At 62.7% G+C, this 112886-nt stretch carries 105 protein-coding genes, 2 tRNA genes and 4 pseudogenes (1 of these 111 running past the window's edge); 55 read left to right on the forward strand and 56 right to left on the reverse strand.

Going from position 1 to position 112886, the window contains the following annotated elements; translation table 11 throughout:
• Together ACX3P1_RS11210 and ACX3P1_RS11215 are read left to right on the forward strand one after the other, a co-directional pair.
• The coding region (locus tag ACX3P1_RS11210) for an IS3 family transposase (protein ID WP_459079655.1) at positions 1 to 731 on the forward strand (731 nt) is incomplete at its 5' end.
• Positions 732 to 913: 182 nt separating this feature from the next.
• Positions 914 to 1771: a hypothetical protein gene (locus ACX3P1_RS11215; protein ID WP_459079656.1), complete on the forward strand. Its 858-nt coding sequence runs from the start codon at positions 914 to 916 to the stop codon at positions 1769 to 1771.
• 23 nt (positions 1772 to 1794) lie between these two features.
• Here ACX3P1_RS11215 and ACX3P1_RS11220 read toward each other — a convergent pair whose 3' ends face one another.
• Positions 1795 to 2442 carry an HD domain-containing protein gene (locus tag ACX3P1_RS11220; protein WP_459079657.1) on the reverse strand — a complete coding sequence of 216 codons (648 nt, stop codon included), beginning with the start codon at positions 2440 to 2442 and terminating at the stop codon, positions 1795 to 1797.
• The gene (ygfZ, locus tag ACX3P1_RS11225) at positions 2442 to 3299 is read right to left on the reverse strand and encodes a CAF17-like 4Fe-4S cluster assembly/insertion protein YgfZ (protein ID WP_459079834.1); all 858 of its coding nucleotides are present in this window, start codon (positions 3297 to 3299) and stop codon (positions 2442 to 2444) included. Before ygfZ ends, ACX3P1_RS11220 begins: the two co-directional genes overlap by 1 nt.
• An 82-nt stretch (positions 3300 to 3381) precedes the next feature.
• On the opposite strand from ygfZ, the gene ACX3P1_RS11230 reads away from it, so the two are divergent.
• On the forward strand, positions 3382 to 4716 hold the full coding sequence (locus ACX3P1_RS11230; RefSeq protein WP_459079835.1) for a dihydroorotase: 1335 nt from the start codon (positions 3382 to 3384) through the stop codon (positions 4714 to 4716).
• Positions 4717 to 4723: 7 nt separating this feature from the next.
• On the opposite strand, the gene ACX3P1_RS11235 is transcribed toward ACX3P1_RS11230, so the two are convergent.
• The 5 genes from ACX3P1_RS11235 to ACX3P1_RS11255 form a co-directional block, all read right to left on the reverse strand.
• Positions 4724 to 5341, reverse strand: coding sequence for a class I SAM-dependent methyltransferase (locus ACX3P1_RS11235; protein ID WP_459079658.1), 618 nt, complete (start codon positions 5339 to 5341; stop codon positions 4724 to 4726).
• A gap of 117 nt (positions 5342 to 5458) precedes the next feature.
• Positions 5459 to 6262 (reverse strand): hypothetical protein, encoded by an 804-nt coding sequence (locus ACX3P1_RS11240; RefSeq protein ID WP_459079659.1) that lies wholly within the window; start codon positions 6260 to 6262, stop codon positions 5459 to 5461.
• Between the two features lie 200 nt (positions 6263 to 6462).
• Complete coding sequence (locus ACX3P1_RS11245) at positions 6463 to 6720, reverse strand: hypothetical protein (RefSeq protein WP_459079660.1); 258 nt, start codon at positions 6718 to 6720, stop codon at positions 6463 to 6465.
• A gap of 311 nt (positions 6721 to 7031) precedes the next feature.
• Positions 7032 to 7409: a TIGR02301 family protein gene (locus ACX3P1_RS11250; RefSeq protein WP_459079661.1), complete on the reverse strand. Its 378-nt coding sequence runs from the start codon at positions 7407 to 7409 to the stop codon at positions 7032 to 7034.
• 63 nt (positions 7410 to 7472) lie between these two features.
• A complete protein-coding gene (locus ACX3P1_RS11255; RefSeq protein WP_459079662.1) occupies positions 7473 to 7886 on the reverse strand; it encodes an NUDIX hydrolase in 414 nt (137 codons plus the stop codon).
• Between the two features lie 112 nt (positions 7887 to 7998).
• Between ACX3P1_RS11255 and ACX3P1_RS11260 the strand changes: the two genes are divergently transcribed.
• From ACX3P1_RS11260 to rarD, 8 genes are all read left to right on the forward strand, one after another.
• Positions 7999 to 8760, forward strand: coding sequence for an SOS response-associated peptidase (locus tag ACX3P1_RS11260; RefSeq protein ID WP_459079663.1), 762 nt, complete (start codon positions 7999 to 8001; stop codon positions 8758 to 8760).
• 30 nt (positions 8761 to 8790) lie between these two features.
• Positions 8791 to 9066: a hypothetical protein gene (locus ACX3P1_RS11265; RefSeq protein ID WP_459079664.1), complete on the forward strand. Its 276-nt coding sequence runs from the start codon at positions 8791 to 8793 to the stop codon at positions 9064 to 9066.
• A gap of 293 nt (positions 9067 to 9359) precedes the next feature.
• The gene (gene cysS / locus ACX3P1_RS11270; RefSeq protein ID WP_459079665.1) at positions 9360 to 10796 is read left to right on the forward strand and encodes a cysteine--tRNA ligase; all 1437 of its coding nucleotides are present in this window, start codon (positions 9360 to 9362) and stop codon (positions 10794 to 10796) included.
• The gene (locus ACX3P1_RS11275) at positions 10793 to 11176 is read left to right on the forward strand and encodes a VOC family protein (protein ID WP_459079666.1); all 384 of its coding nucleotides are present in this window, start codon (positions 10793 to 10795) and stop codon (positions 11174 to 11176) included. Before cysS ends, ACX3P1_RS11275 begins: the two co-directional genes overlap by 4 nt.
• A gap of 6 nt (positions 11177 to 11182) precedes the next feature.
• The gene (locus tag ACX3P1_RS11280) at positions 11183 to 11680 is read left to right on the forward strand and encodes a GFA family protein (protein WP_459079667.1); all 498 of its coding nucleotides are present in this window, start codon (positions 11183 to 11185) and stop codon (positions 11678 to 11680) included.
• Positions 11673 to 12629, forward strand: coding sequence for a prolyl aminopeptidase (gene pip / locus ACX3P1_RS11285; RefSeq protein WP_459079668.1), 957 nt, complete (start codon positions 11673 to 11675; stop codon positions 12627 to 12629). The genes ACX3P1_RS11280 and pip overlap by 8 nt, the downstream gene beginning before the upstream one ends.
• Positions 12629 to 14242 carry a citramalate synthase gene (cimA, locus tag ACX3P1_RS11290; RefSeq protein ID WP_459079669.1) on the forward strand — a complete coding sequence of 538 codons (1614 nt, stop codon included), beginning with the start codon at positions 12629 to 12631 and terminating at the stop codon, positions 14240 to 14242. The genes pip and cimA overlap by 1 nt, the downstream gene beginning before the upstream one ends.
• Positions 14243 to 14343: 101 nt before the next feature.
• Complete coding sequence (gene rarD, locus ACX3P1_RS11295; protein ID WP_459079670.1) at positions 14344 to 15255, forward strand: EamA family transporter RarD; 912 nt, start codon at positions 14344 to 14346, stop codon at positions 15253 to 15255.
• An 18-nt stretch (positions 15256 to 15273) separates the two neighbouring features.
• On the opposite strand, the gene ACX3P1_RS11300 is transcribed toward rarD, so the two are convergent.
• On the reverse strand, positions 15274 to 15885 hold the full coding sequence (locus ACX3P1_RS11300; protein ID WP_459079671.1) for an LOG family protein: 612 nt from the start codon (positions 15883 to 15885) through the stop codon (positions 15274 to 15276).
• A gap of 275 nt (positions 15886 to 16160) precedes the next feature.
• Here ACX3P1_RS11300 and ACX3P1_RS11305 point away from each other — a divergent pair, with 275 nt between their 5' ends.
• The 5 genes from ACX3P1_RS11305 to pssA all read left to right on the forward strand — a co-directional run bounded on the left by ACX3P1_RS11305 (position 16161) and on the right by pssA (position 21566).
• Positions 16161 to 17645, forward strand: a complete 1485-nt coding sequence (locus ACX3P1_RS11305) for a LysM peptidoglycan-binding domain-containing protein (RefSeq protein WP_459079672.1) — start codon at positions 16161 to 16163, stop codon at positions 17643 to 17645.
• Positions 17646 to 17706: 61 nt separating this feature from the next.
• A complete protein-coding gene (locus ACX3P1_RS11310; protein ID WP_459079673.1) occupies positions 17707 to 18033 on the forward strand; it encodes an ArsR/SmtB family transcription factor in 327 nt (108 codons plus the stop codon).
• Positions 18034 to 18047: 14 nt separating this feature from the next.
• On the forward strand, positions 18048 to 19931 hold the full coding sequence (locus ACX3P1_RS11315) for an ABCB family ABC transporter ATP-binding protein/permease (RefSeq protein WP_459079674.1): 1884 nt from the start codon (positions 18048 to 18050) through the stop codon (positions 19929 to 19931).
• A 57-nt stretch (positions 19932 to 19988) separates the two neighbouring features.
• Positions 19989 to 20735: a phosphatidylserine decarboxylase gene (locus tag ACX3P1_RS11320; protein WP_459079836.1), complete on the forward strand. Its 747-nt coding sequence runs from the start codon at positions 19989 to 19991 to the stop codon at positions 20733 to 20735.
• A 78-nt stretch (positions 20736 to 20813) separates the two neighbouring features.
• Positions 20814 to 21566: a CDP-diacylglycerol--serine O-phosphatidyltransferase gene (gene pssA / locus ACX3P1_RS11325; protein WP_459079837.1), complete on the forward strand. Its 753-nt coding sequence runs from the start codon at positions 20814 to 20816 to the stop codon at positions 21564 to 21566.
• 27 nt (positions 21567 to 21593) lie between these two features.
• On the opposite strand, the pseudogene ACX3P1_RS11330 reads toward pssA, so the two are convergent.
• The 5 genes and pseudogenes from ACX3P1_RS11330 to ACX3P1_RS11350 all read right to left on the reverse strand — a co-directional run.
• Positions 21594 to 22277 (reverse strand): annotated as a pseudogene (locus tag ACX3P1_RS11330) (AMP-binding protein); the annotation flags it as partial.
• A 248-nt stretch (positions 22278 to 22525) separates the two neighbouring features.
• Positions 22526 to 23434, reverse strand: a pseudogene (locus ACX3P1_RS11335) (DMT family transporter).
• 108 nt (positions 23435 to 23542) lie between these two features.
• Positions 23543 to 23785: a hypothetical protein gene (locus ACX3P1_RS11340; protein ID WP_459079675.1), complete on the reverse strand. Its 243-nt coding sequence runs from the start codon at positions 23783 to 23785 to the stop codon at positions 23543 to 23545.
• 162 nt (positions 23786 to 23947) lie between these two features.
• Positions 23948 to 24580, reverse strand: a complete 633-nt coding sequence (locus ACX3P1_RS11345) for a hypothetical protein (protein ID WP_459079676.1) — start codon at positions 24578 to 24580, stop codon at positions 23948 to 23950.
• Positions 24581 to 24673: 93 nt separating this feature from the next.
• On the reverse strand, positions 24674 to 25429 hold the full coding sequence (locus ACX3P1_RS11350; protein ID WP_459079838.1) for an SDR family NAD(P)-dependent oxidoreductase: 756 nt from the start codon (positions 25427 to 25429) through the stop codon (positions 24674 to 24676).
• Between the two features lie 177 nt (positions 25430 to 25606).
• Here ACX3P1_RS11350 and ACX3P1_RS11355 point away from each other — a divergent pair, with 177 nt between their 5' ends.
• A complete protein-coding gene (locus ACX3P1_RS11355) occupies positions 25607 to 26029 on the forward strand; it encodes a DoxX family protein (RefSeq protein ID WP_459079677.1) in 423 nt (140 codons plus the stop codon).
• Positions 26030 to 26140: 111 nt separating this feature from the next.
• On the opposite strand, the gene purF is transcribed toward ACX3P1_RS11355, so the two are convergent.
• The 23 genes from purF to ACX3P1_RS11470 all read right to left on the reverse strand — a co-directional run bounded on the left by purF (position 26141) and on the right by ACX3P1_RS11470 (position 52563).
• A complete protein-coding gene (purF, locus tag ACX3P1_RS11360; RefSeq protein WP_459079678.1) occupies positions 26141 to 27610 on the reverse strand; it encodes an amidophosphoribosyltransferase in 1470 nt (489 codons plus the stop codon).
• Between the two features lie 89 nt (positions 27611 to 27699).
• Entirely contained in the window at positions 27700 to 28335 is a 636-nt protein-coding gene (locus tag ACX3P1_RS11365; RefSeq protein WP_459079679.1) for a CvpA family protein, read from the reverse strand.
• Between the two features lie 41 nt (positions 28336 to 28376).
• Positions 28377 to 29792 (reverse strand): DNA repair protein RadA, encoded by a 1416-nt coding sequence (gene radA / locus ACX3P1_RS11370; protein ID WP_459079680.1) that lies wholly within the window; start codon positions 29790 to 29792, stop codon positions 28377 to 28379.
• Positions 29793 to 30127: 335 nt separating this feature from the next.
• The gene (locus tag ACX3P1_RS11375; protein WP_459079681.1) at positions 30128 to 31618 is read right to left on the reverse strand and encodes a replicative DNA helicase; all 1491 of its coding nucleotides are present in this window, start codon (positions 31616 to 31618) and stop codon (positions 30128 to 30130) included.
• A gap of 215 nt (positions 31619 to 31833) precedes the next feature.
• On the reverse strand, positions 31834 to 32805 hold the full coding sequence (locus ACX3P1_RS11380) for a small ribosomal subunit Rsm22 family protein (protein WP_459079682.1): 972 nt from the start codon (positions 32803 to 32805) through the stop codon (positions 31834 to 31836).
• Position 32806: 1 nt separating this feature from the next.
• Positions 32807 to 33130 carry a YnfA family protein gene (locus ACX3P1_RS11385; protein WP_459079683.1) on the reverse strand — a complete coding sequence of 108 codons (324 nt, stop codon included), beginning with the start codon at positions 33128 to 33130 and terminating at the stop codon, positions 32807 to 32809.
• A gap of 163 nt (positions 33131 to 33293) precedes the next feature.
• Positions 33294 to 34607 carry a class I SAM-dependent methyltransferase gene (locus ACX3P1_RS11390; RefSeq protein WP_459079684.1) on the reverse strand — a complete coding sequence of 438 codons (1314 nt, stop codon included), beginning with the start codon at positions 34605 to 34607 and terminating at the stop codon, positions 33294 to 33296.
• 168 nt (positions 34608 to 34775) lie between these two features.
• On the reverse strand, positions 34776 to 35354 hold the full coding sequence (gene rplI, locus ACX3P1_RS11395; RefSeq protein WP_459079685.1) for a 50S ribosomal protein L9: 579 nt from the start codon (positions 35352 to 35354) through the stop codon (positions 34776 to 34778).
• A 205-nt stretch (positions 35355 to 35559) separates the two neighbouring features.
• Entirely contained in the window at positions 35560 to 35808 is a 249-nt protein-coding gene (rpsR, locus tag ACX3P1_RS11400; protein WP_006203718.1) for a 30S ribosomal protein S18, read from the reverse strand.
• Positions 35808 to 36290: a 30S ribosomal protein S6 gene (gene rpsF / locus ACX3P1_RS11405; protein WP_459079686.1), complete on the reverse strand. Its 483-nt coding sequence runs from the start codon at positions 36288 to 36290 to the stop codon at positions 35808 to 35810. The genes rpsR and rpsF overlap by 1 nt, the downstream gene beginning before the upstream one ends.
• A 267-nt stretch (positions 36291 to 36557) precedes the next feature.
• A complete protein-coding gene (locus ACX3P1_RS11410) occupies positions 36558 to 37742 on the reverse strand; it encodes an MFS transporter (RefSeq protein ID WP_459079687.1) in 1185 nt (394 codons plus the stop codon).
• Positions 37743 to 37766: 24 nt separating this feature from the next.
• Positions 37767 to 38507 (reverse strand): NUDIX hydrolase, encoded by a 741-nt coding sequence (locus ACX3P1_RS11415; protein ID WP_459079688.1) that lies wholly within the window; start codon positions 38505 to 38507, stop codon positions 37767 to 37769.
• A 75-nt stretch (positions 38508 to 38582) separates the two neighbouring features.
• Entirely contained in the window at positions 38583 to 39035 is a 453-nt protein-coding gene (locus ACX3P1_RS11420; RefSeq protein WP_459079689.1) for a DUF983 domain-containing protein, read from the reverse strand.
• Between the two features lie 16 nt (positions 39036 to 39051).
• The gene (gene rnr, locus ACX3P1_RS11425; protein ID WP_459079690.1) at positions 39052 to 41373 is read right to left on the reverse strand and encodes a ribonuclease R; all 2322 of its coding nucleotides are present in this window, start codon (positions 41371 to 41373) and stop codon (positions 39052 to 39054) included.
• Between the two features lie 4 nt (positions 41374 to 41377).
• Positions 41378 to 43990: a type I DNA topoisomerase gene (gene topA, locus ACX3P1_RS11430; RefSeq protein ID WP_459079691.1), complete on the reverse strand. Its 2613-nt coding sequence runs from the start codon at positions 43988 to 43990 to the stop codon at positions 41378 to 41380.
• A 202-nt stretch (positions 43991 to 44192) separates the two neighbouring features.
• Positions 44193 to 46010 (reverse strand): ABC transporter ATP-binding protein, encoded by a 1818-nt coding sequence (locus ACX3P1_RS11435; protein WP_459079692.1) that lies wholly within the window; start codon positions 46008 to 46010, stop codon positions 44193 to 44195.
• On the reverse strand, positions 46007 to 46951 hold the full coding sequence (locus tag ACX3P1_RS11440; RefSeq protein ID WP_459079693.1) for an acetamidase/formamidase family protein: 945 nt from the start codon (positions 46949 to 46951) through the stop codon (positions 46007 to 46009). The genes ACX3P1_RS11435 and ACX3P1_RS11440 overlap by 4 nt, the downstream gene beginning before the upstream one ends.
• Positions 46941 to 48587, reverse strand: coding sequence for an ABC transporter substrate-binding protein (locus ACX3P1_RS11445; RefSeq protein WP_459079694.1), 1647 nt, complete (start codon positions 48585 to 48587; stop codon positions 46941 to 46943). The genes ACX3P1_RS11440 and ACX3P1_RS11445 overlap by 11 nt, the downstream gene beginning before the upstream one ends.
• Positions 48588 to 48609: 22 nt before the next feature.
• Positions 48610 to 49530, reverse strand: a complete 921-nt coding sequence (locus ACX3P1_RS11450) for an ABC transporter permease (protein ID WP_459079695.1) — start codon at positions 49528 to 49530, stop codon at positions 48610 to 48612.
• 13 nt (positions 49531 to 49543) lie between these two features.
• Positions 49544 to 50446 (reverse strand): ABC transporter permease, encoded by a 903-nt coding sequence (locus ACX3P1_RS11455; protein WP_459079696.1) that lies wholly within the window; start codon positions 50444 to 50446, stop codon positions 49544 to 49546.
• A complete protein-coding gene (locus ACX3P1_RS11460) occupies positions 50424 to 51029 on the reverse strand; it encodes an ANTAR domain-containing response regulator (RefSeq protein WP_459079697.1) in 606 nt (201 codons plus the stop codon). The genes ACX3P1_RS11455 and ACX3P1_RS11460 overlap by 23 nt, the downstream gene beginning before the upstream one ends.
• Positions 51026 to 52150 carry a transporter substrate-binding protein gene (locus ACX3P1_RS11465; RefSeq protein ID WP_459079698.1) on the reverse strand — a complete coding sequence of 375 codons (1125 nt, stop codon included), beginning with the start codon at positions 52148 to 52150 and terminating at the stop codon, positions 51026 to 51028. Before ACX3P1_RS11465 ends, ACX3P1_RS11460 begins: the two co-directional genes overlap by 4 nt.
• Before the next feature lie 161 nt (positions 52151 to 52311).
• A complete protein-coding gene (locus tag ACX3P1_RS11470) occupies positions 52312 to 52563 on the reverse strand; it encodes a DUF1858 domain-containing protein (protein WP_459079699.1) in 252 nt (83 codons plus the stop codon).
• Between the two features lie 291 nt (positions 52564 to 52854).
• On the opposite strand from ACX3P1_RS11470, the gene ACX3P1_RS11475 reads away from it, so the two are divergent.
• The 3 genes from ACX3P1_RS11475 to ACX3P1_RS11485 all read left to right on the forward strand — a co-directional run bounded on the left by ACX3P1_RS11475 (position 52855) and on the right by ACX3P1_RS11485 (position 55961).
• A complete protein-coding gene (locus tag ACX3P1_RS11475) occupies positions 52855 to 53295 on the forward strand; it encodes a pseudoazurin (protein WP_459079700.1) in 441 nt (146 codons plus the stop codon).
• Between the two features lie 306 nt (positions 53296 to 53601).
• Positions 53602 to 55152: a copper-containing nitrite reductase gene (nirK, locus tag ACX3P1_RS11480; protein ID WP_459079701.1), complete on the forward strand. Its 1551-nt coding sequence runs from the start codon at positions 53602 to 53604 to the stop codon at positions 55150 to 55152.
• 443 nt (positions 55153 to 55595) lie between these two features.
• Entirely contained in the window at positions 55596 to 55961 is a 366-nt protein-coding gene (locus ACX3P1_RS11485; RefSeq protein ID WP_459079702.1) for a hypothetical protein, read from the forward strand.
• 156 nt (positions 55962 to 56117) lie between these two features.
• Here the strand turns inward: ACX3P1_RS11485 and ACX3P1_RS11490 are convergent, their stop codons facing one another.
• Positions 56118 to 56495, reverse strand: coding sequence for a COG4315 family predicted lipoprotein (locus ACX3P1_RS11490; protein ID WP_459079703.1), 378 nt, complete (start codon positions 56493 to 56495; stop codon positions 56118 to 56120).
• A gap of 325 nt (positions 56496 to 56820) precedes the next feature.
• On the opposite strand from ACX3P1_RS11490, the gene ACX3P1_RS11495 reads away from it, so the two are divergent.
• The 6 genes and pseudogenes from ACX3P1_RS11495 to ACX3P1_RS11520 all read left to right on the forward strand — a co-directional run bounded on the left by ACX3P1_RS11495 (position 56821) and on the right by ACX3P1_RS11520 (position 62518).
• Positions 56821 to 57567 carry a cytochrome c biogenesis CcdA family protein gene (locus tag ACX3P1_RS11495; protein WP_459079704.1) on the forward strand — a complete coding sequence of 249 codons (747 nt, stop codon included), beginning with the start codon at positions 56821 to 56823 and terminating at the stop codon, positions 57565 to 57567.
• A 101-nt stretch (positions 57568 to 57668) separates the two neighbouring features.
• Positions 57669 to 59018, forward strand: a complete 1350-nt coding sequence (gene glmU, locus ACX3P1_RS11500) for a bifunctional UDP-N-acetylglucosamine diphosphorylase/glucosamine-1-phosphate N-acetyltransferase GlmU (protein ID WP_459079705.1) — start codon at positions 57669 to 57671, stop codon at positions 59016 to 59018.
• Between the two features lie 148 nt (positions 59019 to 59166).
• On the forward strand, positions 59167 to 60990 hold the full coding sequence (glmS, locus tag ACX3P1_RS11505; protein WP_459079706.1) for a glutamine--fructose-6-phosphate transaminase (isomerizing): 1824 nt from the start codon (positions 59167 to 59169) through the stop codon (positions 60988 to 60990).
• Positions 60991 to 61126: 136 nt separating this feature from the next.
• Positions 61127 to 61380 (forward strand): annotated as a pseudogene (locus ACX3P1_RS11510) (type II toxin-antitoxin system RelE/ParE family toxin).
• A gap of 19 nt (positions 61381 to 61399) precedes the next feature.
• Positions 61400 to 61702: a HigA family addiction module antitoxin gene (locus ACX3P1_RS11515; protein ID WP_459079707.1), complete on the forward strand. Its 303-nt coding sequence runs from the start codon at positions 61400 to 61402 to the stop codon at positions 61700 to 61702.
• Positions 61703 to 61765: 63 nt separating this feature from the next.
• Positions 61766 to 62518: a DUF502 domain-containing protein gene (locus ACX3P1_RS11520; RefSeq protein ID WP_459079708.1), complete on the forward strand. Its 753-nt coding sequence runs from the start codon at positions 61766 to 61768 to the stop codon at positions 62516 to 62518.
• On the opposite strand, the gene recG is transcribed toward ACX3P1_RS11520, so the two are convergent.
• Positions 62470 to 64578 (reverse strand): ATP-dependent DNA helicase RecG, encoded by a 2109-nt coding sequence (recG, locus tag ACX3P1_RS11525; protein WP_459079709.1) that lies wholly within the window; start codon positions 64576 to 64578, stop codon positions 62470 to 62472. The two genes, ACX3P1_RS11520 and recG, sit on opposite strands and share 49 nt — an antisense overlap.
• Before the next feature lie 298 nt (positions 64579 to 64876).
• Between recG and ACX3P1_RS11530 the strand changes: the two genes are divergently transcribed.
• The 3 genes from ACX3P1_RS11530 (at position 64877) to ACX3P1_RS11540 (ending at position 69488) form a co-directional block, all read left to right on the forward strand.
• On the forward strand, positions 64877 to 65164 hold the full coding sequence (locus tag ACX3P1_RS11530) for an FAD assembly factor SdhE (protein WP_459079710.1): 288 nt from the start codon (positions 64877 to 64879) through the stop codon (positions 65162 to 65164).
• A 27-nt stretch (positions 65165 to 65191) separates the two neighbouring features.
• A complete protein-coding gene (gene mfd, locus ACX3P1_RS11535; protein WP_459079711.1) occupies positions 65192 to 68680 on the forward strand; it encodes a transcription-repair coupling factor in 3489 nt (1162 codons plus the stop codon).
• Positions 68681 to 68774: 94 nt separating this feature from the next.
• Entirely contained in the window at positions 68775 to 69488 is a 714-nt protein-coding gene (locus ACX3P1_RS11540) for a hypothetical protein (RefSeq protein WP_459079712.1), read from the forward strand.
• Positions 69489 to 69549: 61 nt separating this feature from the next.
• Here ACX3P1_RS11540 and ACX3P1_RS11545 read toward each other — a convergent pair whose 3' ends face one another.
• Together ACX3P1_RS11545 and ACX3P1_RS11550 are read right to left on the reverse strand one after the other, a co-directional pair.
• Positions 69550 to 70227: a DsbA family oxidoreductase gene (locus ACX3P1_RS11545; RefSeq protein WP_459079713.1), complete on the reverse strand. Its 678-nt coding sequence runs from the start codon at positions 70225 to 70227 to the stop codon at positions 69550 to 69552.
• A gap of 257 nt (positions 70228 to 70484) precedes the next feature.
• On the reverse strand, positions 70485 to 72296 hold the full coding sequence (locus ACX3P1_RS11550; protein WP_459079839.1) for an extracellular solute-binding protein: 1812 nt from the start codon (positions 72294 to 72296) through the stop codon (positions 70485 to 70487).
• 246 nt (positions 72297 to 72542) lie between these two features.
• Here ACX3P1_RS11550 and ACX3P1_RS11555 point away from each other — a divergent pair, with 246 nt between their 5' ends.
• Positions 72543 to 73169 (forward strand): invasion associated locus B family protein, encoded by a 627-nt coding sequence (locus ACX3P1_RS11555; protein ID WP_459079714.1) that lies wholly within the window; start codon positions 72543 to 72545, stop codon positions 73167 to 73169.
• A 353-nt stretch (positions 73170 to 73522) separates the two neighbouring features.
• Here ACX3P1_RS11555 and rpsI read toward each other — a convergent pair whose 3' ends face one another.
• The 5 genes and pseudogenes from rpsI to ACX3P1_RS11580 form a co-directional block, all read right to left on the reverse strand.
• Positions 73523 to 74005: a 30S ribosomal protein S9 gene (rpsI, locus tag ACX3P1_RS11560; RefSeq protein WP_459079715.1), complete on the reverse strand. Its 483-nt coding sequence runs from the start codon at positions 74003 to 74005 to the stop codon at positions 73523 to 73525.
• Position 74006: 1 nt separating this feature from the next.
• The gene (rplM, locus tag ACX3P1_RS11565) at positions 74007 to 74471 is read right to left on the reverse strand and encodes a 50S ribosomal protein L13 (protein WP_459079716.1); all 465 of its coding nucleotides are present in this window, start codon (positions 74469 to 74471) and stop codon (positions 74007 to 74009) included.
• 248 nt (positions 74472 to 74719) lie between these two features.
• Positions 74720 to 75118: a type II toxin-antitoxin system HicB family antitoxin gene (locus ACX3P1_RS11570; protein WP_459079717.1), complete on the reverse strand. Its 399-nt coding sequence runs from the start codon at positions 75116 to 75118 to the stop codon at positions 74720 to 74722.
• A gap of 10 nt (positions 75119 to 75128) precedes the next feature.
• Positions 75129 to 75313 (reverse strand): annotated as a pseudogene (locus ACX3P1_RS11575) (type II toxin-antitoxin system HicA family toxin).
• A 52-nt stretch (positions 75314 to 75365) separates the two neighbouring features.
• On the reverse strand, positions 75366 to 75815 hold the full coding sequence (locus ACX3P1_RS11580) for a PaaI family thioesterase (RefSeq protein WP_459079718.1): 450 nt from the start codon (positions 75813 to 75815) through the stop codon (positions 75366 to 75368).
• A gap of 153 nt (positions 75816 to 75968) precedes the next feature.
• Between ACX3P1_RS11580 and ACX3P1_RS11585 the strand changes: the two genes are divergently transcribed.
• From ACX3P1_RS11585 to hupB, 10 genes are all read left to right on the forward strand, one after another.
• Positions 75969 to 76799: an enoyl-CoA hydratase gene (locus ACX3P1_RS11585; RefSeq protein WP_459079719.1), complete on the forward strand. Its 831-nt coding sequence runs from the start codon at positions 75969 to 75971 to the stop codon at positions 76797 to 76799.
• A gap of 4 nt (positions 76800 to 76803) precedes the next feature.
• Entirely contained in the window at positions 76804 to 77223 is a 420-nt protein-coding gene (locus ACX3P1_RS11590; RefSeq protein ID WP_459079720.1) for a VOC family protein, read from the forward strand.
• Positions 77220 to 77741, forward strand: coding sequence for a CoA-binding protein (locus ACX3P1_RS11595; RefSeq protein ID WP_459079721.1), 522 nt, complete (start codon positions 77220 to 77222; stop codon positions 77739 to 77741). Before ACX3P1_RS11590 ends, ACX3P1_RS11595 begins: the two co-directional genes overlap by 4 nt.
• Before the next feature lie 147 nt (positions 77742 to 77888).
• Entirely contained in the window at positions 77889 to 79172 is a 1284-nt protein-coding gene (locus tag ACX3P1_RS11600; protein ID WP_459079722.1) for an O-acetylhomoserine aminocarboxypropyltransferase, read from the forward strand.
• A 39-nt stretch (positions 79173 to 79211) separates the two neighbouring features.
• Complete coding sequence (locus ACX3P1_RS11605; RefSeq protein ID WP_459079723.1) at positions 79212 to 79559, forward strand: cupin domain-containing protein; 348 nt, start codon at positions 79212 to 79214, stop codon at positions 79557 to 79559.
• Between the two features lie 107 nt (positions 79560 to 79666).
• Complete coding sequence (locus ACX3P1_RS11610; RefSeq protein ID WP_459079724.1) at positions 79667 to 80773, forward strand: NAD(P)/FAD-dependent oxidoreductase; 1107 nt, start codon at positions 79667 to 79669, stop codon at positions 80771 to 80773.
• Positions 80774 to 80929: 156 nt separating this feature from the next.
• Positions 80930 to 81559: an ATP-dependent Clp protease proteolytic subunit gene (locus tag ACX3P1_RS11615; protein WP_459079725.1), complete on the forward strand. Its 630-nt coding sequence runs from the start codon at positions 80930 to 80932 to the stop codon at positions 81557 to 81559.
• A 312-nt stretch (positions 81560 to 81871) separates the two neighbouring features.
• On the forward strand, positions 81872 to 83149 hold the full coding sequence (gene clpX, locus ACX3P1_RS11620) for an ATP-dependent Clp protease ATP-binding subunit ClpX (protein ID WP_459079726.1): 1278 nt from the start codon (positions 81872 to 81874) through the stop codon (positions 83147 to 83149).
• A gap of 260 nt (positions 83150 to 83409) precedes the next feature.
• Positions 83410 to 85821, forward strand: a complete 2412-nt coding sequence (gene lon / locus ACX3P1_RS11625) for an endopeptidase La (RefSeq protein WP_459079727.1) — start codon at positions 83410 to 83412, stop codon at positions 85819 to 85821.
• Between the two features lie 195 nt (positions 85822 to 86016).
• A complete protein-coding gene (gene hupB / locus ACX3P1_RS11630) occupies positions 86017 to 86289 on the forward strand; it encodes a DNA-binding protein HupB (protein WP_459079728.1) in 273 nt (90 codons plus the stop codon).
• Between the two features lie 103 nt (positions 86290 to 86392).
• Here the strand turns inward: hupB and ACX3P1_RS11635 are convergent, their stop codons facing one another.
• Genes ACX3P1_RS11635 through ACX3P1_RS11645 form a run of 3 tightly spaced genes read right to left on the reverse strand, consistent with a single transcriptional unit; the run spans position 86393 to position 88236 of the window.
• The gene (locus ACX3P1_RS11635; protein ID WP_459079729.1) at positions 86393 to 86905 is read right to left on the reverse strand and encodes a DegT/DnrJ/EryC1/StrS family aminotransferase; all 513 of its coding nucleotides are present in this window, start codon (positions 86903 to 86905) and stop codon (positions 86393 to 86395) included.
• Entirely contained in the window at positions 86826 to 87854 is a 1029-nt protein-coding gene (locus ACX3P1_RS11640) for an aminotransferase class I/II-fold pyridoxal phosphate-dependent enzyme (protein ID WP_459079730.1), read from the reverse strand. The genes ACX3P1_RS11635 and ACX3P1_RS11640 overlap by 80 nt, the downstream gene beginning before the upstream one ends.
• Positions 87855 to 87864: 10 nt before the next feature.
• Positions 87865 to 88236, reverse strand: coding sequence for a DapH/DapD/GlmU-related protein (locus ACX3P1_RS11645; protein WP_459079731.1), 372 nt, complete (start codon positions 88234 to 88236; stop codon positions 87865 to 87867).
• A gap of 345 nt (positions 88237 to 88581) precedes the next feature.
• Here ACX3P1_RS11645 and ACX3P1_RS11650 point away from each other — a divergent pair, with 345 nt between their 5' ends.
• Both ACX3P1_RS11650 and ACX3P1_RS11655 read left to right on the forward strand, forming a co-directional pair.
• Positions 88582 to 89598, forward strand: coding sequence for a UDP-N-acetylglucosamine 4,6-dehydratase family protein (locus ACX3P1_RS11650; protein ID WP_459079840.1), 1017 nt, complete (start codon positions 88582 to 88584; stop codon positions 89596 to 89598).
• A gap of 72 nt (positions 89599 to 89670) precedes the next feature.
• The gene (locus ACX3P1_RS11655; RefSeq protein WP_459079732.1) at positions 89671 to 90291 is read left to right on the forward strand and encodes a hypothetical protein; all 621 of its coding nucleotides are present in this window, start codon (positions 89671 to 89673) and stop codon (positions 90289 to 90291) included.
• 52 nt (positions 90292 to 90343) lie between these two features.
• On the opposite strand, the gene ACX3P1_RS11660 is transcribed toward ACX3P1_RS11655, so the two are convergent.
• Positions 90344 to 90419, reverse strand: a tRNA-Val gene (locus tag ACX3P1_RS11660).
• A 408-nt stretch (positions 90420 to 90827) separates the two neighbouring features.
• On the opposite strand from ACX3P1_RS11660, the gene ACX3P1_RS11665 reads away from it, so the two are divergent.
• Positions 90828 to 90904: transfer RNA gene (locus tag ACX3P1_RS11665), tRNA-Asp, on the forward strand.
• Between the two features lie 148 nt (positions 90905 to 91052).
• Here the strand turns inward: ACX3P1_RS11665 and ACX3P1_RS11670 are convergent.
• Complete coding sequence (locus ACX3P1_RS11670) at positions 91053 to 92354, reverse strand: peptidoglycan DD-metalloendopeptidase family protein (protein ID WP_459079733.1); 1302 nt, start codon at positions 92352 to 92354, stop codon at positions 91053 to 91055.
• A 127-nt stretch (positions 92355 to 92481) separates the two neighbouring features.
• Positions 92482 to 92949 (reverse strand): thioredoxin-dependent thiol peroxidase, encoded by a 468-nt coding sequence (gene bcp, locus ACX3P1_RS11675; RefSeq protein ID WP_459079734.1) that lies wholly within the window; start codon positions 92947 to 92949, stop codon positions 92482 to 92484.
• Positions 92950 to 93189: 240 nt separating this feature from the next.
• Between bcp and ACX3P1_RS11680 the strand changes: the two genes are divergently transcribed.
• Positions 93190 to 96582 (forward strand): hypothetical protein, encoded by a 3393-nt coding sequence (locus ACX3P1_RS11680; RefSeq protein WP_459079735.1) that lies wholly within the window; start codon positions 93190 to 93192, stop codon positions 96580 to 96582.
• A gap of 161 nt (positions 96583 to 96743) precedes the next feature.
• On the opposite strand, the gene tyrS is transcribed toward ACX3P1_RS11680, so the two are convergent.
• On the reverse strand, positions 96744 to 97997 hold the full coding sequence (gene tyrS / locus ACX3P1_RS11685; protein ID WP_459079736.1) for a tyrosine--tRNA ligase: 1254 nt from the start codon (positions 97995 to 97997) through the stop codon (positions 96744 to 96746).
• 105 nt (positions 97998 to 98102) lie between these two features.
• Between tyrS and ACX3P1_RS11690 the strand changes: the two genes are divergently transcribed.
• On the forward strand, positions 98103 to 99251 hold the full coding sequence (locus ACX3P1_RS11690) for an anhydro-N-acetylmuramic acid kinase (protein WP_459079737.1): 1149 nt from the start codon (positions 98103 to 98105) through the stop codon (positions 99249 to 99251).
• On the opposite strand, the gene ACX3P1_RS11695 is transcribed toward ACX3P1_RS11690, so the two are convergent.
• Together ACX3P1_RS11695 and ACX3P1_RS11700 are read right to left on the reverse strand one after the other, a co-directional pair.
• Complete coding sequence (locus tag ACX3P1_RS11695) at positions 99248 to 99904, reverse strand: FMN-binding negative transcriptional regulator (protein WP_459079738.1); 657 nt, start codon at positions 99902 to 99904, stop codon at positions 99248 to 99250. The two genes, ACX3P1_RS11690 and ACX3P1_RS11695, sit on opposite strands and share 4 nt — an antisense overlap.
• Before the next feature lie 80 nt (positions 99905 to 99984).
• Positions 99985 to 100659, reverse strand: a complete 675-nt coding sequence (locus tag ACX3P1_RS11700) for an alpha/beta hydrolase (RefSeq protein ID WP_459079739.1) — start codon at positions 100657 to 100659, stop codon at positions 99985 to 99987.
• A gap of 247 nt (positions 100660 to 100906) precedes the next feature.
• Here ACX3P1_RS11700 and ACX3P1_RS11705 point away from each other — a divergent pair, with 247 nt between their 5' ends.
• The 8 genes from ACX3P1_RS11705 (at position 100907) to ACX3P1_RS11740 (ending at position 108756) form a co-directional block, all read left to right on the forward strand.
• Positions 100907 to 102067, forward strand: a complete 1161-nt coding sequence (locus ACX3P1_RS11705; protein ID WP_459079740.1) for a cysteine desulfurase family protein — start codon at positions 100907 to 100909, stop codon at positions 102065 to 102067.
• 202 nt (positions 102068 to 102269) lie between these two features.
• The gene (sufB, locus tag ACX3P1_RS11710) at positions 102270 to 103793 is read left to right on the forward strand and encodes a Fe-S cluster assembly protein SufB (RefSeq protein ID WP_459079741.1); all 1524 of its coding nucleotides are present in this window, start codon (positions 102270 to 102272) and stop codon (positions 103791 to 103793) included.
• Positions 103794 to 103838: 45 nt separating this feature from the next.
• A complete protein-coding gene (gene sufC / locus ACX3P1_RS11715; protein ID WP_459079742.1) occupies positions 103839 to 104594 on the forward strand; it encodes a Fe-S cluster assembly ATPase SufC in 756 nt (251 codons plus the stop codon).
• A gap of 10 nt (positions 104595 to 104604) precedes the next feature.
• Positions 104605 to 105873 (forward strand): Fe-S cluster assembly protein SufD, encoded by a 1269-nt coding sequence (gene sufD / locus ACX3P1_RS11720; protein ID WP_459079743.1) that lies wholly within the window; start codon positions 104605 to 104607, stop codon positions 105871 to 105873.
• Positions 105874 to 106063: 190 nt separating this feature from the next.
• Positions 106064 to 107305: a cysteine desulfurase gene (locus tag ACX3P1_RS11725; RefSeq protein WP_459079744.1), complete on the forward strand. Its 1242-nt coding sequence runs from the start codon at positions 106064 to 106066 to the stop codon at positions 107303 to 107305.
• A gap of 5 nt (positions 107306 to 107310) precedes the next feature.
• On the forward strand, positions 107311 to 107697 hold the full coding sequence (locus ACX3P1_RS11730; RefSeq protein WP_459079745.1) for an SUF system Fe-S cluster assembly protein: 387 nt from the start codon (positions 107311 to 107313) through the stop codon (positions 107695 to 107697).
• A gap of 88 nt (positions 107698 to 107785) precedes the next feature.
• Complete coding sequence (sufA, locus tag ACX3P1_RS11735; RefSeq protein WP_459079746.1) at positions 107786 to 108172, forward strand: Fe-S cluster assembly scaffold SufA; 387 nt, start codon at positions 107786 to 107788, stop codon at positions 108170 to 108172.
• A 260-nt stretch (positions 108173 to 108432) separates the two neighbouring features.
• Positions 108433 to 108756 (forward strand): TfoX/Sxy family protein, encoded by a 324-nt coding sequence (locus ACX3P1_RS11740; RefSeq protein ID WP_459079747.1) that lies wholly within the window; start codon positions 108433 to 108435, stop codon positions 108754 to 108756.
• 148 nt (positions 108757 to 108904) lie between these two features.
• Here the strand turns inward: ACX3P1_RS11740 and ACX3P1_RS11745 are convergent, their stop codons facing one another.
• Both ACX3P1_RS11745 and ACX3P1_RS11750 read right to left on the reverse strand, forming a co-directional pair.
• Entirely contained in the window at positions 108905 to 109822 is a 918-nt protein-coding gene (locus tag ACX3P1_RS11745) for a pseudouridine-5'-phosphate glycosidase (RefSeq protein WP_459079748.1), read from the reverse strand.
• Between the two features lie 24 nt (positions 109823 to 109846).
• The gene (locus ACX3P1_RS11750; protein WP_459079749.1) at positions 109847 to 110800 is read right to left on the reverse strand and encodes a carbohydrate kinase family protein; all 954 of its coding nucleotides are present in this window, start codon (positions 110798 to 110800) and stop codon (positions 109847 to 109849) included.
• A 273-nt stretch (positions 110801 to 111073) separates the two neighbouring features.
• On the opposite strand from ACX3P1_RS11750, the gene recA reads away from it, so the two are divergent.
• Positions 111074 to 112174: a recombinase RecA gene (gene recA / locus ACX3P1_RS11755; protein ID WP_459079750.1), complete on the forward strand. Its 1101-nt coding sequence runs from the start codon at positions 111074 to 111076 to the stop codon at positions 112172 to 112174.
• Between the two features lie 260 nt (positions 112175 to 112434).
• Positions 112435 to 112886, forward strand: partial view of an alanine--tRNA ligase gene (gene alaS / locus ACX3P1_RS11760; protein ID WP_459079751.1) — the start only. The gene runs 2215 nt beyond the window's last position; 452 of the gene's 2667 nt are visible here — the first part of the coding sequence; the start codon lies at positions 112435 to 112437; the stop codon falls past the right edge of the window.

The raw sequence follows: 112886 nt of genomic DNA on the forward strand, positions 1-112886 counted from the left end.
GTTACCGAAGCATTCGACCTGATGATCAATTTCTGAGAGACGCCATGAAGGCAGTAGCCGCGGAACGACGCCGGTTTGGCTATCGCCGCATCCACGTCATGCTGCAACGTCAGGGGATCGAGATGAACCTGAAGAAGCTCCGGCGGCTGTACCGCGAGGAGAAGCTTCAGGTGCGCAAGCGTGGGGGCCGTAAGCGCGCTTTGGGCACCAGACGACCCATAGGTGTGCCCAATGGCGCCAATGAACGCTGGAGCCTGGATTTTGTCAGCGACGCCTTCACCGATGGGCGCCGGTTCCGGGTTCTGGCCGTAGTCGACGACTACACGCGGGAATGCCTGACGCTGGTGGCAGACACGTCTTTGTCAGGCCTGCGTGTCGCCAGGGAGTTGGATGCTTTGATCGTGCGGCGAGGCAGGCCAAGCATGATTGTCAGCGATAACGGCAGCGAACTGACAAGTATGGCCATCCTGAAGTGGTGCCAGGACACCGGCATTGAATGGCATTATATCGCACCAGGCAAACCGATGCAGAACGGCTTCGTGGAAAGCTTCAATGGCAGCTTCAGGGACGAGTGTCTCAACGAAACTCTGTTCTCAAGCCTCACCGAGGCCCGAACTCAGATCACTGCATGGAAGGAGGATTACAACCGACAAAGACCGCACTCATCGCTGGGGGATACTACGCCCATCGAATTTGCCATGAAAATGGCGCTGGAAAAGCAGGCCGCATGACGCCACAAATCAATCTCCGGATTCTCCAATAGGCTGGAGGAAACACGGGTCTCAGGTCATAGCCGGAAGAAGCGGCACCTTTGTGAGTAATTGACACAAAAGGGATTCCTTGAAGATAGTCCTCGGAAAGGGACTATGCGATGTTCAGGGGCGGATCCAGAATTCTGCGCAGGCACGTAGAGTTGCAAATCGGCAGGCTGGTCGAAAATCCGTTGCTGTTGTTCACCTTGGCCTTCGCTGCATACGGCATAAGCAGAACCCTGCACGATATTACCGATAGCTTCGGATACGTCGTAATACCGTTTACGCTGTTGGCGTTCCTGTTGCTGCTGTTATTCCATTTTCGCCGGGAGATAGATGTATTTCCGCCGGAAACCATAAGCCGAGGAGCTGGGTACAGGATGTTCGTGCCGCACAATGTGGCAAACGAGGAAAATTATAACGATGTGAGCAAGGTGATTGCGAACTGCCAAAAGATATTTGGCGCGGCGGCAATCGACCCCCTGGAAGACATGAAGGCATGGAGAAGCGACCCGTATTCCATGGTGATCCTGAAATCAGGCGACAATATCCTCGGTTTTCTCGATTTTTACTTCTTCCGTCCTGGTGATTTTGACGCCTACCTGAAGGGCGATCGAACCTTCGACGAACTACACGCTCAGTCCGTCTCACCGGATCCGGCCGCACGATCAGCCAAAATTGTCTATGTCGCGACGGTCGTTCATTTCGAATTCTGCAGCGTTGCGCGCCGCGAGAATCAATATCGCTCGGAGATCTACATGATCGTTTCCGCCGCATTGCGGGCGCTGTTGAAGTATCAGGATTTCCCCGAAGACGGACTTGATTTCTATTCCTCGGCGTGGAGCGAGGAAGGGCGGCGAATGCTGGAGCGGTTCGGTTTCTCGGAAGACAAGGATTATCGAAAGAGAAACATTTTCGACAGGGCCATGTTCTCTTTAAAATCGGTAAGAAGAGAGCAGGTGGAACGGATAGTCGGGGAATTGTCCAACAGAAGAATCCCCGAAATCATGGATATCTGATTTACGTCGTCGAAGAGCCGGAATTATCCCAGGGAAGCAGCACTGGCGTCCGGTTGCCTTTCACGGCGTTCGCCTTCGAGGGCTGCGAACCGCGTGAGGAATTCATCCTGCGCGCAAACCACCGACTGGGCGGCGAGATCGAAACGGTCGGCTGAAAAGCCGCGCGGCCGCCCGAAGAACTCCGTCGCCTCGGCGACCGAAAAGCCGGCAAGCTGCGTTGCCTCGAAATAGGCGGCGATCTGGTCGGCGCGCTTGATGGCCTTCTTCAGCCCGTCGGGCAGTTCGGCCGGCAGCGAGAAGCGCAGATGGATGGCGCGTTGCAGCCGCCCCTCGCAATCCCTGTAGCTGCCGCCCATCACCGCTTTGAACGGTGAGATCATGTCGCCGATGACATATTCCGGCGCGTCGTGCAGCAGCGCCGCCAGCCGCGCATCGGGGGAGGCGTCGGGCATGACGGTGCAAAACAGCGCCTCGACCAGCAGCGAGTGCTGCGCGACGGAAAAGGCGTGGTCGCCGCGCGTCTGGCCGTTCCAGCGTGCGACACGTGCCAGCCCATGCGCGATGTCGCTGATTTCGATGTCGAGCGGCGAGGGGTCGAGCAGGTCGAGCCGGCGTCCCGACAGCATGCGCTGCCATGCGCGCGCCGGCGCGCCGACGCGGTCGGCAGCCATCAGGCCTCCTCCGCGCCGGCCTGTTGCGGGAAGGTGAAGGTCGCCCATTCGGGGATCGCCAGCGTCACCGGTATGGCGCCGGCCGTGATCTCCTGGCCGGCATCGAGCGCGTCTTTCACCCGGTCGATGCGCATAATGGCCAGGCCCTGCCTGTCTGCCACCGAGCCGAGCGTGCCGAGCGTCTTGCCCGCCGCGGTAATTTCGCTGCCGGGGGCGGGCAGGGGTGCGTCGGTCGAGACGATCAGCACTCGCCGTCTGGCCGTGCCCCGATGCTGCATGCGTGACACCACCTCCTGGCCGACATAACAGCCCTTCTTGAAACCGATGCCGCCGGTCTGGTCGAGCAGCACGTCATGCGGAAAGGCGTCGCCAAGCGCATAGTCGGCCCCGCTTTCGGCAATGCCATGCGCGATGCGGAAAGCGTGCCATGCGGCGGCATCGCCATCGCCGGATTCCACACCATGGAAACGGGTGACGATGCCTTCAGGGAAGCGCATATCCGTCACAGCAGTTGATTCAAAGCCTGAGGCAGATGAATCATTACCCCATGCAACGCCCACAACCGCTTGATCCTGCTTGGCAAGTTCGACCTTAGCGCGCAGGCGGTAAAGCATCAGCCGCCGCATGAAATCGTCGGCAATGTCGGCACGGCATTCCAGCCGGAACGCATTTTCACCATCGCGCGAGACGAGAAAATCGAACAATATCTTGCCTTGCGGCGTCAGTAGCGCGCCCGGTTTGGCTTGTCCCTGGGCAAGCTGGTCGAGGTCGACGGTCAGGATGTTTTGCAGGAAATGCTCGGCATCCGGGCCGGATACGGAGATAAGGGCGCGGTACGTGAGGCGGGCGATGGGCATAGCGGAAAATGAACCTGAACTTGCAAAATGGCTGGCCATTACGTAAGCCGCAGGCACTTCGACGGCAAGGGTGATGACAGACATGGCAGCAACCTACGACCTCATCCTGACAGGCGGCACGGTAGTCAACCACGATGGAAGGGGCGCGCGCGACATCGGCGTACGGAACGGCCGCATCGCCGCCATCGGCGATCTCGGCCAGGCTTCCGCCGGCGAGACGGTCGATTGCAGCGGCCTGCACATCCTGCCCGGCGTCATCGACAGCCAGGTGCATTTCCGCGAGCCGGGCCTGGAACACAAGGAAGACCTTGAGACCGGATCGCGCGCCGCCGTGCTCGGCGGCGTCACTGCCGTTTTCGAAATGCCCAACACCAAGCCGCTGACCACCAGCGAGGCAGCCCTTGCCGACAAGATTTCCCGCGCGACGAACCGCATGCATTGCGATTTCGCCTTCTGGGTCGGCGGCACCCGCGAAAATGCCGGCGAGGTCGGCGAACTGGAGCGCCTGCCGGGTGCGGCGGGCATCAAGGTATTCATGGGCTCTTCCACCGGCGATCTGCTGGTCGAGGACGACGAGGGCGTCGCCTCGATCCTGCGCAACACGCGCCGCCGCGCCGCCTTCCACTCGGAGGACGAGTTTCGGCTGCGCGAGCGCCTAGGCGAGCGTATCGAAGGCGATCCGTCCTCGCATCCGGTTTGGCGCGACGAGGTCACAGCCCTTCGCTGCACCGAGCGTCTGGTGCGCATTGCCCGGCGGACACGCGCGCGCATCCATGTGCTGCATATCTCGACCGCCGAGGAGATTGCCTTCCTGGAGCATCACAAGGATGTCGCTACCTGCGAGGCGACGCCGCACCATCTGACGCTGTCGGCCGACGATTATGCGCGGCTTGGCAATTTGATACAGATGAATCCGCCGGTGCGGGCGTCCCGCCATCGCGATGGCGTCTGGCATGGCGTCGCGCAAGGCGTCATCGATGTGCTCGGCTCCGACCACGCGCCGCACACGCTGGAGGAGAAGCAGAAGACCTACCCTGCCTCGCCGTCCGGCATGACCGGCGTGCAGACGCTGGTGCCGATCATGCTCGACCATGTGAATGCCGGCAGGTTGACGCTGGAGCGTTTCGTCGATCTCTCCAGCCACGGCCCGCAGCGCATCTACGGCATCGCGCGCAAGGGTCGCATCGCCGCCGGCTACGATGCCGATTTCACCATCGTCGATTTGAAGCGCACCGAAACCATCACCAATGCGCAGCAAGGGGCGAAAGCCGGCTGGACGCCCTATGACGGCAGGCAGGTGACCGGCTGGCCGGTCGGCACCGTCATCAGGGGCCGGCGGGTGATGTGGGAAGGCGAGATCGTCGCGCCGTCGCAGGGCAGGGCGGTGGAGTTTTCCGAGGCGCTGCCTTTGTCTTGATACGGGATCAGTTTCTGGGCGATACCGCCGCAACGAAGTGCAAGCTGCGGTCGAACAGATAGGTGAAGGGTATCGCGTAGAGGTTCAGGTCTTCGTTCCACTGATCTGCCTGTACCTCGAGCCGGTTGAAAATACCGCCCCATTCGGCCTTCGACAGATAGTTGTAGGGTAGCCGCACGTCGTGGCCGCGATTGCCGACCCAATCCATGGCGCGCAGCGTCGATTGTGCGGCAAGCCCTTCGCGCAGATGGTCCTTGATGATGACGCCGCGCCGCGCGACCCGCACGCACTCGCCAAGAACAGCGGCGGGGTCATCGGTGTGATGCAACACATCGACGATCGTCACCCAGTCGAAACTCTTGTCTTCGAAGGGGATGGTTACGCCGTCATAGGCTTGCGCCGGGATGGCCACATGGGGACGCAGCATCACGTCGATGCCTTGAAAGGAGAGGCCGGGCTTCCGGTCCATTACCGCCACCGCGATCGAGCCGTCGCCACAGCCGACGTCCAGCACGCTGCCATGGTCGTCGAGGCTGTTGGCGATGTGGTCGGCAAGAACACGGATGCGGCGCTGAAATACCACGGCGTTGTGCGCGGTATTGAGGATCTGCTTTTGCACGTTCATGAGCGTCTGGTCTCGGCGTTTACCGATCCATTGTGACGCGCCAACACAAAATATTGGTTAAGAGCCGGCAAGGCCGGATGTCACCCGCCATGCGTGCCGATTGCCCATGGCTGTCGGTCAATCGCCCGCGACGAAGAACGCCCACTTGCCCTGCGGCGTGATGCCGACGCGGTAGAAGATGTAGGCGCCGAACTGCTTCATGTCGTCGTAGTCGCCGGCGGTGACGATCTTGAACAGTTCGACCCGCTGGCGGGCATCGAGCTTGTCGAGCGGCAGCGCGAAGAAATAGGGCCAGACATAGAGTTCCTGCGGTGTTCCGGCGTCCAGATGGACGAAGCCGGCATTCAGCACTTCCTCCATGATGGCCAGGATTTCCTGTCCTTCCGTATCGCCCGACAGGCTCTTCAGGAAGGCGATGGCGTCGCCGTCAATGTCGGTCAGCGACAATTGCGTCATGGTCTCGCCCGAGCCGACCAGCGGGCGCAGCTTTTCGATATCGCCGCTCTTGCAGGCTTCCACGATCAGGTCGTGCATGCGCCGCACCGGTTCCGGCAATTTGCCGAGATCGTAGATGACCTCAGGCAACGGCGCGTTCGGTTCGACATTCGGGCGCGTGTCGACGCCATCTTCGGCGGGCGCATTCGGATCGACCTGCTGCGAAGGCTGCTGATCTTCGGGGGAGGCTGGCTGGCTTGCCGCCGGCGGCGTGGTGCCGACGGGGTCCGGCATCGGAACGTTTTTGCCGTCCGGGGCATCTTCGTCCACGGGCGCCGCAGGCGCGGGGAGCTCTTCCCGCTTGATTTCGCTGAGCGCAAAGGCGGGTGTTGCGCTAAGCAACGGCACCAGCGGCATTGCGCCCAAGGCCGCCAGTCCCAAGCATAGCGCGAGGCCGCGCCCTTCACCAGAAATTGAAAAAATCACTGCCCGTTTCACTCCGTCGCTGACGCATGATGCACAAACCCTGCGCTGCCGTCAAAGAACCGGGAAAGCGGCCCTGCATCCGATCTGCACGGAGGCAGGCATCGCGCTTAGAGAGAATCCAACCGAAAAGTGGAATCGGCTTTCGGATCAGTCCGGTGCTCGATCAAAGTGCTGGAGCGTCCAATTGGACGCACGGCGCTCTAATGGCGCAGCATTTCCGGCTCGAACGCGCCGGCTATGACTTTCTCGCGCATGCGCTCGAGCAGGGCGAGCGCTGCGGTCTCGCCGCTGGCGCGGAGCATTTCCACGAAGGCGGTTTCCAGCGCTGCCTCGGCGATGATTTCCGGCTCGATACCGGCCGAAAGGCCTTCCGCCCAGGCCTCGTTGTGGCTTTCGACGGCCGTCAGGCGTTTTTCTTCCCTGACGAGGGCATCGATGTCGGTGACGGCATGTTCCATGATACGACTTCCACCCTTTCAGGCAGCGGTCCGCGAAAGCGGGCACGGCCTGATCTATCCCTTCGGTTGCCCAACTACAGCCCCTGATTAAGCCGCTCTAGTTGCGTCGCTTTTGTGGCCTGCACGGAGCAAATCACGCAAGCTGCGTTGCCGAGTCACGTGCATGGTAGTGCATTCGTCGGCTCACCGACATGCAAAACTAAGTTTTGAGTTAATTGCCGCAGCGCGCGTTAGTGTTTGATTAGGGTCTGTGGCCAATGCGCCACAATCGATCGATGCGAGCGATGTTTGTGGGCGAAACCGTATCGGCTTCAATTGCCGTAGCGTGAAGCGATGTCGCGCGTGAGGTCGCCGCCTTCCTTCATGTAGCGGTCGATCGCCTCGCGCGCCGAAGCGGTGCACTTTGTGTAGGTTTCGGCAGGCGAGCGATAGCCGCGATTGAAGCGGGCGATGAAGCGGGCGCGCCGCTCGGGGTCGGGCTTTTCCGATTCGAGCAGCTTTTCCATTTCACCGCGCCACTGGTCGCCGCTTTCGCCGCACAGGTTGCGCAGAAAGTGCAGCGATCCCAGGATTTCCGCCAGCCGCATCAGGCCGGGCTCGAACGGAGCTTCCGCCGCGAAAGTCGGTCGCGCGGAAAAAGCCGTGCTGGCGGTCAGGCATGCGGCGAAAAACAGGGCGGCGCGGTTCATAAGGCTTTGTGCGCAAACATTTTGGCGCCTGCAAGGCGGTTTGCGGACTTATGGCCAGCCAACTTACGCCGCACCGAGCAATTCCTGCGCGATGGTAAAGACCGAACCGGCCAGCGGCAGCGCCGCCATCTCGGCCAGCGTGTAGAAAGCGGCCGTCTCGGCATCGTCGGCGGCGACCGCGTCGCCACCCGTATGGGCCGCACCGAAGACGGTGAGCCGATAATCCACCGGATGGCTTTCGCTGCTGCCCTCGATGAAGATTTCCCGCAGGGACCGAAGGTCGTCCGCTTCAAGCCCCGTCTCTTCCCGCAATTCGCGTCGCGCCGCGTTCTCCAGCGTTTCGCCGGCCTCGACCTTGCCGCCCGGAAATGCATAAAACCCCTGCGACGGGGCACGGGCGCGCCGGACCAGCAGCACGCGGTCGCCACGCACCAGGGCGACGGAAACCGCCGGCAGCGTCTTTCGCGCTTCGCTCATGCCAACTCCCGCGTTCATTGTGGACGGCCTATTGCCGGGCAGTTTTACCGGTTGCGGTCGCGGCGTTCCACCGCCACTTTCAGCGCATACAGGAATTGAAAGACGAAAACCCATGTGCGGACGCTTTGCCCTGACCGCGACGCCTGACCAGACCGCCACCTTTCTGGGCCTTGGTGAACTGGAAGCCTTTCCGGCTCGCTACAACATCGCGCCGACGCAGCCGATCCTGCTGGCGATTGCCTCCGAGCCGCGCGCGCCCGGGTCGAACCTGCCGGATCGGCAGGCGATGCTGGTGCGCTGGGGTTTCATTCCGACCTGGGTGAAGGACACCAAGAACTTTCCGCTGCTCATCAATGCGCGCGCGGAAGGCGCGGCGGAAAAGGCGTCCTTTCGCACCGCCATGCGCCATCGCCGCGCCTTGGTGCCGGCTTCGGGCTTTTACGAGTGGCGCAAGACATGCGGCGGCAAGGGCCAGCCCTATTGGATCAGGCCGAAGCAGGGCGGGCTGGTCGCCTTCGCCGCGCTGATGGAAACCTATGCCGAGCCGGGTGGCTCCGAGATCGACACCGGTGCGCTTTTGACGACCAGCGCCAGCGCCGACATCGCTCACATTCACCTGCGCATGCCGGTGGTGATCGCGCCCGAACATTTTTCTCGCTGGCTGGATTGCCGCACGCAGGAACCGCGCGATGTCGCGGACCTGCTGCGCCCGGCCGACGAGGGTTTCTTCGAGGCGGTGCCTGTGGCCGACTTGGTCAACAGGGTGGCCAACACCGGACCGGAGCTTCAGGAGCGGTTTGTCGCTGTCGACGGCCCGGAGCCGGAAAAGCCCAAGCGCGGGCAGCAGGACGACAGCCAGATGAGCTTGTTCTAGGCACGCGTGCGGGCCGAACGATCATTCTCGATGCGGCGCAACGTGCTGGCAGAAAAATCAGGCGGCGCGCGCTACAATGAATTTCTGCGCGACTTTCTTCTTCTTGGTCGTGTGAAGCAGGGCGGCGGCGATGGCTGCCGGGCCGATGGCGCGGTATTGGCTGGCAAGCATCGTTTGCTTGGCGCTTGGAGGCTCTTTCTTGCTGCGGGGCATTTTTCTCTTCCCTTAAATCAGTCAGGCGGTGAAGAAACTTATATGGGTATCGAATCCGGCCAAATCGTGATTTTTCATTCACCTTGGCAATAACTGCCCCATGACTGTGCCGACATGTTTAATAAAATCTTTCAAGCCGCGTTTTCCAGCCGGCCCCGGCCGCTTTTCGGGCAAACATGCGGCTTGACTGCAACACGGGCGGCGGCGATAAAGCGAGCCATGAAAACGTCTTTCGCCATTTGTGGCATTTCGATTATTGGCTAGCGCTTGGCGCTGGTCCGGACGTTTTCGCCTCATCTTTCTTTCAGAGTGGACAAACGCCCCGGCCAGCAGGCTGGCGACAGGCTTGCGCGTTTGCGCGGTAAAAACGGACCGGAAGGGAACGAATGTCTGAGGGATCGAAAGGCTTGCGCCTCACTAATACGCTGACGCGGTCGAAGGAGGATTTTGTCCCCATCGACGGCCAAAACGTGCGCATGTATGTCTGCGGCCCGACCGTCTACGACTTCGCCCATATCGGCAATGCGCGGCCCGTTATCGTCTTCGACGTGCTGTTTCGGCTGCTGCGCCATCTCTATGGCGCGGATCACGTCACCTATGTCCGCAACATCACCGACGTGGACGACAAGATCAACGCGCGTGCGCTGCGCGATTTTGGACCTGAGATTTCGTCTGGAAAACTGTCGCTGAACGAGGCGATAAGGCGGGTGACGGAAAAGACCGCCGACCAGTTCCACAAGGACGTGGCAGCCCTTGGCTGCTTGGCGCCCACTTTCGAGCCGCGCGCCACCGAGTTCGTGCAGCCCCGCGCCGACGGCAAGGCCGACATGATCACGTTGATTCAATCTCTCATCCAGCGCGGCCATGCCTATGTTGCGCAAGGCGAAGTCCTGTTCGACACGGCCTCCATGGCCGACTACGGCCAATTGTCGAAGCGCAACCTGGACGAGCAGCAGGCCGGCGCGCGCGTCGCGGTCGACGCGCACAAGAAGAGCCCCGGCGACTTCGTTCTCTGGAAACTTTCCTCACCGGAAGAGCCGGGCTGGGATTCGCCATGGGGCAGGGGCCGCCCCGGCTGGCATATCGAATGCTCGGCCATGTCGGCGGCCTATCTCGGCGAGGTGTTCGACATCCATGGCGGCGGCCTCGACCTGATCTTCCCCCACCACGAAAACGAGATCGCCCAGTCCCGCTGCGCCCACGGCACGCACGCCATGGCCAATGTGTGGATGCACAACGGCTTCCTGCAGGTCGAAGGCAGGAAGATGTCCAAGAGCGAGGGGAATTTCTTCTCGATCAACGAGTTGCTGGAGACGGACACGTTTGGCGGCCGCAAATGGCCGGGCGAAGTGCTGCGGCTGGCGATGCTGATGACGCACTACCGCGAGCCGATCGATTTTTCGGTGCGCAAACTGGAAGAGGCGGAGAACACCCTGCGCAAATGGAAGCGCGCCGCCGATCTGGCTGCCTCTGCTTCGAAAGAGTTGCCCGCCGAGATCGTCACGGCACTTTCCGACGATCTGGCCACCTATTCGGCCTTCCAGGTACTTTCGCAACTCGCGGCCGATTCGGCCGAGGGCCACGAAGCGGCCTCGTCGCTGAAGACGGCATTGGCGTTTCTTGGTTTCGATGTCGCCGCCACCGCAGTCGACAACACGGCCATAGCCAACGCGATTGCCGATCGCCTGGCTTTCATCGCTGCCAAAAACTGGGCCGAGGCTGACCGCGTCCGCGACGAACTTCTGGTGCAGGGCATCCAGTTGAAGGACGGCAAGGACCCCACCACCGGCGAACGCATCACCACCTGGGAGGTAAAAAGATGATCGACCATCTCGGCATTACCGTTTCGGATTTCGATGTCTCCAAGGAGTTCTACGATCGGGCCATGGCGCCGCTTGGTGCCTCGCTTTTGATGATGGTGCCACCCGAATACACCGATAGCGTCAAGGTCGGCGGCTATGGCCGCGACCGCCCGACATTCTGGATCAGCGAAGGGCAGCGTCAGAAGGATCATCAGCACGTCGCTTTCACTGCGCACAGCCGCGCCGAGGTCGACGCCTTCCATGCGGCTGCAATCGCCGCCGGCGGCAAGGACAATGGCGCGCCGGGCCTGCGCTCTCACTATCATCCGGACTACTACGCGGCGTTTGTTTTCGATCCCGACGGCAACAATGTCGAAGCCGTCTGTCATGCGGCTGGGTGAGCCGTGATGAGCCTCGACAATCGCCCCGTCTACACCGGCGGCTGCCAATGCGGCGCGGTGCGGTTTCGCGTCGAGGGCGCGCTGGGCGACGCGTCCGTGTGCCATTGCCGCATGTGCCAGAAGGCGGCCGGCAATTTCTATCTGCCGTTGGTGTCGGTGGGCGAGGCAAGGCTCGAATGGACGCGGGGCGCCCCGAAAAAATTCCAGTCATCCAATTTCGCGCAGCGTGGCTTTTGTGGCGAGTGCGGAACGCCGCTGACCTATGAAGCGCCGGACGGCATAGCGCTCGCCATTGCCGCCTTCGACGAGCCGGAAGCGATTGCACCGACCATCCAGTGGGGCACCGAAGCCAAGCTTCCTTACGTAGACTTCATTTCGAAATTGCCGGGCGAGGACACCATGGCCGACAGCGCGGCCGCCCCGTTCCTGGCAGGACTGGTTTCCTATCAGCATCCCGACCATGACACGGCCGAATGGCCGGTGAGGAACAATGACGATGAGTGAATTGCGCACGCTTTACCCCGAGATCGAGCCGTTCGATTCGGGCATGCTGGAGGTCGGCGACGGCCACACCATCTATTGGGAGCGCTGCGGCACCAAGGGGGCCAAGCCGGCGGTCTTCCTGCACGGCGGACCGGGCGGCGGCATTTCGCCGAAGCAGCGGCGTCAGTTCGATCCAAAGCTCTACGACCTCATCCTGTTCGACCAGCGCGGCTGCGGAAAATCGACGCCCAACGCTTCGCTGGACGCCAATACGACATGGCATCTGGTTGCCGACATCGAGCGCCTGCGCGAAATGGCCGGCTTCGACAAATGGTTGGTGTTCGGCGGTTCCTGGGGTTCGACGCTGGCGCTGGCTTACTCTGAAACGCACCCCGAGCGCGTCAGCGAACTGGTGGTGCGCGGCATCTACACGCTCACCCGCGCGGAACTCGAATGGTACTACCAGTTCGGCGTCTCGCAGATGTTCCCCGACAAGTGGGAGCGGTTCCTGGCCCCGATCCCGCAGGCCGAGCGCGGCGACATGATGGCCGCTTACCGCAAGCTTCTGGTCGGCGATGACCGCGCCAAGCAGGTCGAGGCGGCCCTTGCATGGAGCAACTGGGAAGGCCAGACCATCACGCTGCTGCCGGAGCCGGAAACCAGCGATCCGTTCGGCCAGGAAGACTATGCCATCGCCTTTGCCCGCATCGAGAATCACTATTTCGTCCATGCCGGTTGGCTGGAGGAAGGCCAGTTGCTGCGCGACGCCGGCAGGCTGAAGGACATTCCGGGCGTCATCGTCCATGGCCGCTACGATATGCCGTGCCCCGCGCATTATGCCTGGGCGCTGCACAAGGCTTGGCCAAAGGCGGATTTTCACCTGATCGAGGGAGCCGGCCACGCCTATTCGGAGCCGGGCATACTGGATCAGTTGATCCGCGCCACGGACAGGTTCGCGGGGAAGCTGTGATGCGCGAACGCATCACCCTCTTCGACACCACCTTGCGCGATGGTCAGCAGACGCCGGGAGTTGATTTTTCGGTCGAGGACAAGATCGCCATCGCCAGGATGCTTGACCAGTTCGGCATCGATTATGTCGAGGGCGGTTATCCGGGCGCGAACCCGACCGATACCGAGTTTTTCACCCAAAAACGCACGGCGAAGGCAAAATTCGTCGCCTTCGGCATGACCAAGCGGGCAGGGGTTTCAGCCTCGAACGATCCCGGTCTTGCCGTGCTCGTGCAAGCGCAGTCGGACGCGATCTGCTTCGTCGCCAAAAGCTGGGACTATCATGTGCGTGTGGCGCTCGGCTGTACCAATGAGGAAAACCTCGACGCCATCCGCGCCTCCGTCGCTGCCGCGCGCGACGCGGGCAAGGAGGCGATGGTCGACTGCGAGCATTTTTTCGACGGCTTCAAGGCCAACCCCGCCTATGCGCTGGCCTGCGCCAAGGCGGCTTACGAAGCCGGCGCGCGCTGGGTCGTGCTGTGCGACACCAATGGCGGCACACAGCCGTCGGAGGTGCGCGCCATCGTGGAAAAGGTGGTAGCGGCCGGCATTCCGGGCGAAAACCTCGGCATCCACGCCCATGACGATACCGGCCAGGCGGTGGCCAATTCGCTGGCGGCGGTCGAGGCCGGCGTGCGCCAGATCCAGGGCACGCTGAACGGCATCGGCGAGCGCTGCGGCAATGCCAATCTCGTCACCATAATCCCGACGCTGGTGCTGAAGCCGGCCTTTGCCGAGCGGTTCGAAACCGGCATTTCGCCCGAATCCTTGACCGGGCTTTCGCGCCTGTCGCGCTCCTTCGACGAATTGCTGAACCGTGCGCCGGCGGCGCAGTCGCCCTATGTCGGCCAGTCGGCCTTCGCTACCAAGGCCGGCATCCATGCGTCCGCCCTGGCCAAGGACCCCGCCACCTACGAGCACGTTGCGCCGGACGCGGTCGGCAACCGCCGCCGTGTCATGGTGTCGGACCAGGGCGGCAAGGCCAATTTCCTCGCCGAACTGAAACGGCGCGGCATCGACGTGCCCCGCAACGACAGTCGGCTTGACGCGCTGATCGCCGTGGTCAAGGAGCGCGAGGCCGAGGGCTACGCCTATGAGGGCGCCGACGCCAGTTTCGAACTGCTGGCGCGAAAGACGCTGCATGGCCTGCCGGAATTTTTCACGGTGACGAGCTTTCGCTGCATGATCGAGCGCCGCTTCGACGCCAATGGCGATCTGAAGACGGTGTCGGAAGCGGTCGTCCGGATCGAGGTGGACGGCGAGGAGAAAATGTCCGTGGCCGAGGGGCACGGGCCGGTCAACGCGCTTGATATCGCGCTGCGCAAGGATCTGGGCAAGTACCAGGACGAGATCGCCGACCTTGAACTCGCCGACTACAAGGTGCGCATCCTCAACGGCGGCACCGAGGCGGTCACCCGCGTCTTGATCGAATCCTTCGACGGCACCGGCGCGCGCTGGTGGACGGTCGGCGTCTCGGACAACATCATCGACGCCTCCTTCCGGGCGCTGATGGATTCGATCGTCTACAAGCTGATGAAAAACCGGGAGTTGGCGGGACTGGTCGCGGCGGAATAGCGGGGCGAGGGGCCGCCGCCCTGTTGAACCATCAGCAAAAGTCCATTGACCATCAGCAGTTTGCTATGGTGCGGCGGGCGTATTCACTCCATATGGGCGCAATGAGCATCGAAACGACGCCCGAATCCGGGCCAGAAGCCGAGAAAGCCGCGCAGCGTGGTTTTCTCTATGCGTTGGCGGCCTATCTTTTGTGGGGCTTCCTGCCTTTTTACATGAAGGCGGTCGCGCATATCCCTGCAATTGAAGTGGTGGCGCACCGCGTGATCTGGTCGTTGCCGATTGCCGGCGCGCTGCTGGTCTGGCTTGGCCGTACCGACGACATAAAGCGCGCGCTGCGCAGCCCGCGAACCATGATGATGGGCGCGCTGACCGCCAGCCTGATAACCATCAACTGGTGCGTCTATGTCTGGGCAATTGCCGCCGACAGGGCTCTCGAAACGGCGCTGGGCTACTACATCAATCCGCTGTTCAGCGTGTTTCTCGGCGCGGTGATTCTGGGCGAAAAGCTCAATCGCGCGCAGATCGCCGCTATCGCGCTGGCGGTTGTGGCCGTCCTCCTGCTGACCTGGGAAAATGGCGGCCTGCCATGGGTGTCGATTGCGCTGGCGGTTTCGTGGGGTTTTTACGCCTTGTTCAAGAAGACCCTGCCGATCGGCCCGGCGCAGGGATTCTTCCTCGAAGTGCTGATCCTGGCCGTACCCGCGCTGGCCTATGTGGCGTGGCTGCAGGCGGCAGGCGTCGGCCATTTCGGCAGCCAGTCCGATATCTGGCTTTTGATGGCGGCCGGCCTGGTAACGGCGATCCCGCTGATCTTCTACGCCAACGGCGCCAAGCTGCTCAAGCTTTCGACCATCGGCATCATGCAATACATCGCGCCGACCATGATCTTCATCGTTGCGGTCTTCGTTTTCCGCGAACCGTTCTCTTCCGAGACCGCTGTTGCTTTCGTGCTGATCTGGCTGGCGCTGGCGCTCTATTCCTGGTCGATGTTTTCGGCCTCGCGCCAGCGCTGAATCAGAGCCGGCACCGAATCACAGCTTGTCGACGACTGCTTCGTTGCCGCCGGCGGGGATGCCGTTCTGGGCCGCTGCCGTCAGGATGGCGGCGACGATGGCTTCCGGGTCGTTGACGACAAGCGGTTGCACGCGATGCGCCGTATGGATGAAGCCTTCGGCGGTCATATGTTCCATCAGCGCCAGCATGGGGTCCCAGAAGCCGTTGACGTTGCCGAACACCATCGGCTTGCGGTGATGGCCCAGTTGCGCCCAGGTCATGATCTCGACGATTTCCTCGACCGTGCCGATGCCGCCCGGCAACGCCACAAAGGCGTCGGATTTGTCGAACATGATGTGCTTGCGCTCGTGCATGTTCTCGGTGACCACCAGTTCGCTCAAGCGGCCAAGCGCGGTTTCTGTGGCCTCCTTGTTCATCAGGAAGCGCGGGATGATGCCGGTGACGGTGCCGCCTGCCTGCAGCGCGCCCTCGCAGACGGCGCCCATGATACCCCTTGTGCCGCCACCATAAATCAGGCGAAGGCCGGCTTTGGCAAGGGAACGGCCAAGCGCATGTCCGGCATTGAGATAGGCCTCGTTGCGGCCCGGGGACGAGCCGCAATAGACGCAGACGGATCGAATCGTGTTCATGAAATCGATTGGGTATAGTGACCACTTCCCGGGTCAAGTCCTTCGGGGCTTTTTCTTGTCGGTTTCTGCAAAACAGGCTAGTGGTTCATTTCAGACATTTGCATCCGCACGATGCAGGCTCTCAGGCAATGTCTGAACCGGGAAACCACTAGCAAGTCTATGATCCTAGTGGAGCTTTGAGTTTGATATTTTGAAATGGCGTTCGATGGAGGCTAGCATTCAAATGTCAAATTTGCTCCGCTAGACCCATGTTTGCTGGCTTAGGGGTAGGCAATATGGCGATTACATCACTACGGGCTCTACTGTTCACGGCGGGCGGCGTTGTCGTCGTGGGCGGGGCGGCCTATGTCTCGGGTGCCTTCGATCGGACGGCGCCGGTCCCCGCGCCGGTCGCGGTGGCGACGACCGAACCGGCGCCCGCCGCAACCGCATCCGGTACTGCCGGCCGCGTCGGGGCTCCGGCTAGCGACGCGCCTGCTGCCGACGCCATAGCCCCGGTGGCACCCTCGGCCATGGCGCCGCAAAATCCCGATACCAAGCCTGCCGCTCCCCCCGCTCCCCCCGCTTCTCCCGCTGCCGCGGGCGTGGTCGCGCCCACCTTCGATGTCGTGCGGGTGCAGGGCAACGGCTCGGTCGTCATAGCCGGCAAGGCGGCACCCAATTCCAAGGTCGAGATCGTTCACGGCTCGGTCGTGCTCGGCAACACCAAGGCCGGCGCGGACGGGACATTCGCCATCGTGCTCGACGATCCGCTCAAGCCCGGCGACTACCAGATCGTGCTGCGCTCCACGGCACCCGACGACGTCGTCGCCACGTCCGAGCAGACGGCCGTCGTCTCGGTGCCGGAACAGGTCGGCGGGCAGGTTCTGGCGATGGTCGAGGAACCCGGCAAACCGGCTGAACTCCTGACTGTGCCGGAGCCGGAACAGAAGGCGGAAACGCCCGCCGTATCCGCCCCGGCTGCCGCGCCCGAGCCGACAGAAACGCCAGCGGAAGCGCCGGCATCGACTGCAACTGAAACGCCTGCTCCTGCTCCCACCGCAGTCGCAGCGCCGGCGAAAACCGAGGCGGGCCCTAAAATCGCGGTCGAAGCGGTCGAGATCGACGGCAGCAAGATTTTTATCGCCGGTATTGCCGATGCAGGACGCAAGGTGCGCGCCTACGCCAACGACATTCTTTTGGGCGAAGCGGTGACTTCGCCGGACGGCCATTTTCTCGTAGAGGCGACCCGCGACATTCCGGTTGGCGATTACACGGTGCGCGTCGATGCGTTGGACGCGGATGGCGTCAAGGTAGCCGCCCGCGCCACCGTGCCGTTCGAACGTGAGCCGGGCGAAACCATCGCGGCGGTAGCTGCCGCCGCCAAGCCTGCGCAAGCCGACGAGAAGGTGGCTGATGCCACTCAGCCCGCCGCCCCCCAGCCCGCTGCCACCGAACCCGTCACCGCGCCGGCTGCTGTCGAAACCCCCGATGGCGAAACCCCCGATGCCGCCGTGCCGGAAACCACCGCGCCCAAGCTGCAGCATGCCGATGGCGCGGTCATCATTCGGCGCGGCGATTCGCTGTGGCGCATTTCGCGCCGGGTCTATGGGCGCGGCATTCGCTATTCGACGATCTATCTGGCCAACCAGAAGCAGATCAGCGACCCGGACATGATCTGGCCGGGCCAGGTGTTCACGGTTCCCGACAAGTCGAAGGAAGGCGATTCGGCCGATTTGAAGGCGCTGGGGGAACAGGCGACGACCGTTCCCGCACAATAGTTTTCCTCGGTTCCTGCTTGCGGAAAACCCATCCATCGTTTATCGACGATGAACGATGCAGATGGGCGAGAGCAAAGGCGGCGCACACCGCTGCGGAACGGATAGCCGGGCGGTCGCCGCCAGGCTTGCGGCGCTGTCGCATCCGGCTCGCATCGAAATCCTGAGATATGTGTCGGCCAGCCAGTCCTGCTGCTGCCGCGACGTGGTCGACCAGCTTGATCTGGCGCAGTCCACCGTCTCACAACATCTGAAAATACTGGTCGAGGCCGGACTTGTCCGTTTCGCCACCGACCGGCAGCGCTCGCGCTACGAAGTCGACCGCCAGGCGCTCGCCGCCGTTTCGGCCAGCTTGGCCGAACTCGTCAACGCCTGCTGCCGACCCACATAAAGGCGACAATAAAAGTGTCAGAAAAGATCGTCTCCGCCGAGTCCGGCTCGACCATGAAAACGCTGCGCAACCTGTGGCCATATATGTATCCGGCCGACCGGCCGGACCTGCGCTGGCGCGTCACCTGGGCGACGTTGCTGCTGGTCATCGCCAAGCTGGTGCTGGTCGCTGGTCCGTATTTCTTCAAATGGGCGACGAACGCGCTCGCGGGCGAGGGCACAGCGCCGCCTCTGCCGGCAATCCTGCTGGCCCCGATCGCGCTGGTCGTGGCCTATAATTTCCTGCGGGTCACGCAGCTCGGCTTCAACCAGATGCGCGATGCGCTGTTCGCGCGCGTCGGGCAACATGCGGTGCGCCAGCTTGCTTACCGCAGCTTCGTCCACATGCACGAACTGTCGCTGCGTTTTCACCTGGAGCGGCGCACCGGAGGCCTGTCGCGCATCATCGAGCGCGGCACCAAGGGCATCGAGACGATCGTGCGCTTCATCATGCTCAGCACCGCGCCGACCATTCTGGAGTTCGCGCTGACGATTGGTATCTTCGCCTACTCCTATGGCTGGAAATACGTAATGGTCGTGGCGGTGACGGTCGCGATCTACACCTGGTTCACGGTCAAGGCGAGCGACTGGCGCATCGGCATTCGCCGCGACATGAACGACAGCGACACCGACGCCAACACCAAGGCGATTGATTCGCTGCTGAACTACGAGACGGTCAAATACTTCAACAATGAAGGCATGGAGGCCGCGCGCTTCGACCATTCGATGGCGCGCTACGAGAGCGCCGCCACGCGCATCTGGACCTCGCTTGGCTGGCTGAACTTCGGCCAGGGCGTCATCTTCGGCCTGGGCATGACGGTTGCCATGTGCATGTCGGCGCTGGAAGTGTCGCGCGGCACGCAGACGGTCGGCGATTTCGTCTTCATCAACGCCATGTTGATGCAGCTTGCGGTGCCGCTCAATTTCATCGGTTTCATCTACCGCGAAATCCGCCAGGGGCTGACCGACATCGAGCAGATGTTCGACCTGCTCGACGTGCCGCAGGAGGTTGTCGACAGGCCGGATGCGAAAACGCTGGCGGTCAGCACCGGCAGGGTCGAGTTCCGCGACGTGCATTTTGCCTATGACCCGAACCGGCAGATCCTGAAAGGCATCTCGTTCGAGGTGCCGGCCGGCAAGACGGTCGCCATCGTCGGCCCCTCGGGAGCGGGAAAATCCACGATTTCGCGGCTCTTGTTCCGCTTCTATGACGTTCAGCAGGGCTCGGTGCTGATCGACGGGCAGGACGTGCGCGGCGTGACGCAGGAAAGCCTGCGCGCGGCCATCGGCATGGTGCCGCAGGATACCGTGCTGTTCAACGACACCATTGCCTACAACATCCGCTACGGCCGCGTCGACGCCAGCGAGGACGACGTGCGCCAGGCGGCGCGGCTGGCCCAGATCGATCCGTTCATCGAGCGGCTGCCGGACGGCTATCGCTCGATGGTCGGCGAGCGCGGCCTGAAACTTTCCGGCGGCGAGAAGCAGCGCGTGGCGATTGCCCGCACCATTCTCAAGGCGCCGCCTATCCTCATTCTCGACGAGGCGACATCGGCGCTCGACAGCCATACCGAGCAGGAAATCCAGGCGGCGCTCGACCTGGTCAGCAAGGGGCGCACCACCATCGTCATTGCGCACCGGCTTTCCACGGTCATCTCCGCCGACGAGATCATCGTGCTGAAGGACGGGCAGATTACCGAGCGCGGCACGCATGCCGCCCTGCTGCGCGAGAAGGGCCTCTATGCCTCCATGTGGGATCGCCAGCGCGAAGCCAACGAGGCGGAGGAGCGCCTGCGTATTGCCCAGGAAAACGACGAATTCGGCGTCGTGGTGCGCCGCCGTACCCCCGAACTTTCCTGAATAAGGGTTGGGGCTTTCCTGAACAATTGCTAATGGATTGTTGCGTTGCGGCTGGGGGTGCTTTCCGGTAGACAGACGCCAACCGAAACGGAACCGCCAAACCCCATGCAGCTTGCCGACACGATCAAGAATGCCTTCGTGCCGATCCATCGCCAAGGCTATCCCTTCATTGCAGCCTTTGCGGCCATAACGCTGTTTCTCGGCTATTTTTCATCGATCCTGTTCTGGATCGGCCTCATCCTGACGGCTTGGTGCACCTATTTTTTCCGCGACCCCGAGCGTGTCACGCCGCTCGACGACCGGCTGGTGGTCAGTCCGGCAGACGGCGTGGTGTCAGCGGTTGGCCCGGCCGTGCCGCCGCGCGAGCTTGGCCTGGGCACGGCCGAGATGACGCGCATATCCGTATTCATGAATGTCTTTTCCTGCCACGTGAACCGCGCGCCGGTGCGCGGCCGCATCGCCCGGATCGAGCATCGGCCCGGAAAATTCCTCAATGCCGAACTGGACAAGGCGAGCGCCGAAAACGAGCGCAACGGCCTGGTCCTCGAAAGCCCGAACGGCACGGTTGCGGCGGTGCAGATTGCCGGCCTCGTCGCGCGCCGTATCGTCTGCTGGGCCGAGGCCGGCGGCACGCTGGCCGTCGGTGAGCGCTTCGGCCTGATCCGCTTCGGTTCCCGCGTCGATGTTTTCCTGCCCCAAACCGCCACGCCGCGCGTTGCCGTCGGCCAGACGGCGGTTGCCGGCGAAACGGTGATTGCCGAATTCGGCGGCGCCGGGGCGGCTCCCCTCGTGCGCGTTTCGTAAGGCAGGCCGGTGGCTTCGTTCAAGAAATTCGAGCCGCACGGGGCCGGCGGGCCGCGCATCCGCGAAATCCCGCTGCGCATGATGTTCCCGAACCTGATTACCGTCTTGGCGATCTGTGCGGGCTTGTCGGGCATCCGTTTCGCCTTCGAGGGGCGCTTTGAGCCCGCGGTGGTGATGGTGCTTCTGGCCGCCTTCCTCGACGGTGTCGACGGGCGTCTGGCGCGATTGCTGAAGGCGACGTCCAAATTCGGCGCGCAGATGGATTCGCTGGCCGACATCGTCAATTTCGGCGTTGCTCCCGCGCTGGTACTCTACGCCTTCCTGCTCGACCGTGCCGGTTCGCCGGGCTGGATCGCGACGCTTCTGTTCGCCATCGCCTGCGGCATGCGGCTGGCGCGCTTCAACGTGCTGGATGAGGACACCGAGCAACCCGCATGGCAGGCGGAGTATTTCGTCGGCGTGCCGGCGCCCGCCGGCGCGGTGCTGGTCATGCTGCCGCTGTACCTTTCTTTCCTGGGCTTGGAACCGACCAAGACCACGGCTTTCGTCAGCACCGGCTTTACCGTGCTGATTGCGTTCCTGCTGGTCAGCCGCCTGCCGGTCTATTCGGGCAAGAGCATCAAGATTCCCGGCGACAGGATGCTGGTGTTCATCCTCGCCGTCGCCCTCTACATCCTGCTTCTGGCGAGCTATCCGTGGTACACGCTGACTGCGTCGGTCGCGGTCTACCTTTTGTTCCTGCCGTTCAGCGTGCGCGCCTATTCCCGCCGGGCCAAGCGCGAGGGCGAGGCGATCCTGCCGCCGGACGTGGACGAGAAAACGTCTGACTGATTAGAATCAGGACCGTTCCGTCGCGGCAAGGCGGACTTCGGCGATCCGGTCGAACAGCGCATTGCTGGACGCGATCGTCTGTTCGCCGGAGCGCGCGACCAGCCCGCCGATCGTCATCGGCTCCAGCGCCTTGACCGACAGCCGGGGGAACCAGCGGCGCGGCGCGTATTCGGCCGGCGTCAGCGAGACGGGCAGGTGCCGGGCGCCGGCGACGAAGATCGGCACGATCTGCGCATCGGCCTGCATGGCTATGCGGGCGACCGCTCGGTAGAGGCGGAATGATTTGACGTCCGGATCGACCATGTCCGGCATATAGACGGCAAGCCGCCCATTACCTTTCAGCACGCGCACCAGCCGCCGGCTGACGAAGACATGCTCGGCGTTGAAGGCGATGGTTCGGGCGAGTTCCCGCCACGGCTCCAGCCACGACGACCGCGCCGAAGCCTCGTCGAGAATGTGCAGCGTGTCTTCCGGTAAAAGCGAGAGCATCAGGGCCGGTTCCAGCCGCGACTGATGCACAATGACGTAGATGACTGGCGCTTTTACCTTCCGCGCGGCCGCGATTGCCGCATCGTCCATGCGATAAGCGAGCTTGAACGGCACATAGAGCAGGGCCTGGGTCAGTCCCAGTCCAAGCCGGACCTTGTCGATCACGCCGATCAGCAGCCAGCTTGCCGCGATGCCGGCCAGCAGCGAGAATGTCAGGATCATGCCGTCCTACTCCCAAAGGTTCACCCAACGGTTCACCCAACGATTCACAAGGCGGGTCTGTCCGGATCCGGCGGCGACCCTATCGTACCTCGCCGAAAATCGGAATCGATTTTCGGTCTGATGCTCCAGGCAAAGAAAAGCCGGCCACGGGCCGGCTTGGAGGAGGACGGCCCGTGGCTTGGGGGATTGGGAGGGGGCCGTCATGGCATCAACGCCGCCGCATCGGAAAGGTTCCGCCGGGCCACATTTTATTTCCGAGCATGCTCGACCATCGCCATTGGCCGCTGCCTTGCCGCCAGCCAGTCGCGTCCGGCATGGACAAAGACCGCCGCAAGCACGATGCCGCCGCCGGCCATGCTGGCGGCTGGCGGAATTTCGGCCAGGAACAGGAAGGCGAACAGGGTGGCGCAGGGAACTTCCGCCGCGCCGAGCAGGCCTGCTTCGGCCGCCGGTATGAGCCTCGCGCCCTCGGTCCATAAGATCGAAGCCAGCGCGAAGGATACGCCAAAGGCCGCCAGTAGCACGGCGTCGCGCGCCGATACGGCGAGCGGATCAGTGACGAATCAGCCGAGGCAGAACAGCAGGAACGCCGATACAGCACCGGCCCACACCACCGGCGTGTCGCGAAAGGCCCGCACCATGATCATGTAGAGCGCGCTGCCGACCGTCATCAGGAACGCAAGCCCGTCGCCGGCCAGCGAACCCGTGCCAAAGCCGGACCAGACCATGATCGAAACGCCGCAAAGCGAAACCGCCGCCGCCACGAGCGTTTGCAGGCGAACGGTCTCGCCGGACAGCACGAAGGCAAGCAGGGCGGCGACAAAGGGCGCGGTGGCGTAGATGATCGCGACATTGGCAACGAAGGTGAGCTTGAAGGCGGCGATGAACGCGATGCTGGCCAATGCCCCTTCCACCGCAAGCAGCCAGCCGCGCCAGCCAAGCCGCAGGCTCGACCGCGTCCCGGAGCGGCGGCGGCGCCACAGCACATAAGCCGTGATGAAGAGCGCGCCGACCAGTCCTCGCCAGCACACGATCGTCAGGGGATCGGCATGGATCGACTTGGTCAGCACGCCGGCCAAGCCGAAAACGGCGGCCGACGAGGCCACCAGGATGGTGCCGAGAGTGCGCTCGGCATTGAGGTCGAAAGGGCCGGGCATGGCATCAATCCTTTTGCCAAGCCTAGACGACCGGTCCTGACACCTTCCTGTCAGGAGAAACGCGGCATGCCGGCAGCGACCGGTCGAGGCGACGCCGCTGACGGGCCGTTACTGCGCCGGTGCCGGTGGTACCGGGACCGAATCGCCGTCGTTCATATCCATGTCGTCGGCATAGGGCGAGGCGCTGGGAATGCACTGGACGGTCCATCCGGCCGGGGGCGGCGTCTTCTGGTATTCGGCAACGGCCGACGTGCACTGGTCGCGCGTGTCGAAAGTGCTGGGCAGCACGACCATGCCGCCCTGTGGCCCGGCGACCACCAAATACCATACCAGGGCTATCGTCGATGACATGAAATCTCGCCTTCCTTTAAGGGGGGATCGAAGCAGGCCATGACCCTACCGCATCGGCCTCGAAACCGGAATCCGGTTTCGAGGAAAAAGACGCAGAAAATCAAACAACCCGCCGAAGCCGTTCTTGTCCGGCGCGAACCGGGCGCGGCTGAGGCGATCTGGCTATTTTGCCGCGAAGCAATAGAACAGGCCGTCGCCGCCGGTCCCTTTCAGGGCTTCCTGGCTGCAGCCGCCGCGCGATGCGTGCGAGGAATTCCATGACTTGGCCGCTGCCGAATCATCGAGCCCGGTACGGTCGGAATGCCCCATCATGGCAACACCCTCCGCGCCGCTCATGGTCCAGTCGCCGCAGGTCTGGTCGGCAATGCGGGTGCCGTCCGGCTTGGAGCCGGTCAGGATGTCGTGCCGGTTCGGCTTATCGCCGCGACCGTTGACGACTTCGCCCTTTTCGTTCAGCGCTGTCTGCTTGGTCAGCTTATTGGCGTCGGAGTGCAGCGAGGCGACGTCGTCGGCGATCTTTTCGCCCTTGGTGTTGAACCACGGTCCCGCACCGATCCGGTCGCGGGCATCGGTATCGCTGGTGGAAAGATAGGCATGCCATTTCTTGCCGGTGACGCCTGCCGCCTCCGCCAGCATTGTGCAATGCGCATCGGCGCCGGCAAGGCCACCGAGGTCGGCCCCTTTGCCGGAACCCTGGCTGGTGACGAAGAAGCTTGTGGTCGTGTCTTGCGAATAGGCGGTGCCGCTCAGGGCAAGGAGGGCGGTGGCTGCTGTGGCGAGAAGCAATCTGCGCATCGTCGTTCTCCGCGTTGGGTGCCTTTCGGGCAATCCTACCAAAGTTTGCCCTGCCTGCCTATCGCGGTGTCGCTGCCTGCAAGCCCTGCCTGCCTATTCAGGCTGCCGGTAGGAAACCCAGCGGTCGTGCCTGGCCTGGTAGATCTGGCCGGTCCTGGTCAGCGAAGGGCTGGCCATCGGCACGATGCGGGCAGCGACTTCCGAAGGATGCGGCAGCGTCTCCGGGTCCTCGCCCGGCATGGCTTGCGCGCGCATGCCGGTGCGCGTCGCGCCCGGATCAGCGGCATTGATCCTGAGCGGTATGTTCTCGGCTTCCGCCGCCCATGAGCGCGTCAGCGTTTCCACCGCGGCCTTGGAGGCGGCGTAGGGACCCCAGAAGGCACGCGCCGAATGCGCCGCGTTGGAGGAAAGCACGATGGCGCGCCCGGCATCGGAAAGCCTGAGCAACGGATCGACGGAGCGGATCAGCCGCCAGGTCGAGGTGACATTGACGGTCATCACCTTCTCGAAGGTTTTCGCCTCGACATGGCCGATCGGCGAGATGACGCCGAGCACGCCGGCATTGGCGACCAGGATGTCGAGCTTGCCCCAGCGCTCGTGGATCGCCCCGCCTAGCCGGTCGATACCCTCCATGTCCGCGAGGTCGAGCGGCACCAGCGTCGCTTCGCCCTTGCCCGTCCGGGCGCGCTCGGCCTTGATCTCGTCGTCCAGTTCCTCCAGCCCGCCCACTGTGCGCGCGACCGCAATGACATGCGCGCCGGCGGCGGCCATCTGCTTGGCGATGAAATAGCCGATGCCGCGCGAAGCCCCGGTGACGAGCGCGATGCGGTTGGTGAGGTCAAGGCTCATGCGGACATCCAGTTCAGGCTGCTCGAGAATGCAGACCAGATAGGACGAATCGATCACAAACGGAACCCTGCCGGGTCGCAGTTGTGCCAAGCGCCTGCGACATTTCCGCTGGCCCTTGTCGGGAACGCGTGTGTATCAGCGTCCTTGGTCTAAATACTGATCAAAGGAAATGGATCGATGAGCAGAACCGTTGCAATCCTGGCCGCAAGGCTGATTTTCGCAGGCATGTTCGCGATGGCGACGACCTTCAAGTTTTCGGGGATGGACGCTACTGCCAGCTACATCGCGGCGGCGGGGTTCCCGTTCCCGCTGCTTCTGGCATGGCTGGCCGCCATCTTTGAAGTCGCGCTGGTGCTCGCCTTCCTGACTGGAGCTTTCTTCTCGGAAGCGGCGCTGCTGGCGGCGATCTATGTGATCTTCCTGGCCTTCGCCTTCCACGGCCCGTCCTATTGGAAGGCCAATCAGGGCGAGTTCGGCTTCTTCGTCGATCACTTCACGTTCCTGGCAGGGCTGCTGTTTGCGGCCGCCCACGGCCCCGGACGGCAATTCGCCATCCACCGGGGCTTCATCTGGCAGCGTGAAATCGCTGCCACGCCGTGATTGGGAACCCTAAAGCATCGGACCGAAAAGTGGAATCCGGTTTTCGGGTTATTCCGATGCTCACTTAAAGAGTTAGATCGTCCTTTGTGCGTCCTGAGGGCGCACGGCGATCTAAAGCCCGCCCGTCGCCAGCAGCGACAGCGTACGGACATTGTCATGCCCTTCGAAATCGGCAAGGCGGGTCGGATACTGCTCGGTGAAACAGGCATCGCAAAACTGCGGCTGTTCGCCGTTGCGGCTCTGTTCGCCGACTGCGCGGTAAAGCCCGTCGATCGACAGGAAGCCCAGCGAATCGACGCGGATGAACTCCGCCATCTCCTCGACCGTCATGCGCGAAGCGAGCAGCTTGGATTTTTCCGGCGTGTCGACGCCGTAGAAGCAGGAAGCCCGCGTCGGCGGCGAGGCGATGCGCATATGCACTTCCTTCGCGCCCGCCTCGCGCACCATCTGCACGATCTTCTGGCTGGTGGTGCCGCGCACGATGGAATCGTCGACCAGCACCACGCGCTTGCCCTCGATCATGCGCCGGTTGGCGTTGTGCTTCAGCTTGACGCCCATGTGGCGAATGGAATCGCCGGGCGAAATGAAGGTGCGCCCGACATAGTGGTTGCGGATGATGCCGAGTTCGAACGGGATGCCGGCTTCCTGCGAAAAGCCAAGCGCCGCCGGCGTACCTGAATCCGGCACCGGCACGACGATGTCGGCTTCGACCGGGCTTTCCCGCGAAAGTTCCGCGCCGATGCGCTTGCGCACGTCATAGACATTGCGGCCCTCGACCGAGGAGTCGGGCCGGGAGAAATAGACATATTCGAAGATGCAGAACCGGGTTTTCTTCGGCTCGAACGGATAAAGGCTCTCAAGGCCACTGGCGGTGACGACGACCATTTCGCCGGGCTGCACGTCGCGCACGAAGCGCGCGCCGATGATGTCGAGCGCGCAGGTTTCGGAGGCGAGGATAAAGGCGCCGTCGAGATCGCCGAGAACCAGCGGCCGGATGCCCAGCGGATCGCGGCAGCCGATCATCTTCTTGGAAGACATGGCCACCAGCGAGAACGCGCCTTCCACCTGCCGCACCGCATCGATGAAGCGCGCGTTGAGGTCGCGTTCCTTGCTCATCGCCACCAGATGCAGGATCGTCTCGGTGTCCGAGGTGGAGGAAAAGATGGCGCCCTGTTTCTGCAGCGTGCGCTGCACGGTCATGGCGTTGGTCAGATTGCCGTTATGGGCGACCGCGAAGCCGCCGTCGGCAAGCTCGGCGAAGAAGGGCTGGATGTTGCGCAGGCCCGCCCCGCCAGTCGTGGCATAGCGCGTATGACCGATGGCGCGGTCGCCCTTGAGGCTGTCGATGACACGCTGCTTGGTGAAGGTATCGCCGATCAGGCCGACATGGCGCTCGACGTGGAACTGGGTGCCGTCATAGGAAACGATGCCCGCCGCTTCCTGGCCGCGATGCTGGAGTGCATGCAGCCCAAGCGTGACGATGGCCGCGGCGTCCTGCCGGCCGAAAATGCCGAACACACCGCATTCGTCGTGGAAATGATCGTCCGCTTCCGCGCCAAGCACATTATCTGCGTCTGCCATTGGGCCGAAGCTCCCGCTAAAACAGCTATATAAGCCACGAAACGGTCAGAAACAACGCAAAGGCGCGTGTTCTCCGGTGTGGATTGCGATCAATTTGCCGGCTGCGGCGCGTCTTCGCTATCGTCGGGCGCGGGCGTGCCGCTATCGTCGCCTTGCGCCGGCGCTTGCACGCCGGGGACGGGTTGTGTCTCCGTGCCGGTCTGCGGTTCTGCGATTGCGCCGTTCAGGCGCTTGAGGATCGAGTTTTCCGGGTCTTCCGGCAACATACTTTCGATCTTGGTGCCGATCGATTCAAGCAGGGGGCGCGACTTGGCCCCGGAAATCCAGGCAGGGGCCTTGTCGCCGGCCAGCCAGTTGAAGAACATCAACGCGACGGCGACGACCAGAATGCCGCGCGCCGCACCGTACAGGAAGCCGAGCGTGCGGTCGAGCGCGCCGACCCGCGAATCGATGATCCAGTCGGCGAGCTTCATGGTGACGACCGTGACCACGATCAGCGCGATGATGAAGACGATGCCCGCCGCCGCCGCCATCGCCACCTTGTCGTTGTCGATATAGGGCTGAACGTAGGGAACCACCGGCTTGTAGAAGAAGAAAGCTGCTGCCGCCGCCGCGGCCCACGAGACCACGGAAAGAACCTCGCGCGAAAAGCCGCGCACCATGGCCAGCATCGCCGAAACGAGGGTGAAGCCGACCAGAATTCCGTCAAGCAGCGTAATCGGCATCGTGTTCGCCTCACTCAAGTGTCATCGCATGAAGCGACGGATCAATCTTCCTCGGCCGCGCGGCTGCGGCGCGTGCCGGCGATGCGGGCCACGAGATCGGCCAGATCGGTTGGCCGGAATGCGCCAGCCCCGATGCCGCTGGCCACTTCCTCGCTGCCTTTCGAACTGCCCAAGGGCAATACCGCGCTTCCAAATCCCAATTTTTCGGCTTCCTTGAGGCGCTGCTGCGCATGCGCAACCGGCCTCACGGCGCCCGACAGGCTGATTTCGCCGAAATAGACGCAATCGGCGGGAAGGGCAAGGCCGGTAAGCGAGGAAACAAGTGCTGCCGCGACCGCCAGGTCGGCGGCAGGCTCACGGATGCGGTAGCCGCCGGCGACATTGAGATAGACGTCGTGCTGGCCGAACTTCACGCCGCAATGCGCTTCCAGCACGGCCAAAATCATGGAAAGCCGTGCTCCGTCCCAGCCGACGACCGCGCGGCGCGGCGTGCCGAGCGAGGAGGGGGCGACAAGCGCCTGGATTTCGACCAGCACGGGCCGCGTGCCCTCCATGCCGGCGAAAACGGCGGCACCCGGCGACTTGGCATGGCGTTCGCCCAGGAAAAGCTCGGACGGATTGGCGACTTCGCGCAGGCCCTTGTCCGACATTTCGAACACGCCGATCTCGTCGGTCGGCCCAAAGCGGTTCTTCACCGTGCGCAGGATACGGTAGTGGTGGCCGCCTTCACCTTCGAAATAAAGCACCGCGTCGACCATGTGCTCGACCACGCGCGGTCCGGCGATCTGGCCTTCCTTGGTGACGTGGCCGACGAGCACGATCGCGGCTCCCGTCGATTTCGCATAGCGGATCATCGCCTGGGCCGCGGCGCGCACCTGCGTGACGGTGCCGGGCGCCGAATCGGCAAGGTCGGTCCACAGCGTCTGGATCGAATCGAGGATGAGGAGGTCGGGACGCTTGCCATCCGCGATGGTCGCCAGAATATCCTCGACATTGGTTTCTGCCGCGAGTTCGACCGGACTTCCGGCGACGCCGAGACGCTGCGCGCGCAGCCGGATCTGGGCGACGGCTTCCTCGCCCGAGACATAGACGACGCGGTGGCCTTTTTCCGCAAGCGCCGCCGCCGCCTGCGTCAGCAGGGTCGACTTGCCGATGCCGGGGTCGCCGCCGACCAACAGAGCCGAGCCGCGAACGAAGCCGCCGCCGGTGGCGCGGTCGAGTTCGCCGATGCCCGAGACGATGCGCGGCGCGTCCTCGATTTCGCCCGACAGGGTGGTCAGCACCACCGCGCGGCCCTTGCGCGCATTACGCGTCGAGGCCGGGCCGGAGCCGATGCCGCCCGCCGTGCCTTCCTCGACCAGCGTGTTCCACTCGCCGCAGGCGTCGCACTTGCCGGCCCAGCGCTGATGCACCGAGCCACAATTCTGGCAGATGAACTGGATGCGGGATTTAGCCACGGCAGGGGGGTGCCGAAGGGGAGGGTGCGCGTCGAGTGAAAGCGGCCGAGTGGCCGAGGTTGCGAACCGCAAGAGCGGATAGGTTTGCGGGACAGCACCCCTCTCTGTCCTGCCGGACATCTCCCCCACAAGGGGGGAGATCATGCGTTTCAGCTTCGTCGCTCGTTCTGCAACGTCGGCGATTGGGCAGGACAGCCGTGACGGCTGATCTCCCCCCTTGTGGGGGAGATGTCCGGCAGGACAGAGAGGGGTGCTGTCCCGCTGTCATTTCAAAAAGGACAGGCAAGCCTAGTGCGCCAACCCGGACTTCTATCTTGTGACGAGCCGTCAAGGTGCTACTCGAACCGTTCCGCGATGTGGTGCTCTTCGGCGAGGTCGGAGAAGCGGGTGAATTCGCCCTGGAAGGCGAGGCTGACGGAACCGGTCGGGCCGTGGCGCTGCTTGGCCACGATCACCTCGGCCTTGCCGCGCATGTCGTTCATCTCCATTTCCCACTTGATGTATTCCTCGGTGCCGGGCTTGGGCTCCTTGTTTTTCAGGTAATATTCCTCGCGGTACACGAACATCACCACGTCGGCGTCCTGCTCGATCGAGCCCGATTCGCGCAAGTCGGACAGTTGCGGGCGCTTGTCGTCGCGGCTTTCGACTTGGCGCGACAGCTGCGACAGTGCGATGATCGGAACCGAAAGTTCCTTGGCCAGCGCCTTCAGCCCGGTGGTGATTTCGGTGATTTCCTGCACGCGGTTCTGCGAAGCCTTGGCGCTCGACCCCTGCATGAGCTGGATATAGTCGATGACGATGACGTCGAGGCCGCGTTGGCGCTTCAGCCGCCGGGCGCGCGCCGAAAGTTGGGCGATGGAGATGCCGCCCGTCTGGTCGATGAACAGCGGAATTTTCTGCATGGTCTGCGAACAGGCGACCAGCTTTTCAAAGTCCATTTCGGTGATTTCGCCGCGCCGGATTTTCGACGACGGTATTTCCGTCTGCTCGGAAATGATGCGGGTGGCGAGCTGTTCCGACGACATTTCGAGCGAGAAGAAGCCGACGACGCCGCCGTTCGCGGCCTTGAACGAGCCGTCCGCCTGTTGCGCCGGCACATAGGCTTCGGCGATATTGAAGGCCATGTTGGTGGCGAGCGAGGTTTTGCCCATGCCCGGCCGGCCCGCGATGATGATAAGGTCGGAGGGCTGCAGGCCGCCCATGCGGCTGTCGAGATCGCGCAGGCCGCAGGCGATGCCGGACAGGTGCCCGTCGCGCATATAGGCGGCATTGGCCATGTCGACGGCGGTTTTCACGGCATCGGTGAAACTCTCGAAGCCGCCATCGTATCGGCCGGTTTCCGCCAGTTCGAACAAACGCCGCTCGGCGTCCTCGATCTGTTCGGACGGGGCCATGTCGACCGGCGCGTCATAGGCGATGTTGACCATGTCCTCGCCAACCGTAATCAGCGCGCGCCGCGTGGCGAGGTCGTAGATGGCACGGCCGTAATCGGAGGCGTTGATGACGGTCACGGCCTCGGCGGCGAGGCGAGCCAGATAATGCGCGACCGTCATGTCTCCGACCTTTTCGTCGGCCGGCAGGAAGGTTTTTATCGTCACCGGATTGGCCATCTTGCCCATGCGGATCAGCTCGGCCGAGACGTCGAAAATCTTGCGGTGCAGCGGCTCGTAGAAATGACCGGACTTCAGGAAGTCCGAAACGCGGTAGAAGGCGTCGTTGTTGACCAGCATCGCGCCCAGCAACGCCTGCTCGGCCTCGATGTTGTTCGGCGCTTCCCGATAAAGCGGTTGTTCCGCGACCTCGAATTTGCGCGCTGCCTCTGCCATGCCGTCCCCGATTCTTGTCTCCCTATCTGATAGCAGAACGCGGCGAGCCGGTGCTGGAATATCTGCCTCGGGGCCGCTTGAACCGCCGCTATTCACAGCCGGACGGCATCCGTGGAAAGAATCCCGTTGACTCGAATCGGCGTTGCTGCCCCGCCCCAGCAATACTAGAACAAACAAAGAACAATCTGCAAGCAGATTCCGACTTGCCGGTTGCGTCAATCGGAAAGGGCGTCACCCCAGTCGGCGCGCCGCGCGCTTTTGAATGTCGCGCCGTCGCGCTTGGTGAACAGAAGCTCCGTGGCATCGCCGCCGGGCTGGCACAGCTTGAGCAGAACCTTGCCGGAGCCGGATTTCGGCGGCGCCAGCACCCTTGGCCGGCGCATCTCGGCGGGTTGGCGCGAGGCGGCGACGAAAATGTATTTCTCGTCTTCCCACGGAACTTCGGCGTCCTTGGCAAGCCTGTGCAGGCGCGAACGGGCGACGCGGCGCGCGAAGTGGCACCAGTCGGGGGCCATGATCGGGCAGGGTTTTTCGTGCGGGCAAGGCGCCAGCAGATGCGCGCCCGCGTCGATCAACTGCTGGCGAACGGCAAGTATGCGCTGCCAGCCGGCCGGCGTGCCGGGCTCGACGATCAAAAGCGTGTCCGCCGTCAGCGCCCACAACCGCTCAATCAGCTTGGGCCGCGATGCCGGCACCATCTCGTCCAGCACATAGGCGGCGGTGACGAGGTCCGCTGCCGCAGCGCCGGCGAGATCGATGGTCGCGTCCCCGCTCAGCCAGGTAATTTTGGTGTCGAAAGTGCCCTCGGCGGCGAGATGCTCGCCGATTTTTCTGGCCGGGCCGCTCGCTTCCAGCAGGGTTGCCTGGTGCAGACCGGGCCAGAGATTGGCGGTCGCCCATACAACGGTGCCGGGACCCGCGCCGATATCGAGCAGCGTCTGGGGCGAGAAATCGGGCCGCGCCTCGCTCACCGCTTCAAGGCAGGTCCGCACGGCGGCGTAGGTAGCCGGCAGGCGCGTCGCCAGATAGGCCTTGACCGCAAGTTCTTCGGCCATGTGCAGGCGGCCGTCGCGCGTTTCGGCGCGGTAGCGGTCGGACAGCGTTTTCGCCGCCTGCCGAAGTACCGGCAATGGGGTGCTTTCAAGCAAGGCATCGACCGCCTGCCGAAGCGGTGCTGGAAGCTCCATCCTATGCCCCCCGTGGAGCAAGCAGGATAACCGATGCGCCGCCGACGCAAAGGGCGGCTCCCAGGAAATCGAAACGGTCGGGCCGCATGCCTTCGGCCAGCCACAGCCAGCCAAGCGAGACCGCGATATAGATGCCGCCATAGGCCGCGTAGGCGCGGCCCGCCGCATCGACCTGAACCTGCGCCAGAAGCCAGGCGAACAGGATAAGCAGGGCAATGCCGGGTATTAGCCATAGCGGCGATTTTTCCAGCCGCCACCATGCCCAGACGGAAAAGCAGCCGGCAATTTCCGCCAGCGCAGCGGCGATATAGAGAAAATAACGCATCGACGGACCCCGCAATTGCGAAGCCTTATCGACCGCAAATGCCGTGCTTGGCAAGCGTCGGTGTCGGCAGGCGGGGCAGCGAGTCTGGGCCGGAAAAATCGCTCCCCTCTCCGCGACCGACCGGTTTCGACGGCAGCCGCGTCTATGCACCTTGCGGAGCGCACTATTTGGTGCGCGAAACCTTGCGTCGGCCGGCGGGTTTGGCTGCGTGCGTGTCGCCCGACGTGGCCGCGGCTTCACCGGGCTGATGGCCCATTTCGTGCATCGTCAATGCCTTCTCGCACTTGCCGATATAGTCGCGTGTTACGGGCAGAACGTCGTTTTTGCGGGTCAACTGGATCTGGAAATTGACCAGATCCTGCCAGCGGAACGAGGCCTCCGAACCGCAGAGGTAAAATTCCCACATGCGGCAGAAGCGCTCGTCATAGATCGCCTTGACCTTGTCGCGGTTGGCCATGAAGCGTTCACGCCAGTTTTTCAGCGTCTCGGCGTAGTGCAGCCGCAGGATTTCCACGTCGGTAGTGGCCAGCCCCGATTTCTCGATATGCGGGGTCACTTCCGACAGCGCCGGAATATAGCCGCCGGGAAAAATATATTTTCGGATGAAGGCGCTGGTCGTGGTCGGCGGCGCGGTACGGCCGATCGTATGCAGCAGCATGACGCCGTCGGGCTTCAGCAGCGTTGCGCATTTGTCAAAGAAGGTCCGGTATTGCGTGACGCCGACATGCTCGAACATGCCGACCGAGACGATGCGGTCAAAGCGCTCCGACAGATCGCGGTAGTCGCGCAATTCGAAGTGGACGCTGTTTTCCAGCCCCGCCGCGCGGGCGCGCTCGGTCGCCACCTGATGCTGTTCGGTCGACAGCGTCACGCCCAGCACTTCGGCGTCGAAGGTCTTGGCGATGTACAGCGCCAGCCCGCCCCAGCCACAGCCGATATCGAGCACCGTCTGCCCCGGCTTGATGCGCAGCTTTGCCGCTATGTGCTGCTTCTTGGCCAGTTGCGCAGCTTCCAGCGTCATGTCCGGGTTTTCGAAATAGGCGCAGGAATACTGCATGTCCTCGTCGAGGAAGAGCTTGTAGAGATCGCCCGACAGGTCGTAATGGCGCTCGACATTGCGCTTGGAGCGCCGCTCGGTATTCCATTGCTGCAACGGCCGCGCCGTCATCCGGGCGGAGTTCAGCAGCTTGCCCCAGGTCGAGTCGGTCCACGAAATGCCGATATTATCGTATACGAGGTGCAGGAAGCTGAGGATGTCGCCTTCGACGAAGTCCAGTTCCTGGTCCATGTAGGCTTCGGGGATGCCGAGCGTCGGGTGAAGGGTGATTGCCCTTTCAGCGTGGCGGGTGTGGATGACCATATGCGTCCGCTCGCCGCTGCCGTCGCCAAACCGTCGCGTGACGCCGTTGGGGCCGGTCATGCTGAGATTTCCGGTATGGACGATGCGCTCCACGATGCGTTGAAGTAGGAGGTTCATGACTAGCCCTCATGCAGAAAGCGTTGTGTGGCTCGATTGTGCTAAAAGCAGAAGGCGTTGAAAAGTTCCAGTTCGACAAAAAACCCGGGCACGAGGCCCGGGTTTTTGGTCCAGAAATCGCTTTCTGGCGGTAAAAGGTTGAAAGTCGGAGATAAAAAGGCCTTGGGCCTATTCCTCGTCGCCTTCGCCCATTTCGTTCGGATCGAAGAAATTGTCCGGGCGGGCATTGTCGTTGATGTCTTCGCCGTAGATGGCTTCGGCGGTGGTCAGCGTCTCGCCCTTGGACTGGCGCTCGGCTTCGTCCGCGGTGCGCGCGATGTTGAGCGTGATGGTAACTTCGACTTCCGGATGCAGCGCAACGGCCACATTGGTCAGGCCGATGGTCTTGATCGGGTGGTTGAGCTCGATCTGGTTGCGGTTGATCGTGAAGCCCTCAGCGATTAGCAGGTCGGCGATGTCGCGGGTCGAAACGGAGCCGTAGAGCTGGCCTGTTTCGCCGGCCGAACGCACGGCCACGAAGCTCTTGCCGTCAAGCGTTTCGGCAACGTGTTCGGCTTCCGACTTGCGTTCCAGGTTGCGAGCTTCGAGCTGGACGCGCTGGCCTTCGAACTTGGCCTTGTTGACGGTGTTGGCGCGCAGCGCCTTGCCCTTGGGCAGCAGGAAGTTACGGCCGAAACCGTCCTTGACCTTGACGGTGTCGCCCATCTGGCCGAGGCGGGCGACGCGTTCGAGAAGAATGACGTCCATGATCTTGTCCTTTGTCTAGCGCCCCAGGGGGCAGACGAAATGAACAGGTCAGGAAGCAAAAGGGCGCGTGGCGCCGGTGTCGCTGTCCTGCCTGTGGCGGCAGTTAGAGGCAGTTCGCCTCAACTCGGGATTTTGAATTTCAACCGGCCATGCCCGTCATGGTCGGAGAAAGACAGCGGGCGCGGACGCCCGCCGTCGAAAAAAATCAGCGAACCACGTAGGGCAGCAGGCCGAGGAAACGGGCGCGCTTGATCGCCTTGGCGAGTTCGCGCTGCTTCTTCTGGCTGACGGCGGTGATGCGCGAGGGCACGATCTTGCCGCGCTCGGAAATGTAGCGCTGCAAGAGACGCACGTCCTTGTAGTCGATCTTCGGAGCATTGGCGCCGGAGAACGGGCAGGTCTTGCGACGGCGATGGAAAGGACGCCGGGTCGGGATCTGGTTGATGTCGACCATTATTCTGCGTTCCCTTCAAAGCTGCGCTGCGGGCGAGGGCCACGGTCGCCGCCGCCATCGCGGTCGCCGCCGAAGCTGCGGGCCGGACGATCGCCGCGATCACGGTCGCCGAACGAACGCGGGCCGCGATCGCCGAAGCTGCCGCGCTCGGAACGCTCTTCGCGCTTCTGCATCATGGCCGACGCGCCTTCCTCGTGCTTCTCGACCTTGACGGTCAGAAAGCGCAGGATGTCCTCGGACAGGCCCATCTGGCGCTCCATTTCCTTGAGAGCTTCCGGCGGGGTGGTGAGGTCCATGAGCGTGTAGTAAGCCTTCCGGTTCTTGTTGACCCGGTAGGTGAGGGACTTCAGTCCCCAGTTCTCGATCCGGCCGACCGAACCGCCGCCTGCCTCGATGACACCCTTGAAACGCTCAACGAGTTCATCGACCTGCTGCTGCGACAGATCCTGCCTGGAAAGGAACACATGTTCGTATAGAGCCATATTGTTCTCATACCTTTCTTCGTTTCTCTTCCGGTCCCGGCGGCGAGAGCCTCTGCGATTTCTCTGACCCGGCAATCCTTGTGCAGGAAACGGGGAAGAAAGGCGCAAACGAGATGGTCGAGAGCGGAGACACGGGAGGCGGAAGCACTTTTTGGCTTCACGCGGCGATTTCTTGCGAAAGCGCCGGCCCTCCGTTCAGCCCCCAGCTAGGACCGGCAGATTGCGGGCGTCTATACAGTAATTCTGGCGCAAGGCAAGCGTGCCGGCTCAGCGTCGGGCGGCTGTGACGATCAGCCGCCCGACCGCCAGCACGATATAGGCGCCGAAGAACAGGGCCAGCGCCCAGCCGAAGCCGTTCGGGCCGAAAATATCCATGCCGATGCCGATCGCCTGCGGTCCCAGCACCATGCCGACACCGTAGCATAAAACGAAGGCTGCATTGGCCGACGCCAGTTCGTGGCCGGAAAGCTTGGAACCGAGATGTGCCAGGCCCACCGTGTACATGGCCGCGACCACGCCGCCCCACACGAACAGCAACGACGCCATCAGATGCCAGTTGGCGGCAAACAGCGGCATGCATGCAGCGCCGGCAAGGCCGACGACTGCGCAGACAAGCAGCAGGTAGCGGCGATCTTTGACGTGGTCGCTGATCATGCCGATGGGAATTTGCAGCAGCACGTTGCCGAGCCCGATCATGGTCAAAAGCAGGGCCGCGTCCGCTTCCGAATAGCCGATGCGGCTGCCATAGATGGGGAACAGAGCGAAGCCACCGGTCTCGATCGCGCCGAATACCAGCACGGCGGCCGTCGCCGTGGGCACCAGCCAGATATAGCGCAGGAAGCCGCTTGTGCCTTCGCCGGTTGGGTGGATGGGCGGGCTTTCGTTGCGTGCCATCAGTACGGGGATCGCGGCCAGCGTCACCAGCAGGAAGGTGACGCCGAAAGGCAGGAAGCCGCCGCTGCCGAGGCGTGAAAACAGCCAGGGACCCGCCGCGAAGCCGAGCGATAGGACGGTGGCGTAGCAGCCGAGAACGAGGCCGCGCCGACGCGGCGGGGCCGACGTGCTGATCCAGAATTCGGACAGGATGAACAGGATCGTCAGCGAGATGTGCAACGCCACGCGCAGCGGAAACCACATCCAGAAGTCGGGCGCGAAATAGAATCCGACAAAGGCGAACGCGCCGGCGGCGATCGCCGCCAGCATCGTCCAGGCAACGCCGAAGCGCTGCGCCAGCGGCGTCGCCATTGGCGCGCCGGCAATCGAGGCAAGGCCGGCGATCGCCGTATTGAGGCCGATCATCGTTGCCGAATGGCCCCGCGATTCGAGAATCACGCTGAGCAGCGGTACGCCGAGGCCGATGGCGATGCCGACCACGCTGATCGCCGAAATCGCGGCGATCATCGGCAACCAGTGGATTTGTTCGTCAGCCTGCGGCGTGGTGTCGACCGTCATGAAAATTGGGCGCCTGACTGCTTGCTACAGAAGATCGCGGATAAAATGGGTGCGCACCAGCCGGTAGAAGGGCACATCGCCGCCGGGCCGCAACTGCGGGTCGAGGGCAAGCCGCGCTTCCAGCTCTCCCAAAATCGTCCGGGTGATGGCCGGAATATCGGCCTCGCGCGCCTGGGCAAGCGGCAGCCAGACCAGTTCTTCCAACTCGTTCGTCGGCCCGCCGTCCCGCAGTTCCACGGCGACTTCGCTTCGCCAGACGCCGAGGAACCGCGTGTCGAAGCGGCGGACGCGGCCGGGCGGCGTAATGGCGCGGGCAATGAAGCGAACCGCGCCGAGCGAGGGCTGCACGCCATGCTCGACGAAGCCTTGCCAGTCGCTTTTGCCGGTCGCAAACGGGCCTTTTTGCCCAATCAGCAGGCCGGCTTCCTCGTAGGTCTCGCGGATGGCGGAAAGGGCGATGGCGCGTGCGCGCGTGGCGCTGGTGCGGCCGGGGCCGGCGCACAGCCTGGCTTCTTCATCCGGGTGCAGGCTGGTGGCGACGGCGATGCGGCTGTCGGCCGGGTCGGTCCGCCCGCCGGGAAAGACGAACTTGCCCGGCATGAAGGCGTGACCGGCGCTGCGCCGGCCCATCAGCACCGAGACGTCGCCGCCCTTGCGGTCAAGCAGAATCAGCGTCGCGGCATCGCGCGGCCGCTTGGGCCCCGCGCCCAGCGCGGCGTCGTTGCGTTCGGCGCGGTCGAGTTCCGCCCTGGTCATTTCATTCATGGAGGTACGGATTAGCGGAAACTTCTTGCAGGCGATAGGGACGGCGGCGGCGTTCGGATTGCGTCAGTGCGGGCGTCACGCCTCCGGGTGGGTCTCGATATAATCGGTCTCGCCGCCGAAGCCGTGCATGTAGAACGCCCATTGCAGGCCGACGACCGCACCCTTGATCGGTTGCAGCAGGGCCAGCGACAATATGACGGTCAATGGCAGCCATATGAGGAGATGCAGCCACATCGGCCAGAAGGTCGTCATTTCCACGGCCATGAAGCCGCCGACGACGATATGGCCGACGATGGCGATCACCAGATAGGCGGGCAGATCGTCGGCCCGGTGGTGGTAAAGCTCCTCGGCGCAAACGGCGCATTTGTCGACCGGCTTGACGAAGGCGCGAAACAGCTTGCCTTCGCCGCAATGCGGGCAACGGCCCATGAAGCCGAACTTGATCGCCTGCCATGCCGGCCTGCGGACACGGCCCGACTGATGCTCACCGCCGAAAACCTGCTCGTCCACCACATCTGCCTTGGTCATGCCGGTGCTTCCATCCTTAACGTCTTCTGCGCGATCCGCCTCGCGGCTGCGAGGCACGGCCCCGTGAAGCGCCGCCCTTGGACTTGTGGAACGATCGCTTCGAACCGGGCAGCGGTTTCGGCTCGGTCAGCATCTCGAAGCGCATCGCGCCCGCCATGGGCGCTACCTCGATCAGCCGAACCTCGACGCGGTCGGCAAGCTGATAGCCTTTTCCTGTCCGCTCCCCGAAAAGCGATCGGGCTGCTTCGTCGTATATATAGTAATCGCCATCGAGCGATGACACCGGGATAAAGCCATCTGCGCCGTACTGCGGCAATTGGACAAATAGTCCTGATTTGGTGACGCCCGAAATGCGCGCGTCGAAGCGCTCGTCGATGCGTTCGGCGAGATAGCTGGCGATCAGCCGGTCGACCGTATCGCGCTCTGCCTTCATGGCCCGGCGTTCCGCCGCCGAAATCAGCACGCCGACATCCTCCAGCCGTGCCTCTTCTTCCGGCGTCAGCCCGTCGGGGCCGAGGCCGAGTGCGGCAATAAGCCCGCGATGCACGATCAAGTCGGCATAGCGGCGGATCGGCGAGGTGAAATGCGCGTAGCGGCGCAAATTGAGGCCGAAATGGCCGAGATTGGCCGGCGAATATTCGGCCTGGCTTTGCGAACGCAGCACGACCTCGTTGACCAGTCCCTCATTGTCCTGGCCCCGCACCCGCTCGAGAATGCCGTTGAACTGGGCCGGCTTCATCTGCGCGCCGCGCGCCAAGGACAAGCCGAGTGTCTGCAAGAACTCGCGCAGCGATTCCTGCTTGGCCATCGAGGGCGCATCGTGGACGCGGTAGACCAGCTTCTGCTTCTTGCCTTCCAGCGTCTCGGCGGCGGCAACATTGGCCTGGATCATGAACTCTTCAATGAGTTTATGCGCGTCCAGCCGCTCCGGCACGATGACGCGGTCGACGGTGCCGTCTTCCTTGAGCACAATCTTGCGTTCCGGCAAATCGAGTTCCAGCGGCTGGCGTCCGTCGCGCCCGCGCTTCAGCACCGCATAGGCATCCCAGAGCGGCTTGAGAACTGTGTCGAGAATCGGCCCGGTCTTGTCGTCCGGCGCGCCGTCGATGGCAGCTTGCGCCTGCGCGTAGGCGAGTTTGGCTGCCGATTTCATCATGATGCGATGGAATGAATGCCGGATTTTCCGGCCATCGGCCCCAAACGTCATCCGCGCCGCCAGCGCCGGGCGGTCCTCGCCCTCGCGCAGCGAACAGAGGTCGTTGGAAATGCGCTCCGGCAGCATTGGCACGACGCGATCAGGGAAATAGACCGAATTGCCGCGCAGCAGCGCCTCGCGGTCGAGCGCGGTGCCGTAGCGGACATAGGCGGCGACATCGGCGATGGCGACGGTGACGATAAAGCCGCCCGGGTTTTTCTCGTCCGTATCCGGTTCGGCGAACACCGCGTCGTCATGGTCCTTGGCATCGGCGGGGTCGATGGTGACGAGCGGAACGCTGCGAAAATCCTCGCGGCCCGCCATCGTCGCTGCCTTGGCGGATTCCGCCTCGGCGATGACAGAGGCCGGAAAGATGTGCGGGATGTCGTGGGCGTGGATGGCGATCATCGAGACCGCCTTTTCGCTGGTCAGCGAACCCAGTACCGTCAACACCTTGGCGCGCGGCAGGCCGTAGCGCGAGGCGCGCGCCGGCTCGACCTCGACCAGGTCGCCGTTTTTCGCGCCGTTGGCAAATTCCGTGTCGACGATCAGTTCCGGCTGGCGCCGCTCCACCGGCTCGATGCGGAACGTGCCGTCCTTGAGCACGCGGAACACGCCGAGCACCGCGTCGGTGCGCTTCTCGAAAACCTTGATGACACGGCCCGTATAAGCGGGGCCGGTCGGATCGTCGGTGGCGAAGGTTTTTGCAAGCACGCGGTCGCCGATGCCCGGCGTCTGCGCGCCATTGCCGCTGCGGGAAATACGGATCGAGACAACCGGCGGCTCGCCGTCGCCAACATTCTCGGTCGGATGTGCCAACAGGACGCCGTCGCCGTCGCGCCCGAAAATATCCAGCACGGCGACATGGGGCAGGGCGCCGACACGGGCCAGCCGCTTGCGTTCCTTGGTCAGCAGGCCCTCGTCCTGCAGGTCGCGCAACAAGTCTTTCAGCCAGATGCGGTCGTCACCCTTGAGCGCGAAGGCCTTGGCGATGTCGCGCTTGCCGGAACGGTCCGGGTTCTCAGTGATGAAGCGCAGGATTTCGTCGCGCGAGGGCCGATAGGCTTCCTTGTCTGTGGTTTTGGAGCGGGTATCGGCGGTGCGGGGATCGCCGTGGCCGCGTCCGGTGATCCTGCGCGCCACTGGCCTATGCCTTCTTCTTTGCCGCTGGTTTCTTTGCCGCCGGCTTTTTCGCGGCAGCCTTCTTCGGTGCCGCCGCCTTGCGCGCCGGCTTCTTGCCGCCGCCCTTGGCTTCCTTTTCGGCGATCAGCGTAACCGCTTCCTCGACCGTCACCGTTTGCGGGTCCTTGCCCTTCGGCAAAGTCGCGTTGACCTTGCCGAAATTGACATACGGCCCGTATTTGCCATCACGAACCACGATCTTGCCGCCGCCGTCGGGATGATCACCAAGCTCCTTGAGGGCTGCAGCGGCCGCACCACGGCCCTGGCCTCGCGATGCCTGCTTTTCCGCCAGCACCGTCACGGCACGGTTGAGGCCGATGGAAAACACGTCCTCGATCGAATCCACATTGGCATATGTGCCGTCATGCAGCACGAACGGGCCGTAACGCCCGAGCCCGGCCGAGATCATCTTGGCGGTTTCGGGATGCTGGCCGACATCGCGCGGCAGCGAAAGCAGCGCCAGCGCCTTCTCATGGTCGATACTATCCGGCGTCCAGCCCTTGGGCAGGCTGGAGCGCTTGGCTTCCTTGCCATCGCCGCGCTGCACGTAAGGGCCGAAACGCCCCTTGCGCAGGGTGATTTCTTCCGCCGTGTAGGGATCGTTGCCCAGCACCTTGGTGCCATCCTCGCCGCCACCGTTCTCGCCGTTGGCTTCGCCGCCAAGCTGGCGGGTGAAGCTGCATTCGGGGTAGTTCGAGCAGCCGACGAAAGCGCCGAATTTGCCGAGTTTAAGCGACAGATTGCCGGTGCCGCATTTCGGGCAGATGCGCGGATTGGAACCGTCTTCGCGCTGCGGGAACACCAGCGGCGCCAGCGCCTCGTTCAGCGCGTCGAGAACGTCGGTGACGCGCAGTTCCTTGGTGTTGTCGACCGCGCCGGAAAAATCCTTCCAGAAGTCGCGCAGCACATCCTTCCAGGCGAGCTTGCCGTCGGAGATCTGGTCGAGCTTTTCCTCAAGATCGGCGGTGAAATCGTACTCGACATATTTATCGAAGAAATTTTCCAGAAACGCCGTCACCAGCCGGCCCTTGGCGTCGGGCACCAGCCGGCGCTTGTCGATGGCGACATATTGGCGGTCTTCCAGCGTTTTCAGCGTCGAGGCGTAGGTCGAGGGCCGGCCGATGCCCAGTTCTTCCAGCTTCTTGATCAGCGAGGCTTCCGAATAGCGCGGCGGCGGCTCGGTCGAGTGCTGCGTGGCGTTGATGGCTTCGCGGGCGAGCGCCTCGTCGGCCCGGATTTCGGGCAAGCGGCGGTTTTCCTCGTCCTCGGAAGAATCTTCTTCCTTCTGGTCAGTGTAGGCGGCGATGAAGCCGTCGAAGCGCACGACCGAACCGACGGCGCGCAAGGTGGCGGTGCGGGCGGCATTCACAGCCTCGATCTCGACCGTGGTGCGCTCGATCTCGGCCGGATTCATCTGGCTGGCGATGGCGCGCTTCCAGACCAACTCGTAGAGCCGGAACTGGTCGGCATCGAGATATTGGCGCACGGAAGCCGGCGTGCGGAAGAAGTCGGTCGGGCGGATCGCTTCGTGCGCTTCCTGCGCGTTCTTGGCCTTGGCGGTGTAGTAGCGCGGCTTTTCCGGCAAATATTTATCGCCGAACTCCTTGCCGATCGCGGCACGCGCCGCCGAAATCGCCTCCGGCGCCATCTGCACGCCGTCGGTTCGCATATAGGTGATCAGGCCGGCCGTCTCGCCGCCGATGTCCATGCCCTCATAGAGCCGCTGCGCCACCTGCATGGTGCGGTTGGCCGAAAACCCCATGCGCGACGACGCTGCCTGCTGCAAGGTGGAAGTGGTGAAGGGCGGGCCGGGATTGCGCCTTGTCGGCTTGGCCTCGACCGACAGCGTCTTGAAGGTCGCACCCTCCAGCATCGCCTTGATGTCGTTGGCCTGGGCCTCGTTCTTGATGTCGAGCTTTTGCAGCTTCTTGCCGTCGAAACCCGTCAGCCGGGCTTCAAAGCTGTCCTTGCGCGGCGTGCCGAGAATGGCCGCGATGTTCCAGTATTCCTCGCGAATGAACCGCTCGATCTCGGATTCGCGCTCGCATACCAGCCGAAGCGCCACTGATTGCACCCGTCCGGCGGACCGTGCGCCGGGCAGCTTGCGCCACAAAACGGGGGAAAGCGTGAAGCCGACCAGATAGTCGAGCGCCCGGCGCGCCAGATAGGCGTCGACCAGCGGCACGTCGATCTGGCGGGGATTGGCCATGGCGTCGAGCACGGATTGCTTGGTGATGGCGTTGAAGACGACGCGGCTGACCGGCTTGTCCTTCAGCGCGCGCTTCTGCTTGAGCACTTCCAGCACATGCCACGAAATCGCCTCGCCCTCGCGATCCGGATCGGTGGCGAGGATCAGGCCGTCGGCGCTCTTGACGGCATTGGCGATCTCGGTGAGCCGCTTGGCCGAGGGCCCATCGACAGCCCACGACATGGCGAAATCCTCGTCGGGGCGCACCGAGCCGTCCTTGGCCGGCAGGTCGCGGACATGGCCATACGAGGCCAGAACCTTGTAGTTCTTGCCGAGATATTTGTTGATTGTCTTCGCTTTGGCCGGCGATTCGACGACGACGACGTCCATGAGTGCTCGTATCTTCAGGTGATGCGGCAGAAGAGTTTCGCTGCGCGCGACGAAATATCGTTCAAGACGCCTCGTCAAATGGCCGCGCTTTTCAGTCCGGTCAAGGGGTGAGGGTCAAATTGAGGCGAAACAGCCCATACATCCTTGCATTGCGTCGGCTGTTTTTCTCAATCGCAGGTAAGCCGCATGCGTCTTGATTCGTTCAGTCGGCTGCCGTTGCGGCCGCAACGAGATGCCCGCCGCCGATATCGTTCAGGGTAAGCCGGGACGGCTCGTCGCCGACCTGGCGCATGACGCTTGGGATTTCCTGTTCGAGGCGGGCGAAGCGTTTGCGCCGTCTTGTCGGATCGGGCACCGGCACCGCTTCGATCAGCCTGCGTGTATAGGGATGGGCAGGGTTGGAAAACACCTGGTCGCGCGTGCCCATCTCCACGATCTGGCCGAGATACATGACGGCGACGCGGTCGGAAATGTTTTCCACCACCGCCATGTCGTGCGAAATGAACAGATAAGCGATGCCGAATTCCTGCTGCAACTCCTTCAGCAGTTCCAGCACTTTCGCCTGTACCGACACGTCGAGCGCCGACACGCTTTCATCGGCGATGATGAGCTTTGGCCGCAGCGCCAGAGCGCGCGCGATACAGACGCGCTGGCGCTGGCCACCCGAAAACTCATGCGGGTAAAGCTCCATCTGGTCGGCCGACAGGCCAACGCGGTCAAACAGCGCCGCCACCCGTTCGCGGCGCTCCTGTCTGGAGCCGATGCCATGGATCAGCATCGGTTCGGCAACCAGGTCGCCGACGCGCATGCGCGGATCGAGCGAGGCGAACGGGTCCTGGAAGATCATCTGCACGTCGCGGCGCACGGCTTTTCGCGCTTCGCCTGTAAGGCCGGTCAGGCTGCGGCCGTTGACGGTGATGTCGCCGCTGAACGGCACCAGCCCGGCAATCGCCTTGGCGGTCGTCGACTTGCCGCACCCGCTCTCGCCGACCAGCGCGAATGTCTCGTTCGGCGCGATGGAGAAGCTGACGCCTTCGACCGCATGGACACGGCGTGTAACGCGGCCGAAGAACCCGCCATGCAGGTCGAAGCGGACTTTCAGGTCGCGCACGGTGGCGATGGGGGCATTTTCCTCAGGCTCCGGTTCTCGCGTCCCCTGGCTTTGCCCGTCGCCCATGCGCGGCACCGCGGCCAGCAACTCGCGCGTATAGTCGGCTTTGGGGGCGGCAAAAATATCGCGGGCCTTGCCTTCCTCGACCATGCGTCCGTGGCGCATGACGATGACGCGGTCGGCCATTTCGGCGACTACGCCCATGTCGTGGGTGATGAGGATGACGCTGGTTCCGTGCTGGCGCTGCAAGTCGCGCAACAACTCCAGCACCTCGCCCTGCACGGTGACGTCAAGCGCCGTGGTCGGCTCGTCGGCAATCAGCACGTCCGGTTCCAGCGCCAGCGCCATGGCGATCATGACGCGCTGGCGCATGCCGCCCGAAAGCTCGTGCGGATATTGCTTCAGCCGGCTTTCCGCTTCCGGAATGCGCACCGCCTTCAGCGCGTCTATCGCGCGCTGGCGCGCGGTGCCGCCCGACAGGTCGGTGTGCGTCTCGATGGCCTCGGTCAACTGCCTGCCGATCGACAAGACCGGATTGAGCGAGGTCATCGGCTCCTGGAAAATCATGGCGATGCGGTTACCGCGCACCGCCTGCATGCGACGTTCGTCCAGGCTGGCAAGATCGGTGTCGCCAAGATGGATGGAGCCGGAAGCGATACGGGCGGCCGGCTCGGGCAAAAGCCGCATGATCGCCAGCGAGGTCATCGACTTACCGGAACCGCTCTCGCCCGCGATGCACAGCGTTTCGCCGCGCGAAAGCGTGAAGGAAAGGTCGGAGACGACTTCGCGTCCGCCATCCTCGCCGCGCACGGAAACCGTCAGGCCGGAAACGGAAAGCACCGGTTCGGCTGAAGGCTGCCCCTCCGGGGCTATCGCCCCGGAAGATATCTTGGTGGCGCTTGCGTTCATTCAAACACGCAGCGCGGGAAGTAGAACGACACCACCCAGTTCGGCATGTCGACGATCTCGCTGATGCGCAGATCACCGCATACCGACACCAGCATGTAGGCGTCGACCGGATCGAGCTGGTAGCGCGCCGCCAACAGGTCGACCATCTGCGCGACCGCTTCCTTCGCGCCGCTCATCAGGTCCGGCCCGATGCCGGTGGTCACCTCGTAGCCCTTGGCGTCGAGATGGCTCGTCACCGGTCCCGGCGTGGTGAAGCGCGGATATTTCAGCCGCGCATCCTTGACCAGATCGAGCGTCAGAACGACGTTCATCGGGCTTTCGATCGCCGTGCCGCAGACTTCGCCGTCGCCCTGGGCGGCATGCGTGTCGCCGACCGAAAACAGCGCGCCCGCCACCTCTACCGGCAGGTAGAGGATGGTGCCGGCAGCCAGGTCGCGGATGTCGAGATTGCCGCCGACCCGCCGCGGCGGCACCACCGAATGCAGGCCCTTTTCAGCAGGCGCATTGCCGATGGTCCCGGCGAACGGCTTTAGCGGCACGCGGCCGTTTTTCCCGAACAGCGCCGGCTCCAGCGAGGTCGCGTCATACTTCCAGACGGTGAGGGCCGGCTCCTTGAAATCGTCGGCGAGCAGGCCGAAACCGGGAATGTTCGCCGTCCAGCCGAAACCGGACGGCTTGAATTCCTCGATCGTCACTTTCAGCGCATCGCCCGGTTCCGCACCCTCGACGAAGATCGGGCCCGTCACCGGGTTGATCTTGCCGAAGTCGAGCGCCGCGATATCGGCGACCGTGCTTTCGGGCGTCAGTTGCCCGCCCGACGAATCCAGACACTCGAAGAAGACCGTCGAACCGGGCGTCACCGTCTCGGCCGGGACAAACGAATTGTCCCAGCCGAAATGATGGTGGCGTCCGTGGATGGTGTAGTTGCAGTTATTGCACATCTTTCACATACACATGGTCATAGTTGATCGGAATGTGGACCGGATCGACATAGAGGTTGTCGGCGCCGCCCATCCGGGCGGATTTGAGCGTGAAGCGCTGCTCGTTGAACACCGGCGCCCAGGGCGCATCCTCCATGATCTTGACGTAGATGTCGCTCCACATCTTGTAGCGCTCGTCGGCCTTGGCCGGATCGACGATGGAGTCAGCTTCCGCCGCCTTCTTGTCGAGGTCCTCGTTGCAGTACCACGACCAGTTCCAGCCACCCGGCACCGCGCCGCCGCAGCCGAGGATCGGGCCGTAGAAGTTGGACGGGTCGGGGAAGTCGGCAATCCATGCCATGCCGCCCGACCAGATCATCGGCGCGCCGTTCTTGTCGCCGCCGGCGGCAATCACGTTGGCCTGCGCCAGCGCCTGGATCGAGGCCTTGATGCCGATGGCGGCCAGATCCTGCTGGATCGCCTGGGCGATGCGCGGGTTCGGATCGGTGTTCATGGCGTAGAGTTCGGTTTCGAACCCGTCCGGATGGCCAGCTTCCGCCAAAAGTTCCTTGGCCTTGGCCGGATCGTAGGGATAGCCCTTATAGTCCTTGGTGTAGCCCGGCATCGACGGCGGCAGCGGCTGGTTGGCCGGGATGGCGCGGTTGTTGATGAGCTTGACGATGCGATCCTTGTTGATCGCCATGTTGACCGCCTGGCGCACCTTGACGTCGTCGAACGGCTTCATCGTCACGTTCATGGTGATGTAGCCGGTCTGCAACTGGCCGCCCTCGACGACGCGGGCCTTTTGCGCCGGGTCGCTCATCACCTCCTGGAACTTGGCGGGCGGGATGCCGTCGCCGGGAACGTCGATCTCGCCCTTTTGCAGGCGCAACAGTGCCACGATCGGCTCCTGCCCGATCTCGAAGGTGATCTTGTTCAGATAGGGCAGGCCCTTGTGCCAGTAGTCCGCGTTCTTTTCGAAGACGACGCGCTGGCCAAGCGTCCATTCGGCCAGCTTGTAGGCGCCGGTGCCGACCGGATGCTTGCCGAAGTCCGCGCCCCACTTCTCCACCGCCTCCTTCGGCACGACGTGGCTGAAGTTGATCGCCATAACATGCAGGAAGGTGGCGTCGGGCCGCGTCAGCTGGAACTTGATGGTGTAGGGGTCAACCACCGTGATGCCCGAAACGCCATCGGCCTTGCCGTCGGCTGCTTCCTGATAGCCCTCGATCGAGGCGAAGAAGCCCTGGCCGGGGCTTTGCGTCTTGGGGTTGACCACGCGGTCGATCGAATACTTTACGTCTTCGGCGGTCATCTCGCGGCCGTTGTGGAACTTCACCCCGTGCCTGATCTTGAAGGTGAAGGTCTTTCCGTCCGGCGAAATGTCGTAGCTTTCGGCAAGGTCCGGCGTCAGTTCGGTGGTGCCGGGCTTGTAGTCCATCAGCCCGTCGAACAGGCTCTTGATCATCGACCAGTTCTGCCAGTCGTAGCCGATGGCCGGATCGAGCGTGGCGACGTCATCCTTGTAGGTGATGATGATGTCGCCGCCGGGCTTGGCGTTGGGGTCGAGCGTTTCGTCGGCGGCAGCGGCCGAGCCTAGCCCGAGCATCAGCGCAAGCGCCGATACCGCGACGGTGGATGCCAGAAATCTTTTCATCTCTTGTTCCCTTTCCTTGTTGTTATCTGAGCTTGATGCGTGGATCGATGAAAGGCGCGACGATGTCGGCCAGAAGGTTGCCGAGCACGATGGCGAAGGCCGACACCATGGTCACGCCCATGATGATCGGGATGTCGACGCGCTGGATCGCCTGCCAGGCAAGCTGGCCGATGCCCGGCCAGCCGAACACGCTTTCCACGACGACGATGCCGCCCATCAGGATGCCGATATCGATGCCGATCATGGCGACGATCGGCAGGATGGCGTTGGGCAGCGCATGGCGCAGAAGGATCGCGCGGCGCGCCAGCCCCTTGGCGCGGGCGGTGCGCACATAATCCTGGCGCAGCACGTCGATCATCGAGGAGCGCATCATGCGCGCGTACCAGCCCGCGCCGAGGATACCCATGGTAAGCGACGGCAGCACTAGGTGCCGCCAGGTGCCGTAGCCGCCGATCGGAAACCAGGAGAGCTGCACCGCGAACACGTAGAGCAGCAACAGGCCGACCACGAATTGCGGTGCCGATACGCCGATGAAGGAGACGACCATCAGCGACTGATCGGTGGCCGAGCCGCGTCGCACCGCCGCCACCAGGCCCATGGTCAGCCCAAGCACCAGTTCGCAGACGATGGAACCGGCCATCAGGAGCAGCGTCGCCGGCAACCGCGCGACGACGAGTTCGGTGACCTGCGAGCGCTGGATGTAGGAGCGGCCGAGATCGCCTTGCACCAGATTGCCGAGATAGCGCCAGTACTGGACGATGAAGGACTGGTCGAGGCCGAGCTGGCGGCGGATGTTTTCCACCGTCTCGGGCGTGGCGCTGCGCCCCGCGATCTGGCGCACCGGATCGGCGGGCAGCAGGTAAAGCAGCGCAAAGGTGATGATCGACACGCCGAGCAGGATCAGCAGCGACTGGACGATGCGGCGGGCGAGATAGGCGATCATTCCCGGCCTCCCATCATTCCCGGCCTCTCTGCGTGGGGTCGAGAAGGTCGCGCAGCGCATCGCCGACGAGGTTGAAGGCCAGCGCCAGCGCCAGGATCGCGGCACCCGGAAAGAAGACCAGCCAGGGGGCCGCCTGGAAATAGGTCTGGTTCTCGAAGATGATGTTGCCCCAGGAGGCGGTCGGCGGCTGCACGCCGACGCCGAGATAGGACAGCGTCGCCTCCAGAAGCACCGTGGTCGAAATGCCGAGCGTGCCCCACACGATGATGGTCGGCACCAGATGCGGCAGGATGTGCCTAAACAGGATGCGCGGGCTGCTTGCGCCGAGTGTCCGTTCGGCGTCGATGAATTCGCGTTCGGTGAGCGAACTGGTCTGCGTATAGATGACGCGCGCCGTCTGCACCCAGTTGACCAGCGCGATCACCATGGCGACGATCCACAGGCTGGGCTCGAACACCGCCGCCAGGCAGATGGCCAGCAGAAGGGCCGGGAACGCCATCATCAGGTCGGTGAAGCGCATCAGCACGCTGCCGATCCAGCCGCGGAAATAGCCGGCCGTAATGCCGACCAGCGTGCCGATCAGGAGCGCCACGCCATTGGCGACGACGCCGATGATCAAAGAGGTGCGTGCGCCATAGAGAATGCGGGTGAGAAGATCGCGGCCGAGCAAATCGGTGCCGAGCCAGAAGGTGGTGTTCGGGGCCAGCGGCGCGCCTTGCAGCGTCAGGCCGTCGAACATCTGCTCGTTCGGGTCATAGGCCGTCAGCCACGGCGCGAAGATCGCCCCGATCAGCACGATGGCGATGATAACCAGGCCGATCAGCGCCAGCGGCCGCGTGACCAGCCTGCGCCATACGCCGGGGCGCGCCCGTGCGGGCAGGGCGGCTGAAAGGTCAGGCGCGATGGGACTGGTCATCGCTGCCTTCCTGTTTCGTCATAGCCACGACGCGGCGGGCGGCCTCTTCCAGGTTGATCTGCCAGCTCATGGCCAGCGACCGCAACTGCGCATAGGCGCGCTCGTCGTCAAAACCCTGCGCCGAAAGCGCGGTGACGGCGCGCACGATGGTCTGCCGCTCGGCGACGCGCATTTCCAGCGAAGCGATTTCATCGGCAAGCCGCTGCCGCGCCGCAAAAGCCTGTCTGGCGATGAGAAGGGCGCTGTAGACGCCGGCATTGCCCACCGGCTTGAGCAACTGGGCATCGGCGTTGTGCGAAAGCGCCCATTCGATGCGGCCCGGCGCTTCCGAGCCGATCAGCGCGACAAGCGGCATCGGCGCATGGCCCGCCGGCCATGGGAACTGTTCGTCGAAGCCCAGATCGACGTCGAAGAAGACGAACTCCGCCGCCAGCGCTTCGGCCGGCAGTTCCGGCCAGCACGCGGTAACGTCGAGGCCGATTGCCGCCAATTGCCTTGTGATCGCCTGCACGGTCGGGTGCGGCCGGTGCAGCACGAAAGCTTTTGCCCCGCCAAGATTGGGAATGCGCGAACCGCGGCTCACGACACCACCCGCAGGCCGGGTCGGGCAAAGGTCGCGCTGCGGTCGTAGCGCGACAGATAGGGGTCCGGCGCGACATTCTCGATCAGGCTGACGGTCTTGAAAGCCGTACCTTCGATCCGCCCGATCTGCACCGACAGGGTTGCATGCTGGGTCTGCGGATCGATGGCGACGGCGCCGAGCGGCGAGCGGAAGGTCCGGCCGGTAAACGCCTTCGGCAGGTCGGTCCATTGCGCGGTCGGATTGCCGGCCAGAATTTCGGCCAGCGCGCGCACGCTGGCATAGGCCGACGCCTCGAAGGACGAGGCCGGCATGGTGGCGCTGAGGGATTCGGACCAGCCATGCGCGGCGGGGTCGTGGAAGTAGGGGCCGGCCGATAGATGGCCGTCGCCGACGCCGGCGATGGCCGGCAGTTCGCATTCGGTCAGGTTGCACGACAGGATCGGGCAGCGCTCCGGCTTGAAATGCGGATCTCGGCGCGCAAGCTCCGCATAAGCGGCGATGAAGGCATAGGACGAGGTGCCGATCAGATTGTTCAGCACGAAATCCGGCCTTGTCGCCTCGATCTCGGCGATCAGCCGCGAAACGTCGGTTTCGCCCAGCGGCAGATAGCGCTCGCCCAAAACCTTGCCGCCGGCATCCGCGATCAGGTCGCGCGCGACGCGGTTGGTTTCCCAGCCCCAGATATAGTTGGAGCCGAGCAAAAAGCCGTTGGCGCCGAAGCGCGGCACGACATGGGAAAGCATCGGCACCAGATGCTGGTTCGGGCAGGCGTGCATGTAGACGACATGCTCGTTGGCCTCGAAGCCTTCATACGGACAGGCATACCACAACGTGCCGCCGGCCCGTTCGAGGATAGGGATGACCTCCTTGCGGCTCCAGGATGTGACGCAGCCAATGATGTGGCGCGCGCTGCTGGTCGCCAGGATTTCCGCGCAGCCCGTCGCATAGCGGTCGATATTGCCGTCGGGATCGCGCTCCACCGGAACGAACTCGATCGGGCAGGCGGCGTCCGCATTGACCGCCTTGATCGCGGAATACGCGCCCGCGCGGCAGGCATCGGACACCAGCTGGTAGTTGCCGGAGCGCGAATACAGGATGCCGATCTCGACGCGACGCTTCAAAAAATCCCCCAAAATGACAATGCCCCGCAGCCATCGCTTCTGGAGCGAGGCAAACGAGGCATTCTTGCCGTCCGGCGATCAGGGCCGGTATTTTCATCTAGACTATTGCCTGCAGCCTCACAGTCAAGCGCGAAAGCGCAGATCGGCGGCGGCAGCGCCGCTTACGGCCGCGCGGGGGGCTTGGAAAACGAGGCGCCAGATGCTGGCTCTTCGGCAGCAATTACCGCCGCCAACTCGCGACGAAGCGCCTCCTCGTCCATGCCGTGCTCCCGGGCTGCATCCGAAAGCGTGTGGAAGGACGCAATCGGACATCCGACGCACAGCATTCGATGCCGCACGAGGACGCGGATGGTCGGTGGCCATCGGCGCATCATCTCGTCCATCGTCGTATCAATGCCCAGCGTCGGCTGCATGGCCCTTCGCTCCCGGAAAACGGCACCATGCCGGTTCTGGCCGGCGCGGTCATTGCGGGGGGACAAACTGCGAGCCTTCCCGACCGGTCGCCAGGAAGTTGTTCCTGCGCAAAGTTTCAGCCGCCAAAAGTCCTATGACCGGGCAACCCTTCGTACCCGATGGGGTCGTGGAGTGGCTGGCGGTGTGCTGGTCCTGGCATTTGTCTGCGCATGCGCGCAACGCAATGCCGGAAACGGACCGCAAGCGTGGCGTTGCCGCCTTTGGGCGCTAAGCAGGAAAGAGAGAATACAATGAAAAAAATGATCGTTCTGGCAGCGGGTTTCGCCGCCTTGATGTTGGCTGGAGCGGCGCAGGCCGCCGACCATCAGGTCCAGATGCTCAACAAGGGTGACAAGGGCGCAATGGTCTTCCAGCCCAACTTCATACAGGCGGCTCCCGGCGACACCGTTACCTTCGTGCCGACCGACAAGGGACACGACGCCGAATCCATCAAGGGCATGATCCCCGACGGGGCCGAGCCGTTCAAGGGCAAGATCAGCCAGCCGATCACCGTCACGCTTACCACGGAAGGCGTCTATGGCGTGAAATGCACGCCGCACTACGCCATGGGTATGGTGGCGCTTATCGTCGTGGGCAACCCGACAAACCTGGAAGCAGCCAGCGCCGCCAAGAATCCCGGCAAGGCCAAGAAAGTGATGGCCGAACTGCTGGCTCAGGTTCCCGCCAACTGATCGGCCAACCGGCGTCCAGCGTGCCCGCCACGCGACGCCGAAGCAGGACCGATCCCGCATAATTGATCATTGGAGCGCCGCGCACCCGGCTTGGATGCGCGGCGCTCTGGCGTTTGACGTCAAGCATCGCCGGCGTCATGGTGGGATGCTGCCGGACCCTGCGCTGCGGCCACACCCGCCAGCGGCCAGATGCCGCGCCCGCCGGAAGCCCGGCCCTCGCCATTATTGCCTTTTTGCAAAGATCGTTTCTCGGCCCGTCCCTACAAGGCCGATTGTATAGCCCCATGCCGTGACAAGGAGAGATCGATGCTCGACAGAGGCGCATTCAACCCCGATACCGGACCCGGCATTGCCGCCCGGTGCCAGAACGCCAATCCATCCCGCTGGCGCGGAACATGGATAGCGGCCATCGCAGCGATGCTAGCGCTGTTCGTCATGCCGGCCTTCGCCCAGACCCATCAGCACGGGACCATGACGCAAACCGCGCAGGCTGAAGCCGAGGCGGCAGCCCCGACAGCCGAGCAGGCGGCGCCTGAAGAGGCCAAGACCAATGCGACGGTCGGGAGCAGCTACCACACCCCCACCATCTTCACGCTCAAGACCGGCATCGCCACCGGACGCATGGTCTATATCGGCGTCGGCGGCGATATAGACGGCAAGGTCAATCCCACCCTCATGGTGCATGAGGGCGAACTGGTGCAGATCAACCTGATCAACGGCGAGGGCGCGGAGCACGACGTGGTCATCGACCAGTATGCCGCCCGCTCTTCGATCATCGTCGGCAAGAACGCCTCGTCCACCTTCTCCTTCACCGCCGGCAAGGTCGGCGAATTCGCCTATTTCTGCTCCATCGCCGGCCACCGGCAGGCGGGCATGGAGGGGCTGATCCAGGTGATGCCTGGACCGCGCGCGGCCATGGAGAGCGAGGCAGCCGACATCGTGCGCGACCCCGCCGACTTGCCCGGCCCGATCGGCCAGCGCATGCCGCAATTGGTCAAGGTCGATCTCGAGACCGTGGAACTCACCGGAAGGCTGGACGACGGCACGACCTACACCTACTGGACCTTCAATTCCAAGGTGCCGGGGCCGTTCGTGCGGGTGCGCGTCGGCGATACCGTGGAGGTTACGCTAAAGAACGCCGCCGACAGCGTGATGATGCATTCGGTCGATTTCCATGCCGCAACCGGCCCCGGCGGCGGCGCGGATTTTACGCAGATCGAGCCGGGCGCGGAGGCGACGGTGACCTTCAAGGCGCTAAAACCCGGCATCTATGTCTACCACTGTGCGACACCCAGCGTGGCCCACCATATCACCAGCGGCATGTACGGGCTGATCCTGGTCGAGCCGGAAGGCGGCCTGCCGCAGGTCGACCGCGAATTCTACGTCATGCAGGGCGAGCTTTACACCGTCGAGCCCTTCGGCACGCAGGGCGAGATGGAGATGGACTACGACAAGCTGATTTCGGAGCGCCCGGAATACTTTCTGTTCAACGGCGCGGTCGGTTCCCTGACCAAGTCGCATCCGCTCTACGCCAATGCCGGCGAGACGGTCCGCATCTTCTTCGGCGTCGGCGGCCCGAATTTCACCTCGTCCTTCCATGTCATCGGCGAGATTTTCGACAGCGTCTATTCCATGGGTAGCGTCATCTCGCCGCCTCTGTCAGGGGTGCAGACGGTCAGCGTTCCGCCCGGCGGCGCAACCATCGTCGACTTCAAGATCGACCGAGGTGGCCACTATGTGCTGGTTGACCATGCCCTGTCGCGCGCCGAACGCGGCCTGGCCGGCTATCTCATCGTCGATGGGCCGGAAAACGACGATATCATGCACGCCGGACCGGCAGACGAAGCAGCGAAATAAGACATTGCCCCGAAAGTGAGAACCGCTTTCGGGGCAATGGCAGGCCCGCTTCAGCGGGTCGGAAATGCAGCCGGCGTTGAGAGCCTCACGCCGGCTTTTCCCGTCTTACCTGGTCCCGAAAAGTAGGTTGCCGTGCTTCGCCATTGTCCATCGGGATGCGTCGAGGCAGCAATACCAGGCAGCACCGAAACGATGGCTTCCGTCGCTTGTAATTTACACCTAAAAAGTGTGGCAAAATATTCTTGCAACTTTAGATAAATTTGATAGGCTGCTTATGTATTCGGACCCCGTCCACTGGAATTATAGACTTGCTGGTGGTTTCCTGATTCAGACATTTGCCTGCGTGCATCGTGTTGGACGGATGCAAATGTCTGGATCAAGCCACTAGACGACGCCAACTCGTGCGGGAAAGCGTTGTCGGCGAAGCCATAGGATCATTTGTCATGCCGCGTGAGTATACCAGAAGGCGCACCGAAACACTCGATTACCTGCAGTCGATGCTCGGCCAATTGCGCACGATGGCGGAAGTGGAGCGCTGCGACATGCTGACCTACCTGATCGAGATGGCCTATATGGAGGCAAGCGACATTATTCGCGGCGAACGCCCGACCCGCGGCATGAGACCCGGCGCAACACCCTCTTGCCCAAGTCCCTGCAGCGGTAAACGGTACGGGATCGACGTGGAAACGGCCTATCTGGTAGCAGGCCGAAGCATCGGAATAGACCGGTGGGCGGGGGCCGATTTCCGGTCTGTTTCGACGCTCGAACAAAAGACAGAGCGGCAGCCCGCGCTTGCCCAGGCGTCCTGACGCTGGTGTGGCGAATTTGAAACTCGCCACCCGATGGATCCGGCGCGCTAAGCGAGTTTCAAATCCAAAAAACCACACTGGAATCATATCGTCCTTTTCGAATCCGAAATTCGCGCAGCGCCTCCCGCAAACGATGTGAAATTCGGATTAGGGACGCTAGTCGGCCTTGGCTGTGTGCCAGACATCGCCGACCCCGTCGCCATTCATGTCTCCGGCCTTCTTATCCTTGATGAACGTATAGAGCGGCTTGCCGTCATAGGCCCACATCTTGGTGCCGTCCGTGCGCTCGATGACCGTCCATTCGCCTTCGGCCTTGGCGCTGGCGTCAGCCTTCAGCGGCGGCCAGTTGGTGGCGCATTTGTCGTAGCAATTGGACTTGCTGGCCTCGTCCTTGTCATAGGTATAGAGCGTCATTCCGTGGGCGTCGGTATAGATCTTGGCGCCGCCCACTTCCGCTTCCTTCCATGCGTCGGCGGCAAAGCCTGCGGCCGTGCTGAGTAGAAGTGCCGCCAGTCCGACTGTGATGGTCTTCATGATCGTCTCCTTTGCTTGAAAATCGGGCTTGTTTGAAAACCGGCAAGCACGCGGCTATCGCGGCTTCCCGGCATGAGGGTTATCTAGGGCCTGGTAAGGCTAGGGAAAGAAGGCACCTGTTCAACCCTCCGGTCATGCAGCCCAACCGAAGTTTATAACGCCACGGGCTCGTTGTCCTGCCCGGCGGCGTGTGCCCACGCAACTGTGACTGGAAGCCGGAGGGGGCACCGGCTAGAGCATCGGACCGAAAGTGGTTACCGGTTTTCGGGTTACTCCGATGCTCGATCAAAGGGTTGGAGCCTCGGCGGTTAGGAGATCAAGAAGAATGGCATTGGATATCGGGTATGTCAGCGCGGTCGGGGCAGGGGCGCTCTCGTTTCTGTCGCCATGCGTGCTGCCGCTGGTGCCCCCCTATCTGTGCTACATGGCTGGCGTGTCGGTCGACGATTTTCGCGGCGAGGCCGGCCTCACCGCCAAGGCCGGCGCGCGCTTCGCGCTGATGGCGTCCTCGGTCGCCTTCGTGCTCGGCTTTTCCACGGTGTTCGTGGCGCTTGGGGCGGGGGCATCGACCATCGGCCATTTCCTGCGCGTCTGGCAAGAGCAACTGGCGATGGCCGCCGGCGTGCTCATCATCCTGATGGGGCTGAACTTCCTTGGTGTGCTGCGCATCCCGTTCCTGTCGCGCGAGGCGCGTTTTCAAAGCGAGGGCAAGCCTGCCAGCACCGTTGCCGCCTATGTCATGGGGCTGGCGTTCGCCTTTGGGTGGACGCCCTGCATCGGCCCCGTGCTGGGGCCGATCCTGACGCTGGCCGGCGGGCGCGAGACGGTGGGCGAGGGCGCGCTGCTCCTGGCCGCCTATTCGCTCGGCCTCGGCATTCCGTTCCTGATCGCCGCGCTGTTTTCGGGTGCGTTCATGCGCTTTCTCGGCAAATTCCGCGTCCATCTCGGCCGCGTCGAAAAGGCCATAGGCGGCCTTCTGGTGGTCGCCGGCGTCCTGTTCCTCACCGGCGGCGTACAGACCGCATCCTATTGGTTGCTGGAGAATTTCCCGGTGCTGGGCCGGCTGGGGTGAGCCCCGTGTTCAGTCTCACCGGAATTTAACCGCATTGGTTTATGATAGGTCCGATAGTAAATAATATCGGCTCTCTTATCCCATCATCAGCGGTTTCCCTCATGTCCACACGCTCCTGCCTGTCCATCATCCTTGCCGCCGGCGAAGGCACGCGCATGAAAAGCGCGCTGCCCAAAGTGCTGCATCAGGTCGCCGGCCTGCCGCTGGTCGCCCATGTCGTCAAGGCGGCGCAGGCGTCGGGGGCCGCCGATCTGGCGCTGGTCATCGGCCATGGCGCGGACGAAATGCGCAAGGCGGCGGCAAAGTTCGCGCCAGCGGCGAAAATCTTCGTGCAAGAAAAGCGTCTCGGCACCGCGCATGCCGTACTGGCTGCAAGGGATGCGCTGTCGGGCGGCCACGACGACATTCTGGTGATGTTCGGCGATACGCCGCTGATCGACGCCGATGCCTTGAGGACCGCGCGCCGGAAACTGGCTGAAGGTGCTGCCGTCGTCGTCATCGGTTTCCGCACCGAAAGCCCGACCGGTTATGGCAGGCTGATCGAAAAGGGCGGCAAACTTGTTGCCATTCGCGAAGAAAAAGATTGCTCGGACGAGGAGCGGGCAATCAAATTCTGCAATGGCGGCATGATGGCGATTGCGGGCAAGCACGCGTTGAAACTGCTTGATGCGGTCGGCAACAAGAATGCCAAGGGCGAATATTATCTAACCGACATCGTCGAGATCGCCGCCGCCCAAGGGCTGGACGTGGTCGCCACCGAAGCCAGTTTTGAGAACGCACTCGGCATCAACAACCGCGCCGAACTGGCCGAGGCGGAAGGCATCTGGCAAAAGCGCCGCCGCCGCGAGGCGATGCTTGCCGGCGTCACGCTGATAGCGCCCGAAACGGTCTTTTTCTCGCATGACACGGAAGTGGGGTCGGATACCGTGATCGAGCCGAATGTCTGGTTCGGACCGGGCGTTTCCATCGCCAACGCCGCGAAAATCCACGCTTTCAGCCATCTTGAAGGCGCAACCGTTGGGCCGAATGCCGATGTCGGGCCGTTCGCGCGGCTGCGTCCGGGCGCGGACTTGAAAGAAAAAGCCAAGGTCGGCAATTTCTGCGAGGTCAAGAAGGCGACCATCGAGGAGGGCGCCAAGGTCAACCACCTCACTTATATCGGCGATGCGCGCGTCGGCGCTGGCGCCAATATCGGCGCGGGCACGATCACCTGCAATTACGACGGCTACTCGAAGTTTTTCACGGATATCGGCGAAAACGCCTTCATCGGTTCCAATTCGTCACTGGTCGCACCGGTTTCCATCGGCAATGGCGCTTATGTCGCCTCGGGCAGCGTCATCACGGAAAGCGTGCCCGACGATGCGCTGGCTTTCGGCCGCTCCCGCCAGAAGACCTTGCCGGGCAAGGCCAAGGAATTGCGTGAGCGCCGCGCTTCCGCTGTACGCAAATGAACGGACTTCGGTAACTGGATTTCAAGCGGGGCGTGCCATAAGGACGGCTGCGAAGCGGTTTGCCGATACGGGGCGAAACGCAATGTGATTATCGCGACGGGCGCGCGCTAGCTAAGCGTAGCGAAACGGGCATCGAGGGCAAGCAAGCATGTGTGGCATTGTCGCAATCGTCGGGCGTTCGCAGGTCGCGCCGCTTATCGTGGATGCGCTGAAGCGGCTGGAATACCGCGGTTATGATTCCGCCGGCGTCGCCACCCTCGATGGCGGCGAGATGGGCCGTCGGCGTGCCGAGGGCAAACTGGTCAATCTCGAGCGCCTGATACAAGCCGAACCGCTTGGTGGCACCATCGGCATCGGCCATACGCGCTGGGCAACGCATGGCGTGCCGAACGAAACCAACGCGCACCCGCATTTTTCCGCAGGCGTCGCCGTGGTCCACAACGGCATCATCGAGAATTTCGCCGATCTGCGCGACGAGTTGATCCGCGACGGCTATGCCTTTTCCTCGCAGACCGACACCGAGGTCGTCGCGCATCTGGTGTCGCGCGAACTGGCGCGCGGCGCAGAGCCGGTCGAGGCCGCGCACAATGCCTTGAAACGACTGGAAGGCGCGTTCGCGCTGGCCATCCTGTTTGAAGGCGACGACAATCTGATCGTCGGCGCGCGCAACGGCCCGCCGCTGGCCGTCGGCCATGGCGAGGGCGAGATGTTTCTGGGCTCCGACGCCATCGCGCTCGCCCCCTTCACCAATTCCATCACCTATCTGGAAGACGGCGACTGGACGGTGGTCCGCCGCGATGAAATCACCATTTTCGACATCGACGGCAACAAGGTCGAGCGCAAGCGCCAGCAATCGCTCGGCACCAGCTACATGGTCGACAAGGGCAACCATCGCCATTTCATGGAAAAGGAAATCAATGAACAGCCGGAGGTGATCTCGCACACGCTGGCGCATTATCTCGATTTCGCCAGCGGCACCTCGAAGCCGCTCGACCTGCCGTTCGATTTCGCCAAGATCGACCGGCTGGCGATTTCCGCCTGCGGCACCGCCTATCTCAGCGGGTTGGTCGGCAAATACTGGTTCGAGCGCTATGCGCGGCTGCCGGTCGACATCGATATCGCTTCCGAGTTCCGCTATCGCGAAATGCCGCTGTCGAAAAACGACGCCGCGCTGTTCATCTCGCAATCTGGCGAAACGGCCGACACGCTGGCTTCGCTGCGCTATTGCCGCAAGGCCGGCATGACCATCGGCGCTGTCGTCAATGTGCGCGAATCGACCATTGCGCGTGAATCCGACGTGACCCTGCCGACGCTCGCCGGTCCGGAAATCGGCGTCGCCTCGACCAAGGCCTTCACCTGCCAGCTTTCGGTGCTGGCGGCGCTCGCCGTACGGGCCGGCGTGGCGCGCGGCAAGATTTCGGCGGAAGAGGAAAAAGCGCTGGTGCGGCAATTGTCGGAAGCACCGCGCCTCGCCACCCAGGTGCTCAAGCTCGATACCCAGATCGAGAAGCTGGCGCGCGAACTGGCGCACTACAAGCATGTGCTCTATCTCGGCCGCGACACCAATTTCCCGCTCGCCATGGAAGGCGCGCTAAAACTCAAGGAAATCTCCTATATCCACGCCGAGGGCTATGCCGCCGGCGAGTTGAAGCACGGCCCGATCGCCCTGATCGACGAGAACATGCCTGTCATCGTCATCGCCCCGCACGACCGGATTTTCGAGAAAACCGTGTCGAACATGCAGGAAGTGGCCGCCCGCGGCGGCAAGATCATTTTGATCACCGATAAGAAGGGCGCTGCCCAGTCGACCATCGACACGATGGAAACCATCATCCTGCCCGACGTGCCCGAAATCATCACACCCATCATCTACGCCCTGCCAATCCAGATGCTGGCCTACTACACGGCGGTATTCATGGGCACCGACGTCGACCAGCCACGCAATCTGGCGAAGTCGGTGACAGTGGAGTAGGCGGTTCATCGCACGCTTCTGGCCGGATACGGATGGTATCGCTAGCTGATACAATTTCCTTGATTCTTGCCCTGTATCAATCTATGATACAGGCTGTGGGGGTGCAGTGGCGATCGTTTCGTTCAGGGGCAGGGCGGTGGAAGCGGTTGCCACCGGCAAGGCTCCCAAAGGCTTTCCTGCGGATTTGGTGGCGCGCGCCGAACGCCGGCTCCGGGCCGTCGCCGATGCCGTCGAATTGCAGGATCTTCGCTCTCCGCCCGGAACCCATCTGGGGCGTTGAAGGGCAGCCGTGCAGGTCAGCATTCGATTCGGATCAACGACCAATGGCGTATCTGTTTTCGGTGGACACAGGCCGGCGCTGAAGATGTCGAAATCGTCGACTATCATTAGCGGTATCATGGAGGCTGGAATGGCATTGAAATTTGCACGTCCCGTTCATCCCGGCGAATTCCTGCGGGAAGAATATCTGCTGCCGCTCGGCTTGAGCGCCAGTGCCCTTGCCAAAAAGCTCAACCTGCCGCGCACCCGCATCGAACGGGTCGCGAAGGAGGAAATCGGCATCACGCCGGATACGGCGCTTCGCCTTGCCCGGTACTTCAATACAACTGCCGCGTTCTGGATGAATTTCCAGCAGGCTTACGAACTTGAAACCGAGGCTCGGAAACTCGCTTCCGAACTGGAAAAGATCGAGCCTCTGGAGGCTGCTGCATAGATTGGCGGTTCCAAAACTCGCGCCGCTCGCCTAATGTTTCACCGTGCAACGAAGCGGTGAGCAATGGCTGATCTACCCAGGACATCCGGCATGACGCGGTTGAGGAATTATTTCCTAACCGGCTTCATCGTCTGCGCGCCGCTGGCCATTACCGCCTATATCGCCTGGTCGTTCATCGGCTGGGTCGATTCCTGGGTAAAGCCCTATATCCCGGCGCGCTACAGCCCTGAAACCTATCTGCCGTTCCGCATACCAGGTTTCGGGCTGATCGTGGCGCTCATACTCATCACGCTGATCGGCTTCCTGACCGCCAACATCGTCGGCCGCGCTGTGGTCAATTTCGGCGAGCGGCTGCTCGGGCGCATGCCTTTGGTGCGCGGCATCTATCGGTCGCTGAAGCAGATCTTCGAGACGGTTTTGTCCAACAAGGGCGACATGTTCAACCAGGTTGGGCTGGTCGAATACCCGCGCAAGGGCGTCTGGTCGCTGGTGTTCATCGGCGGTGAAAAGGACACCGAGATCAACCAGAAATTGTTTGTCGAGGGCGATCCGCTGATGGGCGTGTTCATGCCGTGCACGCCAAACCCGACCACCGGGTTCCTGATGTATGTGCGCAAATCCGACGTCGTCATGCTGGACATGACCATTGAGGAAGGCGCGCGGCTAATCGTCTCGGCCGGTCTGGTCGCGCCGGACGTGAAAAAGACGCTGGTTGCCGCCAATGGCGAGATGGTGGAGATCGCCAATCCGACGCTGGGCGCCGTTCCTCAGCCCGCCCGCAGCAAGCGCACCGCCTCGTCGCGCCCGAACAAATAGAGCAGGAGCCGGACCGCTTCGCCGCGTTCTGATTGCAGTTCCGGATCGCGCGACAGGATGAGCCGCGCATCGTCGCGGGCGGCTTCCAAAAGGTCGGCATGCGCCTCGATGCGTGCCACCTGGAAGCCCGGCGTGCCCGACTGGCGCGTGCCCAGCAATTCGCCTTCGCCGCGCAGTTTCAGATCTTCCTCGGCGATCAAAAAGCCGTCCTCGGTCTCACGCATCACCGAAAGCCGCCGCTTTGCGGTTTCGCCGAGCGGGTCCTTGTAGAGCAGCACGCAGGAAGAAGGCTTCGAGCCGCGCCCGACGCGCCCGCGCAACTGGTGCAACTGCGCCAGGCCGAAACGCTCGGCATGCTCGATCACCATGATCGTTGCATCCGGCACATCGACGCCGACCTCGATGACCGTGGTGGCGATCAGGATGCGCGTTTCGCCCTCCTTGAAGGCGCGCATCGCCTCGTCTTTTTCCGCGCCCTTCATGCGACCATGGACGAGGCCGATGCGGTTGCCGAACAGCGGTTTGAGCGACTCGAACCGGTCCTGCGCCGACATCAGTTTTATCTCTTCGGATTCCTCGACCAGCGGGCAGATCCAGTAGATTTTCTGGCCACCCTCGACCGCGTCGCGCATGCGCCCGACCAGTTCCTCCAGCCGCTCCAGCGGCAGCGTCACGGTCCGGATCGGCTGGCGGCCGGCCGGCTTTTCGGTCAGTTTCGAAGTGTCCATGTCGCCGAAAGCGGTCAGCACCAGCGTGCGCGGGATCGGCGTCGCCGTCATCACCAGCATGTCGGGCGCGTTGCCCTTGGCGTCCATGGCAAGGCGCTGGTGCACGCCAAAACGATGTTGCTCGTCGATGACGGCGAAGACGAGATTCTTGAACGCCACTGCCTCCTGGAACAGCGCATGCGTGCCGATAGCGATTTGGATGCTGCCGTCCGCCAACCCGGCCAGTGTGCCGGCGCGGTCGCGGCCCTTTTCGCGGCCGGTCAGGATGGCGATGCGGATGCCGGCCTTTTGCGCCAGTGGGGCAATGGTGGCCAGATGCTGGCGCGCCAGGATTTCGGTCGGGGCCATCAGCACCGCCTGGCCACCGGCCTCGACCGCGCGCGCCATGGCCAGCAGGGCCACCACGGTTTTGCCGGAACCGACATCGCCTTGCAGCAGGCGCAGCATGCGGTCCGGCTCGCCAAGGTCGGTGTTGATCTCGGCAAGCGCGATTTCCTGCGACATGGTCAGCGAATAGGGCAGGGCCTTGCGCAACGGCTCGACGAGGCTGCCGTCGCCGATCAGCGGTCGCCCCGAAAGCTTGCGCACCCGCGCGCGCACCAGCGCCAGCGAAACCTGCCCGGCCAGAAGTTCGTCATAGGCGAGCCTGCGCCACGCGGAACCTTCGACCGCAACGTCTATCGGATCGGCGGGGTTGTGCAGCCGGCCCAGCGCGTCGCCGAAAGCTGGAAAGGTATGGCGACGCAGGAAGGCGGCGTCCTGCCATTCGGGCAGTTCCGGCAGGCGGCCCAGTGCTTGCGAAATCGCACGGCGCAGCACTTTTGAGGACAGCCCCGCCGTCAGTGGATAGACCGGCTCGACCAGCGGCAGGTTTGCCGCCTCGCTTGCCAGCGCGATATGGTCGGGATGCACCATGGAGGGGCGGCCGTTGAACCATTCCATGCGGCCCGAAACGATGACCTGCTCGCCCTCTGGCATCGCCTTTTCCAGATAGCTGGCATGGGCGTGAAAAAAGGTCAGCGCGATCTCGCCCGTGTCGTCATGGGCAAAGACGCGGTACGGCACCGACTTGTTGCCGCGCGGCGGTGGCTGGTGGCGGTCGATGCGTACGTCGAGCGTCACGATAGCGCCCTGCGCCGCAAGCGCGATGCCCGGCCGGTCGCGCCGGTCGATGACCGTGTTGGGCAGCACGAACAGAAGATCGCCGGTCCGCGCCGCACGGTCGCCGAGATCGGCCGGCACGATCTTTTCGATCATGCTCGCGACTTTCGGGCCGACGCCTTCGAGCGAGGTGATGGGGGAGAAGAGGGGATCGAGGACGAAGGGTCTCATGGGGAGGGCCGGAGAGTGCAGCGCTCTACGTTGCCCCTCTCTGTCCTGCCGGACATCTCCCCCGCAGGGGGGGAGATCAAACGCTTCGGCGTATCCGCCCTTTTGCAGCGTCGCAGGATGGGGGGAAACGTCACGGCAGGCTGGTCTCCCCCCATGTGGGGGAGATGTCCGGCAGGACAGAGAGGGGTAACATCGAGCATAAACATCGCCCAAACTAGGCGAGGCCAGCCACATTGCAAAGGCTGACACCGGCCTCTATCCACGCTATATGCGCCTGACAGAGACAGGACGCAGCATCATGACCGGAACGACACGATCGAGCGAGGGGCTGGAACCCCGGCGCGCCAAGCTTCTGTTTCGTTCCTGGCATCGCGGCATGCGCGAGATGGATCTGATCCTGGGATCGTTCGCGGATGCCGAGATCACGGCCTTGACCGATGCCGAACTCGACCAATATGAACGGCTTCTCGATATCAACGATACCGAATTCCTGCCATGGGTCACCGGTGAGCGCCCGGTGCCCGCCAATCTCGATTCTCCGCTGCTGCAAAAAATCCTGGCCTCGCGCCACTCCCTTACCTTTTAGGTCAACGACTTTCCAAAACGTGACTTCATGAGCCTGATCCCCAAAATCGGCCTGCCCAAAGGCGGGAGTGTCGAATCGATTGTCGATGGCGTCGCCGATGGCTACGAGGCCTTCGCGATTGCGCAGGCGGCGCACGAGATTGCGCCGGACAAGCCGGTGCTGTTCGTCGCGCGCGACGGCCAGCGCCTGCCTTCCATCGTCGAGGCGCTGGCCTTCGCGGCCCCCGGCCTGCCGGTACTGGAACTGCCCGCCTGGGATTGCCTGCCCTACGACCGCGTCTCGCCGGGTTCGGACGCCGCCGCCCGCCGCCTCGACGCGCTGACGGCGATGATCGCGCTGGCGAAAAAGCCGCACCGCGCCGTCATCCTGACGACCGCCAACGCGCTGCTGCAACGCATTCCGCCGGCCGACCTGATCGAAGCGCAGAATTTCCGCGCCAAACCCGGCAGCCAGGTCAACATGAACACGCTGGCGGCGCGGCTGGAAAATTCCGGCTTCGATCGTGTGCCGACGGTGCGCTCGATCGGCGAATTCGCGGTGCGCGGCGGCATTCTCGACCTGTTCGCACCGGGTTGGCCGGATGCGCTGCGGCTCGATTTCTTCGGCGATACGCTGGAATCGATCCGCGCCTTCGACCCCGCCAGCCAGCGCACGACGGGCCAGCGCAAGTCGATGTCGCTGCAGGCGATGAGCGAAGTGGCGCTTAACGCGGAAACCATCAGCCGCTTCCGCCGTGCCTATATCGAGGCGTTCGGCGCGCCGTCGCGCGATGACGGGCTTTATGCGGCGGTGACCGAAGGACGGCGCTTTGCCGGCATGGAGCACTGGCTGCCGCTGTTTTACGAGCGGCTGGATACGGTTTTCGACTATCTGCCGGATACGCCGGTGATCTTCGACCATCTGGCGCATGAGGCGCTGGCCGAGCGCCACACGCTGATCCTCGACCATTACGAGTCGCGCAGCAAGCTGGCCGATGGCGCGCTGAAGGATGCCGTGCCCTACAAGCCGGTGCCGCCAGATCTGATGTATCTGTCGCCGGAAAACCTGAAGGCAGCACTTGCCGGGCGCGAGTCGCTGGAATTCACGCCCTTTGCCGCCCCCGATGCCGGCAGCCGCAAGGTGTTCCATGCAGGCTCCCGCGCCGGCCGCAGCTTTGCCGAGGAGCGCGCCGATCCGAACGCCAACGTTTTCGACGTGGTGGTGCAGCATATTGGGCACGAGCGCGCGCAAAAGCGCCGCGTCATCGTTGCCGGCTGGACGGAAGGCTCGCTCGACCGTCTGGGCCAGATATTGGCCGAGCATCATCTCGAAAATCTGCACCAGGTCGCGACCCTTGCCGAGGCCGCAAAACTCGATGTCGGACAGGCCGCCCTTGCGGTGCTGCCGCTGGAAACCGGTTTTGAGACCGACGATCTGGTCGTCGTCGCCGAACAGGATATTCTGGGCGACCGCCTCATCCGCCGCTCCAAGCGCAAGAAGAAGGCGTCGGATTTCATTTCCGAGGCGGCGTCGCTGTCGGCGGGCGACATCGTCGTTCATGCCGACCACGGCATCGGTCGCTTCATCGGGTTAAAAACCATTCAGGTGGTCGGCGCGCCGCATGACTGCCTTGAAATCCACTATGCCGGCGACGACCGCCTGTTCCTGCCGGTGGAAAACATTGAGCTTCTGTCGCGCTACGGCTCGGATTCGGCCGAAGCGTCGCTCGACAGGCTGGGCGGCGGCGCTTGGCAGGCGCGCAAGGCGAAGCTGAAGAAGCGCCTGCTCGACATGGCGGGCGGACTGATCCGCATCGCCGCCGAGCGCCAGATGCGCGCGGCTCCTTCCATGGTGCCGGCCGAAGGGCTTTACGGCGAGTTCGCCGCGCGCTTCCCCTATGAGGAAACCGACGACCAGCAGACCGCGATCGATTCGGTCATGGACGATCTGGGCGCCGGCCGCCCGATGGACCGGCTGATCTGCGGCGACGTCGGTTTCGGCAAGACGGAAGTGGCGCTGCGCGCGGCCTTCATCGCTGCCATGGAAGGGTTCCAGGTCGCCGTGGTGGTGCCGACGACGCTGTTGTCGCGCCAGCATTTCAAGACGTTCACGCAGCGCTTTTCCGGCCTGCCGATCCGCGTCGCCCAGGCCTCGCGGCTAGTCGGCGCCAAGGAACTGGCGGAGACGAAAAAGGCCATCACTGAGGGCACCATCGACATTGTCGTCGGCACGCACGCGTTGCTCGGATCGTCGATTACCTTCAAGCGGCTTGGTTTGCTCATCATCGACGAGGAGCAGCACTTTGGCGTCAAGCACAAGGAACGGCTGAAGGAACTGAAGAGCGATGTGCATGTGCTGACGCTGTCGGCGACGCCGATCCCGCGTACGCTGCAACTGGCGCTGACGGGCGTGCGCGAACTGTCGCTGATCGCCACGCCTCCGGTGGACCGCATGGCGGTCAGGACCTTCATCTCGCCCTTCGATCCGCTGGTCATCCGCGAGACGCTGTTGCGCGAACGCTATCGCGGCGGGCAGTCCTTCTATGTTGTTCCGCGCATCAGCGATCTGGCGGAAATCCATGATTTCCTGCGCGAATCTGTACCCGAACTGAAGGTCGCCATCGCCAATGGCCAGATGCCGCCCGGCGAGTTGGACGACATCATGAACGCCTTCTACGACGGCCAGTACGACGTTCTCCTGTCCACGACGATTGTCGAATCGGGTCTGGATATCCCGACCGCCAACACGCTGATCGTGCACCGCGCCGACATGTTCGGCCTGGCGCAGCTTTACCAATTGCGCGGCCGCGTCGGCCGCTCGAAGGTCCGCGCCTATGCGCTGTTTTCGCTGCCGGCAAAGAAAAAGCTCACCGACACCGCCGAGCGCCGGCTGAAAGTGCTGCAATCGCTGGACACGCTGGGCGCGGGCTTCCAGCTTGCCAGCCACGACCTCGACATTCGCGGCGCGGGCAACCTTTTGGGCGAGGAACAGTCCGGCCACATCAAGGAAGTCGGCTTCGAGCTTTACCAGCAGATGCTGGAAGAGGCGGTCGCCGAGGTCAAGGATAATGGCGAGGAACTCGACACCGGCTGGTCGCCGCAGATCGCTGTCGGCACGGCGGTGATGATCCCGGAAAGCTATGTGCCCGACCTGCAGCTTCGGCTGGCCCTCTATCGCCGCCTTGGCGATCTCGAAAACACCGAGGAAATCGACGGTTTCGGAGCGGAACTGATCGACCGCTTCGGCCCGCTGCCGGAGGAAGTGAAGCACCTGTTGAAGATCGTCTTCATCAAGGCGCTGTGCCGCAAGGCCAATGTGGAAAAGCTGGACGCCGGGCCGAAGGGCGTCGTCATCCATTTTCGCGGGCGCGAATTTGCCGATCCGGTCAAGCTGGTGCGCTACATCAGCGAGCAAGGTTCGCTGGCCAAGATCAGGCAGGACCAGAGCGTGGTCTTCATCCGCGACTGGGCAACGCCGGAGAAGCGGCTGGCCGGTTCCGCCGTCATCATGACGCAACTGGCCAAACTGGCGGGGTGAGCGGGCGCGGCGGCCTGTTCTGGTTTGACTGCCCGAATTGCTCTAAGCATGCACATGCCGGTCGGGCATCCGGCCAAGGCTTGTGGAGCAACCAGTGCGCAACATCGATTTCAGTTCCTGGCACAGCGTGCTGATAACACTGATCGGCCTTGCTGCTATTACCCTCATCAGCATGGGCATTCGCGTGCTGATGATGTTCACGATCCAGCAGCGCCGCGAGCGCATGAACCGCCAGATCAACGAGCGCCTGCGCACGTTGATCGCGGCCTACAAGGTGCTGGGCGGGTCGTTCACCGGCGATCTGACCGTCGATCCGAGGCATATGCGCGACCTGCACCGGACAGAGCAGCCGCAGGACCAACCGGCCGGCGAGGAAGCCGATGCCGGGCAAACCGTGGCTCTCGCTGGAACAGGGGCGGAAGGCGGATCGGATCGGCCTCGCCGCATCCGTGACGCGGTCGAGGCGGCACTGTCCGATATCATCCTGCTTGGGACGGAAGAGCAGGTGCGGCTGGCCGAGCGCGCCGCGCGCGACCTGGTCGCCGGCCGTCCCGTTCATACGCACGAACTCGTCGTTTCGCTGCGCGACTTCGTCCGCCAGGCGCTCGATCTCGCGCCGATCTCCGCCGATCTGTCCATTCCCATGCAAGGCCCGACCCGGCCTTCGGGCGCCAGCGCGCGCAAGGGCGGCGCGAAGGAGGGCGGTTCTGGACGAGGCGGCGGTGGAGGCGGCATGGGAGGAGGCGGTATGGGCGGTGGTTTTGGAGCGGGTAGCGACGACGCGTCCACTTCCGGCCATCGCACTTAGGCCGGCTGCGGAATGCGCAACTCGGCCTGACTCCCTCCCCCCGTTTACGGGGAGAAGGAAACTATTCCGCCTTCGCCAATTCTCCGTTCGCCTTCGCGGTCGCGACCTGCCTGATGGCGTCCGCCAGCGTCTGAGCGTCCTGCGCGCCCATCACCGCATATTTGCCTTCGAGCAGGAAGCAGGGAACACCGGTCACGCCCATGCGCGAAGCGGTGGCGATCTCGCCCTGCACGGCTTCGACATCGGCGTCGGTCGGCAGCAGCGTCTCGACTATCGCGGCGTCCATGCCGACCTCGCGCGCCGCCTCGATTAGCACCGATGCATCGCCGAGATTTTTTCCCTCTTCGAAATTCAGTTGGAAAAGCCGCCGCACCAGCCGGTTCTGGATGGCCTCTCCGGCAGCCCCCGCCCAGCGGATGACACGGTGCGCATTGAGCGTATTGGGCGCGACCTTGATGGCGTCGAACGCGAAGAAAATACCTTCTACAGCCCCCAGCGGCTCGATGCGGGCATGGATTTCGCGGATACGCTCGTCGCTGCCGAACTTCCCCAACATATATTCATGTCGGTCCTTGCCTTCGGACGGGATGGTCGAGTCCAACTGGAACGGCCGCCAGTTCACCTGCACCTCGATGCCGCTGTCCGCTATCGCCTTGTCGAGTCGCTTCTGGCCGATGAAACACCAGGGACAAACGACATCGGAAACCACGTCGACGGTGATGGAGTTGCCTTCGCTCATCGGACTGCTCCTTTCGGCTTCTGTCCAGGGCCTTTCCGGCCCGACTCCGGCTGGACGCCAATCCCGTCCCCGGCGTCATCCCGGAATGCTGGACGGCGCAGCCGGCCGGCATGTCCGGGACCCATGCCGTGACTTCACCAGCACGGCATGGATTCCCGACACTCTCCGCTCCCTCTGGTCGCTCACGAGGTCGGGAATGATGTGCAATATTGCGGCTTCCACCAACTTCGCTCACTCCAAAAGAGCACCGCTGCAATCTATGGCTTCTTCCACCATGTCGGCAACTGATATCCCGCAAGCGAAGTCTTTTGCGGGTGCGCCAGCGTGTTCCAATAGGCGATCCACTGCTCGTTATTGTGCTGCATCGGCACCATGTAATTGCCGGAAATCAAGAGCCGGTCCAGCACCCGCACCGCCGCGACAAAGTCTTCGTGGTTGCGCGCATTCAGCATGGCGTCGATGGCCGCGTCGATGGCCGGATCGGCAACGCCCGCCAGGTTGAACGAACCCTCGACGTTGGCCGAAGACGAGCCCCAGCGGCCGATCTGCTCGATGCCGGGCGACAGCGAATTGTTGAAGCCGGTGGAACCGACCAGCACGTCGAAGTCGAAACGCGTCTTGCGCGACTGGATCTCGTCGCCGTCCAGCGTGCGGATGGAAACGGCGATGCCGATCTTTTCCAGCGTGCGCTGGTAGATGGAGGCCAGCCGCACTTCGTCCTGTGACGAGGTCAGGATTTCAAAGCCGAAGGGCTGGCCTTTCGGATCGCGCATGGCGCCGTCCTTGAGCACATAGCCGGCGCTTCTGAACAGGTCGAACGCCGCCTTCAGCACTTTGCGGTCCTGCCCCGATCCGTCGGTGACGGGGGGGCCCCAAGTGCCGTCCAGAATGTCCACCGGCACGCGGCCAGGGTAGGGCGCCAACAGCGCCTTTTCCTTGGCGCCTGCCGGATGGCCGAGCGCCGAAAGATTCGAGCCCTGCCAGTAGCTCATGGTGCGCGTGTAGCGGCCGCCGAACATGTTCTTGTTGGCCCATTCGAAATCGTAGAGCATGCCCAGCGCGCGCCGCACCACCGGGCTGGAGAATTTCTCCAGCCGCGTGTTGAACAGGAAACCGTTGACCACCGGTGGGATGCCGTTCTGAAAAGTTTCGGCAATCACCCTGCCGTCATGAAAGGCCGGGAAATTCATGCCGCGGTCGCGCTTGACGGGATCGCTCTCGGTATAGATGGAGCAGATGCCTTTCTTGAACGCCTCGAACATGGCGTTGGCGTTCATGAAATACTCGATGGTGATCTGGTCGTAATTGTCGAAACCGCGCTTGGCGGGAATGTCCTTGCCCCAGTAATTCGGGTTGCGCTTGAACACGATGCGCTGGCCGGGCTCCACTTTTGCCACCGTATAGGGGCCGCTGCCGATGACCGGGTTCAGCGTCGTCTTGTCGAACGTTTCCTTGTCGAAGGCATGTTTTGGCAGGATCGGCGTCATCGCGATGATCAGCGGAAATTCGCGGTCGGCCCGGTCGTTGAAGGTAAAGCGCACCGAATGCTGGCCGGTCTTCTCCAGCTTGGCGACCTTCTTCATGCGGTCCGAATAGGGCGGGCGGCCCTTTTCGGTGAAGACATCGTAGGTAAACAGCACATCGTCGGGCGTCACCGGTTCGCCGTCCGACCATTTGGCGTTCGGGTCGAGGTGGAACTCGATGGTCCTGCGGTCGTCGCTCATGTCGGCGCTGTCGGCCAGCAGCCCGTAGAGCGAAAACGCCTCGTCGGCATTGCGCTGCATCAGCGGCTCGAACACCAGATTGCCGAAGATCGTGTCCATCATGCCGCGCGCGGTGGTGCGCAGGCTCTTGATGATGAACGGGTTGAGGTTGTCGAACGTGCCGACGACGCAATAGGTGATTGCGCCGCCCTTGGGCGCATCCGGGTTCGCATAGGTGAAATGCGTGAAATTTTCCGGCAGTGCCGGTTCGCCCTGCATGGCGATTGCGTGTTTCGGCGCCGAGGCCGCTGGCTGCGAAACGGCCAGAAGAGAAAGCGCGGCCAGCCAGACAAGGGTGTGGCGCATGGCCATTTCGATCATACTGATGGATCCTGAACGCAGGGTCGTTGATTCGGGCGGACAATACCATGGAGCGGCGCAACGTTCGGCCAGCAGGGGAGCAAGAAATGCTTGCGGCGGGCTGGATTCATCCCGGCAGGGAGTGTAACACGCGGTCCAAAGTCATTCTGTTGCCTCATTTTAACAACAGGTAGCGGGGCTACGCGGCACGAAAATGGCGTCGCCGGGAACATTTGAGAGGAAATGCACCACATGACGAGCCTGAACACCACCGCGTACCGTCTTTCGATCATGGCCGCAGGCGTCGTCGGGTTTCTGGGCGCCGGGCTTTATGCATCTGCCGCGCAGGAACAGCAGATCCCGCAAGGTTGGTTCAAGGCCTGCACCAAGCAGGAAGACGTCGACATCTGCAACGTCCAGAACATCTCGACCGCCAGCAACGGCCAGCTCATCACCGGCATCAGCATGATCGAGCTGAAGGGCAAGGTAAACCGCAAGGTGTTCCAGGTCACGGTGCCGACCGGTCGTCTCGTGCCGCCCGGCATCGGGCTTCAGATCGACGCCGGCAAGACGCAGAAGCTCGATTATGTGATCTGCTTCCCGGATCGCTGCGTGGCGGAGGTTCCGCTGACCGATGGCCTCGTCGCATCGTTCAAGAAGGGGTCCAACCTCACCTTGACCTCGGTCAATTTCCAGAATCAGCCCAATCCGATCAAGGTGGCGTTGACCGGCTTCAGCGCGGCCTATGACGGCCCGCCCATGAAGCAGTCCGACATCGAGGATCGCCAGAAGAAGTTGCAGGACTTCGTCGCCAAGAACAACGAGGATTTTGCCAAGAAGCTCAAGGAAGAGCAGGACAAGGCCAAGGCCGGCAACTGATCTTTTTCCGACTTCGCTGCGGCGAGGTTTATCCACCGAGATTGCAAACGGCCCCTTCGTGGGGCCGTTTTGCTGTCGTCTCCCGGCATTTCAAACCGGTCTGAGGCCACATGCTCGGCATCATTCTTGCTCTCGTCGATCTCTACGCACACCCGAATCCGTCATTTCCGGCCTCGTGAAGGAGCGAAGCGACTGGAGAGTGTCGGGAATCCATGCCGCGACGTTGGTGAGGCAAGCCGGCTCCCGGCGGGCGATACCCGACCAGCCGATTCAGCCGCATATGAAAAAGGGCCGCATCGTTGCCGATGCAGCCCTTGATCCAATATCTCCCGGCACGAATGTCGGGGTAAAAATCAGCGCTTCGAGAACTGGAACGAGCGGCGAGCCTTGGCCCGGCCGTACTTCTTGCGCTCGACCACGCGGCTGTCGCGGGTCAGGAAGCCGCCCTTCTTGAGCACGGCGCGCAGCGTCGGCTCGTAGTAGGTCAGTGCCTTGGAGATGCCGTGGCGAACAGCGCCCGCCTGGCCGGAAAGGCCGCCGCCGATGACGGTGGCGACGATGTCGTACTGGCCGGCGCGGTTGGAGGCGACGATCGGCTGGTTGAGGATCATCTGCAGGACAGGGCGCGCGAAATAGGCCGCGAATTCCTTGCCGTTGACGATGATCTTGCCGGAGCCGGGCTTCACCCAGACGCGCGCGATGGCGTTCTTGCGCTTGCCGGTGGCATAGGCGCGGCCCAGCGTGTCGAGCTTCTGGACGTGGACGGGAGCAGCCGGCTGCGTATTTGTGTTGCCGGTCGCGGCGCCCAGTTCTGCGAGCGAGGAAAGCTCAGCCATATCAGGAGACCTTCTTGTTCTTGGAGTTCAGCGCGGCCACGTCGAGTACAGTGGGCTGCTGGGCGACGTGCGGATGTTCCGCGCCTGCATAGACGCGGAGGTTCTTCATCTGGCGACGGCCGAGCGGGCCGCGTGGGACCATGCGCTCAACGGCCTTTTCAAGAACGCGCTCAGGGAAACGTCCCTCGAGCAACTGGCGCGCTGTGCGCTCCTTGATGCCGCCGGGGTGGCCGGTGTGCCAGTAATAGACCTTGTCGGTGAATTTCTTGCCGGTGAACACGACCTTGTCGGCATTGATGACGACGACATTGTCGCCGTCGTCGACATGCGGGGTAAAGGTCGGCTTGTTCTTGCCACGCAGGATGTTGGCGATGATGGTGGCGACACGACCGACGACGAGACCCTCGGCGTCGATCAGCACCCACTTCTTCACCACGTCCGCAGGCTTCTGCGAAAAGGTTGTCATGGTTTGTTGCTTTCGTTTCGGACCTTGCCGCCCAAGGAACGGGAAGGCGTTTCTTGTTGCTTGGATTGGCGCGACGCGACCGCATCTGGCCAATAACAAAACGGCGGCCTTTGCGGGCCGCTGTTTCGAGGAGGTTTATAGGGGAGGGCGATGATTGCGTCAATCGACTATGAATGCCGAAGTTTAAGTAAAAATCGTTCAAAAACAATCTGATAGGTTAGCGGTATTATTTTACCACATCGATATGCCTAGTGCTTTGCCTCGATTTCCCGGCGGGCGGCGCTGGAAAGAAAGGCGGAGCGGGTCAGCCCCCGTTCGCGCGCGGCGGCGTCGATGGCGCGCAACACGCCTCGTTCGAAGGTGACGTTCGCTCGCACCACGGCGCTGTCGTTGTCGATCAACGGGACGGAGATGAGATAACCACCGGCCGCCAGCGCCTCGCGCACCTCCGGCTTGGCGACGATGGCCGGATGGAGCGAAGGATCAGGCAGCGGCATGTCCTCCGCCCAAAGCTGCAACGCCTCGATGGCGTTGGCGAGAATGTCTTCCTGGCGGTCTGCTGCGGAAAATACGCCCGGAATATCGGGAAAGCGAACGCCAAAGGCGCTCTCCCCGTCTTTCTCCACGAGAGCGAAATAGTTCTTCATATCAAAGCCTTCATTTGACCCAGCCGGCCTGTCGGCAATCGCGCGTGCGGTCCCCAGAGGAAGATCCTTCTCAGGGTGCGGAACGATCAGGACCACGCTGCCCTTGCGAAACTTGTGATGCGAACCTCTAACCGATACCAGTTCGAAGCCATCCTGCTTCAGGCGCTTGATGATCTTTCTGCTATCGCGATCCATTCAAGCTCCGATGCGCAATTATATACACATTCCTGTTCGGATTTCCAGCCCGCTAGCTTCGCTTCGGTGGGATGGAATAGGTGCCGGTGGCGTGGGCGACCATGTGCCGGTCCGCGCCGGCGACGATGTCGATGTCGAAGACCATCAGGCTTTTGCCCAGCTTCAGGATGCGGCAGCGGCCGTCGATGGGGCCGGCCTCTGCCTTGCGCATGAAATTGATGTTGAGGTTGACGGTGACCGACAGGGCGTCCGGCCCGGCATGCGACAAGACGCAGGCATAGCCGCCGATGTCGGCCAGCGTGAACAGCGACGGTCCCGAAACCGTGCCGCCCGGGCGCAGGTGCCGCTCCTCGGCATTGAGCCTGACGGTGCAGCCGCCGGGAAAGACCTCGACCGTCTCGTAGAACCTGCGGCCCTCATTAAGCTGCGGAAAGGCCGAATTCATCAATTCGTTGACTTCGGCGGCGGTGAGCACAGGAGTGAGAGCGCGTTGAACGGCCATGAATTTCCTCTTTTGCCCGCTTTATGAAGGGTTCGCCGTAGCCCTTGCAACAGTCTCGCGTCGCCACTGGGGTATTGGACTAGGCGATTTCGGGGTTTAGGTTCGGTCCTGGATAGCAATGCGCAGCCAGTCACACGCTCAACGGAGAAGAACATGGCCGAGATCGTCGCCCTCAAATCGAATGCGCCGAGCGCACCGGAAGGCCCGGTTCTGGCTTCGCTGGACAACGGCATCTTGCGGCTGACGCTCGCCAACCCGCCGGCAAATGCGCTTTCCATTGCCGTCATGGAAGCGCTGATCGAAGAATTCGAACGCGCGAAAGAAGACCATGCCGTTCGCGGTATCGTGCTGGGGGCTTCGGGAAAGGTGTTTTGCGCCGGCCACGACCTCAAGGAGTTGACGGCCCACCGCGCTGATGCCGATCGGGGCAGGGCCTTTTTCGAAAAGACCTTTGCCGTGTGCGGCGCGCTGATGCAGGCCATCGTGCGCAACCCCAAGCCGGTGATCGCCGAAATCGACGGGCTGGCCACGGCCGCGGGCCTGCAGATGGTGGCAAGCTGCGATCTGGCCATCTGCTCGCACGAATCGACCTTCTGCACGCCGGGCGTCCATATCGGTCTGTTCTGCTCGACGCCGATGGTGGCGCTGTCGCGCAACGCCTCGCGCAAGCAGGCGATGGAAATGCTCTTGACCGGCGAAACGATCGACGCAGCGACGGCCAGAGAGTTCGGCATCGTCAACCGCGCGGTGCCGCGCGAATATCTGAATCAGACTGTGATGAAATACGCGCAAACCATTGCTTCCAAATCACCTTTGACGCTCAAGATCGGCAAGGAGGCCTTTTACGAACAGATCGAGATGGGGCTTTCCGACGCTTACGCCTATACGGGCCGCGTCATGGTGGAAAACATGCTGGCGCGCGACGCCGAGGAGGGCATCGGCGCCTTCATCGGCAAGCGCTCGCCGGAATGGAAGGGGGAGTAAGGTGATGGAGCCGCGCATTTCCATCATCACCATTGCCGTCGAAGATCTCGATCGGGTGGCAAGCTTCTATGAAGCGATGGGGTTAACCCGCCATCGCATCAAGGACGGCGTCGCCTTCTTCCAGATGGGCGGAGCGATTCTCGCACTTTTTCCCCGAGCCGAGGCGGAAAAGGATGCGGGTGTGTCCTTTGGCGACGGTCCGTCGCGCGTCTATCTTGCCTACAATACAAGGTCGGACGAAGAGGTCGATCTTGTGCTCGCCCAGGCGCAAAAGGCTGGCGGCCGCATCGTCAAGCCGGCTGGCCGCGCCTTCTGGGGCGGCTGGTACGGCTATTTCGCCGACACGGAAGGCCATGTGTGGGAGGTCGCGCACAACCCCGATTTCCCCATCGACGCCGCTGGCAACATAGCCTTGCCCGCATGAACCACGACGCTTACGACAACGCCTATGTCGCCGGCATTCTCACCTCGGTGAAGACGGTCGCCATGGTTGGCGCGTCGGCGAACGACGTGCGCCCTAGCTTCCTTGTGTTGAAATACCTGCTCAGCAAGGGGTTTGGGGTGTTTCCGGTCAATCCGGGCCACGCCGGCAAGGAAATCCTCGGCCGCATGACCTATGCGAGGCTGGCCGATATCCCCGAACCCATCGACATGGTCGACATTTTCCGTGCTTCGGCCGCCGTGCCGGGGATTGTCGATGAGGCGCTGGCGCTCGATCCGCTGCCGAAAGTCATCTGGATGCAGTTGACGGTACGCAGCGATGAGGCCGCCGCCAAAGCGGAGGCTGCCGGCATCAAGGTGGTGATGAACCGCTGCCCCAAGATCGAGTATGGCCGGCTTTCCGGCGAGATCGGCTGGAACGGTGTTAATTCCGGTGTCCTGTCGTCGAAAAAGCCGATCATGCGCAGCGGGTTTCAGAGTTTGGGCATTCGCCAGCGGTAGGTTGGAATATTATTCCAAAATATAACCGTTTCTCGATCCGTTTATTCCGCCACCCAAGGCGGTGAGGCATTTTCCCCTTTGCATTGATGGCCGCGCTCCTTCAAAGATGCTGCCGGCTTCACACACAGTCTTCTGGAGGGAATTTTCATGACACAACGCACGCCCGGTTTCGATACGCTTGCCGTACATGCTGGCGCAAAGCCCGATCCGGCAACCGGCGCGCGCGCCGTACCGATCTACCAGACCACGTCCTTCGTGTTCGAGAATGCCGACCACGCCGCCGCCCTGTTCGGCCTGAAACAATTCGGCAACATCTACACCCGCATCATGAACCCGACGCAGGCGGTGCTGGAAGAGCGCGTCGCCGCCCTTGAAGGCGGAACCGCGGCCCTTGCCACGGCGTCCGGCCAGGCGGCCCATCTGCTCGTCTTCCACACGCTGCTGAAATCCGGCGATAATTTCGTTGCCGCCAGCAAGCTCTATGGCGGCACCATCAATGCGTTCGGCCACGCCTTCAAGAATTTCGGCTGGGAAGTGCGCTGGGCTGACGTCAACAATCCGGAGAGCTTCGAGAAGCAGATCGACGCCAAGACCAAGGCGATCCACATTGAGAGCCTTGCCAATCCGGGTGGTGAGTTCGTCGACATCAAGGCGATCGCCGCTATCGCGCACAAGCACGGCCTGCCGCTGATCGTCGATAACACGATGGCCTCGCCCTATCTGCTGCGCCCCTTCGAACATGGCGCCGACATCGTGGTGCATGCGGCGACGAAATTCATCGGCGGTCATGGCAATTCCATCGGCGGCATCATCGTCGATGGCGGCACCTTCGATTGGTCGAAGTCCGGCAAATATCCGATGCTGTCCACGCCGCGCCCGGAATATGGCGGCATGGTGCTGCACGAGACGTTCGGCAATTTCGCTTTCGCCATCGCGGCCCGCGTGCTTGGCCTGCGCGACCTCGGCCCGGCGATCTCGCCGTTCAACGCGTTCCTCATCGTCACCGGCCTGGAAACGCTGCCGCTGCGGATGCAGCGCCATTGCGACAACGCGTTGGCGGTTGCCGAATGGCTGTCGAAGCATCCGAAGGTTTCTTGGGTCTCCTATCCCGGCCTGAAGAGCGACAAGAACCATGCGCTGCAGCAGCAATATTCGCCAAAGGGCGCGGGCGCTGTGTTCACCTTCGGCCTCAAGGGTGGCTACGATTCGGGCATCAAGTTTGTCGAGGGGCTGGAACTGTTCTCGCACCTGGCCAATATCGGTGACACCAAATCGCTGGTCATCCACCCGGCTTCGACCACGCACCGCCAGCTTTCCGACGAACAGAAGACCGCCGCCGGTGCCGGGCCGGAAGTAGTTCGCCTGTCGGTCGGCATCGAGGATGTCGCCGACATCATCGCCGATCTCGAGCAGGCTCTGGCGAAGGCATAACGGCCATGGCATGGAAGGCTTTGCAGAACGGAGCCTTCCATGCCCGCTAATTTTTTGAAGATCACGACCGCCGGCGTCGAGCCTGAACTCGGAGCGCCGGCTCCGGATCGCCTGATTGCGGGCGATCCGAAATTCCGCACCTGGAATGCGGAGGAGCGCGAAGGCGGCCTCTATGCCGGCATCTGGGAATCCACGCCCGGAAAATGGCGCATCGAATATGACGAGTGGGAGTTCTGCCACATCCTGTCCGGCGTCTCGATCGTCGCGGAGGAGGGTGGCGAGGCGCGCACCGTCAGGGCCGGCGACAGCTTCGTCCTGCGGCCCGGCTTCAAGGGAAGCTGGCAAGTGCTTGAAACGACCCGCAAGGAATACGTCATTAAACTGTGAGGTTGGCGGCATGGTTGGGCCGCGCTGGATCAGCCGTTCTGCTTGGCCCCGACAGCCCCGCACCCTATGCTGAACGCAAAGCATGCCAAACCTCGGAGCATATCTGAATGAACGTGATTGTGGTGGGAGCCGGTATCGACGGCCTGGCGACGGCGTGGTCGCTTACCAAGGCCGGGCATCAGGTCTCGCTGGTCGAGCAGGGCGAGAAAATCCCCAACCCGCTGGCTGCCTCCGGCGACCATCACCGTATCATCCGCCGCGCCTATGGCTCGGCCGCCGGCTACGGACGGCTGATTACCGAAGCCTATGAAGCGTGGGACGAACTGTGGGCCGATCTCGGTGAAAGCCATCTCGACCCGCGTGGCTTCATGTGCGTTTCGCGCGAGGAGGGCGACGTAGCCGAGCAGTATCGCGACGGGCTGATTGCCGGCAACTTTCCGCTCGAGGTGTTGGAAACCGTTGCCGCCGTGAAGCGCTGGCCGTTCCTTGAAGCAGGAACCTTCCGCTATGCGTTTTTCTCGCCGGAAGGCGGCGCGCTGTATTGCAGGAAGATCGCCACCGGCCTGGTGGAATGGCTGCGGGACAACGGAGCCAACATCTACGAGAGCAGCAAGGTAACGGAAGTCGATGCCGATGCCGGCCGCGTGACGCTGGAAGGAGGCGAAACCATGCAGGCCGACCGCATCGTGGTGACGGCCGGCGCGTGGGTGCTGAAACTGTTTCCGGAACTGGACGGTACGCTAAAGACGTACAGGACAGCCTTGGCCTATGTCGAGCCGCCGGCGGACCTGAAGGCGGCGTGGGAGGCGGCTCCCGTCATCCTCGATGTCGGCGGCATCACCGACGGCTACATGATCCCACCTTCCGGCGGGGCCGGCATGAAATTCGGTTCCGGGCTGCACAAGGTGGCGACCAGCGACGCCGACTGGAACCGCGAGCCGGTCGAAGGCGAAGGCGAGGCGATCCGCAACCTGTTTTCGCCGCCCATCGCGCGCATCGAAGAATACGCGGTAACGGAAGTGGTCACCTGCGCCTACACCTTCACGGCGGACGAAAAATTCCTGGCGCACGAGAAGGGAAAATGCCTGGTCATCTCGGCCTGCTCGGGCCACGGCTACAAGTTCGGCGCGGCGGTCGGGCGACGCGTGGCGGCGGCAGTTGGCGACGGAGATGTGGCCGGGCTGAAGCGCTGGCTGCGGGCGGAGGCGGTGTAACTGCCATTCCTTAACCGGAAACCTTAATGCGACTTAAGCGGACGGCCAGCGCTGTCGGCCTTGCACAAGGGTTAGCCGGTACCTTATCTACACAACAACGATCCAGTACGATTCCGGCCCATGGGGTGGAGTCCATACCGAAAGCAAGGGACAGGCATGAAAGACCCGATTGAAACCTACATGAACCTCGTCCCGATGGTGGTCGAACAGACCAACCGCGGCGAGCGCGCCTACGACATTTTCTCGCGCCTGCTGAAAGAGCGCATCATCTTCATCACCGGGCCGATCGAAGACGGCATGGCGTCGCTGGTCTGCGCGCAGCTTCTGTTCCTCGAGGCGGAAAACCCCAAGAAGGAAATCTCGCTCTACATCAATTCGCCGGGTGGTGTAGTGACTTCCGGCCTTGCGATGTACGACACCATGCAGTTCATCAAGCCGCCGGTGTCGACGCTGTGCGTCGGGCAGGCCATGTCGGCCGGTTCGCTGCTTTTGACGGCAGGGGCCAAGGACATGCGCTTTTCGACGCCGAATGCGCAGATCATGGTGCACCAGCCGTCGGGCGGCTATCAGGGCCAGGCGACCGACATCATGATCCACGCGCAGTTTACCGAGCGTCTGAAGCGCCGCCTGAACGAGATTTACGTCAAGCACACGGGTCAGGATTACGAGACGATTCACAACGCCATGGAACGCGACAACTTCCTGTCGACGGAGCAAGCGCTGGAACTCGGCCTGATCGACAAGGTGTTGACGTCGCGCGACGAAATCGATGGCGCAACCGCCTGATTTGCGGCTTCAAGGCCTCACGATGGCAGGAAGCTGCGGCTCCCGCGCTACTTTTGCGGGGATTTGCGGCATTTCGGCCACAATTGGCTGTTCCCACGGGGGCAGCGATTGCTTAACGTTAAGGCTCTGTTGAGTTTCGGCGGCTTAGCTTTCAATGGGGTCGCTGCGAATCAAGCGCTGCGTTTTCTGATGTGTGTTTCGTACGGAATGCGTTGTGTGGGCCAAGGGACTGGCAGCGGCGTATTCCCGCGATAGATTGAGTACACGCCCTTTCAGCCGGACGATCGGCGGGCGCCATGAAAGGACTGGGAAATGAGCAAGGTCGGCAATAACGGCGGCGGTGATTCCAAGAACACCCTCTATTGCTCGTTCTGCGGCAAGAGCCAGCACGAGGTGCGCAAGCTGATCGCCGGTCCAACGGTGTTCATCTGCGACGAGTGCGTCGAACTGTGCATGGATATCATCCGCGAGGAGAACAAGACCTCGATGGTGAAGTCGCGCGAGGGCGTGCCAACACCGCAGGAGATCCTGAAGGTTCTCGACGATTACGTGATCGGCCAGCCTTACGCCAAGCGCGTTCTGTCGGTGGCCGTCCACAACCACTACAAGCGCCTGGCGCATGCCTCCAAGAGCGCCGACGTCGAACTGGCGAAGTCGAACATCCTTTTGATCGGCCCGACCGGCTGCGGCAAGACGCTGCTTGCGCAGACGCTCGCCCGCATCATCGACGTGCCGTTCACCATGGCGGACGCCACGACGCTGACCGAAGCCGGTTATGTCGGCGAGGATGTCGAAAACATCATACTGAAGCTTCTGCAGTCGGCCGACTACAACGTGGAACGCGCGCAGCGCGGCATCGTCTATATCGACGAGATCGACAAGATTTCGCGCAAGTCCGACAACCCGTCCATCACCCGCGACGTATCGGGCGAGGGCGTGCAGCAGGCGCTGTTGAAGATCATGGAAGGCACCGTCGCCTCCGTGCCGCCGCAGGGCGGCAGGAAGCATCCGCAGCAGGAATTCCTGCAGGTCGATACCGCCAACATCCTGTTCATCTGCGGCGGCGCTTTCTCCGGGCTGGACAAGATCATCTCGGATCGCGGCCGCAAGACCTCGATCGGCTTTTCCGCGACGGTCGCCTCGCCGGAAGACAGGCGCAGCGGCGAAGTCTTCCGTCTGGTCGAGCCGGAGGATTTGCTGAAATTCGGCCTGATCCCGGAATTCGTCGGCCGTCTGCCGGTGCTGGCGACGCTGGAGGATTTGGACGAGCCGGCGCTGATCGAGATTCTGACCGAGCCGAAGAATGCGCTGGTCAAGCAGTACCAGCGCCTGTTCGAGATGGAGAGCGTCGACCTGACCTTCCACGAGAACGCCCTGTCGGCCATCGCCAAGCGCGCCATCGAGCGCAAGACCGGCGCACGCGGCCTGCGTTCGATCATGGAAGCGATCCTGCTCGATACCATGTTCGAACTGCCCGCACTCGAAGGCGTGCGCGAAGTGGTGATTTCCGAGGAAGTGGTGACGGGCAGCGCACGGCCGCTCTACATCTATTCCGACAACAAGGAAAAGAAGGGCAATGTTAGCGCCTGATACGGCGGGCATGCAATGAAAACGAAACGGCGCCGCGAGGCGCCGTTTTGGTGTTCGGGTTACCATATGGGTAAGTGGAGACCGTGAAGATCAACCCTTGATCTTTGCCGGCTGTACCTCCAACTAACGGGGGAAGGCCAAAGGCTCGCATTCTGTGCTGATGAAATCCCCTGCAATGGGTAATAGGCGGAACGATCCCCGGTCGTTAATATGAGATTCGCGGTTGGCCGATTGGCGACCACGATAAGAAAGGTTGGACAATGGCCAAACAAGCCAAGCCTGTCACGGACGGCGTCTTCGCGGTCCTCCCGTTGCGCGACATCGTGGTGTTTCCGCACATGATCGTTCCGCTCTTTGTGGGCCGTGAAAAGTCGATCAAGGCGCTGGAAGAGGTGATGGGGCAGGAAAAGCAGATCCTGCTCGCCACCCAGATGAATGCCGCTGACGACGATCCGGAGGCTTCCGCGATCTTCGACATCGGCACGCTCGCCAATGTGCTTCAATTGCTGAAATTGCCGGACGGTACCGTCAAGGTGCTGGTCGAGGGTGCCACGCGCGCCAAGATTACGTCGTTCACCGATCGTACCGATTTTCACGAGGCAGCCGCCAGCCTGCTGGTCGAGCCGGAGGAAGAAGAGGTCGAGGTGGAAGCGCTGGCGCGTTCTGTCGTCACCGACTTCGAAAACTACGTCAAGCTGAACAAGAAGATTTCGCCGGAAGTGGTGGGCGCCGCCAGCCAGATCGACGACTATTCCAAGCTTGCCGATACGGTCGCTTCGCATCTGGCCATCAAGATCCCCGAAAAGCAGGAAATGCTTGCCACGCTGTCCGTCAAGGAGCGGCTGGAAAAGGCGATGGGCTTCATGGAAGCCGAAATCTCCGTCCTGCAGGTGGAGAAGCGCATCCGCTCGCGTGTAAAACGCCAGATGGAGAAGACGCAGCGCGAATACTACCTCAACGAGCAGATGAAGGCGATCCAGAAGGAACTCGGCGAGGGTGAAGACGGCCGCGACGAGGCCGCCGAGATCGAGGCGCGCATCAAGAAGACCAAGCTTTCCAAGGAGGCCCGCGAGAAGGCGGACGCCGAGTTGAAGAAGCTGAAGACGATGTCGCCCATGTCGGCCGAATCCACGGTCGTGCGCAATTATCTCGATTGGCTGCTGTCGATTCCGTGGGGCAAGAACTCCAAGGTCAGCAAGGACCTGAATTTCTCGCAAGCGGTGCTCGATACCGACCATTACGGCCTCGACAAGGTCAAGGACCGCATCGTCGAGTACCTGGCCGTGCAGAGCCGCCAGAAGAAGCTGAAGGGGCCGATCCTGTGCCTCGTCGGCCCTCCCGGCGTTGGCAAGACCTCGCTCGGCAAGTCGATCGCCAAGGCGACCGGCCGCGAGTTCATCCGCATGGCGCTGGGCGGCGTGCGCGACGAGGCCGAGATCAGGGGCCATCGCCGCACCTATATCGGCTCGATGCCCGGCAAGGTCATCCAGTCGATGAAGAAGGCCAAGAAATCCAACCCGCTCTTCCTGCTCGACGAGATCGACAAGATGGGCCAGGATTTCCGTGGCGATCCTTCGTCGGCGCTGCTCGAAGTGCTCGATCCGGAACAGAACTCGACGTTCATGGATCACTATCTCGAGGTCGAATACGATTTGTCGAGCGTGATGTTCGTGACGACGGCGAATACGCTGAATATCCCGGCGCCCTTGATGGACCGCATGGAAATCATCCGTATCGCCGGCTATACCGAGGACGAGAAGATCGAGATCGCCAAGCGGCATCTGATGCCGAAGGTGATGCGTGATCACGCCTTGCAGGCCAAGGAGTTTTCGGTCAGCGAGGACGCGATCCGCGCCATCATCCAGACCTACACCCGTGAAGCGGGCGTACGCAGCCTGGAGCGCGACCTGATGAAGCTCGCCCGCAAGGCGGTGACGGACATCATCAAGACCAAGAAGAAGTCCATTGCGGTGACGGCGGAGAACCTTGCCGACTATCTCGGCGTCTCGCGTTATCGTTTCGGCCAGGTCGAGACCGACGATCAGGTCGGTGTCGTCACCGGCCTGGCATGGACCGAGGTCGGCGGCGAATTGCTGACGATCGAAGGCGTCATGATGCCGGGCAAGGGCCGCATGACGGTAACCGGCAACCTGAAGGACGTGATGAAGGAATCGATTTCTGCGGCGGCGTCTTATGTCCGCTCGCGGGCTGTCGATTTCGGCGTCGAGCCGCCACTGTTCGACAAGCGCGATATCCATGTCCACGTACCGGAAGGGGCGACCCCGAAGGACGGTCCGTCGGCGGGCGTCGCCATGGCGACCGCGATCGTCTCCATCCTGACCGGTATTCCGGTCCGGGCGGATATCGCCATGACGGGCGAAATCACGCTGCGCGGCAGGATCCTGCCGATCGGCGGCCTCAAGGAGAAGCTGCTGGCGGCACTGCGCGGCGGCATCAAGACGGTGCTCATTCCGGAGGACAACGCCAAGGATTTGGCGGAGATACCGGACAATGTGAAAAACGGCATGGAGATCATTCCGGTGGCCAGGGTAGGCGAGGTGCTTCGCCACGCGCTGGTGCGGATGCCGGAGCCGATCGAGTGGGTGGAACCGGTCGGTATGCCGGCCGTGGCAGACACCGAGGATGAGGCCGCGAAATCGCTCTCGCACTGAACTTTGCAGAGTGTGCGGTGCACAATGGGAAAGCCGGGCCTCGTGTCCGGCTTTTTCATGTGAAAAACCTATAAAAACATGGGATTTTTCGAAATTTTCCGGGTAAGCCAGCTTGGTTGCGGGAACGCTTCTTTCTAAAGTCCGTTTCCTGCCGGTTGAGTCGCTTGTCCGGTTTTCTCATGGAAGGGAATTTTTATGAACAAGAACGAACTGGTGTCTGCTGTCGCCGACGCCGCGAGTATTTCGAAGGGCGACGCGCAGTCCGCTGTTGATGCGGTATTTGCCACCATCACGGGCGAACTGAAGAAGGGCGGAGACGTCCGGCTTGTCGGATTCGGAAATTTCACCGTGTCAGCCCGTGCGGCATCGACGGGTCGTAACCCGCAGACTGGGGCGGAAGTACAGATTCCTGCCCGCACAGTGCCGAAATTCTCGGCCGGCAAGGGTCTCAAGGATGCGGTCAACTAACGCATCTGACCTTTATCCATAGGGAGGAGCCGGGCATGCCCGGCTTTTTCTTTTGGGGCAGGTCGTTGTTCGTCGCTCGCGACGGAATCGGGGCCTGCCGGTGCTAAACCTTGCGGATCGCGTCCACGACGCGGGAGATTTGCGCTTCCGACATATTGGAGCCGGACGGCAGGCACAGGCCGCGTTCGAACAGGTCGTCGGATACCGACAGGTTGGAATGCGGGTAATAAGACAAGCCTGCAAAGATCGGTTGCAGATGCATGGGCTTCCATACCGGCCTCGCCTCGATGAACTCGCCGAACAGCCGCTGGATGATCGCCTTGCTGGTGATCCCGGCAGTTCCTGGTCTGACGGCACAGGCCGATAGCCAATGGGTCGAGTAACTCCAGTCGGGCTCCGGCATCCATTCAATCCAATCGCAGGCAGCGAGTTCCGATTTGTAGGTTTCAAACACTGCCCGTCGCGCCGCAACCCTGTCATCGAGAACGCGCAACTGCCCGCGGCCGATGCCGGCCAGGATATTGCTCATGCGGTAGTTATAGCCGATGGTCGAGTGCTGGTAATGGGGCGCGGGATCGCGCGCCTGTGTCGAAAGGGAACCGGGCTCTGTCGGCAAACGCCGCCTCCTCGGTGATTAGCATGCCACCGCCGGACGTGGTGATGATCTTGTTGCCGTTGAACGAGTAGATCCCGATGCGCCCGAACGTACCGGATGCCTTTCCCTTGTACTGGGCGCCGAGGGATTCGGCGGCATCCTCGATGACGGGTACGCCAAAACTGTCGCATAGCGCCATGATGGGATCCATGTCCGCGCTTTGCCCGTAAAGCGAGACCACGATGACCGCCTTGGGAAGCTTTCCCTCCCGTTTTGCGTTCTCGAGCGCGTGCTCAAGCGCGACAGGCGACATGTTCCAGCTCTGTGGCTCGGAATCGATGAATACGGGCTCCGCGCCCTGAAACAGGATGGGGCTGACACTGGCAATGAACGTCAAGGTCGAGCAGAAGACCCGATCTCCCGGGCCGACCTCCAGCAGGCGCAATGCCAGATGAATTGCCGCCGTTCCCGAATTCAGGGCGACCGCGTGGCCGACGCCGACATTCTCGGCAAGTTCTCGTTCAAACGCGTCCACATTCGGGCCGATCGGCGCGATCCAGTTTGTGCGAAACGCCTCCTCGACGAATTCGAGTTCCGTCGACCCCATGTGAGGTGTCGACAGCAACACCTGCTCGTCGAGCCTCGCGCGTTCGAAAAGCGCTACCGCGCGGCCGGCACCATCGATGACCGGCAGATGGTTGATCTTGAAGCGCTGCATCAGGTCGAAGGCGGCCCGGCGCGTATGATCGGGGGACAAGGTGATCGAGGCGACTTTTGGCAAGATTTCCAGCCTGTCGTCCAGTTCCGATCCATTCAGCATCAGGCGGCGAAGGTCGCCGTCGGTGATGGTGCGCTCGAAGGAGCCGTCCGGTTCAATGAGCAGGAGTATCCCGGCAGCGGATAGGTCGAGGACTGCCAGGGCTTCGCGCACTGTCGACGAACGGGAAATGCTGATTGTCGAGATATCCAACTTGGCTTTCCTATCGTATTCTCCGGGCCGGGACGCCGACATACACGGCGTCGGCCGGCACATCTTCAAGCACCACAGCACCTGCACCCACGACGGCATTTTCGCCGATCGTCACCCCCGGCAATATGTTTGCGCCGGCACCCAGAAGAACACCGCTGCCAATCCGGGCCGCGCCGCCGATCGTCACCCCAGGACCGATATGGGCAAAGTCGCCGACCTCGACCTCATGATCGACAATGGCGCCGTCATCGGCAGCCGCTTCACCGCAAAATGGCTGTTCTGGCCGACGTCGCGCAAGCTGATGTTGCAGCGGCCCGCAGTGGTCATCTACGGCGCGGGCGAGGCGGGGCGGCAACTGGCCCTGTCCCTGCACGCCAGCCATTTCATTGCCGGCTTCATCGACGACGACACCGCCTTGCACCGCCGCGAAGTCGTGGGCATCCGGGTCTATCCGCCGTCTGCGCTCGCAATCCTGGTGCAGGATTTCGGCGTCAAGCAGGTGGTTCTGTCGATGCCATCCCTTTCGGCCGCGCGCCGAAAAGAAATCATCGGCTCGGTCAGCCGGCAGGGCGTCAAGGTTCAGTCGCTGCCCGAGATTGCCGACATCGTTACCGGAAAATATCTGGTCAGCCAGATCCGCGAGATCGATATCGACGACCTGCTTGGCCGCTCCTCCGTGCCGCCCGACCTCGATCTCATTCGGGCGATGATCGTGGGGCGCACGGTGATGGTTACCGGCGCCGGCGGCTCGATCGGCTCCGAATTGTGCCGCAAGATCGCGCAGTGGGGTCCGCGGCGGCTGGTCCTGTTCGAGGCCAACGAATTTGCCCTCTACAAGATCGACCAGGAACTGGCTGGGCGCAGCGATTCACCGATCGTCGCCGTTCTGGGCTCGGTGACGGACGCAAGGCGGGTGCGGCATGCCATGGTCGAGCACGGGGTCGAGGTGGTGTTCCACGCCGCCGCGCACAAGCATGTTCCGCTGGTCGAAGCCAATGCCCTCGAAGGCATCCAGAACAATGTCTTCGGCACCAGGACCGTGGCCGATATCGCCTTTGAAACCGGTGTGGCGAGCTTCGTGCTGATTTCGACCGACAAGGCGGTTCGCCCCACCAACGTCATGGGCGCGACCAAGCGCTGGGCCGAGCTGATTGTGCGCAAAAAGGCGTGCGCTGCCGCAGAGGCGGACTCGGGGCAGCGCTTTTGCTGCGTGCGGTTCGGCAATGTGCTGGGTTCAAACGGCTCGGTGGTTCCGCTTTTCAAGGAACAGATCGCCACGGGCGGGCCGCTGACGCTGACCGACCGGGCCATGACGCGCTACTTCATGTCCATCCAGGAGGCCGCCGAACTCATCGTCCAGGCGGGAGCCTTGTCGGATGGCGGCGACGTCTTCCTGCTCGACATGGGCCAGCCGATGCTGATTGCCGATCTGGCCGAAAACATGGTCCGTCTGGCAGGGTTGAGCGTCAAGTCGGTCGCGAACCCGCATGGCGACATTGAAATCATCGCCACCGGCAAACGCCCCGGCGAGAAAATGTACGAGGAACTGTTCTACGACGCCGCCACCGCCGAACGGACAAGGCACGAGAAGATCTTGCGTGCCGCATCTGCCGTTGACGATGTCGATCTGGGCGCCGCGCTACGCGATCTCGGCGCGGCGCTGGAGCAGGAGGACGAGCAGGCGGCTCGCCGCATTCTGTTTGATCTGATTGTCAGGACCGACAATGCCGCGCACGAAACCTGAGCGTCCACGCCTAGCGCCACGACCGAGGCGACCGACATCCTTTTTGCTTCTTATGGGGGCGGGCACGTCACCATGCTTGAGCCTGTCTTCAGGAAAATGACGGAAGAAGGCTTCAATAGCGCATATCTGGCGTTGACCACCGCGCAAAAATACCTTGCCGCGCGCAAACAGCCCTATTTCGGCTATGTAAATTTTCCGGAGGCAAACGATCTCGCCGTTCTGGCCGCAGGTGAAAGATTGCTGGGCTCACAGGAGGTTGCGGGCCTCGTGCCGTGGAACGAATCCGTCGCCTATCACGGGCTTAATTTTCTCGACCTGGTTGCAGTTCACGGCGAACGCCGGGCACTTGAGATTTATGCGGAGAAGGGCCGACAAGCCTTCCTGCCCGTGCGCACGATGGTCAGGCTGCTTGAACGCGTAAAGCCAAGGCTCGTGGTCGCAAGCAACGCCCCCCGGACCGAGCATGCCCTTTTCGCGGCTAGAGAGTTAGGTATCCCGTCCATCTGCGTCGTGGACATGTTCAGCCGGCATGCGGTCGAGTGGATAAAGGAACCTGGCTATGCCGCGAGAGGGCGCAATTGGCCAGAAGCAGCCGAGGGTGGAAAACAGCTGTGCAACCGAATCGGTTTGCCACCAGATACGCTCGCTTCTGTCGGCTTAAGCCCTCAGCTTTTGCATCGAGTTGGCGCGTAGCCGACGATCTCGCGAGATAATGAACGTCGATTGGGGCCGTATGGGAGCGGGGTGGTGGGCGATGACGGACTCGAACCGCCGACATCCTCGGTGTAAACGAGGCGCTCTACCAACTGAGCTAATCGCCCGCTCCGGCGGCAGCTTTAAGCAGGCCGGGCGGCGTTTCGCAAGGCCTAATCCATGTCGCCCGAATGTGAGTACCGATTTCGGGGCAACGACATGCATAAAAGGGCCTGAAGCGCGTCGGGCGAATCCGAGGGTGGTGTGCTGCGACATATGTCGCGCGAAAGTGGGTACTGGTTTCCGGGCAATGACATGCATGGAACACGGGTTTGAGGTTCAGGCCACAAATATGCAGGCGACACGCTTTACTGAGCGAATTGCGTCATCTGCGGTGCCGATCTTGCCGGCTTTCGCGGCGCGGTGGAAAAACCTTCGGCTCTTTTCATTTATGCCGCTTCGGCATGCTTGACACCCTGCGACGAAACCCCTATCCACCCGCTCGACGCACACGGCTTGCCGGGTTCGTCTGAAGCGCGGGTGTAGCTCAGTCGGTTAGAGTGCCGGCCTGTCACGCCGGAGGTCGCGGGTTCGAGTCCCGTCACTCGCGCCATTTTTCAACGACTTAGCAGTCTTGGAAAATGAAAAGTCTTAATGCCGGATCGGCAGTTCAGACTTTGCTCCCCACAGTAAACGTGAATCCCAGTGCGGTCCGCGCCCGCGAACCACCATGCGAGAAATCCGCCTGTAACCGTCCCGAATCAAAGGTATTTGGCGACCTGCTTGCCGACCTTCAGGAAGCGCAGCGGGTTGATCGCCTGGCCCTTGAGGCGGATTTCGTAATGCAAATGAGGGCCGGTCGATCGGCCGCTGCTGCCGGTCTTGCCGACGACATCGCCGGCATTGAGCTTGTCGCCGACTTTCACCAGAACCTCGCTGAGATGGGCGTAGCGCGTCGCATAGCCCTGGCCGTGGTCGACCTCGACCATGCGTCCATAGCCGCCGTTCCAGCCGGCCTTGGTGACGACGCCGGGAGCCGTGACGGTCGCCGACATGCCGACAGGGGCACGAAAATCCATTCCCGAATGCAGGGCGGCTGCGCCGATGATGGGATCGGTGCGAACACCGAATGGGCTGGTCACGGTATGGCCCGGCGCGGGATTGGCCAGCGGCAGCCGGCGCGCTTCCGTCTTCAGCTTGTCCAGCGTGTCGAGCGCTTCGTCCAGATCCTTGACCTTGCTGTCGAACATCGTCGAGCTGTCGACCGGGATCAGCGGGCCGCCGACATCGCTCTTGCCAAAGGCGTCCGGGCTCAAATCGCTGTCGACTGGCAGCCCGGCTGCCTCCAGCGCGTCGGAAATGGCGTCGGCCTTGTCGTAGGCGTTTTCAGCCAACTCGGTAATGTGCGTCAGTTGCTTCGCCTCGATGCTGCGAAGCGACTGGTTGATCGAGACGAACAGCTTGTCGGCCATGTCGGCTGAGGTTTCGCTCGGCGCTTTGGTCGATCGGGTAGACCACAGCGAGAACGGCCGCGTGCCGGTGGCGTCGAGGCTGGCAAGCCGCACGCTATGGGTGACTGCGTTGATGCTGCCGGTCAGGTCCGCGCGGTCGGGCTTGCTGCCGGGCAGGGGGGCGGCAGCGGGCAGGGAGGTGCCGACGGCATTCTCCGCCCTTTCCAGTATGGGGCCAAGCCGGCCATGACGTTCGCTCAACTCGGTCTGGCGTTCGATAAGTTCGCTGACCTTGGTTTCCATCAATTGCTGGTCGAGAAGCTGGCGGCTGGTGATGCGGTCGACCTGCGCGCGCAGCGCCGAAATGCGATCTTCATAGGCCTGCTGCATGCGCGCCTGCCGCGCCGTGGTCGCGCCGATGAGATCGTCGCGCAGGACCAGATAGGACGTTGCCAGAAGGTAGCCGACCGCCATCGCGGCCAGCGCCGAGCCCAGGAAAGCGACAACCCATGGGCGCAGCGTAAAGTGCCGTATCTCATCGCCATGCGCGATGATGATCGTGTGGGGTTCCTTTCGCCTGCCGAAGACCGTGGATTGTCCGATTGCACTCACGAGCTCAAAGCTTTCATCCACCGCACCAAAGATGCAGCCGATTACACATCGTTAAGGTTAACAAAGCTTTGCGTGAAGGGTCCTGGATTATGGGGCCGGGACCCTACGCAGGGGCGTTCTGGCCCGGCTAAAGCGCCTGCGCCGCCTCCAGTACGGCTTGCGCATGGCCTTTCACCTTCACCTTACGCCAGATGCCGGCGATCCGGCCATCACGCCCGACCAGGAAGGTGGCGCGCTCGACGCCCATGTAGCGGCGTCCATACATCGACTTTTCCACCCACACGCCATAGGCTTCGATGATCTTGCGTTCCTCGTCGGCGACGAGTTCGACCGTCAGTTCGTGCTTGGCGCTGAATTTCCGATGCTTGGCGGCGCTGTCTGGCGAGATGCCGATCACCGTGACGCCGGCCTTTTCGAAGGCCGGTTTCAGCCGCGAAAAGTCGATCGCCTCGCTCGTGCAGCCGCTGGTATCGTCGCGGGGGTAAAAGTAGAGGACGAAGGGCTTGCCGGAAAAATCGGAAAGCATGCTTGTCTGGCCATCCTCTCGCACCAGTTCAAACGCAGGGGCCGGGTCACCAATTTTCATTTCTGTCATATACTTGCCCTTGTTTGACGTTACGCGCGCAAGAATTGTTATAATGCCGAACGGGGATTCGTCCACGATCTGAGTTCGCGAAACAAAAGCTGGAGCGGTTCCTGTCTTGGCTGAAGCAGTTCTGTTTCCTCGATGGCGAGGCGGTCCGCCGGCATTACCTGGTAGTGTCGGGTTCGCCCATCGGGAAAGCCGGCTGATGGTCACCGGCACAGCGGCTCCGGCCGATCCGGGGCCGACGTAGTGGATCAGGACCATCCCCGGCACGAGAAGATAAAGTTCAGGCGCGACGAAATCGCCGATCTGGGCGCATTGCCGTCCGCATGCGATCTGCCGGCCATGGAGAGAAGTTCGGTCAGGCGGCTGGCCCGCGGCCTTGGGCGGCTGCTTGTCGGTCTGGCGGCGCTGGTGCTGTTGCTGGCGGTCGCGGTCTCCGCGATCAACTGGCTGGGTCTTGGCTCCGAGCGCCTGCGCGCCGAGGCGGAGCGCGCGGTGGAGGAACTGGCCGGCGTCGATGTCGACGTGGCCGTCGGCCCGGCCCGGATAACGCTCGACGGGGCGAGCTTTCTGGCGCTGCAGGTCGATGGCGTCAGCCTCAAGACGGCGGATGGCCAGCCCATGCTGGATGCCGGCCGGATTCGCTTCGGCGTCAGGCTTTTCCCGTTGCTCGGCGGCAAGCTCAGCCTGAGCAGCGCCAGGATTTCCGACGCCCGCCTTGTGCTCGCCTCGCTTCCTTCCACCGGTGGGAGCGGTTGGGCAGAAGGCTTGCACAATGGCGACGGCCTGATCGACCCCGACAAGGTGATCGGCGCGGCCTTCGCGGCGGTTCATCAGGCGCTGGACGCGGTGCGCCTGGATTCGTTGCGCGAAATAAGGCTCGCCAATGTCGAACTGGTGCTGCCGAAGACGGGGTTGGTTAAGCTGGTCAGCATCGCCAAGGCAAGGGCCTTTCAGGCCGGGCGGGGGCAGATGCGGCTCACCGCACAGGCCGACATCGACGGAAGGGCACTGGCCGTTGACGCTTCGGCCACGCGCGACCCCGAAACGCACCTTGTTACGGCGCTGGATGTGCAGGCCGACCTGGGGACGACGGCAAGCGCCGCCGTCTCGGCCGGCGGGTCGAAGCTTGGCATGCTGGCGCTGCATTTTACGGGCAATGAGGGCAGCGATGGAAAGCCGCGGCAACTGGTGGCGGCGCTATCGCTGAAGGGCTCGGTGCTCGATTCCGGCCGCCACGGCCTGCTGCCTGCCGACATCGATCTCGACGCCACGCTGGCTGCCGGAACGAATAAGCTGTCGATCGGCCGGCTGCAGATGAAGACGGGCCGCTCCACCTTTCTCTTCGCGGGTTCAGTCGGGCCGAAGCCTGCCAGGGGCGTTGCCGGCGAGGAGCCATCCTACCGCTACGATCTGGTCAGCGACGGTTCGATGCTGGCGCCGCTCGAATCGCCGGAAGCCGCAATGCCGTTCGTCGCCCGGATAGCGGGCACCTATTCGACGACGACGCGAAAACTGGTGGCGGACACCATCGCCGTCAGGTCGACCGGCAATGGCGAAGTGCGTGGCTCGGCCCTGGTGGACTTTGTCGAGGGCAAGGAGCCAGGGCTGATGCTGGCGCTCAATGTTCACGACATGCCGGTGTCGCACGTCAAGCAATTGTGGCCATGGCTTTCGGCAGCCAATGCGCGCCGCTGGGTCCTGAACAACCTTTTCGGCGGGCGCGTAACCGATGCGACGCTTCAGTTCCAGGTGGCGCCGGGCCGGTTGGGCGACGGCAGGAAGCTTACCGCCGAGGAAGTATCAGGCCGGTTTCAGGTAGAGGGCTCGCGCTTCGATACGGCCGGGCGCATTCCCCCGGTGCGCGACGCGAACGGTGTCGTCGAGTTCCACGGCGACGATGTCGCCATTTCGCTGTCTTCCGGCACGGTCTACATGCCGAGCGGCCGCACCGTGGCGGCCAGCAACGGCAGGCTCGACATAAAGCGGGCCGATAATCCGCCCGTCATCGGCGTGCTCGACATCGATGTCGCGGGCGAAGCGCCGGCCATCGTCGAGCTTTCCTCCTATGAACCGATCAACGCGATGCGCCATGTCGGCCTGCTGCCTGCCGACATATCGGGAACGGTGACGGGCAACGTCAAGGCGGATATTCCGCTTCAGTCCGGAGCCGACACGAAGGATCTCGGTTGGCTGGTGGCGCTGGACTACAAGGGGTTGGCGCTGGCAAAGCCGTTCGACGGGCAAATGGTGAGCAGCGCCGACGGTTCGATCACGGTCGATCCGCAAAAGGCGGTGATCGACGCGCATGCGCTGCTGAACGGCATACCGGCGGACATCGACATGATCGAGCCGCTGGAACCGGAAGGGCCGCCGCGCAGCCGCAAGGTGGTGCTGGCACTGGACGACAAGACCCGCGAGACGTTCATGCCGGGATTGTCGGTGCTGCTGGACGGAACCGTAAAAGTCGCGCTCGACAGGAACGATGACGGCAGCCAGACCGTCGAGGCCGACCTGACCAACGCCCGGCTGAACATTCCGTGGGCCGGGTGGAGCAAGGGGCCGGGCATTCCCGCCAATGTCGCCTTCACCATGGCCAGCACCGACAAGACCACGACGCTGTCCGACTTCGCCCTCGACGGCAAGACGTTCGCCATCGACGGCAGCGTCGCCCTGTCGGGAGGCAGCCTGTCCTCGGCCCGCTTCACCAGGGTGGCGCTGAACCGGGGTGACGATGTCGCGGTTTCGGTGAAGCGCTCCGCCAAGGGCTACGCTGTCAGCATCAGCGGCCAGGCGCTGGATGCGCGCTCCCTTATCAAGCAGTTCATGTCCGATGCCGACACCGCCACCAAATCCGTTGGCTCGGATTCGGTTTCGGTCAGCGCCGATGTCGGTTCGCTGACCGGCTTTCACGATGAAAAGCTGTCGAACCTGAAGCTCGATTACAGCGCGTCTGGCTCGCGGATAACCGGGCTCAAGGTCAGCGCGGCGGCCGGGTCGGGCGGCGCGATCACCGTCAGCAGGACGGCCAGCGGCGGGCAGCGCACGCTCGACATGAAATCGGCCGATGCCGGCGCCATCCTTCGCTTTCTGGACATCTACGATCATATGCGGGGCGGCGCGATCTCGCTGACGCTTGCCAGCGATGCGGCCGGGTCTATGCGGGGCAAGGTGGTCGCCCGCGATTTCCTCGTGGTCAACGAGCCGAAGCTGGCTTCGATCGTTTCGACAACGCCGGCCGGCGACGACCGCAGCCTCAACCAGGCGGTCAGGGGCAAGATCGACACGTCTCAAGTCAAGTTCGAGCGCGGCTATGCCGAAATCGACAAGGGCAAGGGCTATTTGAAACTGTCGAACGGCGTGCTGCGCGGCCCCTTGATCGGCACGACTTTCCAGGGAACGCTCTACGACCAGAACGACCATATGGACATGACCGGCACGTTCATGCCGGCCTATGGCCTCAACCGCATATTCGGGGAACTTCCCATCATCGGCGCGCTGCTCGGCAATGGCCGCGACCGCGGCCTGATCGGCGTGACTTACCGGCTGCGGGGAGCCGCCAGCAAGCCGGTTCTGACCATCAATCCGCTATCGGTCATCGCGCCGGGCATCTTCCGCTCGATTTTCGAGTTTCGCTGACGGTTCTTCCTTCTCCCCTTGTGGGAGAAGGTGGCCGAGCAAAGCGAGGTCGGATGAGGGGTGTTGGCCGGAGCGCCAGCGCCTCATTCCTTCCAGCACCCCTCATCCGTCTTGGCGCTTCGCGCCAATCCACCTTCTCCCACAAGGGGAGAAGGGAAGGCTCACACCGGGCGGATCAGAATGTGTTTTTTCTTGCCGAGAGAAAGCTTTATGGCGTTTTCCGGACTCAGATCCTGAAGTGTCACCGATCGCTTGTCGTCGGTGACCAACTGGTCGTTGAGGCGCAGCGCGCCGCCCTGGATGTGGCGCCGCGCTTCGCCGTTGGAGGCGGCAAGGCCCGCCGTGACGAACAGCGACAGGATGCCGACACCGGCTTCGAGCGTCGCGCGCGCCACCTCGACTGTCGGCAAGGTAGTGGCGGTGACGCCTTCCTCGAACGTCTTGCGCGCGGTCTCGCCGGCGGCGTCGGCGGCTTCGCGCCCATGCAGCAGCGTGGTGATCGCGGTCGCGAGGATCTTCTTGGCCTCGTTGATTTCCGACCCGCCCAGCGCTTCCAGCCGCGCGATCTCGGAAAGCGGCATGGTGGTGTAGAGCTTCAGGAAGCGGCCGACATCGGCGTCCTCGGTGTTACGCCAATATTGCCAGAAATCGTAGGCCGAAAGCATGTCGGGGTTCAGCCACACCGCGCCGTTCATCGACTTGCCCATCTTGGCCCCCGACGAGGTGGTCAGCAGCGGCGTGGTCAGCGCGTAAAGCTGCGGCGTGTCGAGCCGACGGCCAAGGTCGATGCCGTTGACGATGTTGCCCCACTGGTCCGACCCGCCCATCTGCAGCCGCACGCCGTGGCGGCGGTTCAGTTCAACGAAGTCGTAGGCCTGCAGGATCATGTAGTTGAATTCGAGGAAGGACAGCGATTGCTCGCGGTCGAGCCGCTGCTTGACCGAATCGAACGACAGCATCCGGTTGACGGAAAAATGCTGGCCGACATCGCGCAGGAATTCGAGATAGTTGAGCGGCAAAAGCCACTCCGCATTGTTGGCCATCAGCGCATCGTTGGTGCCGTCACCGAAGGTCAGATAGTTCGAAAAAACCTGTTTGATACCGTCGATGTTGGACTGGATCGTCTCTGGCGTCATCAGCTTGCGCGCCTCGTCCTTGAAGGACGGGTCGCCGACCATGCCGGTGCCGCCGCCCATCAGCGCCACCGGGCGGTGCCCGGTCTGCTGCATCCAGTACAGCATCATGATCTGGATCAGCCCGCCCGCATGCAGGCTCGACGCCGTCGGATCGAAGCCGATATAGGCGCTCACCGTTTCCGTGGCGAAAAGCTTGTCCAGCCCGGCATCGTCCGAGGTCTGGTGGATGAAGCCGCGCTCGCTCATGATGCGCAGGAAGTCGGACTTGAAAGCGGCCATATTTCTTTCCCGGAAAGCTTTTGGCCTGTTTTTCAGCGGGCCGTGGCAAGTGTGATCGCGCGCGTTTAGCATCTTGCGGGACGGAATCACAAGAACGGCGGCACCATGACGGCATTTTGCGCGATAGGGCTGATGAGCGGCACCTCGATGGACGGCATCGACCTTGCCATGCTCAGGACCGACGGCGAGCATTTCGTCGAGCGCGGCCCGTCGTTCTTTGTCGCCTATGAGGCCGATTTCCGCCGCCGCATCGAGGCGGCGCTGGAAGAGGCGAAGCAGATTGTGCGCCGCGCCGAACGGCCGGGCGATCTTTTGGCGCTGGAGCGCGAAATCACCCGCCGCCATGCTGAAGCGGTCGCGGCGTTTTTGCGCAGCGATGCCAAGGAGTGGGGCGTGCCGGAGGTTCTCGGCTTTCATGGCCAGACCGTGCTGCACCGCCCACATCTCGGCCTGACGGTTCAACTCGGAGACGGCGGGCTGCTTTCCTCGCTGACCGGCCTGCCTGTCGTCTATGACATGCGCGCCAATGATATGGTCCATGGCGGGCAGGGCGCGCCGCTGGTGCCGGCCTATCACGCAGCGCTCGCCCGCACGCTGCCCGTGCCTTTCGCCAAAAAATACCCGATGGTCTTCGTCAATGTCGGCGGCATTTCGAATATCACGTATGTACCGGCGACCGGCGATCCCGTCGCTTTCGATAGCGGCCCCGGCAATGCGTTGATCGACCAGTGGGTTTTTCGCGAGGGCGGCATACCCTTCGACGCGGATGGTGCGATTGCCAGCGAAGGGGCTGTGGTGGACGCGGTGGTCGAGCGCTATCTGGAAAAGCCGTTCTTCGAAAAACCCGGACCCAAATCGCTCGACCGCAACGATTTCACGCTGGCCGACGCGGAACGGCTTGAACTGGCCGATGGTGCGAGGACGCTCGCCGCCGTTTCGGCCCGCGCGATCCTGAAATCAGCGGAGCATCTGCCGGAGGCCCCAAAACTGTGGATCGTCTGCGGCGGCGGGCGGAAAAACCCTCATATCATCGGCGACCTGCGTGCAGGCGCGGAGAAAGCCGGCGCGGAAGTCATTTTGGCGGAAGATGCCGGTCTGGACGGCGACGCAACCGAGGCCGAGGCCTGGGCCTATCTGGCGGTGCGCGCGCAAAAAGGCCTGCCGCTGACCTTCCCGACGACTACGGGGTGCCGCGAGCCGGTGTCGGGCGGCATCATCGTCCGACCGGACGAAGCCAAGGGCGGAAAAAGCTAAGCCTTGTCCAGTCCGCCATAGTTGCGCACCAGCCCGGCCATTTCCCGCGCATCGGCCGCTTTGGTCTCGGCATCGAGGCCTGCGGCAACGCCCGCGCGGTCGGCCACCGGGCGATTCTGGCTGACCTTCCACTTGCCGCTGATCTCGACAATATCGATCTCGATGCCGACGATGCCCTTGATCTGCGACTGGATGTAGGCGTCGGGCGCGTCCGATACCGCCCACGGCTCCTGCCGCTTGTTTTCGTGAAGCCCCGTCAGGTCGCCAATCTGCTGCGCCAGCCATGCCGCGTCTTCGATCACGTGCGCCGTGCCGCGCACCTGCACCATGGCGTAGTTCCAGGTCGGCACCACCTTGCCGGTTTCACGTTTGGTTTCGTACCAGGAAGGGGTGATGTAGCTGTCGACGCCCTGGAAGACGACTAGCACCGTCGTGCCCGGATTGTCGGCCAGTACGCGCCATTGCGGGTTGGCCCTCGCAAGATGGACGCGCAGCCTGCCATGCGGCTCGACGGCGTCGTCGAGCACGAAAGGCAGCGGGTTGGCAGTCGGACCGTCTTGCCCGCTGGAAATTAGCAGGCCGAACGGATGCGCACGGATCAGCGCATGCAGAACGTCCGGGCGTGTCTCGCGGAAAAGGGGTGGTTGATACATGCAGGCCTCCAGCCGAAGGCCTGCACCCTATTCAATCCTGTGCCAATTTCTTGAGCCAGAGCGGCCCGGTCAACTGGCAATCAGCGCAGGCGCTTCGGGCGCGGGTCGGACAATTCGCCGTTAAGCCGCCGGTCGAGATAATCCGCGCATTCTTCCAGCAGAAGCGGCGCGTCGTTCGAATAGAAATGGTTGGCGCCCGGCAGCGTCTTTTGCGTGATGGTGATGCCCTTTTGCGTGTGCAGCTTGTCGACCAGGCCCTGCACGTCCTTTGGCGGCGCGACCTTGTCGGCATCGCCATGGATGATCAGGCCGGATGACGGGCAGGGGGCCAGGAACGAGAAGTCGTAGGTATTGGGCTGCGGCGAAATCGAGATGAAGCCTTCGATTTCGGGGCGGCGCATCAAAAGCTGCATGCCGATCCACGAGCCGAACGAATAGCCGGCGACCCAGCAGCTCTTGGAATCCGGATGCAGCGACTGCACCCAGTCGAGTGCTGCCGCCGCGTCAGAAAGCTCGCCCGTGCCGTGGTCGAACTCGCCCTGGCTGCGGCCGATGCCACGAAAATTGAAGCGCAGCGTCGTGAAATCGCGCTTCTGGAACATATAGAAGAGGTCGTACACGATCTTGTTGTTCATCGTGCCGCCGAACTGCGGGTGCGGGTGCAGGATGATGGCGATCGGGGCGCTCTTTTCCTTGGAAGGCTGATAACGGCCTTCCAGGCGACCGGCCGGACCTGTAAAGATGACCTCAGGCATAAAATACTCCAACTGTAACCGAAGGGTGCGGCTCCCGGTACAACTCCGTCTCAGATTCGACTCTGGCCTTGACGGAGAGCCAGCGTGTTTCTAAAAGCTAGTTTAGAATTGTTCAAAACTGGATAGCCAGCTTGAATTGCCAGCCATCCGCGCCGCGATGCGTAAATAGGACGGCTTGCCTAGGAATTTCAAGGAAATAACGCGCCGTCCTCGCGGAACGGCTTCTGACGGGATCGATTGGACGAAAATGGCGGCTAGACGCGCCTATCTCGACTATAACGCCAGCGCGCCGCTGCTGCCTGCAGCGCGCGACGCGATGTTGCGCGCGCTCGATGCCTCCGCGAACCCGTCGTCCGTCCACACCGAGGGCCGCGCGGCGCGCGGCCTGATCGAGAATGCACGGCGCGACGTGGCAGCACTGGTCAATGGCAAGCCCGAGCATGTCGTCTTCACTTCCGGCGCGACGGAAGCGGCAGCGACCCTTTTGACGCCGGACTGGCAGATGGGCCGCGCAGCCTTGCGCATGGGCCGGCTCTATGTCTGCGAGGCCGACCATCCCTGCATCCTGAACGGCGGGCGCTTCCCGGCGGCACAGGTGACGCGGATCGGCGTCGACGGCAATGGCGTCGTCCGTCTGGACGAACTGGCAGAAGCGCTTGGCGCGCACGACAAGGCCGAAGGCCTGCCGCTGGTGGCGATCCACGCCGCCAACAACGAGACGGGCGTCATCCAGCCGCTTCAGCAAATTTCCACGGTGGTGAAGGCCGCAGGCGGCGTTCTGGTGCTGGATGCCGTGCAGGCGGCGGGGCGAATTCCACTCGATATCGCAGCGGGTTACGCGGATTATCTGATTCTGTCCTCGCACAAGATCGGCGGCCCGCAAGGAGCGGGCGCCATCGTTGCCGCGGCCGACCTGATGATGCCGAAGCCGCTTATTCCCGGCGGCGGCCAGGAGAAGGGCCATCGCGGCGGCACCGAAAACCTTGCCGCCATCGCCGGCTTCGGCGCGGCGGCGCAGGCAGCACTTGCCGGCCTGAACGCCGTCGAGGCCGTCCGCCGCCTTCGCGATGCGTTGGAAGCAACGGTGACGGCGCTGGTGCCCGACGCCCAAATCTTTGGAGCGGGCACGCAGCGTCTTGCCAACACGACATTCTTTGCTATCCCGACCATGAAGGCCGAGACGGCGCAGATCGCCTTCGATCTTGCCGGTGTGTCCTTGTCGGCGGGGTCCGCCTGCTCGTCCGGCAAGATCGGGCCGAGCCATGTATTGAAGGCGATGGGGCACGAAAACCTGGGCGCATTGCGCGTCTCGATCGGACCGGCAACGAGCGCCGACGAGATCGAACTGTTTCGCGCCGCGCTGGCGAAATTCGCCGCCCGCAGCGCCAATCGCGACCGGGTCGCGTGAGCGCGATGTAGAAATCGGGCCGTAAGGCCTGAACAAGCCGTGCGTCCCGCATTGGCCGGATGAATTTCCGGTCGGGAAGCACTATATGGAACTTACGCCGCCCCGGGGGATCGCTCCATGGGTTCTCCAAGGAGACGCCAATAGGCGGTGCCATAGTTTGAAAACTGCCGGGCCTTGAACCCGGCAAGGATGGAGAACACTGATGGCTGCTGTGCAGGAAACCATCGACCAAGTCCGTTTGATCGACGTCGATCAGTACAAATACGGCTTCGAGACGATCATTGAGATGGATAAGGCCCCCAAGGGCCTGAGCGAAGACACCATTCGCTTCATTTCGGCCAAGAAGGAAGAGCCGGAGTGGATGCTTGAGTGGCGTCTGGAGGCTTATCGCCGCTGGCTGACCATGGAAGAGCCGAATTGGGCGCGCGTCGAATATCCGAAAATCGACTTTCAGGACATCCACTACTACGCGGCGCCTAAGTCCACGCCCGGGCCGACGTCGCTCGACGAGGTCGATCCCGAATTGCTCAAGACGTATGCCAAGCTTGGCATTCCGCTGAGGGAGCAGGAAATCCTTGCCGGCGTGCAAAAGCCTGTTGCGGACGATAACAGCCTCGATGGCGAGAACGACAATGTCTACAAGTCGGGCCGCGTCGCGGTCGACGCCGTGTTCGACAGCGTGTCCGTCGTCACCACCTTCAAGAAGGAACTGGCGGCCGTCGGTGTCGTCTTCTGCTCGATCACGGAAGCCATCCGCGAGCATCCCGAGCTGGTGAAGAAATATCTGGCCTCTGTGGTGCCGGTTTCCGACAACTATTACGCGACGTTGAACTCCGCCGTGTTCACCGACGGCTCGTTCGTCTATGTGCCGAAGGGCGTTCGCTGCCCGATGGAACTGTCGACCTATTTCCGTATCAACGCGACCGACACCGGCCAGTTCGAGCGCACGCTGATCATCGCCGAAGAGGGGTCTTACGTCTCCTATCTCGAAGGCTGCACCGCTCCGCAGCGCGACGAAAACCAGCTTCACGCTGCCGTGGTCGAACTGATCGCGCTGGACGACGCCGAGATCAAGTATTCGACGGTGCAGAACTGGTATCCGGGCGACGCCAACGGCAAGGGCGGCATCTACAATTTCGTTACCAAGCGCGGCGATTGTCGTGGCGATCGCTCGAAGATTTCGTGGACGCAGGTGGAAACCGGCTCGGCCATCACCTGGAAATACCCGTCCTGCATCCTGCGCGGCGACGACAGCCAGGGCGAGTTCTATTCGATCGCCGTGTCGAACGGCTACCAGCAGATCGACAGCGGCACCAAGATGATCCATCTCGGCAAGAACACGCGCAGCCGCATCATCTCCAAGGGCATCGCCGCCGGGTTCAGCCAGAACACCTATCGCGGCCAGGTTTCGGCGCACCGCAAGGCGACCAACGCGCGCAATTTCACCAATTGCGACTCACTGCTGATCGGCGACCAGTGCGGCGCGCACACCGTGCCCTACATGGAAGCCAAGAACTCGACGGCCAAATTCGAGCACGAGGCGACCACCTCGAAAATTTCGGACGACCAGAAGTTCTACGTCATGCAGCGCGGCATCCCCGAGGAAGAGGCGATCGCGCTGATCGTCAACGGCTTCGTCAAGGACGTGATCCAGCAACTGCCGATGGAATTCGCGGTCGAAGCGCAGAAGCTGATTGGCATCAGCCTCGAAGGCTCGGTCGGCTGACCGCCCGACACTGACGCGACAGACAAAAATATTCAGGAAGAAAAAATGCTAGAAATCAAGAACCTGCATGCCCGCATCGCCGATGACGGCACCGAGATCATCCGTGGCTTGAACCTGACGGTCAAGGCCGGTGAGGTCGCGGCCATCATGGGGCCGAACGGCTCGGGAAAATCGACGCTGTCCTATGTGCTCGCCGGTCGGAGCGACTATGAAGTGACCGAGGGCGACATCCTCTACAACGGCGAGAGCATCCTCGAACTGGACCCGGCCGAGCGTGCCGCCAAGGGCATTTTCCTCGCCTTCCAGTATCCGATGGAGATACCGGGCGTCGCCACCATGGAATTCCTGAAGGTGGCGATGAATGAGCAGCGCAAGGCGCGCGGCGAGGAACCGCTGAAAATTCCGGAATTCATCAAGCGGGTGAAGGAAGCGGCCGGTTCGCTCGACATGGACATGGCGATGCTGAAGCGCCCGCTCAATGTCGGCTTTTCCGGCGGCGAGAAGAAGCGCGCCGAGATTCTGCAGATGAAGCTGCTGGAGCCGAAACTGTGCGTGCTTGACGAAACCGACAGCGGCCTCGACATCGATGCGTTGAAGATCGTATCCGAGGGCGTCAACGCGCTGCGTTCGCCCGATCGCGCCGTCGTCGTCATCACCCACTACCAGCGCCTGCTGGAACACATCGTGCCGGATTCGGTGCATGTGCTCTACAAGGGCCAGGTCATCAAGTCCGGCGACAAGTCGCTGGCGCTCGACCTTGAAGCCAATGGCTATGCCGGCGTGATCGGCGAGGCCGCCTGAGGGGATAGTCATGAACATGCATTTACAACCTCAGCGTACCCAGGCCGAAACCGCGCTCATCGACGCTTTCGGCGACCGCCAGTCGCTGTTGCCGGGCGACGGCGCGGTGATGGTGAAGCGCGACGAGGCTATCGAAGCGATCAAGCACGGCCTGCCGACGCGGCGCGTCGAATCCTGGCATTATACGGATCTGCGCCGCCTGCTGACCGCGGTGCCGGATTTTTCGACCTCTGCCGCCGCGAAGCCGGTTGCGCCCATCGTTGACGGCTCGCTGGTGCTGCCGGTGCTCAACGGCGTGTCGAGCGCGAAAGCCTCGAACGTCGAAGGCGTCACGGTCGAGCGCCTGGCCGACAAATTGACGGACGGAAGCTTTGCGCCCGCCCTTGGCCTCTACGGAACCGACGACGCCATCGGCGCGCTGAACGTGGCCTTTGTCGCTGACGGCTATTTCGTCGACATCGCCGCTGGTGCTGCAATCGAAAAGCCAGTCGAACTGCAAAACATGCTGACCGGTGGCCAGAGCCATGTGCGGCTGCCGGTGCGGGTTGGCGCCGGCGCGAAAGCAACCATCGTCGAGCGCCAGATTGGTGCTGGCGACGGCATGGCCAGTTCGGTCAGCCAGTTGACGCTTGGCGACGATGCCGAGGTGACTTGGATCATCGTGCAGGAGCAGCCGGATACGGCGACGCATCTGGCGCAGTTCAAGGCCGAGCTTGGCAAGAACTCGAAGCTGACGCTGTTCTTTATGAACATCGGCGGCAGGCTGGTGCGTCAGGAAATCAACGTCCTGACCAAGGGCGAGGGCTGCGACTTCCAGTTGCGCGGCATCAACCTTCTGGCTGGCGACACCCATACCGACGTGACCATGGTGCTCGACCATTCCGTGCCCAACACCACCTCGACGGAAGTCGTGCGCAATGTGGTGACCGGCCAGGCCCACGGTGTCTTCCAGGGCCGCATCAACGTGCACCAATACGCCCAGAAGACCAACGCCAACATGGCCTGCAACACGCTGCTTCTGTCAGATGATGGCGAGTTCTCGACCAAGCCCGAGCTGGAAATCTTCGCCGACGACGTGGTCTGCGGCCATGGCGCGACGGTTACCGAGATCGACCACAACCATCTGTTCTATCTGATGGCGCGCGGCATCGACGAGAAGACGGCGCGCGGCTTGTTGGTCAAGGCCTTCGTTGCCGCGGTTATCGAGGAACTGGACGACGAACAGATGGTCGAAGCGCTCGAACTGAAGTTGGACGACTGGTTCGTCGCGCATGGGTGAGTGAGGTGCGTCCTTCGAGGCTCGCCCTTGAAGGACACAGTGAACCGCAAACGATCTCGCGGGCTCGCACCTCAGGATGGGAAGAACAACGCTTCCGTATCCGCTTCGAAGTGGGGGATGTTACAACGCTCCTCATCCTGAGGTGCGAGCGGAGCGAGCCTCGAAGGACGCACGACAAAGGTACGTTGAAGTGGACCAGAAAATCGAAACCGTTCCCTATGATGTCGAGGCGATCCGCCGCGACTTCCCGATCCTGTCGCGCGAAGTCTACGGCAAACCTCTCGTCTATCTCGACAACGGCGCGTCGGCGCAGAAGCCGCAAGTGGTGCTGGACGCCATCCAGCACGCTTATGCCCATGACTACGCCAACGTCCATCGCGGCCTGCATTTCATGTCGAACGCGGCGACCGATGCCTATGAAAAATCACGCGAATCGGTGCGTCGCTTCCTCAACGCGCCCAGCACCGACAATATCGTCTTCACCTCCAACTCGACCGCCGCCATCAACACAGTCGCCTACGGTTTCGGCATGCCGAACATTGGCGCGGGCGACGAGATCGTGCTGTCGATCCTGGAGCACCATTCCAACATCGTACCGTGGCATTTCATCCGCGAGCGGCAGGGCGCGAAGCTGGTCTGGGTGCCGGTGGACGACCTTGGCGGCTTCCACATCGAGGATTTCGAAAAGAGCCTGACCGACAAAACCAGGCTTGTCGCCATCACCCATATGTCGAATGCGCTCGGCACGGTGACGCCGATCAAGGAAATCTGCCGCATCGCGCATGCGAGAAATATCCCGGTGCTGGTCGATGGTAGCCAGAGCGCCGTGCATATGCCGATCGACGTACAGGACCTCGATTGCGATTTCTTCGTCTTCACCGGCCACAAGGTCTACGGGCCCTCCGGCATCGGCGTGCTCTACGGCAAGAAGGAGATGCTGGAGCGCATGCGGCCCTTCATGGGCGGCGGCGAGATGATCGAGGAGGTGACGGAGGACGTCGTTACCTATAACGAGCCGCCGCATCGCTTTGAAGCCGGCACGCCGCCCATCGTACAGGCCATCGGGCTGGGTGCCGCGCTCGACTATATGGAAAGCATCGGCCGCGAACGCATTGCCGCGCACGAAGCCGATTTGAAAAACTACGCGCATGAGCGGCTTAGCGCCATCAACTCGCTGCGCATCTTCGGCGACGCGCCGGGCAAGGGCGCCATCGTCTCGTTCGAATTGCAGGGCATTCACGCGCATGACGTGTCGATGGTCATCGACCGGCAGGGCGTGGCGGTCCGCGCGGGCACGCATTGCGCCCAGCCGCTGTTGAAACGCTTTGGCGTAACCTCCACATGCAGGGCATCGTTCGGCATGTACAATACACGGGGCGAAGTGGACGCCCTTGCCGACGCGCTTGAAAAAGCGAGAAAGTTCTTCGGGTGACTATCATGGAACAAGCTGACCACCACGCCACATCGGGAATGGTTGCCGAAGGCGTAGCCGCTCCCTCCGCCATTCCAGCCGACGAATTGGCGCGGCTTACCGACGACATCGTCTCGGCGCTGAAAACCGTCTACGATCCTGAAATTCCGGCCGACATCTACGAACTCGGCCTGATCTACAAGATCGACATCGAAGACGACCGCCAAGTCAAGATCGAGATGACGCTGACCGCGCCCGGCTGCCCGGTAGCTGGCGAAATGCCCGGCTGGGTGGAAAACGCCGTGGGTGCCGTGGAAGGCGTTTCCGGCATCGAAGTCACCATGACGTTCGACCCGCCATGGTCTCCCGACCGCATGTCGGAAGAGGCGCAGGTGGCGGTCGGCTGGTACTGATCGCCCTTGCGTCAAGCGCGAATCTTCACCATCTTACAGGCAGTTGCGTTCCGCAGGCCTTGAACCTAGCGTGGAAGCGGAGAATGAGATGAGAAGTTTTTCCGTCATCAGCATGACCGAAAAGGCGGCGACCCGCGTGCTCGAGATCGTTTCGTCGCGAGAAAACGCGCATGGCATCCGCCTCGGCATCAAGAAGGGCGGCTGCGCCGGCATGGAATATACGGTCGATCTGGTGACCGAGCCGAGCCCCAAGGACGACCATATCGAGCGCGACGGCGCGCATGTCTATGTCGCCCCGGAAGCGGCCCTTTTCCTGTTCGGCACGCAGATGGATTTCGAGCAGACGCCTTTGCGCACCGGCTTCACCTTCTCCAACCCGAACCAGAGCTCGGCCTGCGGCTGCGGCGAATCCGTCGAACTGAAGCCCGCGGATCTCAAGGCGCTGGCCGAAGCGAGAGCACAAAGCGCGGCGTAGGTAATGCTCCGGCCAACACCCCTCATCCGTCTTGTCGCTTCTCGCCAATCCACCTTCTCCCACAAGGGGGAGAAGGTAACGTCTGCATTATCCGCACTTCCAATCGTCAACATTGGTGATTGGCGGAGACGATGACGCCACGCTCTTACCTTCTCCCCTTGTGGGAGAAGGTGGATCGGCGAAGCCGAGACGGATGAGGGGTGTTAGCGCAAGAAGAATCCGGACCTGACACGCACAATCGCCCATGCCATCATACCCCCATGGACAACGAACGCCTTGCCGAACTCTTCGAAAGCCTCGGACCCATTTCGATCCGACGCCTGTTTGGCGGCAAAGGCATCTATTTCGACGGTGTCATCATCGCCATCGAAATGCGCGGCGAATTGCTGCTGAAGGGCGATGGCGAAAGCGCGCCGGATTTTCTCGCCGCCAGCTGCCGGCAATGGACCTATACCGGCTCCCGCCACGGCAAGGAGGTCGCCATGCCCTATTGGAGCGTGCCGGACAGCGCCCTCGACGATCCCGACGAGATGGTTGTCTGGGCGCGCCTGGCCTACGAGGCGGGATTGAGAAGCGGCAAGTGACGCGTTTGCATTCTTGATCGCGATGGCTTGCCGGCAACCATGCCGTGACCTCGGAGCCGCAGAGCCGGTTCAGAAGAATCGCAATTGTACAGTGAGACCGTCGTAACGCTCATGGAGGCACGGCCGCAGATCGCGCCGGACAAAGGCGCTACAGCGCCTTGGCAATCCTCGCCGCCAGCCGTGCATTGTTCTCAACCAGTGCGATGTTGGTTTTCAGGCTGCGTCCATTGGTCACTTCGAGGATTTTCCCCAGCAGGAACGGGGTCACCGCCTTGCCGCTGACATGCAGCGCTTCGGCGGCCTTCTGCGCCGCCTCGATATAGGAGGCCATCTCGGCCGCCGGGATCTCATCGCCTTCCGGCACCGGATTGGCGATCAGCATGCCGCCGCCGAGCCCCAGCGCCTGCCGTGTTTTGAAAAGTTGCGCCATCTCGCCCGGTGAATGCAGCGTCAGCGGCGCGCGAAAGGGCGAATGCCGCGACCAGAACGCCGGCATGACCTCACAGCCATGGCCGATCACCGGCACGCCGCGCGTTTCCAGTACTTCCAGGGTCTTTTCGATGTCCAAAATGGCCTTCGCGCCGGCCGATACGACGATGACGGGCGTGCGCGCCAATTCGTCCAGGTCGGCGGAAATATCAAAACTCTTTTCCGCGCCCTTGTGCACGCCGCCGATGCCTCCGGTGGCGAACACTTTTATACCGGCGATATGCGCGCAGATCATGGTGGCGGCGACCGTGGTTCCGCCGGTGCGCCCCTGCGAGACGGCAAAACCGAGATCGGCGCGCGACAGTTTCATGGCGTCGCCGGTCATGGTCAGCGATTCGCGCTCGCCGTCGGAAAGGCCGATCTTGATGCGCCCGTCCACCACCGCGATGGTCGCCGGCATCGCGCCTTCGTCGACGATGATCTTTTCGACATCGGCCGCCATGGCGCCATTGTCGGGGTAGGGCATGCCGTGGGTGATGATGGTCGATTCCAGCGCCACGACGGGCCGGCCGGTGGCGAGCGCCTCGGCCACGGGCGGATGAATGTCGATGAAGGGGCGGGCGGCTTCCGGGATCATGACGGGCTCCATTTCCTCGCTTTTTTATGCCACCACACGCGCCTCGGGCACAAGGGCGAGCGCTTCGCCAAAGGCGGTTGCGGTCAAGTCCGGTACGGCATTGTTGCTTTCGATGGCAAGGATCGCCGCTGCCACGCCTTCGCGCAGGGCGCAGTGCAGCGTCAGCCCCCGCAGCAACGCCGCCACCGTCGCGCCGGCCAGCGCATCGCCGGCCCCGGTGACGTCGGCGACATGGCGCGGCGCGGGTGGCGCGATGGTGAAGATATCCTCTTCGTCAAAAGCCAGCACCGGTGCGTTTCCAGACGTGATCACGCCGGCCTTGAGTCCAGTCCTGCGCAAGCCCGCAACGACGGCTTCTTCATCCGCATTCCGATCCAACCCGGTGAGGGCGACGGTTTCGCGCCGGTTCATGAACAAGAGCGACAGTCGGTCCATCACCGGCCTGAACCGCATCACCTTGGCCGGTGAAATGGCGATGGCGAACAGGGGCTTGCCCTGCGCAAGGTCCGCCAGCCGTTCCAAAGCCGCCGCCGGCAGATTGGCGTCGCACAGCACGGCGTCGGTAGCGTCGATCGCTTCGCGCACCTTGGCCCGCTTCATCTGTTTCGGAAACGCCAGTTCATAAAGCTCCATGTCGGCAAATCCGGCGATCAACTCGCCGTCGCGGTCGATGAGCGCGGTGTAGCTTGGCGTCGAGCGGTCGAGAAACACCGCCGAAATATCCGTGATGCCGGCCTCGGCAATCGCCTGCGCTACGCTGTCGGCCCCGGAATCGCCCCCGCGCACGGACAGCAGCGAGGCTAAAACGCCGCGCTGCACCGCATTGCGCAACGCGTTGAAGACGCCGCCGCCGACATCGTCACGCATCCTGCCGGGGTTGGAGGCGGCCGGCACGTATGGGCCGGAGACTTGGCCGCGCCGGTCGATATGCGCACCGCCTATCGCCAGGATGTGAAAGGATTTAGAGGAACCGGCCACGCAATTTCCATTTTCAAATTCGCATCCAAGGCTAGACTGCCTGGGCTGGCCGGGCAATCCGCCAAGGCGATTCGCAACGTCACGCTACCGCCCGGCAACCGCCCGTTGGGATGCATTCTATATGGTCATTGGGAAACAAAAATAGAACAAACTGGAATAATGCAATGTTTACAGTTGGTTGACCTCTCTTGTCAAAAGAGAACAAAGAGAGTACATACATGGCAGGTTCACGGCGTTGTCGGGCCTTCATTGACGACCAAGGGGTGATGTATCATGGCTCAGAATTCTTTGCGGCTGGTAGAGGACAAAGCGGTGGATAAATCTAAGGCTCTGGACGCGGCGCTGTCGCAGATCGAACGCGCGTTCGGCAAGGGCTCGATCATGCGGCTGGGCGCAAACGAGCAGGTAGTCGAGATCGAAACGGTGCCGACAGGCTCGCTCGGCCTCGACATCGCGCTAGGCGTCGGCGGTCTGCCGCGCGGCCGCATTGTTGAAATTTACGGCCCGGAAAGCTCGGGCAAGACCACGCTGGCGCTGCACACGGTGGCCGAAGCCCAGAAAAAGGGCGGTATCTGCGCCTTTGTCGACGCCGAACATGCGCTTGATCCGGTCTATGCCCGCAAGCTTGGCGTCGATCTTGAAAACCTGCTGATTTCGCAGCCCGATACGGGCGAGCAGGCGCTGGAGATCTGCGACACGCTGGTGCGTTCGGGCGCCATCGACGTGCTGGTGATCGATTCGGTGGCGGCGCTGACGCCGCGCGCCGAGATCGAGGGCGAGATGGGCGATTCGCTGCCCGGCCTCCAGGCCCGCCTGATGAGCCAGGCGCTGCGCAAGCTGACTGCCTCCATCTCGCGCTCCAACACCATGGTCATCTTCATCAACCAGATCCGCATGAAGATCGGTGTCATGTTCGGCTCGCCCGAAACCACCACCGGCGGCAACGCGCTGAAATTCTATGCCTCGGTGCGCCTCGATATCCGTCGCATCGGCTCGGTCAAGGACCGCGACGAGGTCGTCGGCAACCAGACCCGCGTCAAGGTGGTCAAGAACAAGCTGGCGCCGCCCTTCAAGGTGGTGGAATTCGACATCATGTATGGCGAGGGCGTTTCCAAGACCGGCGAGCTTGTCGATCTCGGCGTCAAGGCGGGCATCGTCGAAAAGTCCGGCGCGTGGTTCTCCTACAATTCGCAGCGGCTTGGCCAGGGCCGGGAGAACGCAAAGATTTTCCTGCGCGACAATCCCGATACCGCGCGCGAGGTCGAGTTGGCGATCCGCCAGAATGCCGGCCTGATTGCGGAAAAATTCCTCGAAGACGGTGGTCCCGAAAAGGACGATGGCGAGGATTTCGAGGGCGAAGCCGGCGCGATGTAGCATCCTGCCCGGCGTGCCGCAGGAACGGCGCTCCAGCGTACCACGTTGTGTAAAGTAGTTGAGTGTTTCAAGCCGCCGGCGCCGGGTTCTGACCCCCGACCGGCGGTTTTGGCTTTTCGGCCCCGGGATCGTTGGTTGCGCCGGCGCATCACGGGCTTCGGTTCGCTTCTTGTGTTTCTGGACAGGGTGCGGCGCGCCCGTTAAAAGGCCGGTGTCCATTTCCGCCGACTTGCGGCGATTTTTCGAAAAAGGCGGCATTGATGAGCGGCGTGAACGAAATCCGGTCGGCATTCCTCGACTATTTCCGCGGGCAGGGCCATGAGGTCGTGGCCTCGAGCCCGCTTGTCCCGCGCAACGATCCGACCCTGATGTTCACCAATGCCGGCATGGTGCAGTTCAAGAACGTCTTCACCGGCTTGGAGACGCGGCCCTATTCGCGCGCCACCACCTCGCAGAAATGCGTTCGTGCCGGCGGCAAGCACAACGACCTCGACAATGTCGGCTATACGGCGCGCCACCACACGTTTTTCGAGATGCTCGGCAACTTTTCGTTCGGCGACTATTTCAAGGAACGCGCCATCGAGCTTGCCTGGAACCTGATCACCAAGGAATTTGGCCTCGACCGCAACCGCCTGCTGGTGACGGTTTATCATACCGACGATGCGGCCGCCGGGTTCTGGAAGAAGATCGCCGGGCTGCCCGACGAGAAAAT

Source organism: Mesorhizobium sp. A623 (assembly GCF_054489405.1).

Excerpts from the sequence above, each read along its gene's own strand:
- ACX3P1_RS11605 (WP_459079723.1), top strand. The coding sequence starts at position 79,212 with ATGCCCGCTAATTTTTTGAAGATCACGACCGCCGGCGTCGAGCCTGAA.
- ACX3P1_RS11495 (WP_459079704.1), top strand. The coding sequence starts at position 56,821 with ATGGCATTGGATATCGGGTATGTCAGCGCGGTCGGGGCAGGGGCGCTC.
- ACX3P1_RS11265 (WP_459079664.1), top strand. The coding sequence starts at position 8,791 with ATGCGGCGCAACGTGCTGGCAGAAAAATCAGGCGGCGCGCGCTACAAT.
- ACX3P1_RS11340 (WP_459079675.1), bottom strand. The coding sequence starts at position 23,785 with ATGTCATCGACGATAGCCCTGGTATGGTATTTGGTGGTCGCCGGGCCA.
- ACX3P1_RS11235 (WP_459079658.1), bottom strand. The coding sequence starts at position 5,341 with ATGAACGTGCAAAAGCAGATCCTCAATACCGCGCACAACGCCGTGGTA.
- ACX3P1_RS11655 (WP_459079732.1), top strand. The coding sequence starts at position 89,671 with ATGCTTGAGCCTGTCTTCAGGAAAATGACGGAAGAAGGCTTCAATAGC.
- ACX3P1_RS11420 (WP_459079689.1), bottom strand. The coding sequence starts at position 39,035 with ATGACCAAGGCAGATGTGGTGGACGAGCAGGTTTTCGGCGGTGAGCAT.
- rarD (WP_459079670.1), top strand. The coding sequence starts at position 14,344 with ATGAGCATCGAAACGACGCCCGAATCCGGGCCAGAAGCCGAGAAAGCC.
- sufC (WP_459079742.1), top strand. The coding sequence starts at position 103,839 with ATGCTAGAAATCAAGAACCTGCATGCCCGCATCGCCGATGACGGCACC.
- ACX3P1_RS11515 (WP_459079707.1), top strand. The coding sequence starts at position 61,400 with ATGGCATTGAAATTTGCACGTCCCGTTCATCCCGGCGAATTCCTGCGG.
- ACX3P1_RS11275 (WP_459079666.1), top strand. The coding sequence starts at position 10,793 with ATGATCGACCATCTCGGCATTACCGTTTCGGATTTCGATGTCTCCAAG.
- cimA (WP_459079669.1), top strand. The coding sequence starts at position 12,629 with ATGCGCGAACGCATCACCCTCTTCGACACCACCTTGCGCGATGGTCAG.
- ACX3P1_RS11355 (WP_459079677.1), top strand. The coding sequence starts at position 25,607 with ATGAGCAGAACCGTTGCAATCCTGGCCGCAAGGCTGATTTTCGCAGGC.
- glmU (WP_459079705.1), top strand. The coding sequence starts at position 57,669 with ATGTCCACACGCTCCTGCCTGTCCATCATCCTTGCCGCCGGCGAAGGC.
- ACX3P1_RS11450 (WP_459079695.1), bottom strand. The coding sequence starts at position 49,530 with ATGATCGCCTATCTCGCCCGCCGCATCGTCCAGTCGCTGCTGATCCTG.
- ACX3P1_RS11305 (WP_459079672.1), top strand. The coding sequence starts at position 16,161 with ATGGCGATTACATCACTACGGGCTCTACTGTTCACGGCGGGCGGCGTT.
- mfd (WP_459079711.1), top strand. The coding sequence starts at position 65,192 with ATGAGCCTGATCCCCAAAATCGGCCTGCCCAAAGGCGGGAGTGTCGAA.
- ACX3P1_RS11650 (WP_459079840.1), top strand. The coding sequence starts at position 88,582 with ATGGTTACCGGCGCCGGCGGCTCGATCGGCTCCGAATTGTGCCGCAAG.
- ACX3P1_RS11690 (WP_459079737.1), top strand. The coding sequence starts at position 98,103 with ATGACGGCATTTTGCGCGATAGGGCTGATGAGCGGCACCTCGATGGAC.
- ACX3P1_RS11520 (WP_459079708.1), top strand. The coding sequence starts at position 61,766 with ATGGCTGATCTACCCAGGACATCCGGCATGACGCGGTTGAGGAATTAT.
- clpX (WP_459079726.1), top strand. The coding sequence starts at position 81,872 with ATGAGCAAGGTCGGCAATAACGGCGGCGGTGATTCCAAGAACACCCTC.
- ACX3P1_RS11695 (WP_459079738.1), bottom strand. The coding sequence starts at position 99,904 with ATGTATCAACCACCCCTTTTCCGCGAGACACGCCCGGACGTTCTGCAT.
- ACX3P1_RS11245 (WP_459079660.1), bottom strand. The coding sequence starts at position 6,720 with ATGGAACATGCCGTCACCGACATCGATGCCCTCGTCAGGGAAGAAAAA.
- ACX3P1_RS11530 (WP_459079710.1), top strand. The coding sequence starts at position 64,877 with ATGACCGGAACGACACGATCGAGCGAGGGGCTGGAACCCCGGCGCGCC.
- ACX3P1_RS11440 (WP_459079693.1), bottom strand. The coding sequence starts at position 46,951 with ATGTGCAATAACTGCAACTACACCATCCACGGACGCCACCATCATTTC.
- recA (WP_459079750.1), top strand. The coding sequence starts at position 111,074 with ATGGCTCAGAATTCTTTGCGGCTGGTAGAGGACAAAGCGGTGGATAAA.
- ACX3P1_RS11745 (WP_459079748.1), bottom strand. The coding sequence starts at position 109,822 with ATGATCCCGGAAGCCGCCCGCCCCTTCATCGACATTCATCCGCCCGTG.
- cysS (WP_459079665.1), top strand. The coding sequence starts at position 9,360 with ATGTCTGAGGGATCGAAAGGCTTGCGCCTCACTAATACGCTGACGCGG.
- ACX3P1_RS11570 (WP_459079717.1), bottom strand. The coding sequence starts at position 75,118 with ATGAAGAACTATTTCGCTCTCGTGGAGAAAGACGGGGAGAGCGCCTTT.
- ACX3P1_RS11310 (WP_459079673.1), top strand. The coding sequence starts at position 17,707 with ATGGGCGAGAGCAAAGGCGGCGCACACCGCTGCGGAACGGATAGCCGG.
- sufA (WP_459079746.1), top strand. The coding sequence starts at position 107,786 with ATGAGAAGTTTTTCCGTCATCAGCATGACCGAAAAGGCGGCGACCCGC.
- ACX3P1_RS11445 (WP_459079694.1), bottom strand. The coding sequence starts at position 48,587 with ATGAAAAGATTTCTGGCATCCACCGTCGCGGTATCGGCGCTTGCGCTG.
- ACX3P1_RS11475 (WP_459079700.1), top strand. The coding sequence starts at position 52,855 with ATGAAAAAAATGATCGTTCTGGCAGCGGGTTTCGCCGCCTTGATGTTG.
- nirK (WP_459079701.1), top strand. The coding sequence starts at position 53,602 with ATGCTCGACAGAGGCGCATTCAACCCCGATACCGGACCCGGCATTGCC.
- ACX3P1_RS11390 (WP_459079684.1), bottom strand. The coding sequence starts at position 34,607 with ATGAACCTCCTACTTCAACGCATCGTGGAGCGCATCGTCCATACCGGA.
- tyrS (WP_459079736.1), bottom strand. The coding sequence starts at position 97,997 with ATGGCCGCTTTCAAGTCCGACTTCCTGCGCATCATGAGCGAGCGCGGC.
- ACX3P1_RS11300 (WP_459079671.1), bottom strand. The coding sequence starts at position 15,885 with ATGAACACGATTCGATCCGTCTGCGTCTATTGCGGCTCGTCCCCGGGC.
- ACX3P1_RS11545 (WP_459079713.1), bottom strand. The coding sequence starts at position 70,227 with ATGAGCGAAGGCAACTCCATCACCGTCGACGTGGTTTCCGATGTCGTT.
- hupB (WP_459079728.1), top strand. The coding sequence starts at position 86,017 with ATGAACAAGAACGAACTGGTGTCTGCTGTCGCCGACGCCGCGAGTATT.
- lon (WP_459079727.1), top strand. The coding sequence starts at position 83,410 with ATGGCCAAACAAGCCAAGCCTGTCACGGACGGCGTCTTCGCGGTCCTC.
- ACX3P1_RS11255 (WP_459079662.1), bottom strand. The coding sequence starts at position 7,886 with ATGAGCGAAGCGCGAAAGACGCTGCCGGCGGTTTCCGTCGCCCTGGTG.
- glmS (WP_459079706.1), top strand. The coding sequence starts at position 59,167 with ATGTGTGGCATTGTCGCAATCGTCGGGCGTTCGCAGGTCGCGCCGCTT.
- ACX3P1_RS11230 (WP_459079835.1), top strand. The coding sequence starts at position 3,382 with ATGGCAGCAACCTACGACCTCATCCTGACAGGCGGCACGGTAGTCAAC.
- ACX3P1_RS11595 (WP_459079721.1), top strand. The coding sequence starts at position 77,220 with ATGAACCACGACGCTTACGACAACGCCTATGTCGCCGGCATTCTCACC.
- rplM (WP_459079716.1), bottom strand. The coding sequence starts at position 74,471 with ATGACAACCTTTTCGCAGAAGCCTGCGGACGTGGTGAAGAAGTGGGTG.
- ACX3P1_RS11350 (WP_459079838.1), bottom strand. The coding sequence starts at position 25,429 with ATGAGCCTTGACCTCACCAACCGCATCGCGCTCGTCACCGGGGCTTCG.
- purF (WP_459079678.1), bottom strand. The coding sequence starts at position 27,610 with ATGGCAGACGCAGATAATGTGCTTGGCGCGGAAGCGGACGATCATTTC.
- ACX3P1_RS11280 (WP_459079667.1), top strand. The coding sequence starts at position 11,183 with ATGAGCCTCGACAATCGCCCCGTCTACACCGGCGGCTGCCAATGCGGC.
- ACX3P1_RS11740 (WP_459079747.1), top strand. The coding sequence starts at position 108,433 with ATGGACAACGAACGCCTTGCCGAACTCTTCGAAAGCCTCGGACCCATT.
- pssA (WP_459079837.1), top strand. The coding sequence starts at position 20,814 with ATGATGTTCCCGAACCTGATTACCGTCTTGGCGATCTGTGCGGGCTTG.
- ACX3P1_RS11435 (WP_459079692.1), bottom strand. The coding sequence starts at position 46,010 with ATGAACGCAAGCGCCACCAAGATATCTTCCGGGGCGATAGCCCCGGAG.
- ACX3P1_RS11220 (WP_459079657.1), bottom strand. The coding sequence starts at position 2,442 with ATGGCTGCCGACCGCGTCGGCGCGCCGGCGCGCGCATGGCAGCGCATG.
- topA (WP_459079691.1), bottom strand. The coding sequence starts at position 43,990 with ATGGACGTCGTCGTCGTCGAATCGCCGGCCAAAGCGAAGACAATCAAC.
- sufD (WP_459079743.1), top strand. The coding sequence starts at position 104,605 with ATGAACATGCATTTACAACCTCAGCGTACCCAGGCCGAAACCGCGCTC.
- ACX3P1_RS11645 (WP_459079731.1), bottom strand. The coding sequence starts at position 88,236 with ATGGCTGGCGTGCAGGGACAGGGCCAGTTGCCGCCCCGCCTCGCCCGC.
- ACX3P1_RS11345 (WP_459079676.1), bottom strand. The coding sequence starts at position 24,580 with ATGCGCAGATTGCTTCTCGCCACAGCAGCCACCGCCCTCCTTGCCCTG.
- rpsF (WP_459079686.1), bottom strand. The coding sequence starts at position 36,290 with ATGGCTCTATACGAACATGTGTTCCTTTCCAGGCAGGATCTGTCGCAG.
- ACX3P1_RS11385 (WP_459079683.1), bottom strand. The coding sequence starts at position 33,130 with ATGCGTTATTTTCTCTATATCGCCGCTGCGCTGGCGGAAATTGCCGGC.
- ACX3P1_RS11555 (WP_459079714.1), top strand. The coding sequence starts at position 72,543 with ATGACGAGCCTGAACACCACCGCGTACCGTCTTTCGATCATGGCCGCA.
- ygfZ (WP_459079834.1), bottom strand. The coding sequence starts at position 3,299 with ATGCCCATCGCCCGCCTCACGTACCGCGCCCTTATCTCCGTATCCGGC.
- ACX3P1_RS11470 (WP_459079699.1), bottom strand. The coding sequence starts at position 52,563 with ATGCAGCCGACGCTGGGCATTGATACGACGATGGACGAGATGATGCGC.
- ACX3P1_RS11455 (WP_459079696.1), bottom strand. The coding sequence starts at position 50,446 with ATGACCAGTCCCATCGCGCCTGACCTTTCAGCCGCCCTGCCCGCACGG.
- ACX3P1_RS11730 (WP_459079745.1), top strand. The coding sequence starts at position 107,311 with ATGGAACAAGCTGACCACCACGCCACATCGGGAATGGTTGCCGAAGGC.
- ACX3P1_RS11365 (WP_459079679.1), bottom strand. The coding sequence starts at position 28,335 with ATGCCGATTACGCTGCTTGACGGAATTCTGGTCGGCTTCACCCTCGTT.
- ACX3P1_RS11490 (WP_459079703.1), bottom strand. The coding sequence starts at position 56,495 with ATGAAGACCATCACAGTCGGACTGGCGGCACTTCTACTCAGCACGGCC.
- ACX3P1_RS11380 (WP_459079682.1), bottom strand. The coding sequence starts at position 32,805 with ATGGAGCTTCCAGCACCGCTTCGGCAGGCGGTCGATGCCTTGCTTGAA.
- bcp (WP_459079734.1), bottom strand. The coding sequence starts at position 92,949 with ATGACAGAAATGAAAATTGGTGACCCGGCCCCTGCGTTTGAACTGGTG.
- ACX3P1_RS11550 (WP_459079839.1), bottom strand. The coding sequence starts at position 72,296 with ATGCGCCACACCCTTGTCTGGCTGGCCGCGCTTTCTCTTCTGGCCGTT.
- ACX3P1_RS11250 (WP_459079661.1), bottom strand. The coding sequence starts at position 7,409 with ATGAACCGCGCCGCCCTGTTTTTCGCCGCATGCCTGACCGCCAGCACG.
- ACX3P1_RS11410 (WP_459079687.1), bottom strand. The coding sequence starts at position 37,742 with ATGACGGTCGACACCACGCCGCAGGCTGACGAACAAATCCACTGGTTG.
- recG (WP_459079709.1), bottom strand. The coding sequence starts at position 64,578 with ATGAGACCCTTCGTCCTCGATCCCCTCTTCTCCCCCATCACCTCGCTC.
- pip (WP_459079668.1), top strand. The coding sequence starts at position 11,673 with ATGAGTGAATTGCGCACGCTTTACCCCGAGATCGAGCCGTTCGATTCG.
- ACX3P1_RS11415 (WP_459079688.1), bottom strand. The coding sequence starts at position 38,507 with ATGAATGAAATGACCAGGGCGGAACTCGACCGCGCCGAACGCAACGAC.
- rpsR (WP_006203718.1), bottom strand. The coding sequence starts at position 35,808 with ATGGTCGACATCAACCAGATCCCGACCCGGCGTCCTTTCCATCGCCGT.
- ACX3P1_RS11700 (WP_459079739.1), bottom strand. The coding sequence starts at position 100,659 with ATGCCTGAGGTCATCTTTACAGGTCCGGCCGGTCGCCTGGAAGGCCGT.
- ACX3P1_RS11260 (WP_459079663.1), top strand. The coding sequence starts at position 7,999 with ATGTGCGGACGCTTTGCCCTGACCGCGACGCCTGACCAGACCGCCACC.
- sufB (WP_459079741.1), top strand. The coding sequence starts at position 102,270 with ATGGCTGCTGTGCAGGAAACCATCGACCAAGTCCGTTTGATCGACGTC.
- ACX3P1_RS11615 (WP_459079725.1), top strand. The coding sequence starts at position 80,930 with ATGAAAGACCCGATTGAAACCTACATGAACCTCGTCCCGATGGTGGTC.
- ACX3P1_RS11580 (WP_459079718.1), bottom strand. The coding sequence starts at position 75,815 with ATGGCCGTTCAACGCGCTCTCACTCCTGTGCTCACCGCCGCCGAAGTC.
- ACX3P1_RS11705 (WP_459079740.1), top strand. The coding sequence starts at position 100,907 with ATGGCGGCTAGACGCGCCTATCTCGACTATAACGCCAGCGCGCCGCTG.
- ACX3P1_RS11585 (WP_459079719.1), top strand. The coding sequence starts at position 75,969 with ATGGCCGAGATCGTCGCCCTCAAATCGAATGCGCCGAGCGCACCGGAA.
- ACX3P1_RS11375 (WP_459079681.1), bottom strand. The coding sequence starts at position 31,618 with ATGGCAGAGGCAGCGCGCAAATTCGAGGTCGCGGAACAACCGCTTTAT.
- ACX3P1_RS11485 (WP_459079702.1), top strand. The coding sequence starts at position 55,596 with ATGCCGCGTGAGTATACCAGAAGGCGCACCGAAACACTCGATTACCTG.
- rplI (WP_459079685.1), bottom strand. The coding sequence starts at position 35,354 with ATGGACGTCATTCTTCTCGAACGCGTCGCCCGCCTCGGCCAGATGGGC.
- ACX3P1_RS11590 (WP_459079720.1), top strand. The coding sequence starts at position 76,804 with ATGGAGCCGCGCATTTCCATCATCACCATTGCCGTCGAAGATCTCGAT.
- ACX3P1_RS11600 (WP_459079722.1), top strand. The coding sequence starts at position 77,889 with ATGACACAACGCACGCCCGGTTTCGATACGCTTGCCGTACATGCTGGC.
- rpsI (WP_459079715.1), bottom strand. The coding sequence starts at position 74,005 with ATGGCTGAGCTTTCCTCGCTCGCAGAACTGGGCGCCGCGACCGGCAAC.
- ACX3P1_RS11610 (WP_459079724.1), top strand. The coding sequence starts at position 79,667 with ATGAACGTGATTGTGGTGGGAGCCGGTATCGACGGCCTGGCGACGGCG.